The following is a 113,092-nucleotide window of genomic DNA, read 5'->3' on the forward strand; positions in this document are numbered from 1 at the left end:
TGCCGGTTCGCCGGCAGGTTCTCAAGCGGGCCCGAAGGCATCGAGCCGGTGCCCTGCGCAGGCTCGGCAGGTTGTGCCAAGGGGCCGCAGCAGTGCTCGCAGCTTCGTGTATAGGCCGTGTCGGGTGTGAGCAGTTGGCCTGCGCACAGCAGCACGCCCTGACCGTCGGGCAGCAACGTGGCGCTGTGGGAGAAACGCGGTTCGTTCAGCTCGCTGCCCAGCACCCATGCATCCTGGCGAGGGTCGTACAGCTCGGCGCTGGGGCGGTAGGGCAGTCTGGTATGGCCGGCCAGCAGCAGCCGACCATCGGGCAGCAGCGTGGCGGTGTGCCCCTGGTGTCCACGCTGCATGGGCGGGCCACTTCGCCAGGTATTGGATAGCGGATCGTACAAAAACGATTCCAGTGCACTTTCACCAAACGGCATGCAGGTGCCACCCGCCACCATCACCTGGCCATTGTTCAGCAGCGTGGCCGTATGTTGCATGCGGGGGCAGGCAGTGGCGTGGTCGGCTCGAACCGCCCGGTCTGCGGGTCGAAGAGTTCGCAGTGGGCCAGTGCCTGGTCGGGGGCATAGCCGCCGATAATCAGCACCTTGCCGGAGTCGAGCAACGTGGCGCTGTGGTTCATGCGTGCCTGACTGCGCTCACCGAGCTGATGCCACTCGTCGCTGGCGACGTCGTACAGCTCGACGATGTCGAGCACTTTACCGGTATCGCCCTTGAGGTGGTTGCCGCCGATGACAAGCACCTTGTTCGTGCCGCCCCACAATGACGTAGCGGTGTGGCTGAAGCGGGCAACCTGGAGGCTGCGCAGCGTTGTCCAGCACGAGCGGATGGGGTCGAAGCGCTCGACGTGGTCGCTGGCTTCTCCGGTTTGCGAGCCGCCCACCAGCAGAAAGGACCCGTCGTCGAGAATGACCGTGAGTTGCGAGAATGCCGCCTTCTGCTTGGGGGGTTGTTGCTTCCATTCGCGCTGGTCAAGGCTGAAGCGTTCCACGCTGTCGGTGGCATGCCCGCCATTGGTGATGCCGCCGGCAACCAGCACATCGCCATTGGGCAAACGCATGGCGCTGTGCAGGGCCCGGGCGATGTGCATGGCGCCAGCGCAAGCGTGGATATGGCCGTCCTTCGACATGTGCATTCTCCTTGTCGGCGTGAAAAGGAGGGTGCGCTGCAGGTGGCCCATCGTCTACTGACATAAATGACAGTGCGTTTGCGCAGGGCCATGAAAAAAGGGCCAGCCAACTGAATGGCTGACCCTTCTGCGGTGCAGCGTCATTTCAACCGATGGCTTTGGACGCCAACCAGAACAACCCCGCCGACAAGGCGATGGTCGCTGGCAGGGTCAGTACCCAGGCCAGCAGAATGGTGCGCACGGTGCCGCCTTGCAGGCCGCTCTTGTTCGCCACCATGGTCCCGGCCACACCCGACGACAGCACGTGGGTGGTCGACACCGGCAGGCTGAAGATGTTGGCCGCGCCAATCGCGCAGGCTGCGGTGATCTGCGCCGACATGCCCTGGGCATAGGTCATGCCCTGCTTGCCGATCTTCTCGCCAATGGTCAGTACCACACGCTTCCAGCCCACCATGGTCCCAAGGCCCAGGGCCAGGGCCACCGCCAGGATCACCCAGAACGGCGCGTACTCGGTGGTCGCGGTCAGGTCACGACGCAGTTTGTCCAGGTCGGCCTTTTCACGTGCTTCCAGGCCTGGCAACTTGCTGACCTTTTTCGCCGTGTCATCCAGGCACAGCAGGTAACGCCGCACTTCCACGCGCTTCTCGGCAGTCAGCGAATGGTAGTCCGCCACGCCGTTGAGCGACTGCTGCAGCGCGGTGATGGTCGGCTCGGTCTGTTGTGGATTGCAGCTGAACTGCTCCGGCAGGTCACCGGCCTTGGCCTTGCCCAGTGCCAGGAATTCGCCCAGGGTTTCGCTGTTGCGCTGGTAGAACTGGCTCAGGTGCAGGGTCGCGTCACGGGTACGCTCGATCTGGTAGGTGGTGCTGTTCAGGTCCAGCACGAACTGCGCCGGCACGATGCCGATCAGCACCAGCATGATCAGGCCGATACCTTTCTGACCATCGTTGGAACCGTGCACGAAGCTGACGGCCATGGCCGAAATGACCAGTACCAGGCGGTTCCAGAACGGCGGGTGCTTCTTGTCGTCGAGCTTGCGGCGCTGTTCAGGCGTCTTGTGCATCTTCGACAGCGGGCGCCACCACTTCAGGCCGATCAGCACCAGCGCGGCCACGGCAAAGCCGGCCATGGGCGAGAGCACCAGCGACATGCCGATGTCGATTGCCTTCTGCCAGTTGACCCCGTCACCCAGTGGAATGTCGTTGAGCAGCGCGTTGGCCAGGCCCACGCCCAGGATCGAGCCGATCAGGGTGTGCGAGCTGGACGCCGGGATGCCGAAGTACCAGGTACCCAGGTTCCACGCGATGGCCGCGGCCAGCAGCGAGAAGACCATGGCCAGGCCATGCCCGGTGTTCACATTGATCAGCAGCTCCACCGGCAGCAGGTGCACGATGGCATATGCCACCCCGACTCCGCCCAGCAGGACGCCAAGGAAATTGAACACGCCGGAAAAGAACACGGCCAGGTGCGGCGGCATGGCTTTGGTATAGATGACAGTCGCTACCGCATTGGCGGTGTCATGAAAGCCATTGATGAACTCGAAGGCGAGCACGAAGGTCAAGGCGAGCAACAGGCTCACCAGTACCCAGGCATCAAGTCCGCTGAATAAATCGATCATGAAGGAATTCTGACCCGGTCATAAGGGGGCGCGATTATGCCAGAAATCCTGGGTAATCGATGCACTAGGTGCTGACCGGTCGGGGCGCTTTTGCGGGGGGGCAGGGCACTGCAGGAGGGGAGGGTAATCGAGAAAGATCGGCAAAAATCAGAAAAAATAACGCGAACGGTCAAGAAAAAACCGATGTTTTCCACGGCTGAATAATTCAAACGACCGTATTAAATTTGTGAGATTACGTAACGGTTTCATCTTCGACGCCGCAAGGGTCGCCCAAGGCACCGTCTTCGTGCCGGTGCCGTGCCCAGGGGCGGGCGCTTTGTCCGAGGGTCAGGGCTCCTGTGGGCTGAGCTCCTTTTCGATCTTTTGCAGTTCCACGGCAAATGCCTGGTCCAGCAGGCTGGCACGTTTGCGCCAGGGTTTGCGTTCGGGGTCTGGTTGGGCGGCGTATGTGGTGACTTCTCCGCCATAAACGTCCTTGTAACGTTGTTCCTGGCGCTCGAGTTCAGCGCGCAGTTCATCTTTCGTCACAGTCTTTCCTGAAGTTGGAGTTGATGCCGATTTCAACACAAGCACGTTTAACCCGACGACAGCGGCGCAGGCCATTGTGTCGAGCGTCTATATAGGACGAGGGTGATTGCAGTTGAATGGCTGTTTTACACCTTCTGTCGGGGCCTGTCAGCCCGGCAGAAGCAAAAACGGCCTTGCTGGTGGGCAAGGCCGTGCCTGGGACTTCTACGGTGGGTACCTGACCAGTCTCTCCAAGAAGCCACATGTGGCAGGCGAAAGGTATAAGCAATTGTAGGCATCGGTCAATTGCGATTATCGGCCGATGGTTCGATAATCGCCCAAGTGAAGTTTGCCGAGGTGAGTCATGAGTGAAGAAACAGGGGGCAAGGGCCCAGGCCTGAACGACAACGTGCGCAGCTCTTTCGCTTCGTTGGCGCCGCCCATCGTGGCCTCGCCGGCCAAGCGCATCCAGGCGTTCACCGGCGACCCGGATTTCATGACGTCGCTGGCGCGGGGCCTGGCGGTGGTGCAGGCGTTCCAGGAGCGCAAGCGGCACCTGACCATCGCCCAGATCAGCCACCGCACCGAGATCCCGCGCGCGGCGGTTCGCCGTTGCCTGCACACGCTGATCAAGCTCGGCTATGCCACCACCGACGGGCGCACCTATTCATTGCTGCCCAAGGTGCTGACCCTGGGTCATGCCTACCTGTCCTCGACGCCATTGGCGGTATCGGCGCAGCCGTACCTGGACCGCATGAGCGACCAACTGCACGAGGCCTGCAACATGGCCACCCTCGAAGGTGACGACATTCTCTACATCGCCCGCTCGGCGACGGTGCAGCGCCTTATTTCGGTGGACCTGTCGGTGGGCGGGCGCCTGCCGGCCTATTGCACCTCGATGGGGCGCATCCTGCTGGCGGCGCTGGACGACGCCACCCTGCACGAATACCTGGAGCACGCCGACCTGCAGGCCAAGACCAGCCGTACCGTGCACGACCCGGCAGCCTTGCTGGAAATCCTCCAGCAGGTGCGCGAGCAGGGCTGGTGCGTGGTCGACCAGGAGCTGGAGCAGGGCCTGCGTTCGATCGCGGTGCCGGTGTACGACGCCTCCGGCCAGGTGCTGGCGGCGCTGAACATCAGCACCCACGCCGGGCGGGTGAGTCGCAGCGAGCTGGAGCAGAAGTTCCTGCCGATCATGGTGGCGGCCAGCCGCGACCTGAGTACCCAGCTGTTCAGTTGAATGCGTCGAGCGGTTCCTGTTCGATAAACGCACAGTCTTGCGTTTATCGAATTGCGCCGCGTCGCGCGCCTTATTAATGTCCCTCGCATCAAGTGGCCCCTGACGGCCTCCAATAATAATGAGCGAGAGAACACCCCATGACCTGCACCCTGTCCTGCTTCAGCCTGTACCTGCCCGCCTGCCGGCTGCACGGTAGCTGACCCTTTCCAAAAGACCCGTACCCGACCGTCTGTGCCGTTCACGCGCGCACCCGCACACTCGCGCGCATCTTCTGGATAAAAACAATGAATAGTCCCCAAGCTGCTGTTGGAAACTGCCTGGATGTGCAGTCGTTCATCAATGCCCAGCCGTTGTCGCGTTACCAATGGCGGGTGGTCATCCTGTGCTTTCTGATCGTGTTCCTCGACGGCCTGGACACCGCCGCGATGGGCTTCATTGCCCCGGCACTGTCCCAGGACTGGGGCATCGACCGCGCCAGCCTGGGCCCGGTGATGAGCGCTGCGCTGATCGGCATGGTGTTCGGTGCGCTGGGCTCGGGGCCGCTGGCCGACCGTTTCGGGCGCAAGGTGGTGCTGGTGGGCGCGGTGTTGCTGTTCGGCGCGTTCAGCCTGGCCTCGGCCTATGCCACCAACGTCGACCAGTTGCTGGTGCTGCGCTTTCTGACCGGCCTGGGCCTGGGCGCCGGCATGCCGAACGCCACCACGCTGCTGTCCGAATACACCCCCGAGCGGCACAAGTCGTTGCTGGTCACCAGCATGTTCTGCGGCTTCAACCTGGGCATGGCCGGTGGCGGGTTCATTTCCGCCAAGCTGATCCCGATGTTCGGCTGGCACAGCCTGCTGCTGATCGGCGGCATCCTGCCGCTTCTGCTGGTGGTGGTACTGATGGTGTGGCTGCCGGAGTCGGCGCGTTACCTGGTGGTGCGCAACAAGGGCACCGACCGGGTACGCCGCACATTGGCGCCGATCGAACCGGGCATCGTCAACCAGGCTGCCAGCTTCAGCGTGCCGGAACAGAAGACGGTCAAGGCGCGCAACGTGTTCGCGGTGATCTTCTCGGGCACCTACAGCGTCGGCACGCTGCTGTTGTGGCTGACCTATTTCATGGGCCTGGTGATCGTCTACCTGCTGACCAGCTGGCTGCCCACGCTGATGCGTGACAGCGGCGCGAGCATGGAGCAGGCGGCGTTCATCGGTGCGCTGTTCCAGTTCGGCGGCGTGCTCAGTGCGGTGGCGGTAGGCTGGGCGATGGACCGCTACAACCCGCACAAGGTGATCGGCACCTTCTACCTGCTGGCCGGGGTGTTCGCCTACGCGGTGGGCCAGAGCCTGGGCAACATCACGCTGCTGGCGACCCTGGTGCTGATTGCCGGCATGTGCGTGAACGGGGCGCAGTCGGCGATGCCGTCGCTGGCGGCGCGCTTCTACCCCACCCAGGGCCGCGCCACCGGCGTGTCGTGGATGCTGGGCATCGGCCGGTTTGGCGCGATTCTCGGGGCCTGGATGGGCGCCACGTTGCTGGGCCTGGGCTGGAACTTCGAACAGGTGCTGACGGCCCTGGTGATCCCGGCCGCGATCGCGACGGTGGCGGTGGTGATCAAGGGTGTGGTGAGCCACGCTGACGCGACCTGACCGGCTGGCAGTAGCGCCCCTATCGCGGGTCAAGCCCGCTCCCACATGGATCTCCACCGTACCTGTGGGAGCGGGCTTGACCCGCGATGGTTTGTGGATCCTTAGCACAACAACAATACGTTCGATAATCGAACGCTATGGCGATTATCGGATTGTACGGGCCAATGCGCCGCCTTAATCTGAGCTCATGCCGGTGCCGCCCAGAGGCACCTCTGAAACCGCTCTCCAGGAGTCTGCAATGGCTGAAATCCTCTCGCTCCACGACGCCGTGAAGCAGTTCGTCAACGACGGCGACAGCGTCGCCCTTGAAGGCTTCACGCATTTGATCCCGACCGCCGCCGGGCACGAAATCATTCGTCAGGGCAAGAAGGATCTGACCCTGGTGCGCATGACCCCAGACCTGATCTACGACCAGCTGATCGGCGCCGGCTGCGCCCGCAAGCTGATCTTCTCGTGGGGCGGCAACCCGGGTGTCGGGTCGCTGCACCGCCTGCGTGACGCGGTCGAGAAGCAGTGGCCGCACGCCATGGAAATCGAAGAACACAGCCACGCCGACCTCGCCAACGCCTACGTTGCCGGTGCCTCGGGCCTGCCGTTCGCGGTGCTGCGCGCCTACGCCGGCTCCGACCTGCCCAAGGTCAACCCGCTGATCAAGAGCGTGACCTGCCCGTTCACCGGTGAGGTGCTGGCCGCCGTGCCGTCGGTTCGCCCGGATGTCACCGTGATCCACGCGCAGAAGGCCGACCGCAAGGGCAACGTGCTGCTGTGGGGCATCCTGGGTGTGCAGAAGGAGGCCGCCCTGGCCGCCAAGCGCTGCATCGTCACCGTGGAAGAGATCGTCGACGACCTCAACGCGCCAATGAATGCCTGCGTGCTGCCCACCTGGGCACTGTCGGCAGTGTGCCTGGTACCGGGCGGGGCGCACCCGTCCTACGCGCACGGCTACTCCGAGCGTGACAACCGCTTCTACCAGGCCTGGGACCCGATTGCCCGCAGCCGTGAGACCTTCACCGCCTGGATCGACGAATACATTCGCGGCACCGCCGACTTCCCTGCCTTCAAGGCAAAACTGGCCAGCGCTTCGGAGGCTGCACAATGAGCTACTCCACCAATGAAATGATGACCGTTGCCGCTGCCCGCCGCCTGCGCAACGGCGCTGTGTGCTTCGTCGGCATCGGCCTGCCGTCCAAGGCCGCCAACCTGGCACGCCTGACCTCTTCGCCCGACGTGGTATTGATCTACGAATCGGGCCCTATCGGCGCCAAGCCAACGGTACTGCCGCTGTCCATCGGTGACGGCGAGTTGGCCGAAACCGCCGATACCGTGGTGCCCACCGGCGAGATCTTCCGCTACTGGCTGCAGGGCGGGCGCATCGACGTGGGCTTTCTGGGCGCCGCCCAGGTCGACCGTTTCGGCAACATCAACACCACCGTGGTCGGCGACTACCACCAGCCCAAGGTACGCCTGCCGGGTGCCGGTGGCGCACCGGAAATCGCCGGCTCCGCCAAGACCGTGCTGATCATCCTCAAGCAGTCCTCGCGCGCCTTCGTCGACAAGCTCGACTTCATCACCTCGGTCGGCCACGGCGAAGGCGTGGACTCGCGCAAACGCCTGGGCCTGCCCGGTGCCGGCCCGGTGGGCATCATCACCGACCTGTGCATCATGGAACCTGAAGCCGGCAGCAACGAATTCGTGGTCACCTCGATTCACCCGGGTGTGACCCGCGAGCAGATCGTCGCCGCCACCGGCTGGGCGATCCGCTTTGCCGACAGCGTCGAAACCACCGTGGCGCCGAGCGAAGTCGAGCTGACTGCGCTGCGCGACCTCGAAGCGCGCACGGCGGCCGCCCACGGCCAAGCGCCGGGAGAAGCCTGATGCGTGACGTATTCATCTGCGACGCGATTCGCACCCCCATCGGCCGCTTCGGCGGCGCCCTGGCCGGCGTGCGCGCCGACGACCTGGCGGCGGTATCGCTCAAGGCCCTGATCGAGCGCAACCCCACCGTGCAATGGGACCAGCTCGACGAAGTGTTCTTCGGCTGCGCCAACCAGGCCGGTGAAGACAACCGCAACGTAGCGCGCATGGCCCTGCTGCTGGCCGGGCTGCCCGACAGCGTGCCGGGTGTGACCCTCAACCGCCTGTGCGCCTCGGGCATGGACGCCATCGGCACGGCGTTTCGCGCCATTGCCAGCGGCGAGATGGAGCTGGCGATTGCCGGCGGCGTCGAGTCGATGTCCCGTGCACCGTTCGTGATGGGCAAGGCCGAAAGCGCCTACTCGCGCAACATGAAGCTGGAAGACACCACCATCGGCTGGCGCTTCATCAACCCGCTGATGAAGGCCCAGTACGGCGTGGACGCGATGCCGCAGACCGCCGACAACGTGGCCGACGACTATCAGGTATCGCGCGCCGACCAGGATGCCTTCGCCCTGCGCAGCCAGCAGCGCACCGCCAAGGCCCAGGCCGCCGGCTACTTCGCCGAAGAGATCGTGCCGGTGCGCATCGCGCACAAGAAGGGCGAGACCGTGGTCGAGCACGACGAACACCCGCGCGCCGATACCACCCTCGAAGCCCTGGCCAGGCTCAAGCCGGTCAACGGCGCGGACAAGACGGTCACCGCCGGCAACGCCTCGGGCGTCAACGACGGCGCCGCGGCGCTGATACTGGCGTCGGCCGAGGCGGTGCAAAAGCATGGCCTGACCCCGCGCGCGCGCGTGCTCGGCATGGCCAGTGCCGGCGTTGCCCCCCGGGTAATGGGCATCGGCCCGGTGCCGGCGGTGCGCAAGCTGATCGAGCGCCTGGGCGTGGCGGTCACCGATTTCGACGTGATCGAGCTCAACGAAGCTTTCGCCAGCCAAGGCCTGGCCGTGCTGCGCGAACTCGGCATTGCCGACGACGCGCCGCAGGTCAACCCCAACGGCGGCGCCATTGCCCTGGGTCACCCGTTGGGCATGAGCGGCGCACGCCTGGTGCTGACAGCGCTGCACCAGCTGGAGAAATCCGGCGGGCGCAAAGGCCTGGCGACCATGTGCGTGGGTGTCGGGCAGGGCCTGGCCCTGGCCATCGAGCGCGTGTAAATCAATGACCTCGCTGCTGCGACCTCCACGCAAGGTCGGGGCAGCGGGGTGATTGTTCTGTGGAACGTGAGTGTTACCGAGTGTGTCTAGACTTCAGACATCCTCCCAGAGTGAATTGCCATGACTTCAATCCATTACACCGGCGAAGAACGCAGCAAACGCATTTTCGCCATCGTCGGTGCCTCCTCGGGCAACCTCGTGGAATGGTTCGACTTCTACGTCTATGCCTTCTGCGCGATCTACTTTGCCCCGGCTTTCTTCCCCTCCGACGACCCGACGGTGCAGCTGCTCAACACCGCCGGCGTGTTCGCCGCCGGGTTCCTGATGCGGCCCATCGGCGGCTGGCTGTTCGGCCGTGTGGCCGACCGCCACGGGCGCAAGAATTCGATGATGATCTCGGTGCTGATGATGTGCGCCGGCTCGCTGGTGATCGCCTGCCTGCCGACCTACGCCAGCATCGGTGCCTGGGCACCGGCGCTGCTGTTGCTGGCGCGGCTGTTCCAGGGCCTGTCGGTGGGCGGCGAATACGGCACCACCGCCACCTACATGAGCGAGGTGGCCCTGCGCGGCCAACGCGGTTTCTTTGCTTCGTTCCAGTACGTGACCCTGATCGGCGGGCAACTGCTGGCGGTGCTGGTGGTGGTGATCCTGCAGCAACTGCTCACCGAAGATGAGCTGCGCGCCTGGGGCTGGCGCATCCCGTTCGTGGTGGGTGCCATCGCGGCGGTGATCTCGCTGTTCCTGCGTCGCTCGCTGGAAGAGACCAGCAGCGCCGAAACCCGCAACGACAAGGATGCCGGCAGCCTCGGCGGCCTGTTCCGCAACCACAAGGCGGCGTTCATCACCGTGCTTGGCTACACCGCCGGCGGCTCGCTGATCTTCTACACCTTCACCACCTACATGCAGAAGTACCTGGTGAACACTGCGGGCATGAGCGCCAAGACCGCCAGCTTCATCATGACCGGCGCACTGTTCCTGTACATGTGCATGCAGCCGCTGTTCGGCATGCTTTCGGACCGCATCGGCCGGCGCAACTCGATGCTCTGGTTCGGCGCCCTGGGCACCCTGTGCACGGTGCCGATCCTGCTTACCCTGAAAACCGTCACCAGCCCGTTCCTGGCCTTTGTGCTGATCACCCTGGCGCTGGCCATCGTGAGCTTCTACACCTCGATCAGCGGGCTGGTCAAAGCCGAGATGTTCCCGCCGCAGGTACGTGCGCTGGGCGTGGGCCTGGCCTACGCGGTGGCCAACGCGATCTTCGGCGGCTCGGCCGAATATGTGGCACTGGGGCTCAAGTCGCTGAACATGGAAAACGCCTTTTACTGGTACGTTACGGTGATGATGGCGATTGCCTTCCTGTTCAGCCTGCGCCTGCCCAAGCAGGCGGCATACCTGCACCACGATCATTGAGAAGGACCACCGATGAACCAACGTCCGGGCAATCAGCTGTTCGATGCCTACTTCACCGCGCCGGCCATGCGCGCCGTGTTTTCCGACCGTGGCCGGGTGCAGGGCATGCTCGATTTCGAAGCCGCGTTGGCCCGCGCCGAAGCGGCGGTGGGGCTGATCCCGCAGGTGGCGGTGGCACCGATCGAAGCGGCCTGCCAGGCCGAGCGCTATGACTTCGCGGCCCTGGCCGAGGCCATCGCGGTGGCCGGCAACTCGGCCATCCCGCTGGTCAAGGCGCTGGGCAAGGTGATTGCCAGCGGCGTGCCCGAAGCCGAGCGCTTCGTGCACCTGGGCGCTACCAGCCAGGATGCGATGGACACCGGGCTGGTGCTGCAATTGCGCGATGCCCTGGGCCTGATCGAAGCCGACCTGGCGCGCCTGGCCGACAGCCTGGCGCACCAGGCGCTGCAGCATGCCGACACGCCGCTGGCCGGGCGCACCTGGCTGCAACATGCAACGCCCGTGACCCTGGGCATGAAGATCGCCGGCTGGCTCGGTGCACTCACCCGTCACCGTCAGCGCCTGCAGGAGCTCAAGCCGCGCCTGCTGAGCCTGCAGTTCGGCGGCGCCTCCGGCACCCTGGCGGCACTGGGCAACAAGGCATTGCCGGTGGCCGAGGCGCTGGCCGGGCAGCTCAGGCTGAGCCTGCCCGAGCAGCCCTGGCATACCCAGCGTGACCGCCTGGTGGAGTTCGCCGCGGTGCTGGGCATGATCGCCGGCAGCCTGGGCAAGCTGGGGCGCGACGTTAGCCTGCTGATGCAGACCGAGGCGGCGGAGGTGTTCGAGCCTGCTGCGCCGGGCAAGGGCGGCTCGTCGACCATGCCGCACAAGCGCAACCCGGTGGGCGCGGCGGTGCTGATCGGCGCCGCTACCCGTGTACCGGGGCTGGTGTCCACGCTGTTCGCGGCCATGCCCCAGGAGCACGAGCGCAGCCTGGGCCTGTGGCATGCCGAATGGGAAACCCTGCCCGAGATCTGCTGCCTGGTGTCCGGCGCCCTGCGCCAGGCCCAGGTGATTGCCGAGGGCCTGGAAGTGGATGCTGCGCGCATGCGCCGCAACCTCGACCTGACCCAGGGCCTGGTGCTGGCCGAGGCGGTCAGCATCGTGCTGGCCCAGCGACTGGGCCGGGACACCGCACACCACCTGCTGGAAACCTGCTGCAAGCGTGCGGTGGCCGAACAGCGTCAGCTGCGCGACGTGCTGGGCGACGATCCGCAGGTGACTGCCGAGCTGTCGGCGGACGAACTCGACCGCCTGCTCGACCCTGCTCATTACCTGGGCCAGGCCCGCGTGTGGGTGGCGCGGGCGGTGGCTGAACACCAACAATTCAAGCGTTGAAGGAGGCCGTTGTGGCTAGCGTACAACTCGCTGATGGCGTACTGAACTACCGGCTCGACGGGCCCGAGGGCGCACCGGTGCTGGTGCTGTCCAACTCGCTGGGCACCGACCACACCATGTGGGACCCGCAACTGCCGGCATTTGCCGCGCATTTTCGGGTACTGCGCTACGACACCCGCGGGCATGGCCAGTCGCTGGTGACCGAGGGGCCGTACAGCATCGAGCAACTGGGGCGTGACGTGCTGGCACTGCTGGACGCGCTGAAAATCGAGCGGGCGCATTTCTGCGGCCTGTCCATGGGCGGGCTGATCGGGCAGTGGCTGGGCATCCATGCCGGCGAGCGCCTGAACCGCCTGATCGTGTGCAACACCGCAGCCAAGATCGGCAACGACGAGGTGTGGAACCCGCGCATCGACATGGTGCTGCGCGACCGCGAGGCGGCGATGGTGGGGCTGCGCGACGCCTCCATCGAGCGCTGGTTCACCAAGGCCTATGCGCAGGCCAACCCGGACCAGGCCAAGCGCATCACCGACATGCTGGCGGGCACTTCGCCCGATGGCTATGCGGCCAACTGCGGCGCGGTGCGCGATGCGGACTTCCGGGACCAGCTGGGTGAGATCAAGGTGCCGCTGCTGGTGATTTCCGGCAGTGCCGATGCGGTCACGCCGCCGGCTGGCGGGCGCTTCATCCAGGAGCATGTGGTGGGTGCCGAGTATGCCGAGTTCCAGGCGGCGCACCTGTCCAACGTTGAAGTCGGCGCGCCGTTCAGCCGCCGCGTGATCGATTTTCTGCTGGCCCGCTGAGGAGTAGCTTGTGGACGAAAAAGAACGTTACGAGGCCGGCATGCAGGTGCGGCGTGCGGTACTGGGCGATGCCCATGTGGACCGCAGCCTGAGCAACCTCACCGAGTTCAACGGCGAGTTCCAGGAAATGATCACCCGGCACGCGTGGGGCGATATCTGGACGCGGCCGGGGTTGCCACGCCATACCCGCAGCCTGATCACCATCGCGATGCTGATCGGCATGAACCGCAATGAAGAGCTGAAGCTGCACTTGCGGGCAGCGGCGAACAACGGCGTGACCCGCGAAGAGATCAAGGAAGTGCTGATGCAGAGCGCGATCTATTGCGGGATCCCGGCGGCCAATGCCACGTTCCACCTGGCGGAGTCGGTGTGGGATGAACTGGGCGTCGAATCCCGCGCCTGATCTTCAGGGCCTCTTCGCCAGCAAGGCTGGCTCCTACAGTGTGTGCGTGCCGTTGTAGGAGCCGGCCTTGCCGGCGAATGGGCCTTCAGATTGCCGCCTTTTTCGAGCGACTACCCACCGGCCCCGCATTCGCCTCGATCGACCGCTTCAACTCCCCGCGCAACCCCAGCACGAACGCCATCTCCGCCACCACGAACAACGGCCCCACGATCAGGCCGCTGATGTCGTCCACAAACGCCGGCTTGCGCCCCTCGTAATAGTGGCCGACGAACTGGATCACCCAGCCCACTACGAACAGCCCCAGCCCCGCACTCAGCCACACCAGCGTGCTCTGAACCGCCAGTACCTGCCCGGCCCACAGGCACAAGCCCAGCAACACGCTCATCAGCAACCCGAAGCGGGTGTCCAGGCGCAGGTAGAACCACGCCGACCACAGCGCCACCAGCAATGCAGGCGACAGCCAAACCCCGCCCAATGCCATGCCCGGACGCGACAGCAGCACCGTGACCGCCACCACGATCAGCGGGATACCCACGAAGTGCGTGGCGATGTTGCGTGGGTCGCGGTGGTAGGCCGCGTATTGACTCAGGTGCTCGACGAGGCTTTTCATTGTTGTTCCTCCTGTAGGATTGCCCGAGCTTGCCCTGCGCAGGCACCGTCGTCTGTCGGCTAGCCGACAGTGTCACCACGAGGCCCCCGATGAACGCTTCAACCTTGCGCCAGGGTCACTGGTTCAAACAGTTGCCCGCTACCCTGCAGGATAGCCTGCTGCACCTGGCTCGGCCCGTGAGCCTGGAGGCCGGCGCCTGCCTGTTCCAGCGCGGCGACCCGCCTTGCGGACTGTACGCGGTGCTCGATGGCGCCATCCGCATCGGTGCGGTCAGCGCCCAGGGCAAGGAGGCGGTGCTGACCCTGATCGAGGCCCCGCACTGGTTCGGCGAGATCTGCCTGTTCGACGACCAGCCACGTACCCACGACGCCTATGCAGAAGGTGCCACCCACCTGCTGCGGGTGCCCCAGGGCGCGCTGGTGAAATTGCTGGATGCGCAACCGCATTACTGGCGTGAATTCGCCTTGCTGATGAGCCACAAGCTGCGCCTGGCCTTTGTCGCGCTGGAGCAGCAGAGCCTGATGAGTGCCGCGCCGCGGGTGGCCTACCGGCTGCTGCAGATCGCCGCCGGTTACGGCGAAGTAGAGGGGGCCAGGAGGGTGTTGCAATTGTCCCAGGAGCAACTGGCGCTGATGCTCGCGCTGTCGCGCCAGACCACCAACCAGATTCTCAAGGCGCTGGAGCAGGATGGCGTGCTGCGCCTGAGCTACGGCGAGATCGAGATTCTCGACCCCGCGCGCCTGGCACTGATGGCTAATCCGGCTGGAACGGCGACTGGCTGAGGATCACCCCGGTTTCCTCGACGTACTTCTGCCATTCGCCGAGCAGGGCCTGCAGCTTTGCCGGCTGCGCCTGCGCCAGGTCGTGGACCTCGCCGGGGTCGATGCTCAGGTCGTACAGCTGCCAGGTGGCCGGCCCCACCGGGCCCGGAATGTACACCGCCTTCCAGTGCCCCTGGCGAATCGCCCGGCGCCCGAACAGCTCCCAGCCGGTGACGGTGTGCTCGTCGTGTACCTGCTCGGTCTCGCCCGACAGGTAGCCCAGCCACGACTTGCCGCGCAGCGGCGCCACGTCGCGCCCGCGCCAGCGTTTGCCCGGGTGGCGGATGCCGGCCAGGTCCAGCAGGGTCGGGGTGATGTCCATCACGGTGCTGAACTGATGGCTGATCTGCCCCTGGCGCGCCAGTGCCGGGTAGTGCAGCAGGGCCGGCACGCGAATGCCGCCCTCGGTGGTGAAGGCCTTGAACAGCCGCGACGGTGCGGTGGCCGCCTGGGCCCAGTGCGGGCCGTACCACACGTAGGAGTTGGCGCGGCCGATGTTGTCCAGGCTGTTGTCGTAGTGCTGGTCCAGGTAGCTGGCCAGGTGCGGGCCGAACTTGGGGAAGGCTTCGAGCAGCGCGCCCTCGGCACCGTTGTCGGACATGAACAGCACCAGGGTGTTGTCCAGCAGGCCCTGGTTGCGCAGGTAGCCGAGCACCCGGCCGATGTTCCAGTCCATGCGCTCGACCATCGCCGCGTACACCTCCATGGCGCGTGCCGAGCTCTGGCGCTGTTCGTCGCTCAGCGCCTGCCATTGTTCATCCACCGGGTGCGCCTGCACCTCGGCGCCGATCAGGCCCAGGGCGCGCAGTTTTTCCAGGCGCTCCTGGCGCAGTACTTCGGGACCGGCGTCGTAGCGACCCTTGTAGCGCGCCACCACCTCGGCCGGCGCCTGCAACGGCCAGTGCGGCGCGGAGAACGGCAGGTAGGCGAAGAACGGCCGGCTCTGGTCGCGCTCCTTGAGGTACTGCAGCAACTTGTCGCCGAAGGCGTCGGAGGAATAGAAGCCCTCGGGTAGCGCTTCGACGAAGGTGTCGTCCTCGATGTACAGCGCCGGGGTCGATTTGAGCAGGCCGGGGGTGTGTTCGTCGTAGGTGGGTTCGAAGCCATAGTGGTTGGCCGCGCCCGGCAGCAGCGCGAACGAACGTTCGAAGCCACGCGCATGTGGCGCCAGCTCGGCCTTCAGGCCCAGGTGCCACTTGCCGCTCATCAGCGTCTGGTAGCCGGCCTCGCGCAGCAGTTCGGGCAGCGCCACCACGCGGTCGTTGAGGTAGCCCTCGTAACCCGGCTTGCCGATCAGCTCCGGGGTCAGCGCCTCGGCCATGGTGCCGATGCCGGCGATGTGGTGGTCGGTACCGGTCAGCAGCATCGAGCGGGTCGGCGAGCAGGTGGGCGCGGTATGGAAGTCGGTCAGGCGCAGGCCGGCAGTGGCCAGGGCATCCAGGTGCGGCGTGGCAATTTCGCCGCCGAAGGCACCCAGGTCGGAAAAGCCCAGGTCGTCGGCAACGATGATCAGGAAGTTGGGGCGTTGGCTCATGGTCGGCACTCAGCAGGCAAGGTAGGTCAGGGGCAGGTCGCGGATCTGCTCCACGGCGGGCGGCAGGTAGCGCTCATCGTGGGTCAGCTCGTGCAGCAGGGTTTCGCGCAGGCGGTGGAACGCCAGGCTGGCGCGCTGGCGCGGGTGCGGCAGGTCGACCTCGACGATGCGCTTGATCCGCCCCGGGCGCGGTTCGAGCACCACCACGCGGTCGGCCAGGAATATCGCTTCCTCGACATCGTGGGTCACCAGCAGGGTAGTGATGCGCGCCCGTTCGCGAATGGCCAGCAGTTCGTCCTGCATCTGCTGGCGGGTAAGGGCGTCGAGGGCGCCGAAGGGTTCGTCCAGCAGCAGGATGCGCGGGCTGGCTACCAGCCCGCGGGCAATCGCCACGCGCTGGGCCATGCCGCCCGAGAGCTGGTGCGGGTAGGCCTGGGCAAAGTCTTCGAGGCCCACCAGGCTGATGAAGTCGGCCACCCGCCGGGCGCGCCGGGTGCGCTCCAGGCCCTCGTTGACCAGGCCCAGGTCGATGTTCTCGGCCACCGTCAGCCAGGGGAACAGGCGGTGCTCCTGGAACACGATGCCGCGTTCGCTGCCGATGCCGTGCACCGGCTGGCCGTCGATCAGGATCTGCCCCTGGTACTCGGCGTCCAGGCCCACCAGCAGGCGCAGCAGGGTGGACTTGCCGCAGCCGCTGGCGCCGACGATGGCGACGAATTCGCCGTCGGCGATCTGCAGGTTGAAATCGCGGATCGCTTCCAGTTCGCCGTCGGCCACGCTGAAGCGCTTGCCGACCTGGTTGAAGCTGACCCGTGGGTGAGCGAGTGCGTTCATGCCCGTCTCCAGCGCGTGGCGCGCAGTTCGATGTGTTGTCCGACGGCGCCGAGCAGGGCGCCGGTGAGGCCGACCAGCAGCATGCCGGCCATGATCAGGTCCATGCGCAGCAGTTGCTGGGCGCCGATCATCAGGCTGCCGATGCCGCCGCCGGACGGCATGAAGTACTCGGCGCCGATGGTGCCCAGCCAGGCGTAGATCAGGCCGACCCGCAACCCGGCGAAGATGCCCGGCGCGGCGCCCGGCAGCACCAGCCTGCGCAGGCGCTGGGCACCGCTCAGGCGCAGCACGCGGGCGGCTTCGTCGAGCTGCGCAGGCAGGCTGGCAACCGCGCGCTGGGTGGCGATGAACAGCGGGAAGAATGCCGCCAGGCCGACGAATACCCATTTGGCCAGTTCGCCCAGGCCGAACCAGGCGGTCAGCAGCGGCACCCAAGCGAAGATCGCGATCTGGCGCAGCCCGGCCAGGCTCGGGCCCAGCAGGCTCTCGGCGCGGCGCGACAGGCCCAGCAACAGGCCGAAGGCAAAGCCCAGGCTGCCGCCCAGCAGCAGGCCGCCCAGCGCTCGCCCGACGCTGACGGCCAGCGCGCCGCTCAAGGTGCCGTCGAGCACGCCGGCCCAGGTGCTGTGCACCACCTCCATCGGCGCCACCAGAATGTTCGCATCGACCCAACCGTACTGGCTTGCCAGTTGCCACAGCACCAGCAGCGCCAGCGGCAGGCCCAGGGCATGCAGGCGCTGCCAGCCAAGCAGCGGGCGCACCCGCAGTTGTGCGGTGGCCGGGTGCGGCCAGTGCAGCAGGCGCCGGTCGAGCCAGCCCAGGCCGCGGTCCATCAGCAGCCCGAGCACGCCGATCACGGCGATGCACACGAACACGATGTCGAGCATGAACAGTTGTCGTGCCCACACCATCAGGTAGCCCAGGCCTTCGCTGGAGGCCAGCAGCTCGACCGCCAGCAGCGAGGTCCAGCCGGCCGCCAGGGCCAGGCGCACACCGGCCAGAAACGCCGGCAGCGCAGCGGGCAGGATCAGCCGGCGAACCAGCAGGTGCGTGGGCAGGCGCAGTACCGCCGCCGCTTCGCGCAGGCGCGGTTGGGCATCGCGCACGCCCACCAGGGTGTGCAGGGTCACCGGCACGATCACCGCCTTGACCAGCACCACCAGCTTGAGCACTTCGCCGATGCCGAACAGCACCATGAACAGTGGCACCCAGGCCAGCGTGGGGATCTGCGCCAGGGCGTTGAAAGTCGGCAGTACCAGGCGTTCGGCGCGCTGGCTGAAGCCCAGCCAGGCGCCGAGCACCGCACCGGCCCCGACCCCGGCCACCAGCCCCAGCAGCAGGCGTTGCAGGCTGATGGCCAGGTGTGCCCACACCTCGCCGCGACCCAGTTCCACGGCGCTGTCCCATACCAGTGCAGGTGGTGGCAGTATCTGCTCGCTCATCCAGTGGTTGCGGCTGGCCAGCCACCACACCGCCGCCAGCAGCACGGGCAGATACCAGGCTTGCAGGCGCTGCCAGGGCAGGCTGCGCAGACGCGGCAGGCCAGGGGCGGGGGCCAGTGAGGAAAGGGCGGTACGGGTCATGCAGGCCTCGCTATTTGTATATTTCTTATGGGTATATGCGGAAGAAATTACATTCGATTGAGCGATAAGAACTGCATTTAAAGCCGCTGACTCGCCGCGCAGCCAATGCATTCGAAGCATATTTTGGTTGTGTGAAATGCATAGCCCGCAGGGCCGGGCCTGACAGGGCTTATATGTAATCTGGTTATTAAAATGTAATTTAATAGTATTTAAAGATTGGCATCCGCTATGGGTAGCGTGGCCGCACCATTACAAGGAGCTGTGTGCCATGAACCTGTCGATCAATCGTGTTTTCAGCCTGTTCGCCACCCCCGCACTGGCCGCCGTGATCGGCTGGATGCCGACACTGGCGCAGGGCGCCGAGCTCAAGCAGATCCGCATCGCGGTGCCCGACCTGAGTGCCGGCACCCAGCATTCGGGCGGTGGCATCACCGACGTGCTGCAACAGCAACAGCTGCTGGAGAAAGCCTTCGCCGCCGACGGCATCAGCATCCAGTGGAACTACTTCAAGGGTGCGGGGCCGGTCATCAACGAGGCGTTCGCCAATGGCCAGGTGGACTTCGCCTACCTGGGCGACCTGGCGGCGATCATCGGCAAGGCCAATGGCGTCGACACCCGCCTGGTGGCCGCCACCGCGCGCGGGGTCAAACACTACCTTGGGGTGGTGCCGGGCAGCGGCATCAAGACCCTGCAGGACCTCAAGGGCAAGCGCGTGGCGGTGTTCCGTGGCACCGCCACGCAGCTTTCGTTCGATGCCGCGCTGGCCAGCCAGGGCCTGAGCGAGAAGGACCTCAAGGTCATCAACCTGGATTTCAGCGCGGCCATCGCCGCCCTGGCGGCCAGGCAGATCGACGCCACCTGGGGTTCCACCGGCATCAGTGCGCTGGCCGATCGCGGCCTGGCCGAACTGCCGCTCAATACCCGCGATCTGGACGGGGCGGGCAATGTGCAGGCGGTGCTGGTGGCCGCCGGCGCCTTCGTCGATGCGTACCCGGCAGTGGTCGAGAAGTTCGTCGCCGCGCAGCAGCCGGCGGTGCAATGGCTGACCGACGATGCCAACAAGGACGCCTACATCCAGCTGGTGTCGGAGCGTGCCAGCTACCCGCCGGCGATCCTGCAGCGTGACCTCAGCCAGGAGCGCCTGAGCGCGGTGTTCGACTCGACCCTGGACCCCGACTTTCTCGCCCGCCTGCAAGCCTCGGTGGACCTCGCCGCGCAGCAGCGCCTGATTCGCAAACCGTTCAAGGTCGACCAGTGGCTGGCGCCGCAGGCTACCCGACCAGCGCCTGTGGCGCAGGCTGGCGGTCAAGGTTGATCAGGGTCTCGATCATCGCCCGCGCCGCAGGGGACAGGCGGTAGCCGCTGCGGCTGACGATGCCGCAGCGGGCATTGAAGCTGTCGAGGTTGGCCGGCAGGTTGCGCCAGTGCAGGCGCACCAGTTCGCCGGCCTGCACCGCCGCGCCGTAGGCCTCTTCGCTGCCGATGCCGATGGCATTGGTGCCGAGCACGATCTTGAGCAGGGTGGGTTGATGCTCGCTCTGGATCTGCGGCGAAAAGTCGGTCTTGCCGCTGAGGTTGGCCAGCAGCTTGCGCACCCCCGGCGGAATCAGCGAACAGGCCAGCGGGTAGTCGAACATGTCGTTGGTCGACAGGCTGTCCTTGGCCAGCAGCGGGTGCCCGGGGCGGCAGAAGAACAGGCCGCGGCGCGGGGTCAGGGCCAGGGTCTGGAAGTTGGGGTCGGCTTCGAAGTGGCGGATGTCGGCGACGAAGAACTCGATCTCTTCGCGGCTCAGCGCCCGGCTGAGCTTTTCCCAATTTGAAACCTCGAAATGCGTGCGCACCTTGGGGTGGGCGTTGATGAACTGCGCCACCGCCTGCGGCACCAGGTTCACCGCTGGCGCGGGGCCGCAGCCAAAGCGCAGCTCGCCGGCATCGAGCTTGGTCATCTGCTGCACCTCGCTGCTCAACTGCGCCGCGCCCTGCACCAGGCGCAGGGCGTGCTGCAGCACCACCTGGCCTTCGGGCGTGGGGCGCAGATCCTTGTTGGCGCGGTCCACCAGCACACAGCCGAACTCCTGCTCCAGGCCCTGGATACTGCGGCTGAAGGCGGGCTGGGTGATGCCCATGGCGTCGGCGGCGCGCACGAAACTGCGGTGTTCGGTGAGGGCGATGAAGTAGCGCAGTTGGCGAAGATCCATATGCTTTTCCGGCATTCCAAAAATAGGGCGAAGGTATTTGCCGCCCCGGGAGTCTGGGTTTTAAATGCAAGCTCTTATTCCGTCAATGAAGCACTTGCATATCTGTTAGAGCTTATTTGCATATAGATAGCGCCAGAGTTTCATCGGCACTTACTGTGACGCAACCGATGAGGGACGAACCATGAGCAACGCCGCATTTGCCGCAGCACCTGTCAGCCATGCGCTGGAGATTCATCCGGTGGCCGGGCGCATCGGTGCCGAAATTCGTGGGGTGACACTAGGCGCCGACCTGGCCCCGGCGGTGGTGGAGGCGATCCAGGCCGCGCTGGTGCAGCACAAGGTGATCTTCTTCAGGGGCCAGACGCAGCTGGACGACCAGACCCAGGAAGCCTTCGCGCACCTGCTGGGCGAGCCCATCGCGCACCCGACCGTGCCGGTGCGCGACGGCACCCGCTACCTGCTGGAACTCGATGGCGGGCAAGGGCGTCGGGCCAACTCCTGGCACACCGACGTGACCTTCGTCGAGGCGTACCCCAAGGCGTCGATCCTGCGTTCGGTGGTGGCGCCGGCGTCGGGGGGCGATACGGTGTGGGCCAATACCGCCAGCGCGTACGATGACCTGTCACCGGCCTTGCAGGCGCTGGCCGAGCAGTTGTGGGCGGTGCACAGCAACGAGTACGACTATGCCGCGACCAAGCCGAACGTGAGCCTCGAGCAGTTGGAGAACTACCGCAAGGTGTTCACTTCGACAGTGTACGAGACCGAGCATCCGGTGGTGCGGGTGCACCCGGTGAGCGGTGAGAAGCACCTGCTGCTGGGGCATTTCGTGAAGCGCATCAAGGGCTATTCGAAGGCCGATTCGGATCACCTGTTCAACCTGCTGCAGAGCCATGTGACGCGCCTGGAGAACACCGTGCGCTGGCGCTGGCAGGCCGGGGACGTGGCGATCTGGGACAACCGCGCGACCCAGCATTATGCGGTGGATGACTACGGTACCCAGGGGCGCGTGGTGCGCCGGGTGACGCTGCAGGGGGATGTGCCGGTGGGGGTGCAGGGGCAGCGTAGCCGCACGCTGAAGGGGTAATGAGTTTGTAGTGTCTGAACATACCTATTCGCCGGCAAGGCCGGCTCCTACAAGGGTAGCGCGGGCCTGTAGGAGCCGGCTTTGCCGGCGAAGGGGTTCAGAGAAAGCTGATCGGGTAGCTGACGATCAGGCGGTTCTCGTCGAATGCGTTGGTGCTGAAGTCGCGGCGCATGGTCGAGTTGCGCCATTTGAACGACAGGTTCTTCAGGCTGCCGGACTGGATCACGTACGCCAGCTCCGATTCCCGCGCCCATTCCTTGCCGTCGCTGACCACGGCGGTGTGCACGTTGTCGCCCTTGATGTAGCGGTTCATCAGGGTCAGCCCCGGCACGCCAAGCCCGGCGAAGTTGAAGTCGTGACGCAGCTGCCAGGAGCGCTCCTTGGCATTGTCGAAGCTGGCGTTGTAGCTGTCGTTGGCCAGGGTGCCGCCACTGGTGCCGTTGACCCGCATCCACAGGTCGTCACCGCTGACCTTCTGCAGCCCCACGTAGAAGGTGTTGCTGCCATAGCGTGCCGAAAGCAGTGCCGAGGCGGTGCGGTTGTCGAGCTTGCCGGCACGCTCGGCGCCGTCTTCCTTGCCGATGAAGTAGCCCAGGTTGGCGCCCAGGGTCCAGTCGCCCAGCGGCTGGCTGTGCACCAGGTTGATGTATTGCTGGTTGTAGATGTCCTTGAGCTGGGCGTTCCACACCCCGACCAGGGTGCGCTTGTCGTTGAAGGTGTACTCGCCACCGGCAAAGTTGAAGCGGTCGGAGGTGATACCGGCGCGGCCGTTCATGGACATGTCGTCCATGCTCGCGTCGTTGCGCGGGCTGTTGCCGCGAAATTGCCCGGCATACAGGGTCAGGCCGTCGATTTCCTGGGAGGTCAGCTGGCCGCCGCGAAAGGTCTGCGGCAGCGAGCGGCCGTCGTCCGAACGCAGGATCGGCAGTACCGGCATCCATTCGCCGACCTTCAGCTCGGTCTTCGAGACCTTGGCCTTGAGCGCCACGCCCAGGCGTCCGAAGTCATCGGCCGGGCGGCCGTCATCGTGTACCGGCAACAGGTGCGTGCCGGCGGTACCCTTGCCGCCGTCGAGCTTGACCGAGTACAGGCCCAGCACGTCGACGCCGAAGCCGACGGTGCCCTGGGTGAAGCCGGACTTGGCGTCGAGGATGAAACTCTGGGTCCATTCCTCGCCCTTGCCCTGGGGGTTGGCCGGGTCGACGAAGTTGCGGTTGATGTAGAAGTTGCGCAGGTTGAGGCCAACCTTGGCGTCTTCGACAAAGCCCCCTTCGTCGGCCAGGGCGGGCAGGGCGCAGCTTATGGCAAGCAGGCCGGGGAACAGGTGACGTGCGGGCTGGAAAGTGTTCATCGTTAGGGCGTCTCTTGTTTTTATGTTGGGGCGATGGCGGATGGATGGTGCTGTGGCAGGCAGGAGGGAATCAATTCGTTACAGGCGGAATTGGGCGATAACCGAACACTAACTGTCTGGTTACTTTTGGTGGGGGCAGGCTTGCATGCACAAAAAAGCCCACCGCGAAGGGTGGGCTGTTGTGTCGCCACGCTATCGAATCAACCCTTGGGCGACTCGATCGACGCTTGCTGGCGGGCATCACCGGTGCGCTCGTACCAGCCGCCACCCAGGGCCTTGTACAGGTTGACCTCGCTGACCAGCTGCGACAGCCGGTCGCTGATCAGGGCCTGTTGGGCACTGAACAGGTTGCGCTGGGCATCCAGGAACGTCAGGTTGCTGTCGATACCGATACGGTAGCGACGCTCGGCCAGGCGGTAGTAGTCCTGGTTGGCTTCAACCAGATCACGCTGGGCCTGCAACTGCTCGTTGAAGGTCTGACGCGCCGCCAGCCCATCGGAGACTTCCTGGAAGGCAGTCTGGATGGTCTTTTCGTACTTGGCGACGTTGATGTCCTTCTGGATCTTCGAGTAGTCCAGGCTCGCACGCAGGCTGCCGGCGTTGAAGATAGGCAGGTTGATCTGCGGCTGGAACAGCCAGGTGCCCGAGCCTCCCTTGAACAGCCCGCCCATGTCGGGGCTCAGGGTCCCGGCGTTGGCGGTCAGGCTGATGCTCGGGAAGAACGCTGCGCGCGCCGCGCCGATGTTGGCGTTGGCGGCCTTGAGCAGGTGCTCGGCCTCCTGGATGTCGGGACGACGCTGCAGCACGTCCGATGGCAGGCCGGCCGGCACGTCGGCCAGCAGGTCGCTGTCGAGTTTCATGCCGTTGGGCAGGTTCGCCGGCACGCCGGTGCCGACCAGCACGGCCAGGCTGTTCAGGTCCTGCGCCACCAGGCGCTGGTACTGGGCCAGCTTGACCCGTGCGCCCTCGACCGAGGTGCGCGCCTGGCTCAGGTCCAGGGCCGAGGCCACGCCGACTTCGCTGCTGCGACGGGTTAGGGCATAGCTCTGCTCGTAGGTCTTGAGCGTGTCTTCGGTGAGCGTCAGCAGCTCCTTGTCGGCCTGCCAGGTGAAGTAGGCGTTGGCCACGCTGGCCACCAGGCTGATCTGCGTGGAACGACGCGCCTGTTCACTCGACAGGTAGGTTTCCAGGGCCTGCTCGCTGAGGCTGCGCACCCGACCGAACAGGTCGAGTTCGTAGGCACTCACGCCCAGGGTGGCCGAGTACTGGCTGTTGATGCTCGACTCGCCGGTCTGCGAAACGTTGGCCGGCACCCGCTGGCGGCTGCCGCTGCCGGTGGCCGAGACCGCCGGGAACAGGTCGGCCCGCTGGATGCGGTACTGCGCCCGGTAGGCATCGATGTTCAGCGCGGCGACCCGCAGGTCACGGTTGTTGACCAGCGAGGTCTGGATCAGTTGCTGCAGCGCCGGGTCATGGAAGAACTGGCGCCAGCCCTGTTCGGCCGCAGCCACGTCGGCCGACTGGGTCGGCGAGTAGGCCGGCCCTTGCGGCCACTGGGCCGCCACCGGCGACTCGGGGGTCTGGTAATCAGGGATCAGCGAGCAGCCACCGAGAATGAAGGCGGTGACTGCCAGGGACAACAGGGACTTACTCATTGCCCGGCCTCATAGCGTGGGGTTTCAGGTTTGGCGTCCTCTTCTTCGGGCTTCTTGCTACCGAACAGCGACGACACGCTTACGAAGAACAGTGGTACCCAGAAGATCGCCAGTACCGTTGCGGTGATCATGCCGCCGATCACACCGGTACCGATGGCGTGCTGGCTGCCGGAGCCTGCGCCGGTGGCGATGGTCAGCGGCACCACGCCCAGGATGAACGCCAGCGAGGTCATGATGATCGGACGCAGACGCATGCGGCACGCCTCGATCGCCGCATCGACCAGGCTGCGGCCCTGCTCGTGCAGTTCCTTGGCGAACTCGACGATCAGGATCGCGTTCTTCGCCGCCAGGCCGATGGTGGTCAGCAGCCCCACCAGGAAGTACACGTCGTTGGACAGCCCGCGCATGCTGGCCGCCATCAGCGCACCGATGATACCCAGCGGCACCACCAGCACCACCGCGATCGGGATCGACCAGCTCTCGTACAGTGCCGCCAGGCACAGGAACACCATCAGCAGCGACAGCGCGAACAGTGCCGGCATCTGCGAGCCCGACAGCTTCTCTTCGTACGACATGCCGGTCCAGGCGAAGCCGACACCGGCTGGCAGTTGTGCAGCCAGGCGCTCGACCTCGGCCATGGCCTCACCGGTACTGTAGCCAGGGGCTGGCGCACCGAGTACTTCCATTGCCTCGACACCGTTGTAACGCGACAGCTTGGGTGCACCGTAGCTCCACTCGCCGCTGGCGAAGGAAGAGAACGGCACCATCTCGCCGGCGGCGTTGCGCACGTACCACTTCTGCAGGTCTTCAGGGCTCATGCGCGAATCGGCAGTGCCTTGCAGGTAGACCTTCTTGACCCGACCACGGTCGATGAAGTCGTTCACATAGCTGGCACCCAGGGCGATCGACAGGGTGTTGTTGATATCGGCGATGGTCACGCCCAGGGCACTGGCGCGTTCGTCGTCGATGGTCAGCTGGTATTGCGGCTCATCGTTCAGGCCGTTCGGACGTACCTGGGTGAGGATCTTGCTCTGCGCGGCCATGCCCAGGAACTGGTTGCGCGCTTCCATCAGCTTGTCGTGGCCGACGCCGGCGCGGTCCTGCAGGAACACGTCGAAACCGGTGGCGTTACCCAGCTCCAGTACGGCCGGCGGGGCGAAGGCGAACACCATCGCGTCGCGGAAGCTGAAGAAGTGCTGTTGGGCACGGGTTGCCAGGTTGAACACGCTGTTTTCGGCAGAACGTTCACCCCACGGCTTGAGCATGATGAAGGCCATGCCCGAGCTCTGGCCGCGGCCGGCGAAGTTGAAGCCGTTCACGGTGAACACCGAGGCCACTGTGTCGGACTCCTTGTCCAGCAGGTAGGCGCGCATTTCGTCGACCACCGCCTGGGTGCGCTCGGCACTGGAACCGGCCGGGGTCTGCACCTGGGCGAACAGTACGCCCTGGTCTTCCTCGGGCAGGAACGCGGTAGGGATACGCATGAACAGCCACACCATGCCCACCACGATCAGGATGTAGGCCAGGAAGTACGGGGCCTTGTGACGCAGGATGTTGCCCACGCCGCGCTCGTAGCTCTGCACGCTGCGGTCGAAGTTGCGGTTGAACCAGCCGAAGAAGCCACGCTTGGCGGTATGGTGCTCGCCTTTCTTGACCGGCTTGAGCATGGTGGCGCACAGCGCCGGGGTGAAGATCAGCGCGACCAGCACCGACAGGCCCATGGCCGACACGATGGTGATCGAGAACTGCCGGTAGATCACGCCCGTGGAGCCGCCGAAGAACGCCATCGGCAGCAGTACCGCCGACAGTACCAGGGCGATACCGACCAGGGCACCCTGGATCTGGCCCATGGACTTCTTGGTCGCCTCCTTGGGTGACAACCCCTCTTCGGACATCACCCGCTCGACGTTTTCCACCACCACGATGGCGTCGTCCACCAGCAGGCCGATGGCCAGGACCATGGCGAACATGGTCAGGGTGTTGATGCTGAAGCCTGCTGCGGCAAGGATGCCGAAGGTGCCGAGCAATACCACCGGTACGGTCATGGTGGTGATCACGGTGGCGCGGAAGTTCTGCAGGAACAGGTACATCACCAGGAACACCAGCACGATCGCCTCGATCAGGGTGTGGATCACCCCACTGATCGATTCGGTGACCACAGGCGTGGTGTCATACGGGAACACCGCCTTCATGCCAGGCGGGAAGAACGGCTCCAGCTCGGCGATGGTGTTGCGCAGTGCCTTGGCGGTGTCCAGGGCGTTGGCCCCGGTTGCCAGCTTGATCGCAAGGCCGGAGGCCGGCTTGCCATTGAACTGTGCGCTGACGCTGTAGTTCTCGCCCCCCAGGCTGACGTCGGCGACATCGCCCAGGCGGACCTGGGAACCGTCGCGGTTGACCTTGAGCAGGATCTTCTCGAACTGCTCGGCGGTCTGCAGGCGGGTCTTGCCGATGATGGTGGCGTTGAGCTGCGTGCCGGGCAGGGCAGGCAGGCCGCCCAGCTGACCGGAGGACACCTGCACGTTCTGCGCGGCCACGGCGGTCTTGACGTCCACCGGGGTCAGCTGGAACTTGTTCAGCTTGGCCGGATCGAGCCAGATACGCATGGCGTACTGGGCACCGAACACCTGGAAGTCACCCACACCGGCGGTACGCGAGATCGGGTCCTGCATGTTGGAGACGATGTAGTTCGACAGGTCGTCCTTGGTCATGCTGCCGTCTTCGGACACCAGGCCGATCACCAGCAGGAAGTTCTTCACTGCCTTGGTCACGCGGATACCCTGCTGCTGCACTTCTTGCGGCAACAGCGGGGTGGCCAGGTTCAGCTTGTTCTGCACCTGGACCTGCGCGGTATCAGGGTTGGTACCCTGCTCGAAGGTGGCGGTAATGGTCATGCTGCCGTCCGAGTTGCTCTCGGACTGCACATAACGCAGGTTGTCGATACCGTTGAGCTGCTGCTCGATCACCTGGACCACGGTGTCCTGCACGGTCTGCGCCGAGGCGCCCGGGTAGGTCACGGCGATGGCGATGGCCGGCGGCGCGATGCTCGGGTACTGGTTGATCGGCAACTTGACGATCGACAAGGCCCCGACCAGCATGATCACCAGGGCGATTACCCAGGCAAAGATGGGGCGATCGATAAAGAATCTCGACATGGTTTATTCCCCTTTGGCCCCTGCTGACGCTGCATTGGCCTGGGACGGTTGGGCAGGCTTGACGTTGGTGGCTTCGCTGACCTTGACCTCGATACCCGGCTTGACGAACTGCAGGCCTTCGGTGATCAGGCGGTCGCCCGGCTTCAGGCCTTCCTCGATCAGCCAGTCGCTGCCAACGGTACGGCTGGCCTTGAGCTGGCGCAGTTCGACCTTGTTGTCCTTGTCCACGATCAACGCGGTGGGCTGGCCCTTGAGGTCACGGGTCACGCCTTGTTGCGGGGCGAGGATCGCGTTGGCATTCACGCCGGCGGCCAGGCGTGCATGCACGAACATCCCTGGCAGCAGGTTGTGCTCGGGGTTGGGGAACACGGCGCGCAGGGTTACCGAGCCGGTGGTCTGGTCGACCGAGACTTCGGAGAACTCCAGGCGGCCTTCGTGGGTGTAGGTGGTGCCGTCTTCCAGGTTCAGCGAGACCTTGGCGGCGTTGGCCCCGGCCTTCTGCAGTTGCCCGCTTTCGAGCTCGCGGCGCAGCTTGAGCAGCTCGGCCGAAGACTGGGTGACGTCGACGTAGATCGGGTCCAGCTGCTGGATCACCGCCATGGCATCGGCCTGGCCGTTGTTGACCAGCGCACCTTCGGTGAACATCGAGCGTCCGATACGGCCGCTCAGTGGCGCCAGCACCTTGGTGTAGCGCAGGTCGATCTGTGCGCTGCGCAGCGAGGCTTCAGCCTGCAAACGTTTGGCTTGTGCGTCGTCGTATTCCTGACGGCTCACCGCCTGCTCGGCCACCAGTTGCTTGTAGCGGTCCGACAGCGAGCGGGTCGATTGCAGGTTGGCCTGGGCGCTGGCCAGGGTCGCCTCGTACACCGACGGGTCGATCTGGTACAGCTGCTGGCCTTCCTTGACCTCGCTGCCTTCCTTGAACAGACGCTTGAGAATGATGCCGTTGACCTGTGGACGCACTTCGGCCACGCGGTAGGCGATGGTGCGCCCCGGCAGGTCGGAAGTCAGGGTATAGGCCTGGGATTGGAGGGTCACGACGCCGACCTGAGGAGCTTGCGCCGCAGGCGCCGCTTCTTCCTTTTTACAGCCGCTGAGCAGTGTTGCCAGGGCGACGGCGGAAACCAGAGCGGAAACAGCTGGCTTGAATTGCATGAAGATCCTCGGGTCGAAAGAGCTGAAGACGCTCAAGAGTAATGGAAACGGGATGAAGGGAAAATTAATTCCGGGTGGATAAGTAGGATGCTAAGGAATATACTTACATTCATGCTTGTTTGTAAATACCCGTGGCGCACCTTGTCGAGGTGACCACAGGCTTGATTAAGACACCCGGTAGAGGGCCCGACAGTGGCCATACCGGCTCAGAACCCGGACGCCCGCAGCGCGCGTCCGGCTCCTTGATGAGGTTGTACTGCCATGGTCCGTCGCACCAAAGAGGAAGCTCAGGAAACCCGCCAACAGATACTCGAGGCCGCCGAAAAAGCTTTCCATGCCCGTGGGGTGGCGCGTACCACCCTGGCGGATATCGCCAAGCTGGCCGGGGTGACCCGGGGTGCCATCTACTGGCACTTTCAGGACAAGGGCGAACTGGTGCAGGCCCTGCTCGACAGCCTGCGTGAGCCGATCGAGGCGCTGGCCCAGGCCGGCGAGAGCGAAGACGAGCCGGACCCGCTGGGCTGCATGCGCAAGTTGCTGATTCAACTGATGCAGCAGATGCTGCACGAGCCGCGTACCCGGCGCATCAATGAGATCCTGCATCATAAGTGTGAATTCACCGATGACATGTGTGAGATCCGTCAGCAGCGCCAGGCCACGACCCGCGACTGCTACGAGCGTATAGCGCTGACGTTGACCAATGCAGTCAGGCGTGGGCAATTGCCTGCGGACATGGACCCGCAGCGTGCCGCTATTGCAATATTCGCTTACATCGACGGCATCATTGGCAGCTGGCTGCTGCTGCCGGACAGTTTCGATATTGCCGGGGATGCCGAGCGGTGGGTGGATACCGGGCTGGATATGCTGCGCTTGAGCCCGTCGCTGCGCAATTGAGCATTTGTGAGCATTTGTGAAGGTTGGCATAGGACGTTTCCCTGTCGTGCCCCGTGCCCGGTCAACAAAAAACACCGGCGCTGCTTGGAACGGTAGTCGGTGACCGGGTAGTCTGCCCCCAAGGACCATCAACTTTTCATAGAGCCCTGGCATGAGTGCGCACAACCCGACCCTCAAAGGTGCCGAGCAGCCGCTCAAGGCAATCGCCCTGATGTGCATGGCGGTGCTGTTGTTCGCCAGCCACGATGCCCTGTCCAAATACCTTTCCGGCTTCTATGCCATCGTCATGGTGGTGTGGGCACGCTATGTGGTGCACACCCTGCTGATGCTGGTGGTGTTCGTGCCGCGCAGCGGCTTCTCGGCGGTGGTGCGTACACGCCGCCCCGGCCTGCAACTGGCCAGGGCGCTGTGCCTGATCGGCACCAGCCTGTTCTTCACCACCGGCCTGCGTTACATCCCCCTGGCCGAAGCCACCGCCGTGAACTTCCTCGCGCCCCTGCTGGTAACCGCATTGTCGGTACCGCTGCTGGGTGAACGGGTCAGCCGCGCCCAGTGGCTGGCGGTGCTGGCCGGGTTTGTCGGCGTGCTGATCGTGGTGCGCCCGGGCGGGGCGCTGTTCACCCCCGCAATCCTGCTGCCGTTGTGTTCGGCCTTCTGCTTCGGCTGCTACCAGTTGCTCACGCGCAAGCTCAGCGGCATCGACAGCCCGACCACCAGCAACTTTCTCACCGGCATCTTCAACAGCCTGATCATGACCGCGCTGGTGCCATTCTTCTGGAGCATGCCGACCCTGGGGCATGGCCTGTTCATGATCGGCCTGGGCACCTGCGGGATGCTCGGGCACATGCTGCTGACCCAGGCCTTCCGGCATGCCGCGCCGGCCATGCTGGCGCCCTTCAGCTACGGGCAGATCCTGTTCGCCGGCCTGTACGGCTACCTCATTTTCAATCACACCCCGGACGCCTACGGCGTGGTCGGCATTGCGGTCATTTGCCTGAGCGGCCTGGCGGTGGCCTGGGCGCAGCGGCGCAACTGACTACTGCCGGCCGCGCAGCTCGCGGTTGGGCAATGCCAGCGCCGCCGACAATCCCAGCAGGGAGACGGCGGCGCTACCCAGCAACAGGTTGCGAAAGGTCTGCAGCAACTGCGCCTGCACCGCCGCACTGGCCTGGCCGTCCTTGAGGCTGCCGATCAACGCCTCGCCGGCCAGGCTGAAGCCGCTGTCGTGCAGCAGGCTGAGCAGCAGTGCCGACATGCAGGCCACGCCCATCGCCCCGCCCAGCGAGCGGAACAGGTTGGTGGTGCTGGTCGCCACGCCGATGTCCCGCGGCTCCACTGCGCTCTGGGTTGCCACCAGCGAGGTGGGGAACTGCAGGCCCGAGGCGATGCCGGTCAGCAGCATGAACGCGCCACTGAGCAGCACGCCGTCGATCGGGCTCAGGGCCATGCCGATGATCGCCACCGGCATCAACAGTGCACCGCCCAGAATCTGCGGCTTGTAGCGCCCGGTCAGGCTGGTCAGGCGGCCGCCGCAATAGGCGCCGATCGGCAGGCCCATGGCCAGGGGCAGCAGGTGCAGGGCGGCGCTGTCGGCGCCCGCCCCGGTGATGCTCTGAAAGCGCAGCGGCATCAGCATGGTCAGCGAGATGGCCTGAAAACTGGTGAAGAAGATCGTGCACCAGCACAGCACTGCCACCCGGTTGCCGAACAGCTGCAACGGCAGCAGTGGCTCGACGGCGCGGCGTTCGTGCAGCACGAATACGCCCAGCCCGAACAGGGCTGCCAGCAGCAGGCCGGCAACCGGGCCGGACCCGATGGGCTGGCCCTGGCCGATCAGGGTGATGCCCAGCAGCAGGGCCGTCAGGCCCAAGATCAACAGCACCGCGCCGGGGTAGTCCACCTGCGCCTTGCGTTGCGGCGTGGCCAGCCCGCGCAGGGTACGCTCGGTGACCCACCAGGCGGTCAGCCCCAGCGGCAGGTTCAGCCAGAACACCCAGCGCCACGACAGGTACTCGGTCAGCAGCCCGCCCAGCACCGGGCCGGCGACGCTGGCCAGGGCATACATGCTGCTGAAATAACCCTGGTAGCGACCGCGCTCGCGGGGCGGCACGAAGTCGCCGATGATCGCCTGGCTGACCGACACCATGCCGCCCGCGCCGATGCCCTGCAGTACCCGCGCCAGCACCAGTTGCTCCATGTTCTGTGCCAGCGCGCAGAACAGCGAGGCCAGGGTGAAAAGCCCGGTACCGGTCAGGATCATGCGCCGTCGGCCGTACAGATCGCCGAGCTTGCCGTAGATCGGCACCGCCACGGTCATGGCCACCATGTAGCCGGAAATCACCCAGGCCAGCAGGGTCACGTCGTTGAATTGCGCGGAGATCGCCGGCATCGAGACCGCGACGATGGTCTGGTCCAGCGCGCCGAGGAAGATCGCCAGCATCAGCGCGACGAGCACGCTGCGCAGGGCGGGTTGCGGAGTGTTCAATTGCGTCACGAGGCAGCTCTGGGCAAGTGGGACCGGGTGCTACCCAGTGTACTCGATAGCCTGCTAAGCGTCTTCGATGGGCTCGTAGGGCAGGCCCACGTAGTTTTCTGCCAGGGTCCTGCGCCCGGCCTCGGAGCCCACGAAGTAGTCCAGCTCGGTGTGCTGGATACGCTGGCTGAAGGCGTCACTGTCGGGGAAGCGGTGCAGCATCGAGGTCATCCACCATGAGAAACGTTCGGCCTTCCAGATGCGCCGCAGGCAGATCGCCGAGTAGCGTTCCAGCAGGTCGGTGCGGCCTTCGGCGTAGACCTTGCGCAGGATGTTGTACAGCGTGCTGACATCGCTGGCGGCCAGGTTCAGGCCCTTGGCCCCGGTGGGCGGCACGATGTGCGCGGCGTCGCCGACCAGGAACAGGCGCCCGTACTGCATCGGCTCCACCACGAAGCTGCGCAGCGGGGCGATGCTTTTCTCGATCGACGGGCCGGTGACCAGGCGCTCGGCCAACTCGTCGGGCAGGCGCGACTTGAGTTCCTCCCAGAAGCGCTCATCCGACCAGTCCTCGACCTTCTCTTCGGCCGACACCTGCACGTAATAGCGGGTGCGGGTGGGCGAGCGCATGCTGCACAGGGCGAAGCCGCGTTCGTGGCGCGCGTACACCAGCTCGTCGCTGACCGGCGGGGTGTCGGCCAGGATGCCCAGCCAGCCGAACGGGTAGACCCGCTCGAACACCTGCAGCGCCTCGCTTGGAATCGACTGGCGTGCCACCCCGTGATAACCGTCGCAGCCGGCAATGTAGTCGCAGTCCAGGCGATGCTGCTGGCCGTCCTTTTCGTAGGTGACGTAGGGCTGCCCAGTCTTCATGTCGTGCGGGCGCACGTTCTCGGCGTGGTAGACCGTGGTCGCACCGCTGTCGGCGCGCGCGGCCATCAGGTCGCGGGTGACTTCGGTCTGGCCGTAGATCATCACGCCCTGGCCGCCGGTCAGGCCCTTGAGGTCGATGTGCTCGCGGCGCCCGTCGAAGGCCAGCTCGAAGCCTGCATGGGGTAGCCCTTCGGCGTCCATGCGCTGACCGACCCCGGCTTCGCGCAGCAGCTCGACCATGCCCTGTTCGAGCACGCCGGCGCGGATACGCCCCAGTACATAGTCGGGGCCCTGGCGTTCGAGGATGACGTTGGAGATGCCGGCGTTGTGCAGCAACTGGCCGAGCAGCAGGCCGGACGGGCCCGCACCGATGATCGCGACTTGGGTTTTCATGATTGTTGGACTTTTTATGATTGGAGTACCTGCATTTTTCGCTTGCCGGCTGGCCTTCTGAAGGGACAAACCGAGCACAAAGCGGTACTTTTCGCTAATAGGTGCGTTTATCGGACAGTGGTCGGGAAGCGAGGGTGTGATGAGCAGGGTGTCGATTCCGGTATTCAAGCTGTACGGCGAGACGCTGGGCTGGCCGACGCCCGACCTGCTGCACAGCGAGTCGATCCCGGCGCGCAGCCGCCTGCACCAGTGGGAGATCGAGCCGCACCGGCATGCCGACCTGTGGCAGCTGCTGTTTCTGTACAGGGGCCAGGCCGAGATCGAGCTGGAGGGGCAGGTGTGTCGCCTGGAGCAGGCGGCGATCCAGGTGGTGCCGGCGCTGTGCGTGCACGGCTTTCGTTTTTCCGAAGACGTCGACGGTTATGTGGTGACCCTGGCGGCGCCGCTGGTGGAGTTGCTGCAGCGGCAACTGACGGGCGTGCCAGCCGCCCTGCAGCGCGGCGCCAGTTACCTGGCCGGGGCCGACGCCGATTACCTCAACAGCCTGTTCAGCACCCTGCAGGCCGAGTACCAGCAGGACCTGCCCGGGCGCGAGTTGCAGCTGCATTCGCTGATCAACCTGATGGTGGTGTGGATCAGCCGCCAACAGTTGCGCCGCAGTGCCGGTGCCCAGGTGCCGGAACGTGGGCGCGAGTATCTGCAGCGTTTCAACGGGCTGGTGGAGCAGCAGTTTCGCCAGCAGCCGAGCGTGGAGCAGCTGGCGCATCAGGTGGGGGTGTCGGTGGCAACGCTCAATACCTTGTGCCGGGCATTGGCCGGGCAGTCGGCGCTGCAGATCGTGCACCAGCGCATCGTGCTGGAAGCCAAGCGCGACCTGATCTACACCAGCCTCACGATCAACCAGTTGGCTGACAGCCTGGGTTTTGCCGACCCGGCATACTTCTCGCGCTTCTTCCGGCGCATGACCGGCCTTTCGCCCCGCGACTTTCGTCGTCGTGAACCTTCGCTGGCTACCTGACCACGCTCAGGGTGCCGGCATGGGGCAGGCAGTGGGCGGAGCTGCAGCTGGACGCCGCATAGGGTTGCTGGCGCAGCAGCTCGACCCGATACGCCGCTGCCCCGTACACCCCGAGCACGGCAGTGATGGCCAACAGGGCAGCGCACTTTCTGGATTTCAGGGTCATGGCACCAACCTCCTGTATCCCGCACACAGATGCTTCTACAAGCATAGGCCAGCATTGCGCCAGGTGCCTGCCGGTCAGTCCAGGCCGTGGTCCCAGTGGGGCGGGTCGGTGAAGCGTGCCGCCAGAAAGTCGAGCATGCTGCGCAGGGTTGCGGGCATGTGCTTGCGCGAGGTGTACACCGCGTTCAGGCCCAGTTCGCGGGGCCTGGCCTCGGGCAGCAGGCGTACCAGCGTGCCGCTGCGCAGGGCTTGCCACACCAGGTAGGTGGGCAGCATGGCGATACCGGTGCCGGCCAGGGTGGCGCGCTCCAGGGTCAGGGCCTCGTTGGCGCTGATATTGCCTTGCACCGGCACCGACACCTGTTCGCCGTCGACCTCGAAATGCCAGAGGCTGTGGCCGAAGTACGAATGGGTCAGGCAGTTGTGCTGGCTCAGGTCCTGCACCTGGCGCGGTACGGGGTGCTCGCGCAGGTAGGCTGGCGAGGCGCACACCACCGAGCGGCACACACTCAGGCGGCGGGCGATGAGGTTTGGGTCCAGGTCGTTGCTGACGCGGATGGCCAGGTCGATGCGTTCGTCCACCAGGTTGACCGTGCGGTCGAGCATCTGCAGGTCGACCTTCACCAGCGGGTAGCGCTTGACGTAGTCCGCTACCGCTTCCACCAGTTGCGCATGCCCGAACGAGGTACTGACGCTGATGCGCAGTTCACCCCGCGGCGCGTCATCCGGGGCGCCCACTGCAGCGTGCAGGTCGCCCACCAGTTCCAGCATCTGCCGGCAGCGCGGCAGGGTCTCCAGGCCGGCGGCAGTCAGGCTCAGCTTGCGCGTGGTGCGCTGCATCAGGCGCGCGCCCACCCAGTCTTCAAGTTCGGCCAGGTAACGCGAAACCACAGGGCGCGACAGGTCCAGGTGGTCGGCGGCGGCCGACTGGCTGCCCAGGTCGACTACGCTGACGAACACCTTCATTGCGGTGAGACGGTCCATGATCTGCCCGATTTCAGAAACAAACTATGTTGGAGCATCGCATTTTTTGTGATGGTTCGTGCAACTAAGCTGTGCCTCATCGATGACTTGAACAGGTATTGCTTGATGGCTGCTTTCTTTTCCCTGCGTCGCCTGCTGCTGGCGTGTGCCGCTTTCGGTGCGATCACCCAGGCCGTTGCCGGCGACGCACCGCTGAAACTGGACGTGTACAACCCCGGCAGCGAGGCGCTGTTTCCGGTCAGCTCGGTGATCGTCAGTGGCCAGCACGAGGCGATTCTGGTGGATGCACAGTTCGGCAAGGGCCAGGCCGAGCAGGTGCTGAAGAAGCTTCGCGATAGCGGCAAGCAACTCACCACCATCTACATCAGCCATGGCGACCCGGACTATTACTTCGGCCTCGACACCCTGACCCGTGCCTACCCCAAGGCCAAGGTGCTGGCGTCGCAGGCGACGGTCGCGCACATCAAGCAGACCATGGCTGCCAAGCTTGCCTACTGGGGCCCGCAGATGGGGGCCGACAAGCCCGCCCGGCTCGTCGTGCCTGACGTGCTGCCCGGCAACGTGCTCACCCTTGAAGGGCAGCGTCTTGAAGTGATCGGCCTGGACGGCCCGCAGCCCGACCGCAGCTTTGTATGGGTCCCGTCGATCAAGGCGGTGGTCGGCGGGGTAGTGGTGGCCGAGAACCTGCACGTGTGGATGGCCGACACACAGTCGGCGCAGTCGCACAAGGACTGGCTCGCGACCCTGGCGCGCATCGAGCAACTGGCGCCGCAGACGGTGGTACCGGGGCATTACCTGGGGCAGAGCAAGGGGTCGCTCGAGGCGGTGCGCTTCACCGCCGATTACATCCGCGCCTTCGATGCCGAAACCGCCAGGGCGGCCAACTCGGCCGAGCTGATCGCTGCAATGAAAAAACGTTACCCCGGCCTGGGCGAGGAGAGCTCGCTGGAGCTCGGCGCCAAGGTCGCCAAGGGCGAAATGAAGTGGTAAGTGTCGTTCAATCCTGATCGGAGGTTTCCATGAGCAAGATCGCAATCATCGGTGCTACCGGACGTGCCGGCAGCCAGTTGCTGGAAGAGGCCCTGCGCCGTGGCCACAGCGTCACCGCCATTGCCCGCGATCCGTCGCGCCTGCAGGGGCGCGAAGGGGTGAGCACGGTAGCCCTGGACGTGACCCGGGGCGAGGGGCTGGAGCAGGCCGTTGCCGGGCATGACGTGGTGCTCAGCGCCGCGCACTTTGCCACGGTGCCGGCGCAGGCGATCATCGGGCCGGTCAAGAAGGCCGGGGTCAAGCGCCTGCTGGTGGTGGGCGGGGCGGGCAGCCTGCTGCTGCCGTCAGGGGAGCGCGTGATCGACGCGCCGGACTTCCCCGAGGCCTACAAGGCCGAGGCGAGCGCAGGTGGCGATTTTCTGCAGGCCTTGCGCCAGGAGCAGCAACTGGACTGGACCTTCCTGTCGCCGTCGGCGGAGTTCGTCGAAGGCGAGCGCACCGGTAGCTACAGGGTGGGCAAGGATCACCTGCTGGTCGACGCGAAGGGCAGGAGCTGGATCACCTTTGCCGACTATGCGATTGCGTTGCTCGATGAGGTAGAGAAGCCAGCGCATTCGCGTCAGCGCTTTACTGTGGGGTACTAGGGGCTGTATGAAAAGTCTTGAGACGAAGGTCAGGCAAGGCGAAAACAGCCGAGGAAGCGGAGTTTACGGGTTGTAAATGAGCATTCCGAGGCTGTTTTCAACGCAGCATCACCGAGTATCAAGGCTTTTCGTACAGAGCCTAGAAAGCATTCGCCGGCAAGGCCGGCTCCTACAGGTGTAGGAGCCGGCCTTGCCGGCGACTGCATCAACGCGGTGCCCCTGCCTGCCCGCCCAACCACTCCAGCAAGGCCATCAACCCCGGCGCCGCCACCTGCGCGGGCCGCACCAGGTAATAGCCCTTGCCGGTCTTGACCCGAAGGTCGAACGGCATCACCAGCCGTCCGCTGGCCAGGTCATCGCCGATCAACGCCCAATCCCCTATCGCCACCCCGGTGCCCTGGGACGCCATCGACATGGCCATGTCCAGTGTCTCGAAATGCTGGCGCCGGCCTTGCCTGGGCAGTTGCACGCCGGCTGCGCCAAGCCAGGTCGCCCAGTCCTTCTCGTCCCGCGCCGGGTGCAGCAGCATGTGCTGCTGCAGATCATCCAGCGTGCGCAACGGCAACTGCGGCGCGCACACCGGTGTCAGTTGTTCATCGAACAGCTTCAGTACCTGCAGGGCCGGATCAGGCTCGGCGCCATACACCACCGCCGCATCGAACGCTTCCCGGCGAAAATCCACCCCGTGCTGCACCGTGGTGGTCAGCTCCACCGGCACTTCCGGGTGCAGCGCCTGCCATTCCATCAGGCGCGGCAGCAACCAGCGCATCACGCAGGTCGGCGCCTTCAGTTGCAAGGTGGTGCGCTGCGCGCCCACCTGCTGCACGCCTTCCTCGATCAGCCCGAATACCTGCTGCACCCGCGGCAGCCAGTCCTGGCCCTCGCGGGTCAGGCTCAGGCCGCGTGCCTGGCGCACGAACAGCGCGTAGCCCAGGTGTGCTTCCAGGCCGGCGATCTGGCGGCTCACCGCGCCCTGGGTCAGGTGCAGTTGCTGCGCCGCACGGGTGAAGTTGCAGCATTGCGCAGTGATCAGGAAGGTGTGCAGGGCAGGCAAGGGAGGCAGGCGTTTCATTGGGGTAAGCCATGAGCTGTAGACATGGCTAGTATGAGGATTTTTGCATTGTGCCGGTAGCGCCTGGCGGGTCCAATCAGGCCTTGTTCCAGAATGATTCCAGGCAGACCACCATGGCGACTTGCGGCGAAGTATTGGTAAAACTCCTCGAAAACTATGGCGTGGACCATGTTTTCGGCATTCCCGGCGTGCACACGGTCGAGCTGTACCGCGGCCTTGCCGGCTCGACCATCCGTCATATCACCCCGCGCCACGAGCAAGGCGCAGGCTTCATGGCTGACGGCTTTGCCCGTACCCGTGGCAAGCCTGGGGTGTGCTTCATCATCACCGGCCCGGGCATGACCAACATCACCACCGCCATGGGCCAGGCCTATGCCGACTCGATCCCGATGCTGGTGATCTCCAGCGTGCAATCGCGCAATGCCCTGGGCGGCGGTCGCGGCAAGCTGCACGAGCTGCCCAACCAGGGCGCGCTGGTCAGCGGTGTGGCGGCGTTCTCGCACACACTGATGAGCGCCGATGACCTGCCGGCCGTGCTGGCCCGTGCCTTTGCGGTATTCGAGGGCGCGCGCCCGCGCCCGGTGCATATCGAGATCCCGCTGGACGTGCTGGTCGAAGACGCCGATCACCTGCTTGGCTGCGAGCCGGTACACATCGCCCGCGCCGGTGCCGCGCCAGGGCCGGTGGCGAGCATGGCGGCGCTGCTGGCCGCTGCCCGCCGCCCGTTGATCCTGGCCGGTGGCGGTGCCATCGACGCAGGCGCCGCACTCGCCCGGTTGGCCGAGCACCTGCAGGCGCCCGTTGCACTCACCATCAATGCCAAGGGCGTGCTGGCCTCCGGGCACCCGCTGCTGATCGGCTCCACCCAGTCGCTGGTGGCGACCCGTGCACTGGTGCGCGAGGCCGACGTGGTGCTGGCGATCGGCACCGAGCTGGCCGAAACCGACTATGACGTCACCTTCAAGGGCGGCTTCGAGATCCCCGGCACCCTGCTGCGCATCGACATCGACCCGGACCAGTGCGTGCGCAACTACCCGCCCAGGGTGGCAATGGTGGCCGATGCAGAGCAGGCGGCGCAGGCCCTGTTGCTGGCCCTGGCCGAGCAGCCGGCGCCACCGCGTGAAGGTGAGTGGGGCGCGGCGCGGGCAGCGCGCCTGCGCGATACCCTGGCCAGCGAATGGGACGCGGCCACGCGGGCGCAGACGCTGTTCCTCGACAGCGTGCTGCAGACGTTGCCCGATGCCGTGCTGGTCGGTGATTCGACCCAGCCGGTGTACACCGGCAACCTGACCCTGGACCTCGACCAGCCGCGCCGCTGGTTCAACGCCTCGACCGGCTACGGCACCCTCGGCTACGCCTTGCCGGCGGCCATGGGCGCGTGGCTGGGCAGTGCGGAGCAGGCGGATCGACGCTTGCCTGCGGTGTGCCTGATCGGCGACGGCGGCTTGCAGTTCACCCTGCCGGAGCTGGCCAGTGCGGTGGAGGCTCAGGTGCCGCTGATCGTGTTGCTGTGGAACAACCAGGGGTACGAGGAGATCAAGAAGTACATGCTCAACCGCGCCATCGAACCGGTGGGCGTGGATATCCACACCCCCGATTTCATTGGCGTGGCCAAGGCCCTCGGTTGCGCCGCCGAAGCGGCGAGCGGGGTGGCGCAACTGCGCGAGGCGTTGTTGCGTGCCCGCCAACGCAGTGGCCCGAGCCTGATCGAGGTCGACCAGGCAGCGTGGATGCAGGCGGTGCAATCATGCTGAACCTGCCCGGTATCTACATCGAGGGCGCGTGGCATCACGGCGCGCAGCCGCTCACGGTAATCAACCCGAGCACCGGGCAGTCCCTGGCCGAGGTGGCCGGGGGCGATGGCGATGCAGTCGCCTGTGCCGCCACGGCGGCGCAGGCCGCCTTTGCCGGCTGGTCGCGTACCACCGGGGCGCACCGTGGCGAGCTGCTGCACAGGATCGCGCGGGGTGTGGAGGCCCGCCGCGAGCGGTTGATCGAACTGCAATCGCGCAACAACGGCAAGCCCCTGGCCGAGTCGGCGATGGACGTCGACGATGTGGTGGCAACGTTCGAGTACTACGCGGGCCTGGCGCAGGCCCTGGACAGGCAGCAGGACCAGCCGCTGGCCTTGCCCAGCGAGGATTTCAGCGCCCGCCTGCGCCGCGAGCCGTGCGGTGTGGTCGGCCTGATCGTGCCGTGGAACTTCCCGATGGTGACCACCGCCTGGAAGCTGGCCCCGGCGTTGGCGGCAGGGTGCTGCGTGGTGCTCAAGCCGTCGGAGGTCACGCCCCTGGCCGAGCTGGAACTGGCCCGGATCATCGCTGACTGCGGCCTGCCGGATGGGGTGTTCAATCTGGTGTGCGGCACCGGGCTGGCGGTGGGGGCGCCGCTGACGAGCGACCCGCGTATCGCCAAGGTGTCGTTCACCGGCAGCAATGCGGTCGGCGTGCAGGTGATGCAGCGCGCGGCCGAGACGGTCAAGGGGGTGAGCCTGGAGCTGGGCGGCAAGTCGTCATTGCTGGTGCTGGAGTCGGCCGAGCTGGAGCTTGCGCTCGAGCTGGCCTGCGCCGGCGGCTTCTTCAATGCCGGGCAGATGTGCTCGGCCACCAGCCGCGTGCTGGTGGCCGATGCGCTGTACGACGCCTTTGTCGACGGGGTGAAGGCACGGGCTGCGGCGATCCGGGTGGGTGACCCGTTTGCCGGTGACAGCGACATGGGGCCGCTGGTCAACCAGGCCCAGTACCAGCGCGTGCTGGGGCACATCGAGCGTGGCGTGCACAGCGGCGCGCGCTTGCTGTGCGGTGGCAAGCCGCTCGAACACGCCGCTGGGTACTTCATCGAGCCCACGGTGTTTGCCGAGGTACCGCTGGACAGTGCGCTGTGGCGCGAGGAAATCTTCGGCCCGGTGCTGTGCGTGCGTCGGGTGGCCAGCGAAGCCGAAGCGGTGGCGTTGGCCAACGACAGCGAGTTCGGGCTGGTGGCCAGCGTGGTAGGTGCAGACCCGGCGGCCGCCGAACGGGTGGCCGACCAGTTGCAGGCCGGGCTGGTGTGGATCAACGCACCGCAGGTGATCTTCCCGCAGGCAGCGTGGGGTGGCTACAAGCAGAGCAGCCTGGGGCGCGAGCTGGGGCCCTGGGGGCTGGCGGCTTTTCAGGAGATCAAGCATGTGGTGAGGGCGGTGTAGCGTTCTTCGCCGGCAAGGCCGGCTCCTACAGGCGACCGCGTACTGCCTGTAGGAGCCGGCCTTGCCGGCGAAAGCGATCTAGAGCGCGCTACGCAACCTTGCCATGTCCCGCAGCGGTGGCGCGCCATACAGCCGGCTGTACTCGCGGCTGAACTGCGACGGGCTCTCATAGCCCACCCGATACCCCGCCACCGACGCCTCCAACCCATCGTTGAGCATCAGCCGCCGGGCTTCCTGCAAGCGCAGTTGCTTCTGATACTGCAACGGGCTCATCGAGGTCACCGCCTTGAACCGGTGGTGCAGCGTCGAGGCACTCAGGTTCACCTCCCGTGCCAGGTCGTCGATGCGCAGCGGGCGCTGAAAATGATCATTGAGCCACTGGATGGCCTGGCACACGCGGTGGGTCTGGGTGTTGGCCATGGCGATCTCGTACAGCCGCGCACCCTGCTGCCCACGCAGCAGCCGATAGAGAATCTCGCGACGGATCAGCGGCGCCAGCACGGCAATGTCCTTGGGCGTATCCAGCAGGCGGATCAGGCGCAGCAATGCATCGAGCATCTGGGTGTCCAGGCGTTCGATGAATACCCCCCGCGACGACGGCTGCGACGGCACGCCCATCGGCCCGGCCTCGGCGATCAGGCTGTTGATCTCGGCCGGGTCGATGTCCAGGCGAATGCCCAGGCTGGGGTTCTGCGGGCTGGCCTCCAGCAGTGCACCGCTGATCGGCATCGCCACCGACACCACCATGTAGTGCAGCGGGTCGTAAACATAGGTCTCGTCGCCCAGGCAGATCTCCTTGCGGCCCTGGGCCAGGATGCACAGCGCCGGCTGCGCCAGGGTCGGCATCGAGCGGGTGCTCTGCTCGTAGCGGCTCAGGTGCAGGTCGGCGATGGCCGAAGGCACCGTGCCGCTGTGGCAGTGGCGAACGACCAGCCCGGCCAGTTCCTGGCGCAGAAGCTCCAGGGCCGGGTCCAGCAACGGTGGGGTGGGGTCTGGGGCTGACATGTGCGGGTTCCTCTGCCGATGGGCGCAGCATAGGTTCGCGCACGCCGGGGCGCTAGCCGAATGCTGCGCGGTTCTTGCCTGATCCTGCGACGGGTGCAGAATCAGGCAAGCCGTCGACAGGAATCGCCTAACGCCGCGCGTGGCCTGGGCCGTAGCCTTGGCAGCCTGGGTTTTCTTCCCTGGCCGCTTCAAGGAGCACCGCACATGACGTCATCACAACCGGTCAGCCATCTTTCCTTCGTGCGCGCCAGCGTCGGCCGTTCGGCCGAGCTGGGCGTGCGCCTGCAGCAACTGCTCGAACCGTCGCGGCAAACCCCGGGGTGTCTGCATTTCAGCGTGCAGCGTTCCACCTGCGATGCCGACCTGTGGTTGCTCAACGGGGTGTGGGCCGATACTTCGGCGCTGCACGACTACTTTGCCTCGCCCAGCCTGCAGCTGTTTGGTGAACTGGTGCAGGCGCGGGTGGTGGACAGCCTCGACCTGCAGACGTTCACCGAGCAGCCGGCGAGTTAGAATGGCGCCTTTCCGGCAACCGATGTGGATGTGAGAGGCAATGGCACGTAAAGAATTCGACGTATTCGAGGCTGTTTCGGCGGTGGTCCCGGGCGAGGGTGGCTACAGCGCCGCGATCGCGGTCAAGGCCCTGGGCGCTGGCGGCGCACCGCGTTTTCACAAGGTGCTGCCAGGGCAGGTATTCAAGACCGCACTGGAGGCCGATGACGCTGCAGTGGTCGAACTGCAGCGCCTGAACGGCGTCAGTGACGACGCCGAACTGATCTGGTGATCAGGCCTGCGGGCGGGCCATCTTGAACAGGTTGCCCAGCTCGAAGTAATCCGCCGGGCCGCCGCCGCGCAGAATCGGCTCGGCGGCTGCGGTGTCATAGATCCCTTCCTTGAGCAGGTGCTCGGCAATGTGCACCGCTACCACTTCGCCCAGGATCAGCCAGCTTGGCACCAGCGCCTGGTCGGCACGTTGCAGTTGCACGATCTGGGTCACCTTGCATTCGAACGACACCGGGCTTTCCTGCACCCGGGGTACCGCAATCACCCTGGAGGCTGCCGGGGTCAGCTGGCTCAGGGCGAACTCGTCGACCTCTGGCGCCACGGCGGCGCAGCTCTGGTTCATGGCGTCGGCCAGCGGGCGTGTGGCCAGGTTCCAGGCAAACTCGCCGGTCTGTTCGATGTTGTTCAGGCTGTCTTTGCGCCCGACGCTGCAGAACCCGATGATCGGCGGAATGTAGTTGAAGGCGTTGAAAAAACTGTAGGGCGCAAGGTTCAGGCGGCCGTCGCGGTCCTGGGAGGAGATCCAGCCGATCGGGCGCGGGCCGACGATGGCGTTGAACGGGTCGTGGGGCAGGCCGTGGCCTTTTGTGGGTTCGTAGTAGTACATCATCGGGCCTTGTGGGCGGAGGGTGCGCCTAGTGTGCCAACAGTTGCCGGCCCTGAAAATGACTAAGCCCGGCCGAAGCCGGGCTGTGGCGCTGCATCGGCTGTCAGCTGATGCGGTGGGCCTGGGTGCGGTCGAAGCCATCTTCGACGAAGCGATGCGCGTTGGTGTGATCGAAACCGTCTTCTGCCACGGTGGCGGGCTGGGCGTGTTCCACGGCGAAGTTGTGCGCGTTGGTGCGGTCGAAGCCGTCTTCGGCGAAAGCGTTGGCGGCCAGGACAGAGAAGGTGAGGGCCAGCATCAGTTTGGTTTTCATGGGGGTTGCTCCGGTGGTGAGGGGTTGTCTGTTGCTATGGGTTTGATTTTACGCCCGTTAATTTGATTAAAAAGCGCAAAATATTGCCTATATGAATCTATTAAATCGATACATAAGAAAGCGGTTGGCCTCTGCTGGCAAGCCAGTGCCCACAGTGTTTTGCGAGCGCCGAAGCATTCTGTGGGAGCTGGCTTGACAGCGAAGAGGACGACTCGGTTCTGAGTGAACCCAGCATCGCGCACCCGCATTAATGCCGAATTAAGCCCACAAAAAAGGGGCCTCCATCGCTGGAGGCCCCTTGTCTACCGCAGCAAACCGATCAGTCGGTCTCGATCCGCGAGTTGTTGCGGGTGTCCTTCATGAACACGTACACCAGCAGCGAGACGGCAATGCACGCCGTGACGTACCAGTAGTAGCCGGTTTCCATGTTGATGCTCTTGAACCACAGTGCCACGTACTCGGCCGTGCCACCGAAGATCGACACGGTCAGCGCATACGGCAGGCCCACGCCCAGCGCACGGATCTCGGTGGGGAACAGCTCTGCCTTGACCACCGCGTTGATCGAGGTGTAGCCGCTGACGATGATCAGTGCTGCCATGATCAGGAAGAACGCACCCCACCAGGTCTCGATGGTGTGCAGCGTGGTCAGGATCGGCACGGTGAAAAGGGTGCCCAACACACCGAAGGCGATCAGGATCGGGCGACGGCCGATCTTGTCCGACAGGCCGCCGATCACCGGCTGCAGGCACATGAACAGGAACAGGGTGGCCGCCGAGATCATGGTTGAGTCACTGATGCTCATGCCCACCGTGTTCACCAGGTACTTCTGCATGTAGGTGGTGTAGGTGTAGAACGCCAGGGTGCCGCCCATGGTCAGGCCGACCACGGTCGCCAGTTCCTTGGGGTGGCGCAGCAGGGTGCGCATCGAGCTTTCCTTGGCTTTTTCCTTCTTGGTGAACGAGGCCGTCTCTTCCATGCCGCGACGCAGGTACAACGCCACCACCGCGCACAGCGCGCCGATCACGAAGGGTACGCGCCAGCCCCACGAGTACAGCTGCTCGGTGGTCAGGGTCTGCTGCAGGATGATCAGCACCGCCAGCGCGATGAGCTGGCCGGAGATCAGCGTGACGTACTGGAAGCTGGAGAAGAAACCGCGACGCTCCTTGGTTGCCATCTCGCTGAGGTAGGTGGCCGAGGTGCCGTATTCACCCCCCACCGACAGGCCCTGCATCAGGCGTGCGATCACCAGCAGCACCGGCGCGGCGACGCCGATGGTTTCGTAGCTGGGTGTCAGGGCGATCACCAGGGAGCCGGCGCACATCAGCAGTACCGAGGCCATCAGCGCGGCCTTGCGGCCCTTGCGGTCGGCATAGATACCCATCAGCCAGCCACCGATCGGGCGCATCAGGAAGCCCACGGCGAAGATCGCGGCGGTGTTGAGCAGTTGGGTGGTGGTGTTGCCGGCCGGGAAGAAGGCCTTGGCGAAATACAGCGAGAACGCCGCGTAGACGTACCAGTCGTACCATTCGACCATGTTGCCGATGGAGCCGGAGAAAATCGACTTGAGGCGGCTGGAGGTGGTTTTTTCAGCGGGTGCGGCCGCTGCCCCAGCAGGCAGAGAGGTGGAGTTATCCATTGAAGCAACCTTCTAGTTGTTTTTGTGGTGCGCGTGTAAACGCGGCCTGACAGGGCCATAGCAGGACCCGTGCCAGCCAGCGAAGGCCCGGTTTAGAAGGGTTTGGCAGGTCGAATGAGCGGAAATCCGCTCATTGGCGGCGCAGCGATAGGCAAGAATCCGCCTATGGGCCGGGGCGTTCGAGGAAATCTTCGCGCACCAGTGCGTGGCGCTGCATCTTCTCGTTCAGGGTGCGTCGGGGCAGTTGCAGCTCCTCGAGCACCGCCTTGATGTCGCCCTGATGGCGGCTCAGGGCGGCGCGCAGGCACTGGGCCTCGAAGGCTTCCTGCTGGGCGGCCAGCGATTGCCCGGTATGCGCCACTGCCGCCGATTGCGCATCGTCCAGGCCCAGGGCGTGGCGCTCGGCGGCGTTGGCCAGCTCGCGCACGTTGCCCGGCCAGTCGTGGCTGAGCAGCCGGCCCAGTTGTGCGCCACTGGGGTCAGCGGCGCTGCGGCCCAGGCGCTCGGCGGCGGCGCGGGCAAAATGGGCAAACAGCAGGGGGATGTCTTCGCGCCGCTCGCGCAAGGGCGCCAGGCGCAGTTCGGCCACGTTCAGACGGTACGCCAGGTCTTCGCGAAAGCGCCCGGCGCGGGCTTCGAGCAGCAGGTCGGGCTTGGTGGCGGCAATGATGCGCAGGTCCACGCTGATGCTCTGGTTGGCGCCCAGGCGCTCGAGCTTGTGCTCCTGGATCACCCGCAGCAGCTTGGCCTGCTGGGCCAGCGGCATGCTCTCGATCTCGTCGAGGAACAGCGTGCCACCGTTGGCATATTCGAGCTTGCCGATGCGCTTGCCCTGGGCGCCGGTGAAGGCGCCGCTCTCGTGTCCGAACAGCTCGGCCTCGAACAATTGCTCGGGGATCGCCGCGCAGTTGAGCGCCACGAACGGCTTGTCGGCCCGCGGGCCGAAATCATGCAGGCACCGCGCGACGCGCTCCTTGCCGCTGCCGGTTTCGCCGCGTATCAGCACATTGACCGGCAGCCCGGCCAGGTCCAGCACCTGGCGACGCAGTTGCTGCAGGCCAGGCGACATGCCCAGCAGGGTGTTTTCCAGGCGCACCTTGAGGTCGGCCTGTTCATGCAGTCGGCGGTTCTCCAGCACCAGCTGGCGTTTCTCCAGGGCACGGCGCAGGCTGCCGAGCAGGCTGTCGGGGCTGAAGGGCTTTTCCAGAAAATCGTAGGCGCCATTGCGCATGGCTTCGACCGCCATCGGCACGTCGCCATGCCCGGTAAGCAGAATCACCGGCAGGTCGGCATCACGCCCCTGCAGTTGCTCCAGCAGTTGCAGGCCACCCATGCCGGGCATGCGCACATCGCTCAGGATCACCCCGGGAAAATGCTCGGGCAGCTGTGCCAGACACGCCTCGGCACGTTCGAACAGCTGCACCTCGAAGCCGGCCAGGCTCAGCCACTGCTGCACCGCGGTACGGATGCTGGCCTCGTCGTCGACGACAATCACCGCATTCAGCATGCAGGCTCCGGGTCGCAGGGCAGGGTCAGGCTGAAACGCGCACCGCCTGGCTGATTGTCGACCTGCAGGCGTCCGCCGGCTTCATGGATGATGCCGTAGGAAATCGCCAGCCCAAGGCCCAGCCCTTCGCCCACCGGCTTGGTGGTGAAGAATGGGTCGAACACGCAGCCCAGGTGCTCCTGCTTGATGCCGCCGCCGCTGTCGAGCACGCTCAGGTGCCAGTGGTCATGCTGCTTTTCGATACGGATCTCCAGGTGTTTCCAGGTTTTGTCGGCCATGGCGTCCAGGGCGTTGCGCAACAGGTTGATCAGCACCTGTTCCAGGCGGATGGCGTCGCCGCGTACCCAGGCCGGACGCGCCAGGTACAGCGCGGTGCTGACGCCCTCGGCGCGGATGCGCGGGTCGAGCAACTGTAGCGCCTGGTCGACCACGGTGGCCAGGTCCAGACGTTCGCGCAGGCCGCTGGGGCTGTTGCGGGCAAAGGTTTTCAGGTGTCCGGTAAGGGCCGCCATGCGCGTGAGCATCTGTTCCAGCGGCTGCAGGGCCTGGCGTGCTTCGTCCAGGCGCTCGCTGTCGAGCAGCAGGCGCAGGGTGGCCAACTGCATGCGCTGGGTGGTCAGCGGCTGGTTGAGCTCGTGGGCCAGCGCGGCGGACATCTGCCCCAGCGCCGCCAGCTTGGTCGACTGCACCAGGCCCTCCTGAGCCATGCGCAGTTCATGGGTGCGTTCCTCCACCAGGCGCTTGAGCTCGTCGCGGCTGCGCTGGCGCAGGCGGGCCAGGCGCAGGCGCTGGCTGATGAACAGCACCGCGAACACCAGGGTCAGCCAGACGGCGGCGGCCGTCAGCCCGGCGTTGCGCTCGTCATCCCCGGTGCGCGGTGTGCGCAGCAGGTGCAGGGTCCAGCCCTCGGCTTCCAGCGGCAGGCTTTCCCACAGGTAGTCGGTGTCGCCTTCGGGGCGCTGCACGCGCACCAGGTGGCTGTTGTCGTCAAAGCGGGTCAGCACCTGGCGCTGCAGGGGCAAGAGCGACTTCTTGTCGTACTGGCGGGTGGCGTCCAGCTCATTGAAATCGGCCGCCGATAGCGGGTTCAGCTCGCGGTAGCGCCAGCCGTCCTGGTTGGCCAGGAAGATGATCCCGCGGGCGTCGCTGACCAGCAGCACGTCGCTGCCCTGGCGCCATTCGCGCTCAAGCTCGGGAAACTCCAGCTTGACCACCATGGCCCCGAGAAACCGCCCCTGGTCGCCCAGCACCGCGCTGGACAGAAAGTAGCCGGGAATGCCGCTGGTCACCCCCACCGCATAGAAGCGCCCGCTGCCCTGGGTGCGGGTCTGCTTGAAGTACGGTCGAAAGCCGTAGTTCTGCCCCACGTAGGTGGTAGGCAGGCGCCAGTTGCTGGCCGCCACGGCCAGGCCGGTGTGGTCGAGCAGTTCGAGGGTGGACGACCTGGCGGCGCCGTTGATGCGTTCGAGCTTGCGGTTCAACGCGTCCTGGGTCGCTTCGCCCACCGGGCCGCCGAGGGCTGCGATGAGTTCGGAGTCCAGCGCCAGCACAGCGGGCAGGGCGCGGTAGCGTTCGATCAGGGTGTGCAGCGAGTTGGCGTACAGCGCCAGTTGCTGGCTGGCCCGCTGGGTATCGTCGAGCATGGCCTGGCGCTTGGCCTGATTCATCGCCCAGCCGGCGGCCAGCAGGGTGCCGGCGGTGATCAGCAGCAGAATCAGGCCCAGTCGCACGGCGCGGTAAGTGAACGGCATGGCAAGCAGTACCCTGGCAGGGGGGAAGGCTGCCAGGCACTTCCCCGTGAACGTCACAGCGACTTACAGCAGCTCGAAGCGTTGCTGTTGCACGGTTTCGGAGTCCAGGCCGACCTGGACGTTGAACTCGCCAGGTTCGGCAACCCACTGCAACTGGCTGTTGTAGAACTTCAGGTCGTCCGGCTGCACGGTGAAGTGCAGGGTGCGCTCCTCGCCGGCCTTGAGCATGAGCTTCTGGAAGTTCTTCAGTTCCTTGACCGGGCGGCTCATCGAGGCGGCCACATCCTGCAGGTACAGTTGCACCACGGTTTCGCCGTCACGCTGGCCGGTGTTCTTCACGCGCACGCTGACCTCCAGGCTCTGGCCCTGTTTCAGTGTGGTGCTCGACAGGCTCGGCGCCGACACACTGAAGGTGCTGTAGCTCAGGCCGTAGCCGAAGGGGTACAGCGGGCCGTTGGGCTCCTCGAAGTACTGCGAGGTGTAGTTGCCGGGCTTGCCGGGGGTGAACGGGCGGCCGATGCGCAGGTGGTTGTAGTACATCGGGATCTGCCCCACCGAGCGCGGGAAGGTGATGGCCAGCTTGCCCGAGGGGTTGTAGTCGCCCAGCAGCACGTCGGCGATGGCGTTGCCGCCCTCGGTGCCGCTGAACCAGGTTTCCAGGATGGCGTCGGCCTGCTCGCGCTCCCACGCCAGCGACAGCGGGCGACCGTTCATCAGCACCAGCACCAGCGGTTTGCCGGTGGCCTTGAGGGCCTTGATCAGCTCGCGCTGCACCGCCGGGATCTCCAGGGTGGTGCGGCTGGACGATTCGTGGGACATGCCCCGCGATTCGCCGACCACGGCCACCACCACGTCCGACTGCCTGGCGGCCTTGACCGCTTCGTCGATCAGCACGGCAGCCGGGCGCGGGTCATCGACGATTTCCGGGGCGTCGAAGTTGAGGAAGTTGAGGTAGTCGAGCACGGCCTTGTCGCCGGTCACGTTCGAGCCTTTGGCGTAGAGCACCCTGGCCTTGTCGCCCAGGGCACGGCGCAGGCCCTCGCGCACGGTCACCGACTGGTGCGGGCGACCGGCGGCGGCCCAGCTGCCCATCATGTCGATCGGGGCATCGGCCAGCGGGCCGACCAGGGCGATGGTGCCGGACTTTTTCAGCGGCAGGGTCTGCTGGCGGTTCTCCAGCAGCACCAGGCTGCGACGCGCCACGTCCCGTGCGATGTCGCGGTGCAGGCGGCTGTCGGCATAGGTGTCGGCCGGGTCGTCCTTGGCCTGGCCGATGCGCCGGTACGGGTCGGCGAACAGGCCCATGTCGTACTTGGCGCCGAGAATCTCGCGCACCGCGTTGTCCAGCTCGGCCGGGCTGACCGCGCCGGACTTGAGCAGCCCCGGCAGTTCCTGGCCATACAGCGTGTCGTTCATGCTCATGTCGATGCCGGCCTTGATCGCCAGCTGCGCCGCCTGCTTGCCATCGGCGGCCACGCCGTGGCGCACCAGCTCGGTGATCGCCCCATGGTCGCTGACGGTCACGCCCTTGAAGCCCCAGTCGCGGCGCAGCAGGTCGTTCATCAGCCAGGTGTTGGAGGTGGCGGGCACACCGTTGATCGAGTTCAGCGCCACCATCACGCCGCCGGCACCGGCATCGATGGCGGCGCGGTAGGGCGGCAGGTACTCGTTGTACATGCGCGTGGGGCTCATATCGACCGTGTTGTAGTCGCGCCCGCCTTCCACCGCGCCGTACAGGGCAAAGTGCTTGACGCTGGCCATGATGCTGTCGGCGTTGGCCGGGCTGCGGCCCTGGAACGATTCGACCATCACCCTGGAGATACGCGACACCAGGTAGGTGTCTTCGCCAAAGCCTTCGCTGGTACGGCCCCAGCGCGGGTCGCGGGCAATGTCGACCATGGGCGCGAAGGTCATGTCGATGCCGTCGGCGGCCGCTTCCAGGGCCGAGGTACGGCCGACCTGGGCGATGGCCTGCATGTCCCAGCTGGCGGCCAGGCCCAGGCTGATCGGGAAGATGGTGCGGTGGCCGTGGATCACGTCATAGGCGAAGAACATCGGGATCTTCAGGCGCCCGCGCATGGCGGCGTCCTGCATGGGCCGGTTCTCGTCACGGGTGATCGAGTTGAAGGTACCGCCGATGCGCCCGGCGGCGATTTCCTCGCGGATTTTCTCGCGCGGCATTTCCGGGCCGATGCTGATCAGGCGCAACTGGCCGATCTTTTCCTCGACGCTCATCTGCTTGAGCAGGTTGGCGATGAACGCCTGTTTGTCTTGCAATGGCGCGGCGGCAGGCGAGTCAGCGAAGGCCGACTGGCTGGCCAGGCTGACGAGCAGGCCCAGCAAACACAGCTTGTTCATGAATTCTGTTCTCAAGGCTGCGGCAGTCGTCACGGTGCAGACTGGCAAGCCGAAGTTGGGGAAGCGGCTATTGTTGTAGTTTGCTGGGGCATCTTTTAGCCGATTGGGCCATTACGATCCAGCGGCGGCGTCGGATTATGCCTCAAGTCCGGCGCATTTCGAGCACTCACGGAGCGTAGCGACAATGCAGGTATCGAACAGAGCACGGTTGTGGCTGGTGCTGGCACTGGCCAGCCTGCTGGCCGGTTGCGGCATCAACAACATTCCCCAATACGACGAACAGGTCAAGGCGGCCTGGGGCCAGGTGCAGAACCAGTACCAGCGCCGTGCCGACCTGATTCCCAACCTGGTCGAAACGGTCAAAGGCTACGCCAGGCAGGAGCAGGCCACCTTGACCGCGGTCATCGAAGCGCGGGCCAAGGCCACCTCGATCAAGGTCGATGCCAGCACCCTGGACGATCCTGAAAAACTGCGCCAGTTCCAGGCCGCACAGGCCCAGCTGGGCGGTGCGCTGGGGCGCCTGATGGTGGTCTCGGAGCGTTACCCGGACCTGAAGTCGAACCAGAACTTCCTGGCCCTGCAGTCCCAGCTCGAGGGTACGGAAAACCGTATCGCGGTGGCGCGCAAGGACTTCATCGCCGCCGTGCAGCGCTACAACACCGAGATCCGTACCTTCCCCGGGCGCCTGTGGCACAGCGTGATGTACAGCGACATGCCGCTGCGCGAGAACTTCGAGGCCACCAGCGCCGATGCCGACAAAGCGCCTGAAGTGAAATTCTGATGCGTGTGCTCAAGGCGGCGCTGCTGCTGGTGCTGCTGGCGGCGAGCGGCTGGCTGTGGGCCGCGCCCCAGTTCCCGGCGCTCAGTGCACGGGTGGTGGACCAGGCCGAGCTGCTCGACGGCGCCACCCGCAGCCAGCTTGAGCAGATGCTCAAGGCCCACGAGCAGGCCACCGGCGAGCAGGTCGTGGTGGTGACCCTGGCCAGCCTGCAGGGGCAGGCCATCGAGGACTATGGCTACCAGCTGGGGCGCCACTGGGGCATCGGCCAGCAAGGCAAGGACAACGGTGCGCTGTTGATCGTCGCCCCCCAGGAGCGCAAGCTGCGCATCGAAGTCGGCTATGGCCTGGAGGGCCGCCTGACCGATGCCCAGGCCTCGGTCATCATCAACAGCGTGATCACCCCGGCGTTTCGCCGTGGCGACTTCAGCCAGGGCATCGTGCTTGGCACGGCGGCCATCCTTCAGGTGCTGGGCGGCGCACCGCTGGACGAGCCGGCGCGACCTCTGGCAGACGAGGCGCAGCAGCAAGGTGCGCCGGTCTGGGCGGTGGGCCTGTTCATCCTGATGATCATCATCGTGTTCGCCCTGCAGGGCCTTGGAGGGGGTGGCCGCGGTGGGCGCGGGGGCTTTGGCGGTGGTCTTGGCGGCGGTTTCGGGGGCGGTTTCGGGGGCGGCCTGGGCGGTGGCGGCGGTGGCTTCAGTGGCGGCGGCGGCAGTTTCGGCGGGGGCGGGTCCTCCGGCGGCTGGTAACTACACGACAAGAGACACACACGTACATGGCATTGCTCAGTGAATACGAACAGCGTCAGGTGGCCCAGGCCATCGCCCAGGTAGAACAGCGTACCGATGCCGAGCTGGTGACGGTGCTGGCGGCGCGTGCCGACGACTATGCCTATATCCCGTTGCTGTGGGCCAGCCTGCTGGCGCTGGTGGTGCCGGGCGTCCTCTATTACCTGAGCGGCTGGCTGAGCGTGCATGGCCTGCTGCTGGCGCAGTGGCTGACCTTCATCGTGCTGTGCCTGGTGTTCCGCCTGCCGCGCCTGACCAGTTGGCTGGTGCCGCGCAGGGTGCGCCACTGGCGTGCGTCGAACCTGGCGCGGCGCCAGTTTCTGGAGCAGAACCTGCATCACACCGTGGGCCGCACCGGGGTGCTGATCTTCGTCAGCGAGGCCGAGCGGTATGTGGAGATCCTGGTGGACGAGGGCATCTCCAGTCGCCTCGACAACCAGGCCTGGGACGCCATCGTGCGCACCTTCACCGCCCAGGTGCAGCAGGGCCAGACCCTGCAGGGCTTTGTCACCTGCATCGAGGCCTGTGGCGAGCTGCTGGCGGCCCATGTGCCGGTGACCCAGGCGCGCAACGAGCTGCCCAACCGGCTGGTGCTGCTGGGCTGAGGCATGCGCGCTGATCGACAAATGCTGTGCCTGGGGCGGTCATCCACGTAAAATGCGCGCCATTGCGCGCCTGCGGGCGCCCCCCGCAACCCGAGGCACCCACTCCCCATGTCCGCAACCCCCACCGTCCAGGCCGCGCCGGATGCGCGTGCGCAGTTTCTGGCGCTGCTCGCCACCAGCCTGCACCAGCACACCTTCATCAAACTGGTGCTGGCGCGCCATGTCGGCGCCGAGGTCGACCTGCAGCGGGTAACGGCCAAGCCGCTGACGATCAAGGGGCAGGCCAGCCTGTCGTTCGTGTACCGCTACAAGACCCGCGACATCACCCGCAACCTGGCGCTGGACGAGGCGCTGACGTTGATCGGTGAACTGTTGCCGGCTTCGTTTCGCAACGCGCACCTGCTCAGCCTGAACGACGAGGTGCAGCTGGAGTTCACCAAGAAGGGCAAGCCGATGCTGCATCGCAACGCCGTGCAGCAGGCGCGCGAGGTGGTGACCGGCGAGCATGATCGCGAGAAGAAGCGCTACCTGGAGCTGAGCCGGCCGTTTCTGCACGACCTGGGCGTGACCGACAAGCAGCAGGCGCTGATTCCGGCGATGTCGCGCAAATGGAAGCAGATCAACAAGTTCATCGAGGTGTTCTCCCATGCGCTGAGCAGCGCGCCACTGGCGGCAGATCAGCCGGTGCGTGTGGCGGACTTCGGCTCGGGCAAGGGCTACCTGACCTTCGCGATCCACGACTACCTGCGCAACACCCTGCAGCGCGAGGCGCAGGTGACGGGCGTGGAGTTGCGCCCGGACATGGTCGAGCTGTGCAATGCCGCCGCCGCACGCCTGGAGCATCCGGGGCTGAAGTTCGAGTGTGGCGATGTGCGCAGCGTGGTGCCCAGCGCCATCGAGGTGATGATCGCCCTGCATGCCTGTGACATTGCCACCGACTACGCGATTCATACCGGTATTCGCTGTGGCGCGGCGATCATCATGTGCTCGCCGTGCTGCCACAAGCAGATTCGCCCGCAGATGCACTGCCCGGGGTTGCTCAAGCCGATGCTGCAGTACGGCCTGCACCTGGGGCAGCAGGCCGAGATGCTCACCGACAGCCTGCGTGCGTTGTACCTGGAGGCCTGTGGCTACGAGACCAAGGTGTTCGAGTTCATCTCGCTGGAGCACACCAACAAGAACAAGATGATCCTGGCCACCCGGCGGCGCGAGCCGGTGGCGGCGCAGGCGTTGCTGGAGAAGATCCAGGCGCTCAAGGCGTTCTATGGGGTCAAGGAGCATTGTCTGGAGACGCTGCTGCGGGCCGATGGCTTGATTCCTGTCTGAACCTCACCACCGTCATCGCGGGTCAAGCCCGCTCCCACAAGGATCACCCTTACCTGTGGGAGCGGGCTTGACCCGCGATGGCGGCACCTCAGACCTTGACCGGTGCCGGATGCACCCGCGCCTTGCGCCCCAGCACCACCGTCAGAATCACCCCGCCGGCAAACACCCAGGTGATCGGCGCCACCTGCTCGCCAAAGAACAGCGCCGACAGCGCGATGGTGAAGAAGATCTGCAGCAGCTGCACCTGGCTCACCCGTGAGATTCCGCCCAGCGCCAGCCCGGCGTACCAGGCAAAAAAGCCGATGAACTGCGAAAACAGCGACACATAGCCGAACGCCCACCAGGCCCGCGGGCTGATCGCGCCTTCATGCTGCAGCGCCAGGTACACCACCGGCCCCAGCAGCAGCGGGCTGGACAGCACCAGCGCCCAGCAGATCACCTGCCAACCGCCCATCTCCCGCGCCAGGCGGCCGCCTTCGGCATAGCCCAGCCCGCCCACCGCAATCGCCGCCAGCATCAGCAGGTCACCGGCCTGGATGTGTCCGGCGCCCATGATCATCGCGTAGGCCACCACCAGTGCGCTGCCCAGCGCCGCCCATGCCCAGAACGCCGTGGAAGGTCGCTCGTGGGACAGCCACGCCGCATACACCACCACGCACAAGGGTTGCAGGCCGTTGACCAGTGCGCCGTGGGAGGCCGGCACGCTCTGCATGGCCCAGGCCGACAGCACCGGGAAACCGAGAATCACCCCCAGCGCCACCAGGCTCAGGCCCTTGACCTGCTGCCAGGTGGGCCACTTTTCACGACGCCACAGCAACAGCGCCGCTGCCGGGATCGCGGCCACCAGGGCCCGGCCCAGGCCGTTGAGCAGCGGGTGCATCTCCTGCACCACGATGCGGGTCATGGGCAGGGTCAGGCTGAAGATGATGACGCCGAGCAGGCCGAGGGCCAGGCCGGTGTTTTCGCGGGTAGACATGAGCGCGCCTGAGGGCTGGAGGGGCCGCTCATTGAGCCACAGGTGGGGTAGGGAATCTGGTTACAGTTGGCAACAAAGGTGTCCGTACAGTTGGGCGTCGCGCCGGCCTTTTCGCCGGCAAGGCCGGCTCCTACAGGCTTCGCGCCCTCCTGTGGGGGCCGGCCTAGCGCCGACGCCGCCCCACTGCCTTGGGCGGCGGCGCGGGCACATTCGCCAGCGCGCCCAGCGGGTGCGTGGTGGCATCGAAAAAATGCAGTTCGATGCCCGGGCACGCTTCGAACACCCGCGCGTAATGCTGCTTCTGGCTCACGATGGCCGCCTCGTTCACCGGCAGGATCGAAATGGCCAGGTGTGTCGGCTGCGCCTGCCTGATCGCCTCCACCAGGTGCCGGTCGGCACGGTCCAGGTGATGCCCGAACACGCACAGCCCCTCGCGCTGCGTCGCCAGCGCGGCGTAGCACCAGGTCAGGTAATCGGACCCGCGAATCGCCCGCAGCTTGTTGTCACTGCTGTCTTCATTCACGAACAGCGGCACATCGCCCGGGGTGTTGATGGCAAAGCCGTCGAGCAACTGGCTGCCGCTGGCCGCCCGCTGGCGCGTGGTGCCGTGCTGGGTGCGCAGCAGGTGCAGGCCGCCATACAGGTAGTGCATCCGCGTGCCCGGCCCCTGAGCCCGGCTGACGTCGAAATCGCCTTCCTCGTCGAACAGCTCGGCAAAGCCGTGCGGCGCCTGGTTCACGGCCCAGTGACAGAGCAGGTCGTAGTTGCTGGAAAACACGCGCTGGTAGGTGCGCAGCTCGGCGTTGATCGCGGCCAGGTGGGCAGTGGGCAGCAGCTTCCAGGGAATGTGCACGCTGCGCACGGCGTGGATCAGCGCTTCCTTGATCGCGTAGTAGCGGTTGAGCGGTGCCGACGAACTGATCGCCAGCGCGGCATTGACCTGCACGGTGGTGTTCAGGGCACTGAGCACCGGCGCGAACAGCTCGCTGTTCATCGATTTGAACAGTGCCTGGTCGGTGAGGCCGAGGGGCTTGTGGCGCACGCGCTGGGCCAGCTCGAACAACGAAAAGTAGGCGAACGGGCGCCAGATTGCGCGGCTGGCACCGTTCCCCAGCAGCAGGCTGGTGCACGGGTGGGCGGTATTGAGGTGCGGCCAGGCCGCCAGGGTTGCGTCGACGTCGGCGAGGGGCATGTGGATCTCGTAGGGATTTGTTGCACGTTGGCAGGGCGCGACTGTAGCACGCCGGCGCGTTGTCATCAGCGCTCCGGAACCTGCGGTGTCTGCCACCGGGTACTGAGGGCTGGCCGAAGGCAGAGGGAGTGTGTGAGAATGATACGAATTCCCATTAATGTTTTGTCTGCCTTATCACGCGTCGGACGCCCATGACCTCGCTTTCAACCCCCTGGACGGCCGGCGCGCCGTCGTTTGCGGCTGTCGCCGACGAGCTGCTCGCGCACTACACCGACCTGCGTCGCTACCTCGGCAGCCGACTGCGCAACCCCGATGATGCGGCCGATATTGCCCAGTCGAGCTTTGCCCAGGCCTACGCGCATGCCCTCAATGCCCCGGTGATCAATGCCCGTGCGCTGCTGTTCCAGGCGGCGCGCAACCTGTGCATCGACCAGTTTCGCCGGCGCAGTCGCGAGCTGGCGGCGCTGGAGGACTGGCTGACACGGGCCGACGGGCTCACCCCCAGCGTGGAAGAGATCCTGATTGCCCGCGAGCAGTTGCAGCAACTGATTGCGCGTATCGAGCGCATGCCGCGCCTGCGCCGCGAGGTGTTCGTGCGCGTGCGCCTGCATGGCCAGAGCCATCGCCAGGTGTGTGACGAGCTGCAGCTGTCGGCCAAGGCCGTGGAGCTGCACATCGGCCGCGCGGTGTTCGACCTGTCCGAACTGAGCCAGGCCTGCCGTCATGTCTGAGGCGCGGCCGGTTTCGCCACGCAAGATACAGCAAGCGCTGGGCTACCTGGCGGGGCTGCACAGTGACGACCCCTCCCGTGTGCGCGAGGTGAGCGGGCAGTTGCAGCGCTGGCGCAACAAAAGCAGCGAGCATGAGCGTGCCTGGCTGGAGGCCGAGCAGCGTTGGCAGATGATCCATCGGCTGACCCCGCAGTTGCGCGGCTCGCTGGCCCCCGAGCCGGTCAACCTCGGCCGGCGTCGCCTGCTGCGCCAGGGTGCCGGCCTGCTGGCGGTGGTCGGGTGCAGTGCATGGCTGGGTTGGCTGTGGCAGCGCCGGCCACAGTTCGACCAGATGCTGCTGACCGAACATGCAGCGCCCGCACGCAATGTACTGCTGCCCGACGGCAGCCAGATGGTGCTGGCGGCCGAAAGCAACGTGCAGGTGAAGTACAGCAACGGCCAGCGCGAGGTCATGCTGGCCCACGGCAATGTGTTTTTCGACGTGGCCCACGAGCGCCTGCGCAGCTTCCTGGTCAGCACCCGGCTGGGGCAGGTGCAGGTGCTGGGCACCGCCTTCAGCGTCAGCGACCGTGGCGGCGATATCCAGGTGGCGGTGACCCGCGGTCATGTGAAGGTGCGCGGCCTGGATGGCGAGACCCGCGAACTGCTGGCCGGCGACCGGGTGCGCCTGGGCGAACCCGGTGTGCCGGGGCCGGTGGAGCATCACCCGCAGGCGGCCCCGAACGCCGAGCACTGGCGCCAAGGCTGGTGGTCGTTCACCGATGCACCGCTGGCCGAGGTGATCGACGAATTCAATGCCTACAGCAACCGTCAGGTGCGGCTTGGCGAGGGAGCAGCCGGGCTGCGCCTGACCGGCAGCTTCCCCAGCGACCGCCCCGACATATTGCTGAACGCCTTGCCCAGGGTGCTGCCGCTGAGCCTGATGCAGAAGGGTGAGTACACCTGGCTGCAGCTACGTTGAAATTTTTTTGAGGGGTAGTGGCCAGCTAGCGCGTCTTCCTGGCAACTCCCTAGCTCAAAGGACAGATCATGTCGTTTTTCCTCGCCCGGACCACGCGTTCGTCGCCTTCTTCGGTTATCCCCAGCACCCTTCGCCACCTGGTGCTGGCCTGTGCTCTTGGCGCGGCCAGCCTGTCGGCCGTGTCGGCCGAGCTGAGCGCAGGCACCCGCGTGCTGGCGCTCGACCTGCCCAGCCAGCCGCTGGATAGCGCGGTGCAGGCGCTGTCCCGCGAGGCGGGGGTGGCGATTGCCGCCGACAGCCAGTGGCTGGCCGGGCGCGATGCCCCGGCGCTGCAGGGCCGCTTCACCCTGCAACAGGCGCTGCAACGCCTGCTGGACAACAGCGGCCTGGTGGCCAGCGAAGAAAACGGCGTGATCATCCTGCGTCGCCCCGAGAGCGACGGCGCGCTGACCCTGGGTGCCACCACGGTCAATGCGCAGGTGGGCAACAGCAGCAACCCGCCCGAGCTCTACAGCGGTGGCCAGGTGGCACGCGGTGCGAAGGTGGGCATGCTGGGCAATCGCGACATCATGGAAACCCCTTTCAACATCACCGCCTACACCGCCCAGCACATGGAAAACCAGCAGAGCGGCACGGTGGGCGCGGTTCTGCGCAACGACCCGTCGGTGCGCTTCAGCACCGGTGAAGGCCACACTTACGAAAACTTCATGATCCGCGGCTACTCCATCGACTCCACCGAGCTTGCGGTCAACGGTCTGTATGGCCTGGCGCCCGATGGGCATGTGCCCACCGAGTTCCTGGAGCGCGTCGAGGTGCTCAAGGGCCCTGGCGCACTGCTCACCGGCATGGCCCCCAACGGCGGTGTGGGCGGGGTGATCAACCTGGTGCCCAAGCGGGCCGGGGATGCGCCACTGACGCGCCTGACCACCAGCTACGTATCCGACGGCTACTGGGCCGAGCACCTGGACCTGAGCCGGCGCCTGGGCGAGGAGAACCGCCTGGGCATCCGCTTCAACGGCGTGTACGGCAGCGGTGACACCGGGGTCGACGACCAGTCCAAGGACCGCACCCTGGCGTCCCTGGGCATGGACTACCGTGGCGATGGCTGGAAGCTGGAACTCGATGCCTACGAAAGCCACGAAAAGATGCAGAACGGCAGCCCGATGATGGCCGGCTTCAGCAAACTGGGCTACGTGACCAAGGCGCCCAAGCCGGATTCCAACATCCTCGACGGTATTTCGGCCAAGCAGATCAGCAAGGCGGTGATCCTGCGCGGCGAATACGAGCTGTCGGACGACTGGACGGCCTACGCCAGCGTCGGCGGTGCGCGTACCCGCTACAAGGGCTTCCTCAACGGCACGCGCTCGATCATCACCTCCGGCAACGGCGACGCCACCGCCGAAACCTACAACCAGGGCGGCTATACCCATAGCCTGTCCACCGAAGCGGGTGTGCGCGGCAACTTCAGTACCGGTCCGGTGACCCACCAGCTGGTGCTCAGCACCACCTTGCTGCACCAGGACATCGGTCGCGCCGCCACCGTAACCGGGGCAAAGTACACGACCAACATCTATCACCCCGGCAAACCGATCATTGCCGGCAACATCGGCTCCAGCGACAAGACCGGCGACAACACTCTGTCGAGCTTTGCCGTGGCCGATACCCTGGGCTTCGTCGACGACAAGCTGTTGCTGACCCTGGGCGTGCGCTCGCAGCGGGTGCGCCAGAAGATGAGTTCGCCTTCGTATGACGAGCATGCGCTGACCCCGGCACTGGGCGTGGTGCTCAGGCCGTGGGAGGCGGATGTCTCGCTGTACGCCAACTACATCGAGGGCCTGACCCAGGGCGGCATGGTCAGCGACCTGTCGGCTGCCAACTATGGCGAGCAGTTCGCCCCGTACAAGTCCAAGCAGGTGGAAGCCGGGGTCAAGTGGGACCTGGGCGACTTCACCCACACCGTCAGCGTGTTCCAGATCGAGAAGCCGAGCATGATGCTCGACACCGCCAGCAACCGTTACACCGACGATGGTCAGCAGCGCAATCGCGGGGTGGAGTGGAACCTGTTCGGTTCGCTGACGCCGAGCGTACGCCTGCTGGGTGGGGTGACCTATACCCGTGCCGAGCTGACCAAGACCGCTGGCGGCAAGCTCGATGGCAACGCCGCGCGCGGGGTGCCGCAGTGGTCGGCCAACCTGGGCGGCGAGTGGGACACGCCCTGGGTCGAGGGCCTGACCCTGACCGCGCTGGCCATCCACAGCAGCTCGCAGTACCTGGATTCGGCCAACGAACTGAAGATTCCGCAGTGGACCCGTTATGACCTGGGCGGTCGCTACAGCACGCGCATCCTGAGCAAGGACGTGGTGCTGCGCGCCAGCCTGGAGAACGTCGAGAACCGTGCCTACTGGGCCGGTGTGTTCAACGACGGCTACGCCACGGTCAGCGAGCCGCGCACGCTGAAACTTTCGGCCAGCATCGACTTCTGAGGTGTACATGCAACGACTCAAGACATTTTGCGCCGGCCTTGCGCTGGCCAGCCTGACCGGAGGCGCCGCAATGGCGGCCTCGCTGGTGCCCGGGCACAGCGTCAGCGGCGCCATCGGCCAGGGCCGGCAGCCGGTATGGACCGTGCCGCTCAAGGCCGGTGACTTCGTGCAGGGGCGCGTGGAGGGCGACGTCAGCGTGCGCCTGCTCGATGCCGACGGCCAGCCGGTGCGGTTGCTGGTGGACGGGCTGGACATGGTGCGCGACTTCATGTTCATCGCCCCCCACGACGGCCTGTATGGCGTGCGCGCAGAAGCCATCGCCACCCGCCCGCAGGCTGCCTATTCGCTCAAGCTGACCGGTGTCACCAGCGTGGCCGAGCAGCAGGCCCAGCAGACGCGCCTGCAAAGCCCGGTGATGCGCGAGCTGGCGGCGCATGTGGCCAAGGGGGGCGATACCCAGGCCTTCTGGAAGGCCCGCGAGCAGCAGGGTACGCCCCTGGTCGAAGCGCTGGCAGAGCAGCCCGGGCAATCGCTGGTGACCTTCCTGTGGCGAGGTGCCCGGCACAACGTTCGGGTGTTCGGTGCGCCGTCGGGCAACCATGATGAGCTGCAGCGCCTGGGCGACAGCGATGTGTGGTTTCGCAGCTACGTGGTGCCTTCCAGCACCCGGATGAGCTACCAGATGGCACCGGACGTACCGCCCTCCACTGACCGCCGGGTGATTCTGGCCAGCTCCCGGCAAGACCCGCTCAACCCCAACGGCTTTGCCGATGGCAGTGGCGATCGCTGGCTGTCGCGCTCGCGCCTGGAGCTTGCCGACGCGCCGGCGCAGCCCTGGGTGGCGCAGCGCCCCGGGGTAGCCCGGGGCACGCTGGAGCGCCAGGTGCTGACCAGCAAGGTGCTGGGCAACCAGCGTGACGTGTACCTGTACCGCCCGCCGGGCTGGACGCCGGGGGCGGCGGGGCAGGGGCTGCTGGTGCTGTTCGATGCGCATGCCTACACCCGGCAGGTGCCTACCCCGACGCTGCTTGACAACCTGCTCGCCGATGGCGTGATCGGCCCCACTGCTGCGCTGATCATCGCCAACCCGACCGACCTGTCGCGCCAGGTCGAGCTGCCACCCAACCCGCAGTTTGCGCGGTTCATGGCCGAGGAACTGATGCCCTGGGCGAAGGCGCGCGGGCTGTCGGCCCCGGCCGACCGCACGGTGGTGGCAGGTTCCAGCTACGGCGGGCTGGCCTCGGCCTACCTGGGGCTGCAGCATCCGGAGCTGTTCGGCAATGTGCTGAGCCTGTCGGGGTCGTACTGGTGGGCGCCGGAAGGCGTGGAGCCTGGTTGGCTGACCCGCGAGTACGTGCGTGCACCGCGTGCGCCGCTGCGCTTCTACCTGCAGTCGGGGTTGTTCGAGGGGCCGAAGATTCTCGACACCAATCGCCAGTTGCGCGACGTGCTGCAGGCCAAGGGGTATCCGGTGGTGCAGGTGGAATACCCGGCCGGGCATGACTACCTGCAATGGCGTGGGTCATTGCCGTGTGGGTTGATCGCCCTGATCGGTAGCGGGCAGGGGACGCCGCAGGCCTGTGAGCCGCGTTGACCCTGCCGCTTCGCCGGCAAGGCGGGCTCCTGCAACATCGCCAGGAGCTGGCCTTGCCGGCGAAAGGTTTACTGCGCGACAGCCGCCTCGCGCCTGACCTTGTTGCGCCACAGTCGGTAGGCGCGAATGCCTGCCCGCACCGAGCCGTACAGCAGCTCGCTGCCCATCTCCCGCGCCAGCCCCGAGCGCACCAGCATCCGCAGGAAGCTGCCGCGGGCCCGGGCGATGCCCATCACGATGCCCTGGGCCATCAGGGTTTCACGCACTTCGCGCAGCGCCGCGATGCCGCTCACGTCGATCGAGCTGACCGCCTCGGCGTCGAACAGCACGGCGCGGGCTTCCACCTCCTTCTGCACCGCGTCGAGCAGGCGCATCTTGAAGTAGTCGGCGTTGAAGAACAGGATCGCGTCGTCGAAGCGGTACACCACCAGCCCTGGCACCGTGCGCGCGTCCTTGTGGCGGCGGATGTCCACCTGGCCCTCGATGCCGGGCGCCCAGCCCAGCACTGCATCGGTGGGCTGGTAGATGGTGTAGAGCAGGCGCAGGATCGCCAGGGTCACCGCGATGATGATGCCCGGCAGCACGCCCACGCCCAGCACGCCGACCGTGGTCAGGATGCACAGCCAGAACTCGAAGCGGCTGAGGGTGTAGATCTTGCTCAGCGACTTGACGTCGATCAGGCCCCAGCCGGCCATCAGCAGCACGGCGCCCAAGGCTGCCTGCGGGATCCACGCCATGGGCACGGTGAACAGCAGCAGGCACAGCGCGATCACCAGCGCCGCGATGATGCCCACCAGCTGGCTCTTGCCACCCACCATGTCGTTGACTGCGGTACGCGAGTCGGCGCCGCTGATGGCAAACCCCTGCGAGGCGCCGGCGGCCAGGTTCGACACGCCCAGGGCGAGGAATTCATGGTTGGCGTTGATCGCATAGCCATGGCGTGCGGCAAAGCTGCGTGCGGTCAGCATGGCGCTGCAGAAACTGACCGTAGCGATACCCAGGGCGTCACGCAGCAGGCTTTTCATCTCTTCGAGGTTGGTCTGCGGCCAGGCGAGGGTGGGCATGCCCGAGGGCACGTGACCGAGGACTGCCACGCCGAAGCGGTCCAGGCCGAACAGGCCGGCCACCAGGGTGGCGATGGCCACGGTCACCAGCGCTGCCGGCAGCTTGGGGTAGCGCCGGGGCAGCCAGATCAGCAGAGCCAGGCCGGCCAGGCCGATGAACAGCGTCAGCCAATGGATTTCGTTCAGGCGTTCGAGCAGGTTGATCAGGCTGAGCACGAAGCCGTTGCCCTCGATCTTGAACCCCAGCACCTTGCCCAGCTGGCCGGCCAGCAGGCTCAGGCCGATACCGTTGAGGTAGCCGATCAGAATCGGTCGGGAGAAGAAACTGGCAATGAAGCCGGCCCGTGCCAGGCCTGCGGCGATCAGCATCAGCCCCACCAGCACCGTGACGATCACCGACAACTGTGCCACGCGCGCCGGGTCGCCCATGGCCAGCGGCGCCACGGCACCGGCGACCATGGCGCAGGTGGCAGCGTCGGGCCCGACCATCAACTGGCGCGAGCTGCCCACCAGGGCGTACACCATCATGGGCAGGATGCACGCGTACAGCCCGACCTGCGGCGGCAGGCCGACGATTTGCGCGTAAGCGATGGCGATGGGGATCTGGATGGCGGCAACCGACAGGCCTGCCTGGAGGTCAGGGCGAAACCATTCGGCACGGTAACGCAGCAGGTTGGCGAGGCCGGGGAGCCAGCGGGAGAGAAACATGGACCGATCCTTGTGATGTTTCGGAGCAGCGGTGGGTTTTACCAAGGTCTTTGGGGGCGGTGTTGATCTGAATCAGGCGGGCGCAGATTTATCGCAGAATACCGTGCCCTGCGTTGCCCGCCTACCGAGTGCATGGGCAGCAAATTGCTTGCCGGGGCTGGAGTGACCACAAAAAACCCGCCATATGGCGGGTTTAGGGTGAGGCGCAGGACCGGCTGTCAGAGGTCTCTGCACAGCATCGTCTTACCGATGTTTCTGAGCGCCTCTGCATATTGCCTGCGCCAGTTTGCGCGCCAGTACGCGGCGTCAGGGAAGGTGCCGTCCGTGGAGCGAGCGGCCAGCACGTCGCTTGCAACGACCTCCTCGGGTTGTTGCTGGCTCAGCATGGGGAAGGCCATGTACGCCCGGAATCGCTTTGAATAGACCTTGTCGATCGCCGTACCCGTATAGGGTGAATGGCTGACCAGGCGCTCGCAGCCTTTGCTGGACAGAATGTAAGCATGGGTACCTTTGGCCCGTACACGGGCTATTCCCCTGTGCCAGGTGAGCCATACCCTCCCCAGATTCGCTCCAAGATAAAACAGTTCGGGTTCCTTCCCGTTCAGGAAGGTGTTGATCTGGTGCACCTGGCGTGGGTCGAAGGTCAGCAGGGTGGCGTCATCCTCGAGCACCAGTACCCGCCGATATTTACGCTCCAGAGCCATTTTTGCGCAGGTCACGTGGGAGTCGAAGCAGCCCCGCTCGGGATTCTCGCTATCGCGGTCCACGATGAGAAATTCGATGTTCAACCCGCTGCCTTCGAACTCCCGGGTCAAAAGGTCTCGACGGTCAGTCCGCTCCCGCAGGCTGATGCAGAAAACTCCGTCGATCTGCAACTGGCTAAGATCCTTTTGCTTGGACAACTCATCCCCCATGGATTTACCCAACTGAAATTTTCACCCTCTTGCTATCCGTCTTGGATGCGGGGTATCGATTAAGGGCATTATCCAGAACTGCCTGTAAGCAAGCCACTGTCATGTGAGGCTGCGAGCATATTCAGTTGGATGGTTCGAGTGCTGAGGGGGCTTGTAACGGGGAGGGGGAAGTGACTGGAGCGGGTGAAGGGAATCGAACCCTCGTTATCAGCTTGGGAAGCTGGAGTAATGCCATTATACGACACCCGCTTTCAGGCGCACTTTGTACCAGAACTGCGAGACGATTTGAAGCCCTTATTGCAATCGGCGGCTCGCGAGCCGTAGCGCCGGTCTGCCGCAGACCGGCGCTACACTGGCCGCGACCACTCAGATGGCCTGCGCATGCTGGCCGTGCACGAAGTGATACGCGGAGCGCGTTTCACGCGGTTGCGGGCCTAGAAACTCCAGCAGCACCTCGCGGGTGTCGCGGCAGGCCGCCTTGTGTTCCATGTCCAGGAAATGGCCGGCGCTGCGAATCGGCCTGAAGTGGCTGTGGCGCACGTGCCGGGAAAATTGCCGGGCGTCGTGGGCAGTGGTGTATTCGTCCCATTCACCGTTCATGAACAGCACCGGAATGTCGATGGCCTGTGCGGCCCGCAGGGCCCGCCCAAGGTCGTGATCCAGCACCTGATGGATGTGGAAGTGCATCTGCGCATACTCATGCTCGGCCAGGCTGCTGACGTGGCGATGATTGAAACGCTTGAACAGCGAGGGCAGGTGCTTGCCGATGGTGTCGTTGACCAGTTTGCCCATCTGCTGGCGGTCGCAGGTGCGCAGGTAGTGCGAGCCGCGCTCCAGGTAGTCGCGCATCGGTTCGTTGATCACCGGCGAGAACGAGCTGACCACGGCCTTGCGAATGCGCCGCGGCTTGCTGGCCAGTGCCAGCAGGGTGCAGGCACCGCCCCATGAAAACGACATCAGGTGGTCGGCGGCGAAGTGGTCGATCAGCTCCAGCAGGATCCGGCCTTCGGTTTCCTTGGTCAGCAGGTGGTCGTTGCGGTTGTGTGCCCGGGACTTGCCCGAGTAGGGCTGGTCGTACAGCACGACGTTGAACTGCGGATGCAGGTTGCGCACCGTCTGGGCGAAAGAAGCTGTGGTGGCGAGCGAGCCGTTGATCAGGATGATCGTCTTCTCTGCGGCGTCCGCGCGATAGAACTCCGTGTAAACCCGGTACTGACCCTGTATATCCAGCACAGCAATTTCTGGCCTCATGTCATCGACTCCTGGCGCAAAAAGGGTATCCGTGCAAGCAAGCTTGCCCGGTCTTCATGACAGGTAGGCATACGCCTTGAAATGAAACGAGGGGCCCTGTGTCGATCCGTTGCCGGCTGGTCGACGGGTATTGTTGTTAGGTGGGCAATCTGCCGGACGCCAGCGCTTCGGGGCGCCGGTCACCTGCAGAAAGGTGCCTTGGACTGCGTTCGTGACCGATTGGTCACATGCAGACTGACGGTTGGATTCAAGCAGGCGCCCGGCCAACCCGCAAGTGCCGTTGGCGCAATCGATGATTTTTTTGCCGAGCGGTCGTGGCGTCAGATGGCCAGGATTTCATCCTGGCTCAGCGCACGGTATTGCCCCGGGGCCAGCTGCGGGTCCAGGTGCAGCGGGCCCATGCGCTCGCGGTGCAGGCGCGTGACCTTGTTGTCGAAGAAGCCGAACATGCGTTTGACCTGGTGATAGCGCCCCTCGACGATGCTCAGGCGCGCGCTGTGGCTGCCCAGCAGGGTGAGCTCGGCGGGGAGGGTGGTGAGGTTTTCGAAGGCGAAGTAGATGCCCTGGCCAAAGGTTGGCGCATAGGTGTCGGTGATCGGCTGCTCGGTCTCGACGTAGTAGGTTTTCGCCAGCCCTGTCTTGGGCTGGGTCAGGCGACGTGACCACTGGCCATCGTTGGTCAGCAGCAGCAACCCGGTGGTGTTGAAGTCCAAGCGCCCGGCGATGTGCAGGTCGTTCCGGTCGGGTTCGTCGAGCAGGTCGAGCACGGTGCGGTGCTGCGGGTCGACGGTGGCGCTGACGCAACCCATCGGCTTGTGCAGCATCAGGTAGCGCGGTGCACGCCCGGCTTGCAGCACCTGCTGGTCGACCTCGACGCGGCTGAACTCGCGTACCTCATGGTGCGGGTCGGCGATGGCCACGCCATCCACCCGCACCCGTCGTTGCACCAGCAGCAGGCGCACCTGCTGGCGGTTGAAACATGGCAAGTTGCTGAGAAAACGGTCGAGGCGCATGGCGGTTGGGCGTACAGAGGTGGGCGCGCAGTCTAACGGTTCGGCGCAGGCTTGGCTGCCTGCAATCGGGCATCGACCTGGGCGCATCGCGGGCACAGGCAGGCACTGTTGCGCAAATGCGCCGGCAGCGCTTCGAGCACGCGGGGATCGATCTGCACGCTGTAGCACCAGCAGGCCTGGGTGGCGCTGCGCGGGTCGGCGAGGCTGCACTGGTTGCTGGCGCCGCAGGCGGGGCACAGGCGGGTATCGTTCATGGTGGTGGCTACCGGGGGCGACGTTTTACAGTTCCGAGCAGACGCGATTGCGTCCACCCTGTTTGGCGCGGTACAGCGCATCATCGGCGCGGGCGATCAGGGTGTGCAAGGTATCGTCGGACCGATGGGCGCTCAAGCCGATGCTCACGGTCAGGTCGAGCACCTTGTCGGCATAGCCGAAGGCCAGTTGCTCGGTGCGCAGGCGAATCTTTTCGGCAACCGCCCGTGCGGCGTCGGCGTCGGTGTTCTTGAGCAGCACGAGAAACTCCTCGCCGCCCCAACGACAGATGATGTCGGTATGGCGCAGGCAGCTTTCCAGGATGCGCGCGAACTGGCGCAGCACTTCGTCGCCGGCCAGATGGCCGTGGGTATCGTTGAGGACCTTGAAGTGGTCCAGGTCGAGCAGCAGTGCCACCAGCGGCATGGGCTCGCGCTCGGTGTCGCGCAGGGCCTGTGCCGCCAGCAGGTCGAAGGCGCGTCGGTTGGGCAGGCCGGTCAGGCTGTCGAGGGTTGCCAGGGTCTGGATGTTGTCCTGATGGCGACGGATCATCGCATTGAGCAGCGCCAGCACCACCAGGGTGATCATCGCGCAGATCACCAGGTTCATGTACAGCGACTGGCGTGCACTGTCCAGGGCCGTGCCGTCGCGCTTGTCGACGAACAGGTACCAGTCGAGCTCGGGGATCAGGCGCACATTGAGAAAGTGGCTGTGCCCATCATGGTTGTATTCGCGGTTGCCCTCCACCGGCACGGGCATTTTCTGCTGCAGGTCGGCCAGCGCTGGCACCTCGCGCAGCGTGAGCCCGCTGTGTACGCCTTCGGGGCCGCCGGCAGACCCGGTGAGCACGATGCGACCGCTGGCATCGACGAAATACACCGTACGCTGATAGCGCAACTGGTAGTCGCTCAGGCGCCTGATCACCGCTTCGACCGTCAGCCCGACGCCAGCCGCGCCGATGAACCTGCCCTGGTAGTCGAACACCTTGTAGTTGATGAAGACGGTGGGCTTGTCCTGGTTGGCCATGTCCAGGTCGACGTTGATCTCGTAGGGCGTGTCCATCGCCTTGACGCGTGCGTACCAGCGGTCCCGCTCGGTGCGCGGGTCGACATGCTTGAGTACGCCCTTGGCCTGGTAGTAGATGCCGCTGGCCTCGGAGACAAAAAACGCCGTGTAGGCATTCTGATGCGCCATCACTTCATTGAGGTAGCGGGTGATGGGCATCGGGTCCTGTTCGCCGGCCAGGGCCCAGTCACGCAGGAAGGTGTTCTGGGCCATCATCGAGGCGATCACCACCGGGCGCACCAGGTCCCGCTGGATTTCGGAGTAGACGGTATCGGAGGTCAGCGGCAGCTCGGTGTTGATGATGTTGTCGCGGATCTCGCTGCGCGAGGCAAAGTAGCTGAGCAGCGACGTGGCCAGAAAGTCGCAGCCAAGCAACAACAGCAATGCCAGCATCAACGAGCGTTGCGAGAACAGGGCGTAACGAAGCGGCATGGCAGATCCGTGACGGGTACCGATGCGTCTTATTCTAGAGGGGCGCGCAGAAAATAACTGGACGATTTTCAGGGGTATCGGCCTTGTCACAATTTATTTCGAAAAACGCACGGCACGTCGATTCGGTGGTCTTAGCCTATGTCGATGAACGCTTGCCGATCGACGCCGACCAGCGCCGCTGGGATGTGCAGTTCAGCGGTCCGGGAGGCCGCCATGTATCGCCGACTTTTGCTGATTGTTGTGCTGGGTGTGCTGACCACCGCCTGTGCTCCGTATTACGGTGGCCAGGGCTACTACCGCAGTGATGTGTACACCGTGGACCGCTATGAATACCGTGGTTACGACCGTGGTTATCCCTATAACAGGGGGTACTACGTGGTGCCGCAGCCTCGCTATTACGCCCCCGCGCCGCGTTACTACCGCCCGGCGCCCGTGCCTCAGTACCGCCCGGTACCTGGGCATGGCTACTACAATGTGCGCCCCGCCCCAGGGCGTTACTACCAGACCCCGCGCTATGGTCAGGGGCAGCAGTGGCATCAGGGGCGGGACAATGACCATGGGCGCGATCATGGGCGTGACCGGGGTCGCAGCGACAACGGCTGGGGCGATCGCAACTCGCACCGGTGAACATCGCATTCGCTGGCTTCACACAAGGTCAGCCAGCGGATGCCGCCCCTCCCATGCCTTGCTGAAGTGCGCCTGTACCACTGCCTGGGGGACCTGAGCAACTTCCTGCCAATGCCAATGCGGCGTCTGGTCCTTGTCCACCAGGCGCGCGCGTACCCCTTCGCTGAACTCCGGATGCCGGCAGCAGTTCAGGCTCATCGCATATTCCATCTGCAGCACCTGCCCCAGCGACAGGTAGCGCGCCCGCGCGATCTGCTGCCACACCAGGTGCGCGGTCAGCGGGCAGCCTTCGGTGAGGGTGCGTGCCGCCTTGGCCAGGACCTCGTCGTCGTGCATGCGCCACTGTGCGATCGCCCGCCAGGCACAGGCCGGGTCGCTGACGTCGAGCAGCGCGTCGATCTGCGCCCGGCGTGGCAGCCATCGGGCCGGCGGCAACTCGGCCAGCGCCTGCTGCTGCAACGCCTTGAGCAGGCTGTTGAGCTGCATCGCGGTCTGCTCCTGCCAGTTCAGTTGCAACAGCCCTTCAATCAACTCGTCCTGCTGGTTTTCGCCCATGAAGCGGTCCGCCAGGCCCAGGTCCAGTGCATCGCGTGCATTGATCGGCGCGCCAGTCAGCCCAAGGAACAGGCCAAGACGCCCTGGCAGCCGGTTCAGAAACCAGCTGGCGCCCACGTCCGGGTACAGGCCGATACTGATTTCCGGCATCGCCAGTCGGCTGCTCGGGGTCACGATGCGTACCGTGCTGGCCTGCAGCAGGCCCATGCCGCCGCCCAGCACATGCCCGTGCCCCCAGCACAGCAGAGGCTTGGGGTAATGGTGCAGGTCATAGTCGAGCCGGTACTCGGCGGCGAAGAAACGCGCCGCCAGCGGCGGCACTTCACCAGGCTGTGCGCGGCACGCCTCCACAAGACTGCGCACATCGCCCCCCGCGCAGAACGCCCGGTCACCCAGCCCGCGCAGCAGCACGCAGACGATGCCGTCATCCTTGGCCCAGCTTTGCAGGTGGGTGCTCAACTGCTCGATCATCGGCAACGACAGGGCGTTGAGCGACTGGGGCGCATCCAGGCTGGCAACGCCGATGCGGGCGCCATCGACGCCGGTGAGTACTTCGAACGCTACGGCCATGGGCCACCTCACTGCGGTTATCCCGACAAGTATGGCTACTGTCAGCGATCATGCCGGTCGCCGGTCGGATCGATTGACAAGCGCTGGCAGCTTTCCTAGTGTCCGCCCCCATTGCCTACGGGAGTGCCCATGACCAACGATGACCGCATCAAACTCGAACCGAGCTGGAAAGACGCTCTGCGCGGCGAATTCGAACAGCCCTACATGCAGCAACTGCGTGAGTTCCTGCGTCAGGAATATGCGGCCGGCAAGGAGATCTATCCCCCGGGGCCGCTGATCTTCAATGCGCTCAACTCCACACCGCTGGACCAGGTCAAAGTGGTGATTCTGGGGCAGGACCCCTACCACGGCCCGGGCCAGGCACACGGCCTGTGCTTCTCGGTGCAGCCTGGGGTGCCCGCGCCGCCGTCGCTGGTGAACATCTACAAGGAGTTGCAGCGCGACCTGAACATCCCGATCCCGAACCACGGCTACCTGCAGAGCTGGGCCGAACAGGGCGTGCTGCTGCTCAATACCACCATGACCGTGGAGCGCTCGATTGCCGCGTCGCATGCCAAAAAAGGCTGGGAGTCGTTCACCGACCGCATCATCCAGCTGGTCAGTGAGCGCCAGCCCGCCACCGTGTTCCTGTTGTGGGGCAAGCATGCCCAGAGCAAGTCTGCGCTGATCGACGGTACCAAGCATCTGGTGCTCAAGTCGGTGCATCCTTCACCGTTGTCGGCCTACCGTGGCTTCATCGGCTGCGGGCATTTCAGCCGGGCCAACAAGTTTCTGGAACAGCACGGGCTGGCGCCGGTGCAGTGGGCGCTACCGGCGTTGTAAGCGCACCTACCTGGTATTTCTGTCAGTTTCGCGAAGCGTATTCCGCCATTACATTTGCGCCATGGCTGTGAGAGGCGAGAGTCGAGCAGCGCCCTGAAATGGTTTTGACCACCAGGCCCGAGGAATACGCAGATGACCAAACTGAGCATGATGGGGTCAGGCCGCAGCGGCCAATCGATCGGTATTTTGATTCTGCCTACATTGCGGGTTCCTGCTGCACTGCCTCTGCTGGCCGACGAGGCAGGGGTGTATACAATTCCACTGGCCAATCAGACCCGGCCGCTGGCAGTTCTCATCGAGAGTGCCTGGCCAGGTTACGAACAAGACTATTTTGATGGCGCAATACTGCATTTTGATCTGATATGGGGCAGCGCCGTATCGAGTGGGGCTGAAAACGGTGTAGTGGTTGGAAGCTGGGAAGTGCCAATGACGGCCGATCCCGCAGACCTTTTTCCGCTGGATGCGGCTATACCTGAGCCCTACCTGCGCACTCAAGGAATCTTCTACGTTTCCTACCGGGTATGGATCACAGAGGTACTCAACCCGGAGACCTCCCAGCCCGCCGCAGTGTTTCTTGACAAGACCGCCCCCAACAACGGCCAGGCCGGTAATCCCCCCGCATTGAATGAAAACACGCGCACCATCGATCAAGCTTACCTGGTACGCAACAACGACAGGGTTATCGTCAGGGTCGAGCTGTGGCCGGACGTGCGGTTGGAGGATGTGATCGAAGTCTTCCTTGAACCGTCGAAAGGCCCCCTGTTCGACCCCCTGGCGAGGCTGCAGATCCAGCAGTCGCACAAGGATCAGGGCTTTGTCGAGTTGACGATCAGGGGCGACGATGTTCGCAGGAAAGCCAACGGTTCGCGAGTGCTCTACTACTGGCTGATGGATCGCGCTAGCAATCGGGGAGCCATCTCCTTGTCCTTGCCCCTGACCGTGAATGTGGCGCAGCCAATTGTGCTGCCTGCGCCTCAGGTGCCGCTGGCTGAAGATGGTTTGGTCGACCTTGAGGACGCCCGTCGCGGTGTGCAGGTGCATATTCCACGTATCGTAGACGCGCGTACTGGGGACACCCTGCAAGCCTATTGGAATGGACGCACATTGGCACCTTACACCGTACCGTCCACCGCCACCTGGCCCGTTAGGTTGCCTGTGGCGTGGGAAACCCTGGCCGCCGATGGCTTTTCGGGGCGCACTGCTTGCAAGGTGTACTACACGCTGACTCGGGAAATCACCTCAACCTCCTCAACAGTTGCATTCGAGATAGACCTGAGTGTCGCAGGCCCCGACCCTGAAGGCCCCGATCCTATTCACCGATTGCTAAAGCCGGTAGTGGTGAAAGGCAGAACAGGTGACAACATCCTGACCCGCCAGGACATGAACCTGCCAGTCACTGTCGAGGTGACGCTGTATGCAGTGCCTGAGCCAGGCGAAATACTTGAATTGTATTGGGGTAATAACGCCGACGTGGTCGCTACCTACACCGTGAAGGCAGGCGATACCGCAGGCAGCGTCGTCAGGTTTTCCCCCGTGCCCTATGCCGCAGTGCTGGCTGCGGGAGATGGGCCCGCGATTGCGGTGTTCTACTGGACGTTCAATGGCGTCAACCGCCATCGTGCCCGTGATACGCATGTGCGGGTTGCTGTCCAGCCAATCGTTGGCTTCAAACCGGTAAAATTTCCTGATGTCACGCTCTGGGGGTGGATCAACTGCCAGAAAAAACCCTGGAACGGTATACGTATCAGCGTGCCAGGCAACCCTGGATTGTGGGGCGTAGGGGACAACGTCGAAGTGTCCTGGCAACTGTTTCGCACTCTTGAGGGGGCTTCATCAACGCCCCCCACGGGATCACTGACTGATGTTGTTTATTTCGATCCCATCAAGCTGTCTACCCCGGCGCAGGTTAATAACGGCTTTATGTTTACGATGACACGCTTTGCCGATTTGGTCCTGCAACCCCTTAAGCGTGCCAATGAGGCAGATGGCAAGGATGTCGAGGGGGTTGCAGTAGTGAATTACAGAGTGGCCAGAGCGGATGGACAGGGTGGTGAATCCGATCGGGAGATGACTTTCATATCGCTACAACTTCCGAATGGCTCGGTATGTGATGGTAGCAACGTTTAGCCGCGGTTAAATCGGCCAGGTACTTCGCACCTGACGTAGGAACGTGGTAGCGGCATTAGCAAGTATCGAACGTATGAAGCAATCAGCGGCGCACAGGCTGATTGAGGAAACGTCACGTGCCTGTTGTGTGTTTAGCAAATCTACCTGAAATGGAGAGTCAAGATGACTATTTTAGAAAAGGCAAATACCGGTGAAGCCGCCAAGGCAAAAAATCCCGCGATTGCAGAGTACCGGGCCAAACGTGATCAGGATAATAAAACTGCATTGGAAGAGGGTCTTCAAGCAGTTGTTACGCACAGTAATGAACTTAAAGCAGCCAAGGCGCCCACGGGGTTCGGGGTGATGAGCGTCGGCGGGGTGAATGCAGTTGAAGATTTTGTGATGGATAATGTATTGCCTGCTGCAGACGATGGTAAGGTCAATCTTTTTCACCGAGACCAGTTCAAGTCGGGGCTAATGTTGGAGATTCCATTGTGGGTGCCTTCGGGGGGGGATGATGGCAGTTTCGATTATGTAACTCTGCATGTAAATGGTGTTCCGGTTGTCAACGGCGTAGAAGACGGTGTGCAGTACACCTACAAGTTTGAAGTGCCTGTTGCTGCCACCGATCTTCCTGGTCGTTTTGTCATCCCTTTCAACAGTTTGAAAGTGGGCGGGGATGGTATCAAATTGATTGGTTACTCGGTGTATAGTAATGAGACGGGCAACAAAGAAGAATCTGAAATTCAACTGCTGACACTGGATTTGCTGGACCCCGCGTTGAACGATAACCCCGCGCCAATCGAGTACCCTGCCGACGTGACTGATGGCGTCGTTACCCTGAAATACCTTGCTGAGCACAGCGGTACATTGACGCTTCATGTTCCTCCCTATTTTGATTATTACCCGGGCGACAAATATCAGTTGTACATCGCTGGTAACCCGGTACCTGTTCGCAGTGGCGACGTTCCCCCAGAGGCAGAGGACGATGGCTTCGACATCGAACTCGATGAGGACACTATCAAAGCGATTGGCGAAGGTGTTTCGGTGCTCCAGTACAAGCTTGAGGACCGGGCTGGGAATCGCTCGGACTTTTCCATCCCGGTTCACCTGACGGTGCGTCTGACCCCCGAACCCGAGGACCTGCTGAAGCCGCTGGTACCCGCTGCACCGATTAGTCGGGAGGACGCCCGCACTGGCGTGGAAGCTATCGTGCCGGCTTTTAAAAACGCTCAGGCAGGCGATGAAATTCGGGTGTATTACCGTGATGAGGACACTGTAAAAGTCATTATCTGGCCGAATGATCGGGTCACCTTTAACTGGGATGAGATTGCTTTGCCCAATGACCAGGTGAAAGACCCAGCGGTACGGGTATGGTATGACGTCATTCGTGGCAAGAACACCTGGACATCGCCCGACACCGAGGTGGCGGTTGACTTGACCACCATAGGCCCCGACCCTGTCGGGCCTGGACCGATCAACGCCACGCTGGTACCGGTTCGCGCTCAAGGCAACAGTTCGAAACAACCTGGTTTTATTCGCCCAGCGGATGTCGGCTCAGGTGCGGTTCTGCTCTTTACCGTGTACGAGAATGCGAAAGTGGGTGAGTTCGTCCGGTTGTTCTATGGTCGAAAAGACAATGCAGTTACACACACCATCGCCGCAGGCGAAACACCGGGGACTGTCATCTCTATCCCGATTCCCTGGAATTTCGTCGAGAGCCTGGGCAATGGCACCATCGCGATCGGTTACGAAATCCAGGAAACCGAAACCACCGGCAACCCGCAACAGGCGGTCGATGGCAGCGTAGAGGTCAGTATTGCCACCGTGACGGTAACTGCAAAAGTGACATTCCCGGATCGCATTGGCGGTAGCAGCGATGTACCGGGTACAACGCCAGTGACCGCTTTGGGTATATTGAATTGTGAACGTCCTCGTCCTTTGCCAGACGGTATCAGGTTGGCGATCGCAGAGCGTGCGGGAGTGTTATCCAAAGATGATCTTGTATTTATTACACTCAGCGTGTGCAGCGATAAGGCCGGTTCAATAGTTGTCACTGACAGGACGCGGGAAATACCGGTGGTTGTCAGTGATCAAGAGGCTACTTCAAATCGAATCGAGCGTGTGTTGCCACTGCTCAAGTCTTACTTCGAAATCGCTGACCAGCCTGGCAAGTACTATGAATTGGGGTCGTTCCGCGCCAGTTGGCGGATCGTAAAGGCCGGTAATATTCCGGGTAGCTCTCAGGCATCGGCCGTGCGTTATGCCCTGCGTAAGCCAGGTGGCGGTTTGTGTCTGCCTCAGAGCTGACAGTCGCGTGCTGGGGGAAACCCCAGCACGCTGCGTTGGTGAGGAATTAAATGCAAGCTACCTAGGAAATTTCCTACATATCTCACTATTCAATACCCCTAGGCTATGTACCTTTGAAGTTACGAGTCGAGGCAGTCGCCTCAATTCAACTGATTATTTTTCAAGGGGTCCATGCATGCGAACTACAATCGATAAAACAAGCGCAAAAAAGCCGCTATTTGTATTTGTGAATATGTTGATGCTATTGCCATGGGCGCTTGCAAGTGAGCAGGCATTGGCCATTCTAGTTGATAACCAGACGCTGACACTTACCGCTGCAGATGCACCGGATACTTATGATCTCGTCAATGGTGCAGTGCTAACTACCCAGGATGCTTCCACGTTGGCCATTCGTGTTACCGCGTCGACCGTGCAGCTCAATGGCGGCACTATCTCGGGCGGCAGTTCCAACGGCTTGCACCTGTTTGGCAGCAACGCGACCGTGAATGGGGCAGTTGTTTCCTCAACGGGCGCTGTCGGGATGGCCATAGCACGGGTAGGGGCCGCACCGTCCACCGCCACTGTCAGCAACAGCACTATTACCGGCGCTAGGCTGGGGGCCCAGGTGTCCGCCAGGAGCACATTGAACATCAGCGGGACCACGGTCACTGGCAGCAATGCCGACGGCATCGGCCTAGCGATCCTTGGCGGCACTGTCACCGCTACTTCCGGTACGCAATTCAACGGTACAGCGGCCGGAGTTCGCATCGGGCGCGAGTCAGCCATCAATTCGCAAGCGCCGACACTCACCTTGGATAACTCCAGTGCCACTGGCGGTACGGGCCCTGCAGTTCTGGTGCGCACTGATACAGTCGCTGAAATCAATGTTAGAAATGGTTCGACCTTGAACGGTGGTAACGGCGTCATTCTTGAGGTCCAGGGCCCTGCCACGGCCAACCTGAACGTGGCAGCTTCTTCGTTGCGCGGCAATGTGCAAATTGCTGATACCGCCACCGCTAACCTGAAACTTGATCAGGCGTCTCTGGTGGGGGATGTAGTTGTTACACCTGGTGCCAACGCGTCGTTGGCGCTTGACAACCGCTCGCAACTCACCGGCAACTTGAACGGTGTGCAGCAGGTAAACATCAACAGCAACTCCAACTGGACCCTGAACGCCAACAACACCATCGGCGACCTGGCCATGACCGGGGGCCGCATCACCTTCGGCGACGAAAACTCGTTCTATGAACTGAATGTGCAGAGCCTGTCGGGCAATGGCGAGTTCTACATGGCGTCCAACTTCGCCAGCGGCGCCACCGATTTCCTGAACGTCACCGGCAACGCCAGCGGCACCCATGGGCTGATGGTCGGCACCAGCGGTACCGACCCCGCCAGCGTGGAACGCCTGCAGCTGGTTCATACGGGCTCGGGCGATGCGCAGTTCAGCCTGCTCAACGATCGCCAGGAAGTAGACTTGGGTGCCTACTCCTACAAGCTGGTGAAGGACGGCCAGGATTGGTACCTGGACAGGGAAACCCGCACCATCAGCCCGATGACCCGCACGGTCATGGCCCTGTTCAACACCCCGATCACCATCGCCTACGGCGAAATGACCTCGCTGCGCAGCCGCATGGGGGAACTGCGTTACAACCAGGGCAAGAACGCCGGGGTGTGGATGCGTGCCTACGGCAACCAGCACAACATTGCCGACGCCTCGTCGGGCGTAGGGTACCAGCAGAACCAGCGCGGGCTGACCTTCGGGGCCGATGCGCAACTGGGCGAAAGCAACTGGACCCTGGGCCTGCTGGCCGGCCACAGCCGCTCGGACCTGAACCTGAGCTACGGCAGTTCGGGCAGCATCGACAGCTACTATGTGGGCGGCTACGCCACCTGGATGGACCCTGAGAGCGGCTATTACGTCGACAGCGTGCTCAAGTACAACCGCTACCAGAATGACGCCAAGGTCGGCCTGAGCGATGGCACCCGCACCAAGGGCGACTACGACACCCACGGCATGAGCGCCTCGGTCGAAGTCGGCAAGCACATCAAGCTCGACGATGGCTACTTCATCGAACCCTTCGCCCAGGTGGCCGCTGCGGCGGTGGCCGGCAAGGACTTCACCCTTGACAACGGCTTCGACGCCAATGGCGATGTCAGCCGCTCGCTGCTGGGCAAGGTCGGTACCACGCTCGGCAAGACCATCTCGCTGGGCGGCGACAGCATGATCCAGCCCTACGTGAAGGCCGCGTTTGCCCATGAGTTCGCACAGCGCAACCAGGTGCAGGTGAACGACAACGTGTTCAACAACGACCTGTCCGGTTCGCGCGCCGAGCTGGGCGTAGGGGTTGCCTGGACCGTCGCCAAGGACTTCCAGGTGTACGGCGAGGCTGGCTACATGAACGGCAAGAACATCGAGATGCCGTACAGCTTCAGCCTCGGCGCAAGCTATCGCTTCTGATCAGGCGAGCAGTAGAAAAGAAAAGGAAGCCTCGGCTTCCTTTTCTCGTTTCAGGGGTTGGCGGATGTTCGTTCGCCCGCCCAGTGCCGGAACAACGGCTCGGCCAGAAACAGCACGAACAGCAGGCGCATCACCTGCAGCGCGGTCACCAGCGGTACCGACAGTTGCAGGGTTTCGGCGGTCAGGCTCATTTCGGCGATACCGCCGGGCATCATGCCCAGGGTCAGCGAGCGCAGGTCCAGCGCCGTCAACGCGCTCAAGGCCCAGGCCGCGAGGCCCGCCAGCAGCATGGTCAGCGCCGTGGCGACCAGGGTACGGCCCAGAAACGACGGCGCGCGACGAAAGAACGCGCGGTTGAAGTGACAGCCCAGGCCGCTGCCGATCAGCCACTGGCCGAGCTGGCTGGCGCCGTCGGGCAGGCCGGTGTGCAGGTTGGCGCCGATGCTGATGCTCGAGGCCACCAGCAGCGGGCCGAACAGCCACGGGTTGGGCTGGCGCAGGCGCTGCCAGAGCAGTGCGGCCAGCACCCCGAGCGGCGCGATCAACGCCAGCCAGTAACCATCCACCGTACCGGCGTGGCTCAACGGTACGCCGTCGCCGAGCAGGAACTTGAACGCTGCGGGCACGCACAGCACGACCGCCAGTACCCGCAGGCTCTGCCCGGCGGCGACGCGGCTGAGCACTGCGCCGTTGCGTGCACCCAGGTTGACCATCTCGCCCGAGCCGCCCGGCATGCTGGAAAAGAACGCCGTGGCCCGGTCTTCACCGGTGCGCAGCAACAGCCATACGCCGATCAGGCTGGATACGCTGGTGATCAGCGCGCCGAAGAAGATCAAGCCGAAATGGCTGGCCACCTGTTCGACCACCTGGGGGGTGAAGTGCAGGCCGATGCCGACGCCGATGACCCACTGGCCGCACTTGCGCCCGTTGGGTATTTCACCGATCTGCCAGGGCGTCAGGCAGCGCACCAGAATCACCGCCAGCAGCGAGCCGACCATCCATGGCAGCGGCCAGCCGACCAGGCTGGCGAGGTACCCGCCGGCCAGGCCGACCAGTGGAGTGGCCCACCAGGTGCGCAAGGTGGATTCAGACATCGGCCAGGGCACGACGCTGGGCGCTGCGGCGGCGCCAGATACGCAGCAGCGGCAGGGTCAGCATCAACGCGACCATCGCCCACACCCCCAGGCTGATCGGGCTGGCCCACAGAATCTCCAGTTCACCGTTGGAGATCGACAGCGCCCGGCGCAGGTTCTGCTCCATCAGCCCGCCGAGAATGAAGCCCAGCAGCAGCGGCGACAGCGGGAAGTCCAGCTTGCGCAGGATGTAGCCGAAGATGCCGATGCCGATCATCAGGAACAGGTCGAAGGTGGTGGCATGCACCGCATACACGCCGATCGCGGTGATGATCGCGATCACCGGCACCAGCGCCCAGTTGGGCACCGACAGGATGCGGGTGAACAGGCGCACCATGGGGATATTGAGGATCACCAGCATGATGTTGGCGATGAACAGCGAGGCGATCAGGCCCCAGACGATATCCGGCTGCTGTTCGAACAGCAGCGGGCCGGGGGTGATGTTGTACAGGCTCAAGGCACCGATCATCACCGCCGTGGTACCCGAGCCCGGTACGCCCAGGGTCAGCATCGGCACCAGGGCGCCGCAGCAGGAGGCGCCGATGGCGGTTTCCGGAGCGGCCAGGCCGCGCTTGTCACCCTTGCCGAAGGTGCCGCTGGCACCGGCCAGGCGTTTTTCGGTCATGTACGCCACGGCACTGGCCAGGGTCGCACCGGCCCCGGGCAGCACGCCCATGAAGAAGCCGAGCAGGCCGCAGCGGATGTTCACCACGAACACCGAAGCGGCTTCCTTGAGGTTGAACAGCATGCGTCCGGTGGCTTCCACGGCCTTGTGCCCGTGGTGGGTCTTTTCCAGCAGCAACAGGATCTCGCTGATGGAGAACAGGCCCAGCACCAGCACCACGAACTGGATGCCGTCGGTGAGGTGGATGCTGTCGCCGGTGAAGCGGTACACACCGCTGTTGGCGTCGATGCCCACGGCCGAAAGGAACAGCCCGATCAGGGCGGCGATGAAGGTCTTGAGCGGCTTGTCGCCGGCCATGCCGCCCAGTGCCACGATGGCGAACACCATCAGCACGAAATACTCCGCCGGGCCGAAGGCGATCGCCCACTTGGCCAGCAGCGGGGCGAACAGCACCATGCCGCAGGTGGCGATGAACGCACCGATGAACGAGCTCCAGGCCGACAGCGACAGCGCCACCCCGGCCAGGCCCTGGCGAGCCATGGGGTAGCCGTCCAGGGTGGTCATCACGGTGGAGGCTTCACCGGGGATGTTGAGCAGGATCGAGCTGATGCGCCCGCCGTATTCGCAGCCCAGGTACACCGCGGCCAGCAGGATCAGCGCCGATTCCGGCGGCAGGCCCAGGGCGAACGCGATGGGGATCAGCAGCGCCACGCCGTTGATCGGGCCCAGGCCCGGCAGCAGGCCGACCACCGTACCGATCAGGGTGCCGCACAGTGCAGTCACCAGGTTGTAGGGGCTCAGGGCGACGCCGAAGCCCTGGCCGAGGTAGCTGAAAGTATCCATGTCAATTCTCCAGAACGTCGAGCAGGCCCAGGGGCAGGGGCACATCCATGGCGCGGTCGAACAGCAGGTACAGGGCGATGCTCATCAATCCGACGATGACCGCACTGGGCAGCCAGCGTCCGCCGTACAGGCGCGCCATGGGGATGCCGATCAGCGTGCTGCTGAGGATGAAGCCCAGGGATTCGAAGGTGGCGGCGAACACCAGCAGCAGGCCGGTGCACAGGCCGATCTTGATCAGGCTGGCGCGGTCCAGCTCTGGTTCGTCGTCCTTGCGCACGATGGGCGTGGGACGGATCGCCAGGTAGAGCAGAGCGATGGCCATCAGGCCGAGCATCAGCAACGGATAGGCGCGCGGGCCGACCGGTTCGTAGGAGAAGGCGGCCTGGTAGGGCCAGGCCATGACGGCCAGTGCGGCGCAGGCGGCCAGCAGGGTCAGGGCGAAAAGGCGTTGCAGGATCATGGGGGAATCCTCGAAGGGCAAACCTGCACCCGTAGGAGCCGGCCTTGCCGGCGAATGACGCGCCACCGACCTGGCGGGACCGCGGTGATTCGCCGGCAAGGCCGGCTCCTACAGGTGAAGCGATGGGTTACTGGATCAGTCCGAATTCCTGGGCCAGTGCCTTGTAGTCCGCTACCTGCTGCTTCACATACACGTCCAGCGCTTCACCGGTCATGGCGAACGGGAACAGCTCGCGCTGGTCACGCAGCTTGTCGAATTCATCCGAGGCCAGCAGCGTGTCGAACGATGCCTTCCACCAGGCGTAGTCCTCGTCGCTCACCTTCGGCCCCAGGTAGAACCCGCGTACTACTGGCCAGACGATGTCGTAGCCCTGTTCCTTGGCGGTAGGGATGTCCTTCATCTCGGGCTCGTCCAGGCGTTCGGGGGAGAACACCGCCAGCAGGCGCATGTCGCCGCTCTGGATGTGCGGCATCGAGTCGGAGATGTCCGTGCTGCCCACCTGGATGTGCCCGCCCAGCAATGCGGTGGCAATCTCGCCACCGCCTTCCAGTGCCACATAGCGCAGGTCGCGCGGGTTGATGCCGGCGGCCTTGGCAATCAGTGCGGTCTGCATCCAGTCCTGGCTGCCAACGGTGCCGCCCGAGCCGATCACCACCTTGCCAGGGTCTTTTTTCAGTGCCGCCACCAGGTCATCGAGGGTCTTGTAGGGCGAGTCCTTTTTCACCGCGATGGCGCCGTAGCTGGTGCCTACCGCTGCCAGCCAGCGCACTGCGTTCTCGTCGAAGCGGCCGAACTTGCCCTGGGCCAGGTTCAGCAGCGAACCGCTGGACCACGCCACCAGCGTGCCGGCGTCGGCCGGGCGCTGGGCCACCACCGCGTTGTAGGCCACCGCGCCGACTCCGCCGGGCATGTAGGTGACGCGCATCGGCTTGCTCAGGATCTTCTCGTTGAGCAGCGCGCTCTGCACCAGCTTGCAGGTCAGGTCAAAGCCGCCGCCGGGCGAGGCCGGGGCAATGCACTCGGGGCGTTTGGGTTCGGCGGCCAGCACGTTGCCGGCCAGCAGCAGGCAGCCGGTGGCCAGGGCGATCTTGCGCAGTGAAAAAGTCATCGTCAGTCTCCGTGAACATTGTTGTTATGGGCGGATTACCAAAGCGCCACGCTGTAGCTCACCAGCAGCCGCACTTCGTCGGCGTCGCGGGAGAAGTTGGAACGGAAGGTGGCGTTACGCAGGCGCACGGCGACGTTCTTCAGGGCGCCGCTCTGTACCACGTACTTGAATTCGGTATTGCGCTCCCACTCCTTGCCTTCGCCACCGCCGGCGCGGCTGACGTTGTCGCCACTGAGGTAGCGGCTCATGAAGCTCAGGCCGGGTACGCCGAGCTTGGCGAAGTCGTAGTCGTAGCGCACTTGCCAGGAGCGCTCGTCGGCCTGGGCGAAGTCGTTGATCTGCACGAAGTTGACCAGGTAGGGGTCGGCGCCATCGACGTAGGGGAAGGCGCTGTCGCCCGACAGGCGCTGGTAGCCGGTGCTCAGCTTGTGGCCGCCGAGGGCATAGCTGAACAGGCTGCCGAAGGCGGTGTTGTCGATCCTGCCGCCGCGGGCCTGGCCCTGGTCGCCGCTGAACGCCACACGCACATCGGCGCCGAAGGTGCCCGGGCCGAACGGCTGGGTCGCGAGCAGGCCGACGAAGTGCTGGCGGTACACGTCGTCGAGCTGGGCGAAGTGATAGCTGCCGGTGATGCGGTCGGTGAGCTTGTAGTCCACTCCGGCCATGTCGAAATGGTTGCCTTCGGCCGTGCCCAGGAAGCGACCGTTCTTGTTGTTGAGGGCGATGTCTTCCTTGTTGGTGTCGTTGCGGTCCTTGACCTTTTCAAGGCGGCCACCGGTGAAGGTCAGGTGCCTGATTTCCTGGGAGGTCAGCAGCCCGCCCTCGAAGGTCTGCGGCAGGATGCGCCCGTCGTTGGGGCGCAGGGTGGGCGTTTGCGGGATCAGCGTACCGACCTTCAGCTCGGTGGCCGACACCTTGACCTTGCCGGTCAGGCCGAGCTTGGAGTACTCGTCGGCGGCGCGCCCGTCGTCATGGGTCGGCAGCAGGCCGGTGCCGGTGCGGCCCTTGCCGGAGTCGAGCTTGACCCCGAGCATGCCCAGGGCGTCGACGCCGAAGCCGACGGTGCCTTCGGTGTAGCCCGATTCCAGGTTGAGCATGAAGCCCTGGGCCCATTCCTCGCGCTTGGATTGCGTGGTGCTGGGCTCGTTGTGGAAATCGCGGTTGAAGTACATGGTGCGTGTTTCGAAGGTGGCGGTGCTGTCTTCGACGAACGCGGCCTGGCTCAGCGGGGCGACGCCGACAAAGGCGAGGGCACTGGCGATGGCAGAGGGACGAGGGTGCAGGCGACGGGCAGGCGCAGGCGCCTGAGGCTGGGTGGACAGCATCGTGGGGTGACTCCGTTATTGTTCTTATTCGGGTCGAACGCTTCGGTTCGATCTACGGCCTGTACAACGGGCCGTCAGGCGATGCTAGGGGCTCAACCTTTCGCTAACCTTTCAGTGGCCTTTCAATGTTTCGATGGCTTCACAGGCGCCCGCCGCGCTGTAAACTCCGCGCCATTGAACGCGACACGACCAGGAGAAATCGATGCGTGTACTGCTCGTCGAAGACCATCTGCAACTGGCTGAGAGCGTGGCCCAGGCCCTCAAGAGCACCGGCCTGACGGTGGATGTGCTGCACGATGGAGTTGCTGCCGACCTGGCCCTGGCCAGCGAGGAATATGCCGTGGCGGTGCTCGATGTGGGCCTGCCGCGCATGGACGGCTTCGAGGTGCTGGCGCGCCTGCGGGCCCGCGGCAAGACCGTGCCGGTGCTGATGCTGACCGCCCGCAGCGACGTCAAGGACCGCGTGCACGGCCTGAACCTGGGGGCTGACGACTACCTGGCCAAGCCGTTCGAACTGACCGAGCTGGAGGCGCGGGTCAAGGCCCTGCTGCGCCGCAGCGTGCTCGGTGGCGAGCGCCAGCAGACCTGCGGCCCGCTGGTCTACGACCTGGATACCCGGCGCTTCACCCTGGGGGGCGAGCTGTTGGCCCTGACCTCCCGCGAACAGGCCGTGCTCGAGGCGCTGATCGCCCGCCCTGGCAGGGTGATGAGCAAGGAGCAACTGGCGGCGCAGGTGTTCGGCCTGGACGAGGAGGCCAGCCCCGACGCCATCGAGATCTACGTGCACCGCCTGCGCAAGAAGCTCGACGGTCATGCCGTGGCGATCGTCACCTTCCGTGGGCTGGGCTATCTGCTCGAGCACCGTGATGCGTGACGCCGGCAGCCTGCGCGGGCGCCTGCTGTGGAACCTCGCCCTGCTGCTGGTGGTGCTGATGGTGGCCAGCGGGCTGAGTGCCTACTGGAACGGTCGCGAGGCCGCCGACACTGCCTATGACCGTACCCTGCTGGCCTCGGCGCGCACCATCGCCGCAGGGCTCTCGCAACGCGACGGCACCCTCAGCGCCGATGTGCCCTACGTGGCATTGGACACCTTTGCCTACGACAGCGCGGGGCGGATCTACTACCAGGTCAACGACATCCATCAACGCCTGATTTCCGGCTACGAAAACCTGCCCGCACCGCCGCCCGATACCCCGCGTACCGATGACTATCCGGCCCTGGCGCGCTTCTACGATGCGCGCTACCTGGGCCAGGACGTGCGGGTGGTCAGCCTGCTCAAGGCGGTGAGCGAGCCGAACATGAACGGCATGGCGGAGATCCGCGTGGCCGAAACCGAAGAGGCGCGCGTGAGCATGGCCCGCAGCCTGATGGCCGATACCCTGCTGCGCCTGGGCATGCTGGCGATGGGGGCGTTGCTGCTGGTGTGGTTTGCGGTCAGCGCCGCATTGCGCCCGCTGGAGCGCCTGCGCAGCGCCGTGGAAGAACGCCAGCCCGACGACCTGCGCGCCCTGCCGGTGGTTCAGGTTCAGCGCGAACTGGGGCCGCTGGTGCGTGCACTGAATCACTTCACCGAGCGCCTGCGGGGCCAGTTCGAGCGCCAGGCGCAGTTCATCGCCGACGCCGCGCACGAGTTGCGCACCCCCCTGGCGGCGCTCAAGGCGCGGGTGGAACTGGGCCTGCGCGCCAAGGACCCGCAGGAGTGGCGCACCACGCTCGAACTGGCGGCCCAGGGCACCGACAAGCTGACCCACCTGGCCAACCAGCTGCTGTCGCTGGCACGGGTGGAGAACGGTGCGCGCGCCATTGCCGAGGGCGGTGCACAGTTGCTCGACCTCAGCCAGCTGGCCCGCGAGCTGGGCATGGCCATGGCGCCGCTGGCGCATGCACGGGGTGTGGCATTGGCACTGGAAGCACAGGCGCCGGTGTGGATACGCGGCGAGCCGACGCTGCTCAACGAATTGCTGAGCAACCTGGTGGACAACGCCCTGGCGCACACCCCGGCCAATGGCAACGTGATTCTGCGGGTGACGGCCCCGGCGGTGCTGGAGGTGGAGGACGACGGGCCGGGGATTCCCCCGCAGGAGCGCGAGCGGGTGTTCGAACGCTTCTATCGGCGCAGTGCGCAGGGCACCGGCCTGGGGCTGGCCATCGTCGGTGAGATCTGCCGCGCGCACCTGGCGCAGATCAGCCTGCACGATGGCGAGCGCGGCGGGCTCAAGGTTCGGGTCAGCTTCAACCCGGGCGACTGATCAGGCGCGAAACATGTGCTTGGCGCCGATCAGCTCGCTGACCTGCAGGTGGCTGTTGGGTGGCAGCTTCAGGTGACGCATCGCCGGCAGGCGCGCCAGGGCATGTTCGTTGCCATCGCTGAGGGTGCGCGCGATCTGCACGATGTCGACATAGTCGAGCTTGTCGGTGCTGCGCTCCAGGTTCTGCGACAGGCTCGGCAGCCCGGCCAGTTGCTCGGGAAATTCCCACACGCTGAGGATCTTGTCGCCCAGTACCGGGTGGATCAGGTCGATCACATGGTTCAGGCAGACCGGGTCGGAGAGCAGTTCGTTGTGTTCTTCGGCATAGGTCAGGATCGGCAATGCGCCGATCTGGTGGACCAGCCCGGCGAGGGCGCCCTGGTCGGGCTTGAGCTGGGTGAAGCGCAGGCACAGCTCATAGCTGATGCCGGCCACTTCCAGGCTCTTGGCCCATATTTCACGCATTTTCTGTTCGACCACCGGTGAGCGCGCATGGAAGATCTGCTCGATCACCAGGCCGATGGCCAGGTTGCAGCTGTAGTTGATACCCATGCGGGTGATGGCGGTCTGCAGGTCGGTGACTTCGGTGGCCGCACGCAGCAAGGGGCTGTTGACCACCTTGATCAGGCGTGCCGACAACGCGGCGTCACGGCCGATCACCTTGCTCAGGGTGCTGACGCTGATCTCGCTGTCTTCAGCCGCTTCGCGGATGCTCAGGGCCACTTCCGGCAAGGTCGGCAGCACCAGGTCATCGTTGTCGATGGCGCTGAGCAATTGTGCTTCAACGATCTGGGCCAGCGTGTTCATCGTGGATTCTCTAGCGCATTCAGGGGCCCCACCGCCACACGCGGCGGGGCAGGTGGGCTCAGCGCTGGATTTCGCGATCGCGGTCCAGTTCGTAAGGCAGGCTCAGCAGTTCCAGGCGCGGGCCCTCGGGGCTGCCCAGGTGCAGGTTGTCGTCTGCTACCGCATCGGCAGTCAGCACCGCCAGCAGCTCGCTGCCCTGCGCGCTCGTGGCGGCCAGCACCACCTCACCCACCGATGAGGCATGGGTAGGGGAGAACACCTCGGTGCCAGGGGCCGGAGCAGTACCCTCGGCCAGGGCCAGGCGATACAGGCGACGCTTGAGCTTGCCCAGGTACTGCATGCGCGCGACGATTTCCTGCCCGGTATAGCAACCCTTCTTGAAGCTGACGCCACCCACGGCCTGCAGGTTGATCATCTGCGGGATGAACAGCTCGCGGGTCTGGGCCATCACCTGGCCGATACCGGCGCGGATCTGCCCCAGCAGCCAGGCATCCAGCGGGCCTTCGTCGAGGTGCTCGGCCAGTTGCTCGCGTACGGCTGCGGCCTGTTCGGCCGGTACCCACAGTTCGGTGCGGCCCGGCGATACGGCAATCGCGAACAGGGGGGCGTGCCGGCTGATGGCGCCATCTTGCGTCGGCGGCTCGATGCCCAGCGCCTGCAACGCCTTGTCGCCATGCTGCAGGCCGAAGCGCGCCCAGGCACTGCTCTCGTCGGTGAGCTTGGCCTTGGAGAACACGGCGTACTTCTTCAGGTCGGCCAGTTGCGGCTCGAGCAGTTCGTGGGTCATTGCCAGCACGAAGCCGTCGGCGTGGGGCACGATGCGAAAGCTCGACTGCATGCGCCCTTTGACCATGCAGCGCGCGCCGAGGCTGGAGGTGTGCTCGTCGAGGTAATTGATGTTGCAGGTCAGTTGACCTTGCAGAAACTTGCCGGCGTCAGAGCCGCGGACGGCGAGGACGCCCTCGTGGGACAGGGGGCAGAAAAAAGCGGAGTCGGCCATGGGTCTTCGCAGGTAATCAGGACTGGGGGTCATCATAGAGTGCTGTCGGCAAAATAGGTAGCCGACCTAGACCAACGCCTTGTGCCGTTCACAGGCTCGGCCTGTATACTGGCGGCCAATTTGAGGAGGGCTCCATGGTCGTCGAACAATCTGAACTCAACCGGCTCTTCTGGCATAGCCGCCGCGGCATGCTGGAGCTGGACGTGCTGCTGGTGCCGTTTACCCAGGAGGTGTACAGCACCTTGAACGACGTCGACCGCGCGCTCTATGTCCGGCTGCTGACCTGTGAAGACCAGGACATGTTCGGCTGGTTCATGGAACGCAGCGAGTCCGACGACCCTGAGCTGCAGCGCATGGTGCGCATGATCCTGGACCGTGTCCAGCCCAAGTGACCGCTTCGAGTGTCGCTGGCAGGGCTCGCGGGTCCTGCTGGCGGCCTACCTCGCATGCCAGTTGCTGGCGCTGATCGCGCTGTGCCTGCTGGCCATTTCGCTATACATGACCCTGCTTGGCCTGGCGCTTTGCCTGGCACACGCAGCCTGGGTCGTGCCCCGGCATATCCTGCTTACCCACCCGCGTGCCGTCACCGGCCTGCGCCGTGATCCTTCTGGCTGGCACCTGTTCAGCGCGGCCACGGGCTGGCAGCAGGTGCAACTGCGCCGCGACAGCCTCGCCTTGCCCGCCCTGGTAGTGCTGCGTTATCGCCGGCCGGGGCGGCTGTTCGGCCAGAGCCAGTGCATCGCCCCCGATGCGCTGGAACCGGTGCTGCACCGGCGCCTGCGCTTGCGGTTGAAGTTCAGTCGGCGTAGGTGGGCGGCCGTTGAGTAGTGATCACCGATAGCAGTACTCACTCACTGGCGTTCAGCAGGGCTTTCAATCGCTCGGTTCGACGGGCGGCAGCCTGTTTTTGAATGGATGAGTAATCCCTGAGCTTCATGTCCAGGACGAAGCGAACATCCTTGCGTGGTTGATGGCTTGCGTTGTAAGTCCAATCAGCGCTTGCGCTGGTGATGTAGTCGCTCACAAGTAACGAGCTGTACTGCAAAAGCGCTTCTTGCGAAGGGGAAGGGGCGAAATAGATCGAGTGGTACTCACCTTTCGTGATGAACGCTTTTTCAGTTGCCGCGGGTATCGAACTCCCATACCTGCTCTTTAATTCTTCTTGAGCCAGGTTGGCTACCTCCTGAACGTCGGAATGATTGCTGCCGACGTAGTCGAAAATCAATCGACTGACTTCGCCCTGTGTGTTCAGGCATACGGAGGTCTTCAGCGCGACAGTACCGATCATTCGAAACTTTACGTAGGGAGGACTTTCGCACTGCGTCGCGGTTTTCAGGTCGCTGCCCTGGACTGAGACCTGATAGGCAGCAGTGTCGAACTTGAGGTAATCGACGCCGAGAAGCTTGCCGTCTTCATGCTTGAGATCCGAAAACCTTGCCCTGGCATTATGTTTAACTTTTTCAACGGTATCTGAAGTCCAGCCGTCATAGCCGGGGGCATATTGGGTGCATCCGGTCAGCGTCAAGGAAGCCATGATCGCAGTGAGGCTGAAAGCAAGGTGTCTGCTGTTTGACATCACGGGTGAACTTTACTCATGAATGAAGTGGATGAAGCCGGGATTTGCGGGTTGACATGCGTTGGGGGAAGGGCGAACTGTTGGAGTGAGCCCCCGCGCAGTCATCTTGGGACAAGGATCGTGTCTATTGCCTCTGCCAGCATGTCTGGATAGTCCAGCGTGTAGTGCAGACCCCGAGATTCCTTACGTTGCATGGCAGACCTGATCATCAGCTCCGCTACCTGGGCAAGGTTCCTCAGCTCGATCAGGTCGCGGCTGACCTTGTAGTTGCTGTAGAACTCGTCGATTTCGTCCAGCAGCAGACGTACCCGGTGCTGGGCGCGCTGCAGGCGCTTGCTGGTGCGCACGATGCCGACGTAGTCCCACATGAACCGGCGCAGCTCGTCCCAGTTGTGCGCAATGATCACATCTTCGTCCGAATCGGTGACCTGGCTGGCATCCCAGCAGGGCAGGGCCTGGGGCATGGCCACGCTGTCGAGCCTGGCGAGGATGTCGGCTGCCGCCGAGCGGCCGTAGACGAAACATTCGAGCAGCGAGTTGCTGGCCATGCGGTTGGCACCGTGCAGGCCGGTGAAGCTGGTTTCGCCAATGGCATAGAGCCCCGGTACGTCGGTCTGGCCGTGGTCGTCGACCATCACGCCGCCACAGGTGTAGTGCGCCGCCGGTACCACCGGGATCGGCTGGGTGGTGATGTCGATACCGAAGGTGAGGCAGCGTTCGTACACGGTCGGGAAGTGGCTTTTGACGAACTCCGCAGGCTTGTGGCTGATGTCCAGGTACACGCAGTCGACGCCCAGGCGCTTCATCTCATGGTCGATGGCGCGGGCCACGATGTCGCGCGGGGCGAGTTCGGCGCGCGGGTCGAAGCGCGGCATGAAGCGCTCGCCGTTGGGCAGCTTGAGCAGGGCGCCTTCGCCGCGCAGTGCTTCTGTGATCAGGAAGCTCTTGGCCTGCGGGTGGTACAGGCAGGTGGGGTGGAACTGGTTGAACTCCAGGTTCGCCACCCGGCAGCCGGCGCGCCAGGCCATGGCGATCCCGTCGCCGCAGGCGCCGTCCGGGTTGCTGGTATAGAGGTAGACCTTGGCCGCCCCGCCGGTGGCCAGCGCGGTGAAGCGGGCGCCAAAGGTGTCGACCTCGCCGCTGGCACGGTTGAGCACATAGGCCCCCAGGCAGCGCTCGCCGGCCTGGCCCAGGCGCCGTTCGGTGATCAGGTCGACCGCCACGCGCTGTTCCAGAAGCTCGATGTTCGGGCGCTGGCGGGCCTGCTCCAGCAACGTGGTGAAAATCGCCGCGCCAGTGGCGTCGGCCGCGTGGATGATGCGCCGGTGGCTGTGGCCGCCCTCGCGGGTCAGGTGGAACTCGAAGCCGCGTTCATCGACGCCGGCCTGTTCGTCACGGGTAAACGGCACGCCCTGGTCGATCAGCCACTGGATCGCCTCGCGACTGTGCTCGACCGTATAGCGCACCGCGTCTTCATGACACAGCCCGCCGCCGGCATTGAGCGTATCCTCCACGTGGGACTGTACCGTGTCGGTGTCGTCGAGCACGGCGGCAACACCGCCCTGTGCCCAGAAGGTCGAGCCGTTGGCCAGCTCGCCTTTGCTCAGTACGGCGATGCGCAGGTGCGCCGGCAGGTTCAGGGCCAGGCTCAGGCCGGCGGCACCGCTGCCGATCACCAGAACGTCATGTTGGAATTGTTGGCTCATGTCAGGGATATCCGAGCGAGGCGACCACTAGTATAAGGACGGGGGTATCGGCACAATAGTCAGGTGTTTATGGCATTGTGAAACTATCGTGAAACGGGCTGGGTTGCCTTTATAACAGCCTCGAGGGCCTGATTTCCATGACGTGCGGTGCGACCTGATGCTTGCATGTGGGAACTTTCCTGGAACCCTGCCTATCCATAGAAGGTTGCCTGCATGCCAGGACGCGGCGGCGACGGGAGGCCTGGGGCTGATATCGGCTCTGCCTGCGTACACGAGACCAGAATATTGACGCAGCCGGCCGTGACCGTGCTGCGTTTTTCGTGCGGGCCGTTCAAGGGCCGCAGGAAACTTGCTTGGAGGGGAGAACTTTTGCGAAAAGCCCGAGTCTATGGTTGCAAGCCTGAACGATGGCCGCTGCAGCACTCCTCCAGGTCCACCGAGGAGTGTTCATGCTAACCCAGGAAGAGGATCAGCAGCTTGTCGAGCGCGTGCAGCGTGGCGACAGGCGAGCGTTTGATCTGTTGGTGCTGAAGTATCAGCACAAGATTCTCGGGTTGATCGTGCGTTTTGTGCACGACACCCATGAAGCCCAGGATGTGGCACAGGAAGCGTTCATCAAGGCTTACCGTGCGCTTGGCAATTTCCGTGGCGACAGTGCGTTTTATACCTGGCTGTACCGCATTGCGATCAACACGGCGAAAAACTATCTGGTATCCCGGGGTCGACGGCCGCCAGACAGTGATGTCAGTTCCGAGGATGCGGAATTTTACGATGGCGATCATGGCCTCAAGGATCTCGAGTCACCAGAGCGCGCGCTGTTACGAGATGAAATCGAGGGCACCGTCCACCGAACCATCCAGCAGCTGCCAGAAGATTTGCGTACGGCGTTAACTTTACGTGAATTCGATGGTCTGAGTTACGAGGACATTGCGAGCGTCATGCAGTGTCCGGTGGGTACCGTGCGCTCTCGAATTTTCCGCGCTCGGGAGGCCATAGATAAAGCCCTGCAGCCGTTGTTGCAGGAAACCTGAGACAGCGGCGACAGCCAAGAGAGGAACCGCCATGAGTCGTGAAGCTTTGCAGGAATCGCTGTCCGCGGTGATGGATAACGAAGCGGACGAACTGGAGTTGCGTCGGGTATTGAATGCCGTCGACGACAATGAAACCCGTGCCACCTGGTCGCGTTACCAGGTTGCCCGAGCAGCGATGCACAAGGAACTGCTGCTGCCAAAACTGGATATCGCCGCCGCGGTCAGTGCCGCACTGGCTGACGAAGCCACGCCGGTCAAGGTTGCCCGTGGTCCATGGCGCAGCCTGGGTCGTCTGGCTGTTGCAGCGTCGGTAACCGTTGCAGTACTGGCAGGTGTGCGCCTGTACAACCAGGACGACATCAGCGGTGCCCAACTGGCTGCCCAGCAGCCTGTGCAGCAAGGCGTGACCGTACCTCAGGTGCAAGGCCCGGCAGTACTGGCAGGCTACACCGAGAGTGCCGAACAGCCGACCGGCCCAATGGCAAATGGCGTGCTGCAAGGTCAAAGCGGCTGGCAGGACGAACGTCTGCCGGGCTACCTGCGCCAGCATGCTCAGGAAGCCGCCGTGGAAGGGACTGAAAGTGCTCTGCCTTATGCCCGTGCGGCCAGCCTGGAAAATCGCTGAGTAAGGAGGATCATGCGCGCGCCAACTCTACTACCGCTCTTGCTCGGAGGATGTCTGTCGGTGCCGGCCCTGGCCGCCAACTCCTCCACTGATGCCGCAGACTGGCTCAACCGTCTGGCCAAGGCCGAGCAGCAGCAGAGTTATCAGGGTACTTTCGTCTACGAGCGTAACGGCAGCTTTTCCACCCATGACATCTGGCATCGGGTGCAGGAGGGCAAGGTTCGTGAACGCTTGTTGCAACTCGATGGCCCAGCCCTTGAGGTTGTGCGGGTAGATGGACGTACCCAGTGCGTGAGCGGCGCCCTGGCCCGCGGAGTGGGCAATGCGGCGCAGTCTTCGCCCCGTGTACTGGACCCCTTGAAGCTGATGAACTGGTACGACCTGAGTGTGGCAGGGCGCTCCCGGGTGGCCGGTCGCGAGGTCGAGATCATCACCCTCAGGCCGCGCGATCAGCATCGTTATGCCTTCGAGCTGCACCTGGATCGACAGTCGGGTTTGCCCCTCAAGTCGTTGCTGCTCAACGACAAGGAGCAACTGCTGGAGCGCTTCCAGTTCACCCGGTTGGAGACCGACAAGGCGCCGGACGATGCCCAACTGCAGCCAAGCAGCAACTGCAAGCCGGTGGCCCAGGCCACTCAGCAGGTTGCCGAGGCCGCATCGGGATGGCGTTCCGACTGGTTGCCACCCGGCTTCGAGTTGGTCAACAGCGCGGTACGCAAGGATCCGGAGCACAAGAGCATCGTCAGCAGCCTGATGTACGATGATGGCCTGGCACGCTTCTCGGTGTTCCTGGAGCCGGTTGCAGGCAATTCGGGCATCGACGCCCGTACCCAGCTTGGCCCGACGGTCGCGGTTTCGCGCCGGCTGACCACGCCCAAGGGGGATGTGGTGGTCACCGTGGTAGGGGAGATCCCCATCGGTACCGCCGAGCGGGTCGCCTTGTCGATGCGTGCCCAAGACGCCCACGCCAGCCAATGACGAGCCACAGGTAATGCGTTGATGATCGATGGGCCGCCAAGGCGTTGACATGATTCGTAAGCCTTCGAATTTGCAAAATTCTCCAGATTTATCTATAGGTCAGTTCTTTCGGGGGCTGGCCTTTACTGCTGTTGCAGCATCAACAATGCCGATCCACCGAGCCTGGTCGCAGCCTTTCGAGGATGTTGCCGGGCTTTGTGCGTTGGCTGGTCCCTACTGCTTAACCACGCTCGTTGTGACGGGAGCCGTATGTCAATACCTCGCTTGAAATCCTATCTGTCGCTGTTCGCCGCCGTGCTCATGCTCGGGCAGGTGCTCAACGCCCAGGCCGAAGCCCTGCCTGATTTCACCACCCTGGTCGAGCAGGCCTCGCCGGCGGTGGTCAACATCAGTACCAAGCAGAAGCTGCCTGATCGCAAGTATGCTGCGGGTCAGATGCCAGACCTCGAAGGCCTGCCGCCGATGTTCCGCGAGTTCTTCGAGCGCAACATGCCGCAAGCCCCGCGCTCACCCCGTGGCGATCGTCAGCGCGAGGCCCAGTCGCTGGGGTCGGGCTTCATCATTTCGGCCGACGGCTACATCCTCACCAACAACCACGTGGTGGCCGATGCCGATGAAATCATCGTGCGCCTGTCCGACCGCAGCGAGCTGCAGGCCAAGCTGGTCGGCACCGACCCGCGTACCGACGTGGCATTGCTGAAGGTCGATGGCAAGAACCTGCCCACGGTCAAGCTGGGTGACTCCGAGAAACTCAAGGTGGGCGAGTGGGTACTGGCCATCGGTTCGCCGTTCGGCTTCGATCACTCGGTGACCAAGGGTATCGTCAGCGCCAAGGGCCGCACCCTGCCCAACGACACCTACGTGCCGTTCATCCAGACCGACGTTGCGATCAACCCGGGTAACTCCGGTGGCCCGCTGTTCAACATGAATGGCGAAGTGGTCGGCATCAACTCGCAGATCTTCACCCGCTCGGGTGGCTTCATGGGCCTGTCGTTCGCTATCCCGATCGATGTTGCACTGGATGTTTCCAACCAGCTGAAAAAGGACGGCAAGGTCAGCCGTGGCTGGCTGGGCGTGGTGATCCAGGAGGTCAACAAGGACCTGGCCGAATCCTTCGGCCTGGACAAACCGGCCGGCGCGCTGGTGGCCCAGGTGCTGGAAGATGGTCCGGCAGCCAAGGGCGGCCTGCAGGTGGGCGACGTGATCCTGAGCATGAACGGTCAGCCGATCGTCATGTCGGCTGACCTGCCGCACCTGGTCGGTGGCCTGAAAGATGGCGCCAAGGCCAAGCTGGAGATCATCCGCAACGGCAAGCGCCAGAACCTGGACGTGACCATCGGTGCACTGCCCGATGAAGATCAGGACGTGACCACCGGTGCCAATGGCGGCGTCGAGCGCAGCAGCAACCGCCTGGGCGTATCGGTAGCCGACCTGACCGCAGAGCAGAAAAAGACTCTGGAGCTCAAGGGCGGCGTGGTCATCAAGGAAGTGCAGGATGGTCCGGCCGCGATGATCGGCCTGCGTCCCGGTGACGTCATCAGCCACTTGAACAACCAGGCCATCCTTTCGGCGAAGAACTTCACCGAAATCGCCAAGGAACTGCCGAAGAACCGTTCGGTGTCGATGCGCGTGCTGCGTCAGGGCCGTGCCAGTTTCATCACCTTCAAGCTGGCCGAGTAAGGCCTGACCGAGAAGGTCGCGGTAAGAAAAAGCCCGACGCCGATGCGTCGGGCTTTTTCATGGGCGCGCAGTCAATTGCGAAAGCGTGCCAGAAGACCGGAGAAACCCCATGCGTGCTGGCTGTTCAAGCCAAGCAGTGTGGCGGTGGGCGTCATTGCGACGGCGATCATCTTTCTGTCCTTGGGGTAGTCCTGGAAGGCGATACCTTGGTTGCCAAAGGCAGTATCCAGTCGGCCATGGGCTGTATAGCGGGCACGGTAGATGCGCTGACCGCCCAGGCCAAACACCACCAGCTTGCCGTCCTGGTGCAGCGCTGCGGCTTCCCATTCGTCTTCGGTGTGCGTGTTGAAGGTCAGCACCGTCGGGTTGCCGTGGTTATAGGTCGCGTCCCTCACACCTTCGGCATCGAATTGCCAGGTCATGGCGTTGGTGTCTTCGGGGCGCTCGCCGGGCAGGTTCCCCGCGACGATCAGGTGGCCATCGGGGCGTTGAATCAGCGTGTTGAAGCGGATGTTGGCGTTTCGACGCGGAGCAAGCCAGTGGAGCCAGCGCGGCAACCAGCGCAGCCAGCGCGACAGCGGGGATTCATACAGCTTGAAACCGTATCGGTCGCCAAAGGACGGGTCGGGTGTGCCGTCGTTTCTGAAGCGTGCGATGAAGCCCCGGGTCTCAGGCCCGTTGCGCAAGGTCCCGGCAACGAGAAATGTACTTTCCTGCGCAATGACATTGGCGATCTGCACCGTCCCGCAGGGGTGCGTGATCTCGATGAACTGACCGCCCGGGAAACCCGCATTGCCGGCAAGATCCAGCCGATAGACGCAAGCATGGGTAGCGAGCCAGTCCGACTCCAGCGTAACACTGGCGAGCAGGTGTCCGGCCTGCAGCTGGAGTGAGGTGGAATGCAGCTTCAGATGAAGGCTGCTGTCCTGATCCAGGGCAAGGTAACCGTGGGGGGAGGCATAGCTGGTGTCCAGCGCGCCCTGCGCGTCGAAACGTGCCACCACCAGCCTGTAGGGCTTGCCGGCGCTGTTCACCCATCCCAGCATCCATATCTTCGCGTTGGCTTCGACGACGATGGCTTCCGCGCCCGATTCGGCCACCGGGTCGAATGTCCCGAACACTATCCCGTCGTCGCCGAACGTCGGGTCCAGGTCACCTTTTTCATCGAAGCGAAGCAAGGTATAGCGGGACTGCTCGTGGTCCCCGGTCAGGCCACACACGGTGATTGTGTCATCGTGTATTGCCACATCAGTGATGAAACGATCGGTGTCCGCAATTTGCGGTAGGGAGCGCTCGCCGTTGTCACCAAAGCTCGTATCGGGGCTTCCGGGGACTGCTGGTTGAACATGTGCCATGGCCATTTCTCCGTCTGGTGCCCTATATTCGGGTCTGCGCGAGCGGCCATCTACTGACAGAAATATCAGGCACCATGAAACTGGAGGGGCGGGCGTGGCGGCTGGCCCCTGCATAAGGTACAATTCCCGGCTATTTTTCGGCGGGCGTTCGCCCCGCAGCCTTTTTGAGTGTTGACCCGTGAGTGATTTGAGTCATATCCGCAATTTCTCCATCATCGCCCACATTGACCATGGCAAGTCGACCCTGGCCGACCGTTTCATCCAGATGTGCGGTGGCCTCACCGCGCGCGAGATGGAAGCGCAGGTACTTGACTCCATGGACCTCGAGCGCGAGCGCGGGATCACCATCAAAGCCCATAGCGTTACCCTGTATTACAAGGCGAACGACGGCATCACCTACCAGCTGAACTTCATCGACACCCCCGGCCACGTCGACTTCACCTATGAAGTCAGCCGTTCGCTGGCCGCCTGCGAAGGCGCGCTGCTGGTGGTCGATGCCGGCCAGGGCGTGGAGGCCCAGTCGGTCGCCAACTGCTACACCGCCATCGAGCAGGGCCTGGAGGTCATGCCGGTACTGAACAAGATGGACCTGCCCCAGGCCGATCCGGACCGCGTCAAGGACGAGATCGAGAAGATCATCGGCATCGACGCCACCGACGCCGTGGCCTGCAGTGCCAAGAGCGGCATGGGCGTGGACGAGGTGCTCGAGCGCCTGGTGCAGACCATTCCGGCCCCTACCGGCGACATCGATGCACCGCTGCAGGCGCTGATCATCGACTCCTGGTTCGACAACTACCTGGGCGTCGTGTCCCTGGTGCGCGTGCGCCATGGCCGGGTCAAGAAGGGCGACAAGATTCTGGTCAAGTCCACCGGCAAGGTGCACCTGGTCGACAGCGTGGGCGTGTTCAACCCCAAGCACACCGCCACCGCCGACCTCAAGGCCGGCGAAGTGGGCTTCATCATCGCCAGCATCAAGGACATTCACGGTGCACCGGTCGGTGACACCCTGACCCTCAGCTCCACGCCCGACGTGGAAGTGCTGCCAGGCTTCAAACGTATCCAGCCCCAGGTATATGCCGGCCTGTTCCCGGTCAGTTCCGAAGATTTCGAAGATTTTCGTGACGCGCTGCAAAAGCTGACCCTGAACGACTCGTCGCTGCAGTACCTGCCTGAGAGCTCCGACGCACTGGGCTTCGGCTTCCGTTGCGGCTTCCTCGGCATGCTGCACATGGAGATCATCCAGGAGCGCCTGGAGCGCGAGTACGACCTGGACCTGATCACCACCGCGCCGAGCGTGATCTTCGAGGTCAAGCTCAAGACCGGTGAAACCATCTACGTCGACAACCCGTCCAAGCTGCCGGACGTGTCGTCGGTGGAAGACTTCCGCGAGCCGATCGTGGCCGCCACCATCCTCGTGCCGCAGGAGCACCTGGGCAACGTCATCACCCTGTGCATCGAGAAGCGTGGCGTACAGCGCGACATGCAGTTCCTCGGTTCCCAGGTGCAGGTGCGCTACGACCTGCCGATGAACGAAGTGGTACTGGACTTCTTCGACCGCCTCAAATCCACCAGCCGCGGCTATGCTTCGCTGGACTACCATTTCGACCGGTATCAGTCGGCCAACCTGGTCAAGCTCGATGTACTGATCAACGGCGACAAGGTCGATGCCCTGGCATTGATCGTGCACCGTGACAATGCGCACTACAAAGGCCGCGCGTTGACCGAGAAGATGAAGGAACTGATCCCGCGGCAGATGTTCGATGTGGCAATCCAGGCCGCCATTGGCGGGCAGATTGTGGCGCGTACCACTGTCAAGGCGCTCAGAAAGAACGTACTGGCCAAATGCTACGGTGGCGACGTTAGCCGTAAGCGCAAGCTGTTGGAAAAGCAGAAAGCCGGTAAGAAACGCATGAAACAGGTGGGCAACGTGGAAATTCCACAGGAAGCCTTCCTCGCCGTGCTCAGGTTGGATAGCTAGGTCCTATGTCACTAAATTTCCCGCTGTTGCTAGTCATCGCCGTTGCCGTGTGTGGACTGCTGGCCCTGATCGATCTGCTGTTCCTGGCCCCGCGCCGGCGCACGGCGATCAACACCTATCAGGGCAGCGTCAGCCAGCCCGAGATGGCGGTGGTCGAGCAGTTGAACAAGGAGCCGTTGCTGGTCGAGTACGGCAAATCGTTCTTCCCGGTGCTGTTCATCGTGCTGGTGCTGCGCTCGTTTCTGGTCGAGCCGTTCCAGATCCCTTCGGGGTCGATGAAGCCGACCCTGGAAGTGGGCGACTTCATCCTGGTGAACAAGTTCTCCTACGGCATCCGCCTGCCGGTGATCGACAAGAAGGTCATCGAGGTCGGTGATCCGCAGCGCGGCGATGTGATGGTATTCCGCTACCCGAGCGACCCGAACGTCAACTACATCAAGCGTGTGGTCGGCCTGCCGGGCGACCAGGTGCGCTACACCAGCGACAAGCGTCTGTTCGTCAACGGCCAGCCGATTGCCGAGCAACTGGTCGGCAGCGAGCCGGGCACCCTGGGCAGCGCCGAGCTGTACAAGGAGAAGCTGGGCGAGGCCGAGCACCTGATCCGCAAGGAGATGAGCCGCTATCGCATGCCGCCGGACCAGCAGTGGGTGGTGCCTGCCGGGCACTACTTCATGATGGGCGACAACCGCGACAACTCCAACGACAGTCGCTACTGGGATGACCCCAACATTCCCAAGGAACTGCTGGGCATGGTTCCCGACAAGAACATCGTCGGCAAGGCCTTCGCCATCTGGATGAGCTGGCCAGAGCCCAAGCTCAGCCACTTCCCGAGCCTTTCGCGGGTTGGCCTGATCAAGTAACACCCTAACGGCGCTGTCCTTCGACAGCGCCGAATGCTTTTCTGGCATAGGCTGTACAAGGGCGTCCACAAGACGCGCCCCGGCCGGACGTCAGGCATGAACAAAACCGTCTTTCAGGATTTGCATTTGAACAACGCGTTAACCCCGTCGGCTTCGAGCCGGACAGAACTGTGTGAGCCCGGCGCCCTGGCGCCGCTGCTGAAAATCGACCACGAACAGCGCGTGGGTACACTGTGAGCGTTTCCTTGAGCCGCCTCGAGCGCCAGCTCGGCTACACCTTCAAGAACCAGGAGCTGATGCTGCTGGCCCTCACGCATCGCAGCTTTGCCGGCCGCAACAACGAACGGCTGGAGTTCCTTGGTGATGCGATCCTCAACTTCGTCGCCGGCGAGGCCCTGTTCGAGCGCTTCCCCCAGGCCCGCGAAGGCCAGCTGTCGCGCCTGCGCGCCCGCCTGGTCAAGGGTGAAACCCTGGCCGTGCTGGCCCGCGGTTTCGACCTGGGCGAGTACCTGCGTCTGGGCTCGGGCGAGCTGAAAAGCGGCGGGTTCCGGCGCGAGTCGATCCTGGCCGATGCCCTCGAGGCGCTGATCGGTGCGATCTACCTGGACTCGGACATGCACACCGCACGCGATCGCGTGCTGGCATGGCTGGCCGGTGAGTTCGAGAGCCTGACCCTGGTCGACACCAACAAGGACCCGAAAACCCGCCTGCAGGAGTTTCTGCAGTCGCGGGCCTGCGAACTGCCCCGCTACGAAGTGGTGGATATCCAGGGTGAACCCCATTGCCGGACGTTTTTCGTCGAATGCGAAGTGACCCTGTTGACTGAAAAAAGCCGAGGGCAGGGCGTGAGCCGGCGTATCGCCGAGCAGGTCGCGGCCGCCGCAGCACTGATCGCCCTGGGCGTGGAGAATGGCAATGACTGAACAGAACACTACCCGTTGCGGCTACGTCGCCATCGTCGGCCGCCCCAACGTGGGCAAGTCGACGCTGCTCAACCACATCCTCGGGCAGAAGCTCGCGATCACCTCGCGCAAGCCGCAGACCACCCGCCACAACATGCTCGGTATCAAGACCGAAGGTGATGTGCAGGCGGTGTACGTCGATACCCCCGGCATGCACAAGGGCAACGAGAAGGCGCTCAACCGCTACATGAACCGTACCGCCTCGGCGGCGTTGAAAGACGTCGACGTGGTGATCTTCGTGGTCGATCGCACCAAGTGGACCGACGAGGACCAACTGGTGCTCGAGCGCGTGCAATACGTGCAGGGCCCGGTGATCCTGGCCATCAACAAGACCGACCGCATCGAGGACAAGGCCGAGCTGATGCCGCACCTGCAATGGCTGCAGGAGCAACTGCCCAACGCCGAGATCGTGCCGGTCTCGGCGCAGCACGGGCACAACCTCGATGCCCTCGAAGCGCTGATTGCCAAGCACCTGCCGGAAAACGAGCACTTCTTCCCCGAAGACCAGATCACCGACCGCAGCAGCCGCTTCCTGGCTGCCGAACTGGTACGCGAGAAGATCATGCGCCAGCTCGGCGCCGAGCTGCCGTACCAGATCACCGTCGAGATCGAGGAATTCAAGCAGCAGGGCAACGTGCTGCATATCCATGCACTGATCCTGGTCGAGCGTGACGGCCAGAAGAAGATCATCATTGGCGACAAGGGCGAGCGCATCAAGCGCATCGGCACCGAGGCGCGCAAGGACATGGAGCTGCTGTTCGACGCCAAGGTCATGCTGAACCTGTGGGTCAAGGTCAAGGGTGGCTGGTCCGACGACGAGCGCGCCCTGCGTTCGCTGGGCTACGGCGACCTCTGATTGCCCTGGCCCGACACCGGCCGGTGTCGGGCCCACCTCTTCGTGAAGCGCTGAATCATGGACATGCCAGACGGCCAACCGGCCTTCGTGCTGCACAGCCGGGCGTACCGTGAAACCAGTGCGCTGGTCGACTTCCTTACCCCCCAGGGGCGCCTGCGCGCCGTGCTGCGTCGTGCGCGCGGCAAGGCCGGCAGCCTGGCGCGTCCGTTCGTGCCGCTGGAGGTGCAGTTCCATGGGCGCGGCGAGCTCAAGAATGTCGGTCGCATGGACAGCGCAGGCGTGGCGGTCTGGCTCAACGGCGACGCGCTGTTCAGCGGGCTGTACCTCAATGAGCTGCTGATTCGCCTGCTTCAGGCCGAAGACCCGCACCCGGTGATGTTCGAGCAATACGCTGCCACCTTGCAGGCACTGGGCGCGGGGCGCCCGCTGGAGCCGTTGCTGCGTGCCTTCGAATGGCGCCTGCTGGACGAGCTGGGCTATGGCTTTGCGCTTGAGCACGACATCAATGGCGATCCGCTGGTGGCCGATGGCCTGTACCGCCTGCAGGTGGACGCGGGCCTGGAGCGGGTGTACCTGGTGCAGCCAGGCTTGTTCAGTGGCGCGCACCTGCTGGCCATGGCCGAGGCCGAGTGGTCGATGCCGGGCGCGCTGGGCGCGGCCAAGCGCCTGATGCGCCAGGCGCTGGCGGTGCACCTGGGCGGGCGCCCGCTGGTCAGCCGGGAACTGTTTCGCAAGCCTTGATCACGACGTATGCTGTGAGGCTCAATTTTCAGGAGAGTCTCTTCGTGACCACCAGCAACCGCATCCTCCTTGGCGTGAACATCGACCACGTGGCGACCCTGCGCCAGGCCCGTGGCACGCGATATCCGGACCCGGTCAAGGCCGCGCTGGACGCCGAAGAGGCGGGTGCCGACGGCATCACCGTGCACTTGCGCGAAGACCGCCGGCATATCCAGGACCGTGACGTGCTGGTACTGAGCGAGGTGCTGCAGACGCGCATGAACTTCGAGATGGGCGTCACCGAAGAGATGATGCAGTTTGCCGAGCGCATTCGCCCGGCGCACATCTGCCTGGTGCCCGAGACACGCCAGGAACTGACCACCGAAGGTGGCCTGGACGTGGCGGGGCAGGAGGCGCGGATCAAGGCGGCGGTGGAGCGCCTGTCGCGCCTGGGGTCGGAAGTGTCGCTGTTCATCGATGCCGACGAGCGCCAGATCGAGGCCTCGCGCCGCGTCGGCGCGCCGGCGATCGAACTGCACACCGGGCGTTACGCCGATGCGCAGACCCCGGCCGAGGTGGCCGAAGAGCTCCAGCGCGTGGCCGATGGCGTGGCCTTCGGCCTGGCCCAGGGGCTGATCGTGAATGCCGGGCATGGCCTGCACTACCACAACGTCGAGCCGGTGGCGGCGATCAAGGGAATCAACGAACTGAACATCGGCCATGCACTGGTGGCCCATGCGTTGTTCGTGGGCTTCAAGGGTGCGGTCAGCGAGATGAAACAGCTGATTCTGGCAGCCAGCAGCCGCTGAATGGGTCGTGACCTTCGCCGGCAAGGCCGGCTCCTACAGGCACCGCGATTCCTGTAGGAGCCGGCCTTGCCGGCGAAGCCGCCTAGCCAAATATCAGACTGAAGCGCGTAGGCCCCTGCGCCGCGCTGCTCACCTCCACCTGCCCACCATGCACCTGCATGATCGACTGCACGATGGCCAGCCCCAGCCCCGTGCCGCCCTCCACCCGCGAGCGCCCGCAGCCCACCCGGTAGAACCGCTCGAACAGGTGCGGCCAGTGCACCGCCTCGATCCCCGGCCCCTCGTTGCGCACCCAGCATTGCACGCCCCGTACGCTCTGCTCGATGCCGATTTCCACCAGGCGGCCCTCGGGGCTGTGGCGAATTGCATTGCTCAACAGGTTCGACAGCGCCCGCTGCAGCATCAGCCGGTCGCCCTGCACCGTGCCCCAGCCGCTGACCTTCAGGGTGATCGCCTTGCATTCGGCGCTCAGCGCGAACAGCTCCACCACCCGTTGCGCCTCGTCGGCCAGCGCCACTGGCTTCAACGCCAGTTGCTGACGCGGCGCGTCCACCTGGGCCAGGAACAGCATGTCGGTGATGATCCGGTTCAGGCGCGTCAGCTCCTCGATGCTGTCCTCCAGCGCCACCCGGTAATCCTGCGCCGAGCGCACCCGTGACAAGGTCACCTGGGCCCTGCCCATCAGGTTGCTGATCGGCGTGCGCAGTTCGTGCGCCAGGTCATCGGAAAACTGCGACAGACGCTGCACGCCGCCATCCAGCCGGTCGAGCATCACGTTGATGCCGCGCGCCAGGGCACTCAGTTCCTGGGGCAGCTTGTCCTCGGGCAGGCGGTGGCTCAGCTCCTGCGCCGACACCTGGGCGGCAATCCGCCGAAACCTGCGCAGCGGCAGCAGACCACGCTGCACCAGCTTCCAGGCGGCAATGCCGATAAGCAGCAACAGCAGTGGCAACGCCAGCAACGTCGAACGCAGGTAGGCCTGCAGCAGGCCGAGGTCGTCGGCCCGGTTCAGCGTCAGCAGTACCCGCACCGGGGTGCCGTCACGCAGGGTCATCAGGCGCGCGGCGGTCATCAGGCGGGCCTCGGCGCTGTCCTGCCATTCGCTGTAGCCCAGCGCCGTCCCGGCCGCGATACGCCGCAGCGGTTCGGCCTCCACTGCAGGCCCCAGGCTCAACAGGGCCGGGTGGCGTCCGGTCTGGGCGATGATGTTCAGGCTCAGGTCGTCGTGGCCCATCACCAGGTCGAGCAGGGGGTGGGCGCGCGAGCCCAGGTCGCTGGCCTTCAGGTCCACTCCCAGGCTGTGCTCGATCTGCTCCATCTTGCGTGCCAGCACCTTGCGGGCGCGGTTGTCCAGTTCGTGGTCCAGCGCCAGTACCGCCAGGCTCGCCAGCAGCAGCACCAGCGCCGCGCCCATCAGGCTGACGCTCAGGCCCAGGCGCAACGACAGTCGTGCCGGTTTCATTCGCGCGCTTCCAGCACATAGCCCACGCCGCGCAGGGTGTGGATCAGCTTGTCTTCGAAGGGGTCGTCGATCTTGGCCCGCAGGCGCCGGATCGACACCTCCACCACGTTGGTGTCGCAATCGAAGTTCATGTCCCACACCAGCGAGATGATCTGCGTGCGCGACAGCACCTCGCCGCTCTGGCGCATCAGCAGGTGCAGCAGGGCGAACTCCTTGGCCGTCAGGTCGATACGCTGGTTGCGCCGGTAGGCGCGGTGGCGGCTGGGGTCCAGCTCAAGGTCGGCGACCCTGAGCGTGGCCGGCGCCAGGTTCTGCTCGCTGCGCCGCAACAGGCTGCGAATGCGTGCCAGCAGTTCGGGAAACTCGAACGGCTTGAGCAGGTAATCGTCGGCGCCCAGGTCCAGGCCCTTGACCCGATCCGAGAGCCGGCCGTGGGCGGTCAGCATCATGATACGGGTCGAGGACTCCGCCCGCAGGCGTTGCAGCACGCTCCAGCCGTCGAGCTGCGGCAGGTTGACGTCGAGGATGACCAGGTCGTAGGCGTGCTGGCGGGCCAGGTGCAGGCCGTCAATGCCGGTGGCGGCGCAGTCGACGATGTAGCCGTTCTCGCTCAGGCCCTGCTGCAGGTACTCGGCGGTACGGACTTCGTCTTCGATGATCAATAGGCGCATGGGGTACTCGCGGCGTGCAAAACGGCAATTCTCAACCCTTGAGTCACTTCAGGGTCAAGGCGTGTCGCGCATGGTAAGCCAAGCCGGTCCTGAGCGGCGCTGGATAACAGATTTGTAATCCTGGGGTCATGTTGACGATAAAGCCCGCTCCCTAAAGTGCCCGCTTCGAAATGGGCGCGGGGGATTCACGCATGACGTGCAGGCACAGGCTTCATCCACAGCGCGTGGCGCGGCTGGCGGCGCTGGCCGGGGTGCTGCTGGGGCTTTCGACAGCGCTGCAGGCGAGCGTGCTGACGCTTGATGCCGCCTTGCGCACCGCGCAGGACAACAACCCCGAGCTTGCCGCGGCGCGCTGGGGCACCGAGATCGCCCTGGGCGAACGCAACCAGGCCGGCCTGCTGCCCAACCCGGAGTTGAGCTGGGAGCAGGAAGATACCCGCCGCGGCTCGCAGACCACCACCGTCAGCCTCAGCCAGCGCCTGGAACTGGGCGGCAAGCGCGGTGCGCGGGTGGAGGTGGCCCAGCGCGAGCAGGCCCTGGCGGCGCTGGAACTGGAACGCCAGGGCAATGCCTTGCGCGCCGAGGTGCTGGCTGCGTTTCATGCCGCCGTGCAGGCCCAGGAACGGCTGCAACTGGCCGAGCAGTCGCTGCGCCTGACTGAGCGTGGCCTGCAGGTGGTGCAGGGGCGGGTGCGGGCCGGCAGCGCTTCCCCCATCGAAACCACCCGCGCGCAGGTGCAGGTGTCCGAGATGCGCCTGGAACGAGGCCGTGCCCAGCAGGCCGTGGCCGTGGCCTATCAGCAACTGGCCAGCGTGACGGGGGCGCCGCAGGCGGGGTTCGAGCGGGTGGCAGGCATGCCGTCCGACGCCCTGACCCCAGCCGAGGGCGACACGCTGCTTGCCCGCCTCGAGCGCACGGCCGAGCTGCGCCTGGCCCGCCTGCAGATCGAGCAGCGCGAGGCTGACCTGGGGCTGGCTCGCAGCCAGCGCATCCCCGACCTCACCGTCAGCCTGGGCAGCCAGTACAGCGAGGCCGACCGCGAGCGCATCAATGTGGTCGGGGTGTCGATGCCGCTGCCCTTGTTCGATCGCAACCAGGGCAATGTGCTGGCGGCGGCGCGGCGTGCCGATCAGGCCCGCGACCTGCGCAACGGCGCCGAACTGCGGGTGCGCAGCGAAGTGGTGCAGGCGCTGGCGCAGTGGCAGGTGGCTGCGGGCGAGGTACAGGCCTTCGACCGCTCGATACTGCCGGCGGCGCAGCAGGCGGTGGACGCCGCCACGCGGGGTTTCGAGCGCGGCAAGTTCAGCTTTCTCGAGGTGCTCGACGCCCAGCGCACGCTGGTGGCGGCGCGCACCCAATACCTGGCGGCGCAGGCCCAGGGCAGCGATGCGCGAGTCCGCCTGGAACGACTTTTCGGCGACCTGGCCACCGCCAGCCGCTGACCCCCGACGATTTGCCGAGGAATGTGCATGAACAGCAAAACCATCACGCTGGTGGCCGTCACCCTGACCCTGGGCGTTGGCCTGGGGGTTGTGCTGGGTCACCAGATGAATGCGCCGCAGGCCTCCCACGCGGCGCATGCCGAGGCGGGCCATGGCGATGAGGAAAAGGGCCATGGCGACGACGCCCATGGCGAGGAAGGCCATGGCGAAGAACAGCAGGAGGGCCACCTGACCCTGAGCGACGAGCAGATCCAGGTGGCCGGTATCGAGCTGGCCACCGTGGCCCCGCGCACCTTGAGCCGCAGCCTCGGCCTGCCGGGCGAGATCCGCTTCGACGAGGACCGTACCGCGCACCTGGTGCCGCGTGCGGCCGGGGTGGTGGAATCGGTGGCCGTGGTGCTCGGCCAGCAGGTCAAGGCCGGGCAACTGCTGGCGGTGATCGCCAGCCCGCAGATCTCCGAGCAGCGCAGCGAGCTGGCGGCCAGCCAGCGGCGACTGGAACTGGCGCGCGGCACCTTCGCCCGCGAGAAAGACCTGTGGCAGGAGGGCATCTCTGCCGAACAGGACTACCTGCAGGCGCGCCAGGCCCTGCAGGAAGCCGAGATCGCCGCCACCAATGCCCGGCAGAAGATCAGCGCGCTGAGTGGCAGCGTGGTGCTGGCCGGCGGCAGCCGCTATGAGCTGCGTGCACCGTTTGACGGGCAGGTGGTGGAAAAGCACCTGGTGCCGGGCGAAGTGGTCAGCGAGAGCAGTGCGGCCTTCACCTTGTCCGACCTGTCGCGGGTGTGGGCAACCTTTGGCGTGGCCCCGCGTGACCTGGCCAGGCTGCGCGTCGGCATGCCGGTGACGGTGCTGGCCAGTGAACTGGGCGAGCAGGCCAGCGGCACGGTCAGCCATGTGGGCAGCCTGCTCGGCGAGCAGACCCGCACCGCCACCGTGCGGGTCACCCTGGACAACCCTCGCGGCGCCTGGCGCCCCGGCCTGTTCGTGGCGGTGCGGGTGCCTACCGAACGCCTGGACGAGGCGCTGGCGGTACCGGAGGCCGCGCTGCAGACCCTCGAAGAGCAGCCCACCGTGTTCGTGCGCAGTGCAGAGGGCTTCACCGCCCAGGTGGTGACCCCGGGTGTGGTGGCCGACGGCTTCGTGCAGATCAAGGCGGGCCTTCAGGCCGGCCAGCAGGTGGCGGCACAGGGCAGCTTCATCCTCAAGTCGGAGCTGGGCAAAGCCAGCGCCGAGCATTCCCACTGAGCCCCCACGAGTACTCCTCATGTTCGAACGGATCATTCAATTTGCCATCGAGCAGCGCCTGATCGTGATGCTCGCGGTGCTGCTGATGGCCGGGCTGGGGCTGGCCAGCTACCAGAAGCTGCCGATCGATGCGGTGCCCGACATCACCAACGTGCAGGTGCAGATCAACACCTCGGCGGCGGGCTTTTCACCGCTGGAAACCGAACAGCGCATCACTTTCGCCATCGAGACCGCCATGGCCGGCCTGCCGGGCCTGGAGCAGACCCGTTCGCTGTCGCGCTCGGGGCTGTCGCAGGTGACGGTGATCTTCGACGAGGGCACCGACCTGTTCTTCGCCCGGCAACTTGTCAACGAGCGCCTGCAACAGGCGCGCGGGCAGTTGCCCGACGGCGTCGAGGCGGCCATGGGGCCGATCTCCACCGGCCTGGGCGAGATCTTCCTGTGGACCGTGGAAGCCGCGCCGGATGCGCGCAAGGCCGACGGCAGCGAGTACACGCCCACCGACCTGCGCGAGATCCAGGACTGGATCATCAAGCCGCAGTTGCGCAACGTGCGCGGCGTGGCCGAGATCAACAGCATCGGCGGCTACGCCAAGGAGTACCAGATTGCCCCCGACCTCAGGCGCCTGGCCGCCTACAAGCTGACCCTGGGCGACCTGCTGACGGCCCTGGAGCGCAACAACGCCAACGTCGGTGCCGGCTACATCGAGCGCCGTGGCGAGCAACTGCTGATTCGCGCGCCGGGGCAACTGGCAGGTATCGACGACATTGCCAACATCGTGCTGGCCACTGTCGACGGCACCTCGATTCGCGTGCGCGATGTCGCCCAGGTGGGCATCGGCCGCGAACTGCGCAGCGGCGCGGCTACCGAAAATGGCCGTGAGGTGGTGCTGGGCACCGTGTTCATGCTGGTCGGCGAGAACAGCCGCACCGTGTCGCGGGCAGTGGCCGACAAGCTGGCGCAGATCAACCGCACGCTGCCGGCAGGTGTCAGCGCGGTCACGGTGTACGACCGCACCGACCTGGTCGACAAGGCCATCGCCACGGTGAAGAAGAACCTGGTGGAAGGTGCGATCCTGGTGATCGCGGTGCTGTTCCTGTTTCTGGGCAACATCCGCGCCGCGCTGATCACCGCCATGGTGATTCCGCTGTCGATGCTGTTCACCTTCACCGGCATGTTCGGCAACAAGGTCAGTGCCAACCTGATGAGCCTGGGTGCGCTGGACTTCGGCATCATCGTCGATGGCGCGGTGGTGATCGTGGAGAACGCGATCCGCCGCCTGGCCCACGCCCAGCAGCACCATGGCCGCCTGCTGACCCGCTCCGAGCGCCTGCACGAAGTGTTCAATGCCGCCCGCGAGGCGCGCCGCCCGCTGATCTTCGGCCAGTTGATCATCATGGTGGTGTACCTGCCGATCTTTGCCCTGAGCGGGGTGGAGGGCAAGATGTTCCACCCCATGGCCTTCACCGTGGTGATCGCCCTGCTGGGAGCGATGCTGCTCTCGGTGACCTTCGTGCCGGCGGCCATCGCGCTGTTCGTCACCGGCAAGGTCAAGGAAGAGGAAAACCTGCTGATGCGCAGCGCCAAGGCCGGCTATGCGCCGCTATTGCGCTGGGTGATGGGGCACCGTGGGCTGGCGTTTACCCTGGCCGGGGCGTCGGTGCTGCTGTGCGCGGTGCTGGCCGGGCGCATGGGCAGCGAGTTCGTGCCCAGCCTCAGCGAAGGCGATTTCGCCCTGCAGGCGCTGCGGGTGCCGGGCACCAGCCTGAGCCAGTCGGTGCAATTGCAGCAGCGCCTGGAGGAGAGTGTGGTCAGCCAGGTGCCGGAGGTGCAGCGCGTATTTGCGCGCACCGGCACCGCCGAGATCGCCGCCGACCCGATGCCGCCGAACATCTCCGACAGTTACGTGATGCTCAAGCCGCAGGCGCAGTGGCCCGACCCCGGCAAGTCGCGCGAGCAACTGATCGCCGATATCCAGCGCGCGGCGGCGCGGGTGCCGGGTAGCAACTACGAGCTGTCGCAGCCGATTCAACTGCGCTTCAACGAACTGATTTCCGGGGTGCGCAGCGATGTGGCGGTCAAGGTCTTCGGCGACGACATGACGGTGCTCAACCGCACGGCAGCACAGATTGCCGCAACCTTGCAGGCGGTGCCGGGGGCATCGGAGGTCAAGGTCGAGCAGACCTCGGGCCTGCCGGTGCTGACCATCGAGGTCGACCGCGACAAGGCTGCACGCTACGGGCTCAACGTCGGCGATGTGCAGGACACCATCGCCGTGGCCGTGGGCGGCCGCCAGGCCGGCACGCTGTACGAGGGCGACCGGCGTTTCGACATGGTGGTGCGCCTCTCGGACGACGTGCGTACCGATATCGAAGGCTTGTCGCAGCTGCTGATTCCGGTACCGGCCAGTGCGGGCAGCGACGGCGGTATCGGCTTCATCAGCCTGGCCGAGGTGGCCAGCCTGGCGCTGGTGCAGGGGCCCAACCAGGTGAGCCGCGAAGACGGCAAGCGCCTGGTGGTGGTCAGCGCCAACGTGCGTGGCCGCGACATCGGTTCGTTCGTGGCCGAGGCCGGCGAGCGCATCGATACGCAGGTGGAGGTGCCGCCTGGCTACTGGACGCGTTGGGGCGGTCAGTTCGAGCAGCTGCAATCGGCGGCCAAGCGCCTGCAGGTGGTGGTGCCGGTGGCATTGCTGCTGGTGTTCGGGTTGCTGTTCATGATGTTCAACAGCGTCAGGGACGGCCTGCTGGTGTTCACCGGCATCCCGTTCGCGCTGACCGGCGGGGTGGTGGCGCTGTGGCTGCGCGACATTCCATTGTCGATTTCGGCGGGGGTGGGCTTCATCGCCCTGTCGGGGGTGGCGGTGCTCAACGGGCTGGTGATGATCGCCTTCATCCGCAGCTTGCGCGAGCAGGGCCGGCCGCTGCGCGTGGCCATCGACGAAGGTGCGCTGACGCGTCTGCGGCCGGTGCTGATGACCGCGTTGGTGGCGTCGCTGGGGTTCATTCCGATGGCACTGGCCACTGGCACCGGTGCCGAGGTGCAGCGCCCGCTGGCCACCGTGGTGATCGGCGGCATCCTCTCGTCCACCGCGTTGACTCTGCTGGTGCTGCCGGCGCTGTACCACTGGGCGCACCGCAAGGAGGAGGAGCACAATCTTGCAGCACTGTAATGTGCGGCTCACCTTGGCGTTAGCTTGGGCTGCTTATGATCGGTTCGAATCCAATCATGAGGGAAGGTCGATGAACCTGAGCAAGTACGCACTGATCGCCGCGTTGCTGCTGGGCAGCAGCGCGGCAATGGCCGAAGGCGGCGCCGAGCGCACCAAGGCGTTCTGGGCCGAGTTTCGCAAGAGCCAGGAGCGGGTGCATGGGGAGGGCAGGAAGGAGGTAGCGCAGAAGAAGGAGCAGGTGCAGCAGCAGGTGGTGAAGGACTGACGCACGCCGTGTTCGCAAGGGCCTCTGCGCCGGCAAGGCCGGCTCCTGCAGGCGAAGGGGCCCCTTCTGATTACTTGCGCGCCACCAGCACCGCCCGCCTGGGTGCCGGCAGGCCTTCGACGGTTCGGGTCGGGTCGGTAGGGTCGAGGAAGTCGCTCAGCGACTGGTAGCGCATCCAGTCGGTGCTGCGTTGTTCCTCGACGCTGGTCACGCTCACATCCACGCAGCGCACATCGCTGAAGCCGGCGCGACGCAACCAGCGCTCCAGTGCCGGCACCGAGGGCAGGAACCATACATTGCGCATCTGCGCATAGCGGTCTTCAGGCACCAGCACCTGATGCTCGTCACCCTCGACCACCAGGGTTTCCAACACCAGTTCGCCCCCCTTGACCAGGCAGTCCTTGAGCGCCAGCAAATGCTCGATCGGCGAGCGGCGGTGGTAGAACACCCCCATCGAGAACACCGTGTCGAAACCTTCCAGGTTGGCCGGCAGGTCTTCCAGGGCGAACGGCAAGTGCCAGGCGGGAAGGTCCGGCAGGTAACGCTGCACGGCCTGGAACTGGCAGAAGAACAACCAGTTGGGGTCCACGCCGATCACGCTGTCGGCGCCGGCGCCGAGCATGCGCCATTGGTAGTAGCCGTTGCCACAGCCCACATCCAGCACGCGTTTGCCGCGCAGGTCCAGGTGCGGCGCGACCCGTGACCACTTCCAGTCCGAACGCCATTCGGTGTCCACGTGCACGCCGAACAGGTCG

99 protein-coding genes, 1 tRNA gene and 2 pseudogenes (2 of these 102 running past the window's edge) are annotated in these 113,092 nt (G+C 64.7%); 53 read left to right on the forward strand and 49 right to left on the reverse strand.

The features are described from left to right. The 5 genes and pseudogenes from ACPRTJ_RS15670 to ACPRTJ_RS15690 all read right to left on the reverse strand — a co-directional run. Positions 1–350, reverse strand: partial view of a hypothetical protein gene (locus ACPRTJ_RS15670; protein WP_426429168.1) — the 5' portion only. It extends 52 nt beyond the left edge of the window; 350 of the gene's 402 nt are visible here — the first part of the coding sequence; its start codon is at positions 348–350; its stop codon lies beyond the left edge, outside the window. Between the two features lie 54 nt (positions 351–404). Then, a pseudogene (locus tag ACPRTJ_RS15675) lies at positions 405–485 on the reverse strand (hypothetical protein); the annotation flags it as partial. Further along, a complete protein-coding gene (locus ACPRTJ_RS15680; protein WP_426427092.1) occupies positions 461–1,135 on the reverse strand; it encodes a Kelch repeat-containing protein in 675 nt (224 codons plus the stop codon). The gene ACPRTJ_RS15680 and the pseudogene ACPRTJ_RS15675, both read right to left, overlap by 25 nt. Before the next feature lie 145 nt (positions 1,136–1,280). Then, positions 1,281–2,753 (reverse strand): inorganic phosphate transporter, encoded by a 1,473-nt coding sequence (locus ACPRTJ_RS15685; protein ID WP_043862134.1) that lies wholly within the window; start codon positions 2,751–2,753, stop codon positions 1,281–1,283. Positions 2,754–3,080: 327 nt separating this feature from the next. Further along, positions 3,081–3,281, reverse strand: coding sequence for a hypothetical protein (locus ACPRTJ_RS15690; RefSeq protein WP_043860747.1), 201 nt, complete (start codon positions 3,279–3,281; stop codon positions 3,081–3,083). 343 nt (positions 3,282–3,624) lie between these two features. Here ACPRTJ_RS15690 and pcaR point away from each other — a divergent pair, with 343 nt between their 5' ends. The 9 genes from pcaR (at position 3,625) to pcaC (ending at position 13,201) form a co-directional block, all read left to right on the forward strand. Next, a complete protein-coding gene (gene pcaR / locus ACPRTJ_RS15695) occupies positions 3,625–4,500 on the forward strand; it encodes a pca regulon transcriptional regulator PcaR (protein WP_173925037.1) in 876 nt (291 codons plus the stop codon). A gap of 284 nt (positions 4,501–4,784) precedes the next feature. Then, entirely contained in the window at positions 4,785–6,131 is a 1,347-nt protein-coding gene (locus ACPRTJ_RS15700; protein ID WP_043860748.1) for an MFS transporter, read from the forward strand. 238 nt (positions 6,132–6,369) lie between these two features. After that, positions 6,370–7,230 carry a CoA transferase subunit A gene (locus ACPRTJ_RS15705; RefSeq protein ID WP_043860749.1) on the forward strand — a complete coding sequence of 287 codons (861 nt, stop codon included), beginning with the start codon at positions 6,370–6,372 and terminating at the stop codon, positions 7,228–7,230. After that, complete coding sequence (locus ACPRTJ_RS15710; protein ID WP_426427093.1) at positions 7,227–8,006, forward strand: CoA-transferase subunit beta; 780 nt, start codon at positions 7,227–7,229, stop codon at positions 8,004–8,006. Before ACPRTJ_RS15705 ends, ACPRTJ_RS15710 begins: the two co-directional genes overlap by 4 nt. Beyond that, complete coding sequence (pcaF, locus tag ACPRTJ_RS15715) at positions 8,003–9,208, forward strand: 3-oxoadipyl-CoA thiolase (RefSeq protein ID WP_426429128.1); 1,206 nt, start codon at positions 8,003–8,005, stop codon at positions 9,206–9,208. Before ACPRTJ_RS15710 ends, pcaF begins: the two co-directional genes overlap by 4 nt. A gap of 120 nt (positions 9,209–9,328) precedes the next feature. Further along, complete coding sequence (locus tag ACPRTJ_RS15720) at positions 9,329–10,618, forward strand: MFS family transporter (protein ID WP_078479546.1); 1,290 nt, start codon at positions 9,329–9,331, stop codon at positions 10,616–10,618. Between the two features lie 12 nt (positions 10,619–10,630). Further along, a complete protein-coding gene (locus ACPRTJ_RS15725) occupies positions 10,631–11,995 on the forward strand; it encodes a 3-carboxy-cis,cis-muconate cycloisomerase (RefSeq protein ID WP_426427094.1) in 1,365 nt (454 codons plus the stop codon). A gap of 11 nt (positions 11,996–12,006) precedes the next feature. After that, complete coding sequence (gene pcaD / locus ACPRTJ_RS15730) at positions 12,007–12,798, forward strand: 3-oxoadipate enol-lactonase (RefSeq protein WP_054914805.1); 792 nt, start codon at positions 12,007–12,009, stop codon at positions 12,796–12,798. A gap of 10 nt (positions 12,799–12,808) precedes the next feature. Beyond that, positions 12,809–13,201 carry a 4-carboxymuconolactone decarboxylase gene (gene pcaC, locus ACPRTJ_RS15735; RefSeq protein ID WP_043860755.1) on the forward strand — a complete coding sequence of 131 codons (393 nt, stop codon included), beginning with the start codon at positions 12,809–12,811 and terminating at the stop codon, positions 13,199–13,201. Positions 13,202–13,286: 85 nt separating this feature from the next. Here pcaC and ACPRTJ_RS15740 read toward each other — a convergent pair whose 3' ends face one another. Further along, positions 13,287–13,811: a DUF962 domain-containing protein gene (locus tag ACPRTJ_RS15740; RefSeq protein WP_058540907.1), complete on the reverse strand. Its 525-nt coding sequence runs from the start codon at positions 13,809–13,811 to the stop codon at positions 13,287–13,289. A gap of 89 nt (positions 13,812–13,900) precedes the next feature. Here ACPRTJ_RS15740 and ACPRTJ_RS15745 point away from each other — a divergent pair, with 89 nt between their 5' ends. Continuing rightward, positions 13,901–14,593: a Crp/Fnr family transcriptional regulator gene (locus tag ACPRTJ_RS15745; RefSeq protein ID WP_054914803.1), complete on the forward strand. Its 693-nt coding sequence runs from the start codon at positions 13,901–13,903 to the stop codon at positions 14,591–14,593. Here the strand turns inward: ACPRTJ_RS15745 and ACPRTJ_RS15750 are convergent. The 3 genes from ACPRTJ_RS15750 to ACPRTJ_RS15760 are packed head-to-tail and all read right to left on the reverse strand — an operon-like array spanning position 14,565 to position 18,583. Continuing rightward, on the reverse strand, positions 14,565–16,166 hold the full coding sequence (locus tag ACPRTJ_RS15750; RefSeq protein WP_426427095.1) for an arylsulfatase: 1,602 nt from the start codon (positions 16,164–16,166) through the stop codon (positions 14,565–14,567). The two genes, ACPRTJ_RS15745 and ACPRTJ_RS15750, sit on opposite strands and share 29 nt — an antisense overlap. A gap of 9 nt (positions 16,167–16,175) precedes the next feature. Next, on the reverse strand, positions 16,176–17,000 hold the full coding sequence (locus ACPRTJ_RS15755) for an ABC transporter ATP-binding protein (protein ID WP_043860759.1): 825 nt from the start codon (positions 16,998–17,000) through the stop codon (positions 16,176–16,178). Beyond that, positions 16,997–18,583, reverse strand: coding sequence for an ABC transporter permease (locus ACPRTJ_RS15760; RefSeq protein ID WP_426427096.1), 1,587 nt, complete (start codon positions 18,581–18,583; stop codon positions 16,997–16,999). Before ACPRTJ_RS15760 ends, ACPRTJ_RS15755 begins: the two co-directional genes overlap by 4 nt. A 268-nt stretch (positions 18,584–18,851) precedes the next feature. Here ACPRTJ_RS15760 and ACPRTJ_RS15765 point away from each other — a divergent pair, with 268 nt between their 5' ends. Continuing rightward, positions 18,852–19,898 carry an ABC transporter substrate-binding protein gene (locus ACPRTJ_RS15765; RefSeq protein WP_426427097.1) on the forward strand — a complete coding sequence of 349 codons (1,047 nt, stop codon included), beginning with the start codon at positions 18,852–18,854 and terminating at the stop codon, positions 19,896–19,898. On the opposite strand, the gene ACPRTJ_RS15770 is transcribed toward ACPRTJ_RS15765, so the two are convergent. Then, the gene (locus tag ACPRTJ_RS15770) at positions 19,855–20,781 is read right to left on the reverse strand and encodes a LysR family transcriptional regulator (RefSeq protein ID WP_043860762.1); all 927 of its coding nucleotides are present in this window, start codon (positions 20,779–20,781) and stop codon (positions 19,855–19,857) included. The two genes, ACPRTJ_RS15765 and ACPRTJ_RS15770, sit on opposite strands and share 44 nt — an antisense overlap. Before the next feature lie 181 nt (positions 20,782–20,962). Here ACPRTJ_RS15770 and ACPRTJ_RS15775 point away from each other — a divergent pair, with 181 nt between their 5' ends. Next, a complete protein-coding gene (locus tag ACPRTJ_RS15775; protein WP_088515517.1) occupies positions 20,963–21,865 on the forward strand; it encodes a TauD/TfdA dioxygenase family protein in 903 nt (300 codons plus the stop codon). A gap of 97 nt (positions 21,866–21,962) precedes the next feature. On the opposite strand, the gene ACPRTJ_RS15780 is transcribed toward ACPRTJ_RS15775, so the two are convergent. The 4 genes from ACPRTJ_RS15780 to ACPRTJ_RS15795 all read right to left on the reverse strand — a co-directional run bounded on the left by ACPRTJ_RS15780 (position 21,963) and on the right by ACPRTJ_RS15795 (position 29,178). Continuing rightward, entirely contained in the window at positions 21,963–23,216 is a 1,254-nt protein-coding gene (locus tag ACPRTJ_RS15780; protein WP_088515516.1) for an OprD family porin, read from the reverse strand. Positions 23,217–23,416: 200 nt separating this feature from the next. Next, positions 23,417–24,871 (reverse strand): AdeC/AdeK/OprM family multidrug efflux complex outer membrane factor, encoded by a 1,455-nt coding sequence (locus tag ACPRTJ_RS15785; protein WP_043860765.1) that lies wholly within the window; start codon positions 24,869–24,871, stop codon positions 23,417–23,419. Continuing rightward, positions 24,868–28,023 carry a multidrug efflux RND transporter permease subunit TtgB gene (gene ttgB, locus ACPRTJ_RS15790; RefSeq protein WP_043860766.1) on the reverse strand — a complete coding sequence of 1,052 codons (3,156 nt, stop codon included), beginning with the start codon at positions 28,021–28,023 and terminating at the stop codon, positions 24,868–24,870. Before ttgB ends, ACPRTJ_RS15785 begins: the two co-directional genes overlap by 4 nt. Positions 28,024–28,026: 3 nt before the next feature. Beyond that, entirely contained in the window at positions 28,027–29,178 is a 1,152-nt protein-coding gene (locus ACPRTJ_RS15795; RefSeq protein ID WP_043860767.1) for an efflux RND transporter periplasmic adaptor subunit, read from the reverse strand. Between the two features lie 261 nt (positions 29,179–29,439). On the opposite strand from ACPRTJ_RS15795, the gene ACPRTJ_RS15800 reads away from it, so the two are divergent. Further along, a complete protein-coding gene (locus tag ACPRTJ_RS15800) occupies positions 29,440–30,072 on the forward strand; it encodes a TetR family transcriptional regulator (protein ID WP_043860768.1) in 633 nt (210 codons plus the stop codon). A gap of 151 nt (positions 30,073–30,223) precedes the next feature. Next, positions 30,224–31,108, forward strand: coding sequence for a DMT family transporter (locus tag ACPRTJ_RS15805; protein WP_043860769.1), 885 nt, complete (start codon positions 30,224–30,226; stop codon positions 31,106–31,108). Here the strand turns inward: ACPRTJ_RS15805 and ACPRTJ_RS15810 are convergent, their stop codons facing one another. Both ACPRTJ_RS15810 and pobA read right to left on the reverse strand, forming a co-directional pair. Continuing rightward, entirely contained in the window at positions 31,109–32,512 is a 1,404-nt protein-coding gene (locus ACPRTJ_RS15810; RefSeq protein ID WP_054914927.1) for an MDR family MFS transporter, read from the reverse strand. Between the two features lie 108 nt (positions 32,513–32,620). Next, positions 32,621–33,811 (reverse strand): 4-hydroxybenzoate 3-monooxygenase, encoded by a 1,191-nt coding sequence (pobA, locus tag ACPRTJ_RS15815; RefSeq protein ID WP_426427098.1) that lies wholly within the window; start codon positions 33,809–33,811, stop codon positions 32,621–32,623. A gap of 139 nt (positions 33,812–33,950) precedes the next feature. Here pobA and ACPRTJ_RS15820 point away from each other — a divergent pair, with 139 nt between their 5' ends. Then, positions 33,951–34,829, forward strand: coding sequence for a helix-turn-helix domain-containing protein (locus tag ACPRTJ_RS15820; protein WP_426427099.1), 879 nt, complete (start codon positions 33,951–33,953; stop codon positions 34,827–34,829). Here the strand turns inward: ACPRTJ_RS15820 and ACPRTJ_RS15825 are convergent. Both ACPRTJ_RS15825 and ACPRTJ_RS15830 read right to left on the reverse strand, forming a co-directional pair. Then, positions 34,822–34,995: a hypothetical protein gene (locus tag ACPRTJ_RS15825; protein WP_167400210.1), complete on the reverse strand. Its 174-nt coding sequence runs from the start codon at positions 34,993–34,995 to the stop codon at positions 34,822–34,824. The genes ACPRTJ_RS15820 and ACPRTJ_RS15825 overlap by 8 nt on opposite strands. Before the next feature lie 74 nt (positions 34,996–35,069). Continuing rightward, on the reverse strand, positions 35,070–35,978 hold the full coding sequence (locus tag ACPRTJ_RS15830) for a LysR family transcriptional regulator (RefSeq protein WP_104571995.1): 909 nt from the start codon (positions 35,976–35,978) through the stop codon (positions 35,070–35,072). Between the two features lie 105 nt (positions 35,979–36,083). On the opposite strand from ACPRTJ_RS15830, the gene ACPRTJ_RS15835 reads away from it, so the two are divergent. Continuing rightward, entirely contained in the window at positions 36,084–36,968 is an 885-nt protein-coding gene (locus tag ACPRTJ_RS15835; protein WP_104571996.1) for an MBL fold metallo-hydrolase, read from the forward strand. A gap of 29 nt (positions 36,969–36,997) precedes the next feature. Beyond that, positions 36,998–37,612 carry an NAD(P)-dependent oxidoreductase gene (locus ACPRTJ_RS15840; protein WP_043860774.1) on the forward strand — a complete coding sequence of 205 codons (615 nt, stop codon included), beginning with the start codon at positions 36,998–37,000 and terminating at the stop codon, positions 37,610–37,612. Positions 37,613–37,817: 205 nt separating this feature from the next. Here ACPRTJ_RS15840 and ACPRTJ_RS15845 read toward each other — a convergent pair whose 3' ends face one another. Next, on the reverse strand, positions 37,818–38,684 hold the full coding sequence (locus ACPRTJ_RS15845; RefSeq protein ID WP_058540916.1) for a LysR substrate-binding domain-containing protein: 867 nt from the start codon (positions 38,682–38,684) through the stop codon (positions 37,818–37,820). A gap of 113 nt (positions 38,685–38,797) precedes the next feature. Between ACPRTJ_RS15845 and ACPRTJ_RS15850 the strand changes: the two genes are divergently transcribed. Together ACPRTJ_RS15850 and ACPRTJ_RS15855 are read left to right on the forward strand one after the other, a co-directional pair. Beyond that, complete coding sequence (locus ACPRTJ_RS15850; protein WP_426427100.1) at positions 38,798–40,438, forward strand: 5-guanidino-2-oxopentanoate decarboxylase; 1,641 nt, start codon at positions 38,798–38,800, stop codon at positions 40,436–40,438. Further along, positions 40,432–41,868, forward strand: coding sequence for an aldehyde dehydrogenase family protein (locus tag ACPRTJ_RS15855; protein WP_426427101.1), 1,437 nt, complete (start codon positions 40,432–40,434; stop codon positions 41,866–41,868). The genes ACPRTJ_RS15850 and ACPRTJ_RS15855 overlap by 7 nt, the downstream gene beginning before the upstream one ends. A 78-nt stretch (positions 41,869–41,946) precedes the next feature. On the opposite strand, the gene ACPRTJ_RS15860 is transcribed toward ACPRTJ_RS15855, so the two are convergent. After that, positions 41,947–42,873: an AraC family transcriptional regulator N-terminal domain-containing protein gene (locus tag ACPRTJ_RS15860; protein ID WP_426427102.1), complete on the reverse strand. Its 927-nt coding sequence runs from the start codon at positions 42,871–42,873 to the stop codon at positions 41,947–41,949. A gap of 204 nt (positions 42,874–43,077) precedes the next feature. Between ACPRTJ_RS15860 and ACPRTJ_RS15865 the strand changes: the two genes are divergently transcribed. Together ACPRTJ_RS15865 and ACPRTJ_RS15870 are read left to right on the forward strand one after the other, a co-directional pair. Continuing rightward, positions 43,078–43,386 (forward strand): putative quinol monooxygenase, encoded by a 309-nt coding sequence (locus tag ACPRTJ_RS15865; RefSeq protein ID WP_043860779.1) that lies wholly within the window; start codon positions 43,078–43,080, stop codon positions 43,384–43,386. Between the two features lie 40 nt (positions 43,387–43,426). After that, positions 43,427–43,657 (forward strand): hypothetical protein, encoded by a 231-nt coding sequence (locus tag ACPRTJ_RS15870; RefSeq protein ID WP_054914791.1) that lies wholly within the window; start codon positions 43,427–43,429, stop codon positions 43,655–43,657. On the opposite strand, the gene ACPRTJ_RS15875 is transcribed toward ACPRTJ_RS15870, so the two are convergent. From ACPRTJ_RS15875 to bglX, 6 genes and pseudogenes are all read right to left on the reverse strand, one after another. Next, positions 43,658–44,263, reverse strand: a complete 606-nt coding sequence (locus tag ACPRTJ_RS15875; protein WP_426427103.1) for a flavin reductase family protein — start codon at positions 44,261–44,263, stop codon at positions 43,658–43,660. 106 nt (positions 44,264–44,369) lie between these two features. Continuing rightward, positions 44,370–44,576: pseudogene (locus tag ACPRTJ_RS15880) on the reverse strand (hypothetical protein); the annotation flags it as partial. A 319-nt stretch (positions 44,577–44,895) separates the two neighbouring features. Next, positions 44,896–46,212, reverse strand: a complete 1,317-nt coding sequence (locus ACPRTJ_RS15885) for an MFS transporter (protein ID WP_043860783.1) — start codon at positions 46,210–46,212, stop codon at positions 44,896–44,898. A 163-nt stretch (positions 46,213–46,375) separates the two neighbouring features. After that, the gene (locus ACPRTJ_RS15890; RefSeq protein WP_054914790.1) at positions 46,376–47,719 is read right to left on the reverse strand and encodes a sigma-54-dependent transcriptional regulator; all 1,344 of its coding nucleotides are present in this window, start codon (positions 47,717–47,719) and stop codon (positions 46,376–46,378) included. Next, positions 47,713–49,470, reverse strand: a complete 1,758-nt coding sequence (locus ACPRTJ_RS15895; RefSeq protein ID WP_100633560.1) for a sensor histidine kinase — start codon at positions 49,468–49,470, stop codon at positions 47,713–47,715. The genes ACPRTJ_RS15890 and ACPRTJ_RS15895 overlap by 7 nt, the downstream gene beginning before the upstream one ends. Before the next feature lie 63 nt (positions 49,471–49,533). Continuing rightward, positions 49,534–51,828 (reverse strand): beta-glucosidase BglX, encoded by a 2,295-nt coding sequence (gene bglX / locus ACPRTJ_RS15900; protein WP_088515508.1) that lies wholly within the window; start codon positions 51,826–51,828, stop codon positions 49,534–49,536. A 184-nt stretch (positions 51,829–52,012) separates the two neighbouring features. Here bglX and ACPRTJ_RS15905 point away from each other — a divergent pair, with 184 nt between their 5' ends. The 4 genes from ACPRTJ_RS15905 (at position 52,013) to ACPRTJ_RS15920 (ending at position 55,328) form a co-directional block, all read left to right on the forward strand. Then, positions 52,013–52,609, forward strand: coding sequence for a LemA family protein (locus tag ACPRTJ_RS15905; RefSeq protein ID WP_426427104.1), 597 nt, complete (start codon positions 52,013–52,015; stop codon positions 52,607–52,609). Beyond that, a complete protein-coding gene (locus ACPRTJ_RS15910; RefSeq protein WP_426427105.1) occupies positions 52,609–53,358 on the forward strand; it encodes a TPM domain-containing protein in 750 nt (249 codons plus the stop codon). The genes ACPRTJ_RS15905 and ACPRTJ_RS15910 overlap by 1 nt, the downstream gene beginning before the upstream one ends. A gap of 26 nt (positions 53,359–53,384) precedes the next feature. Continuing rightward, complete coding sequence (locus ACPRTJ_RS15915) at positions 53,385–54,002, forward strand: TPM domain-containing protein (protein WP_043859748.1); 618 nt, start codon at positions 53,385–53,387, stop codon at positions 54,000–54,002. A 108-nt stretch (positions 54,003–54,110) separates the two neighbouring features. After that, complete coding sequence (locus ACPRTJ_RS15920) at positions 54,111–55,328, forward strand: class I SAM-dependent methyltransferase (RefSeq protein WP_426427106.1); 1,218 nt, start codon at positions 54,111–54,113, stop codon at positions 55,326–55,328. A gap of 88 nt (positions 55,329–55,416) precedes the next feature. Here the strand turns inward: ACPRTJ_RS15920 and ACPRTJ_RS15925 are convergent, their stop codons facing one another. Together ACPRTJ_RS15925 and ACPRTJ_RS15930 are read right to left on the reverse strand one after the other, a co-directional pair. Further along, on the reverse strand, positions 55,417–56,304 hold the full coding sequence (locus ACPRTJ_RS15925) for a DMT family transporter (protein ID WP_043859746.1): 888 nt from the start codon (positions 56,302–56,304) through the stop codon (positions 55,417–55,419). 163 nt (positions 56,305–56,467) lie between these two features. Continuing rightward, entirely contained in the window at positions 56,468–57,496 is a 1,029-nt protein-coding gene (locus ACPRTJ_RS15930) for a DUF4917 family protein (protein WP_426427107.1), read from the reverse strand. A gap of 191 nt (positions 57,497–57,687) precedes the next feature. On the opposite strand from ACPRTJ_RS15930, the gene ACPRTJ_RS15935 reads away from it, so the two are divergent. The 4 genes from ACPRTJ_RS15935 to ACPRTJ_RS15950 all read left to right on the forward strand — a co-directional run bounded on the left by ACPRTJ_RS15935 (position 57,688) and on the right by ACPRTJ_RS15950 (position 63,265). Then, positions 57,688–58,227, forward strand: coding sequence for an RNA polymerase sigma factor (locus tag ACPRTJ_RS15935; protein WP_043859744.1), 540 nt, complete (start codon positions 57,688–57,690; stop codon positions 58,225–58,227). Then, complete coding sequence (locus tag ACPRTJ_RS15940; protein ID WP_100633568.1) at positions 58,220–59,188, forward strand: FecR family protein; 969 nt, start codon at positions 58,220–58,222, stop codon at positions 59,186–59,188. The genes ACPRTJ_RS15935 and ACPRTJ_RS15940 overlap by 8 nt, the downstream gene beginning before the upstream one ends. Before the next feature lie 68 nt (positions 59,189–59,256). After that, positions 59,257–61,671: a TonB-dependent receptor gene (locus ACPRTJ_RS15945; protein WP_054914783.1), complete on the forward strand. Its 2,415-nt coding sequence runs from the start codon at positions 59,257–59,259 to the stop codon at positions 61,669–61,671. A gap of 7 nt (positions 61,672–61,678) precedes the next feature. Further along, positions 61,679–63,265 (forward strand): alpha/beta hydrolase-fold protein, encoded by a 1,587-nt coding sequence (locus ACPRTJ_RS15950; RefSeq protein ID WP_426427108.1) that lies wholly within the window; start codon positions 61,679–61,681, stop codon positions 63,263–63,265. Positions 63,266–63,333: 68 nt separating this feature from the next. Here the strand turns inward: ACPRTJ_RS15950 and ACPRTJ_RS15955 are convergent, their stop codons facing one another. From ACPRTJ_RS15955 to ACPRTJ_RS15985, 7 genes are all read right to left on the reverse strand, one after another. Continuing rightward, positions 63,334–65,037: a SulP family inorganic anion transporter gene (locus ACPRTJ_RS15955; protein WP_043860081.1), complete on the reverse strand. Its 1,704-nt coding sequence runs from the start codon at positions 65,035–65,037 to the stop codon at positions 63,334–63,336. Positions 65,038–65,255: 218 nt separating this feature from the next. Next, the gene (locus tag ACPRTJ_RS15960) at positions 65,256–65,939 is read right to left on the reverse strand and encodes a hypothetical protein (RefSeq protein WP_146094981.1); all 684 of its coding nucleotides are present in this window, start codon (positions 65,937–65,939) and stop codon (positions 65,256–65,258) included. 187 nt (positions 65,940–66,126) lie between these two features. After that, positions 66,127–66,200 (reverse strand) — tRNA-Gly (locus tag ACPRTJ_RS15965). A gap of 117 nt (positions 66,201–66,317) precedes the next feature. Continuing rightward, positions 66,318–67,202 (reverse strand): alpha/beta fold hydrolase, encoded by an 885-nt coding sequence (locus tag ACPRTJ_RS15970; RefSeq protein WP_313718087.1) that lies wholly within the window; start codon positions 67,200–67,202, stop codon positions 66,318–66,320. A gap of 320 nt (positions 67,203–67,522) precedes the next feature. Continuing rightward, positions 67,523–68,215: a pseudouridine synthase gene (locus ACPRTJ_RS15975; protein WP_123752823.1), complete on the reverse strand. Its 693-nt coding sequence runs from the start codon at positions 68,213–68,215 to the stop codon at positions 67,523–67,525. Between the two features lie 32 nt (positions 68,216–68,247). Continuing rightward, positions 68,248–68,469, reverse strand: coding sequence for a cysteine-rich CWC family protein (locus ACPRTJ_RS15980; protein ID WP_078480620.1), 222 nt, complete (start codon positions 68,467–68,469; stop codon positions 68,248–68,250). Between the two features lie 25 nt (positions 68,470–68,494). Continuing rightward, positions 68,495–69,964: a sensor domain-containing diguanylate cyclase gene (locus ACPRTJ_RS15985; RefSeq protein WP_426427109.1), complete on the reverse strand. Its 1,470-nt coding sequence runs from the start codon at positions 69,962–69,964 to the stop codon at positions 68,495–68,497. A gap of 213 nt (positions 69,965–70,177) precedes the next feature. On the opposite strand from ACPRTJ_RS15985, the gene ACPRTJ_RS15990 reads away from it, so the two are divergent. After that, the gene (locus ACPRTJ_RS15990) at positions 70,178–70,591 is read left to right on the forward strand and encodes a hypothetical protein (RefSeq protein ID WP_043860087.1); all 414 of its coding nucleotides are present in this window, start codon (positions 70,178–70,180) and stop codon (positions 70,589–70,591) included. A gap of 18 nt (positions 70,592–70,609) precedes the next feature. Here ACPRTJ_RS15990 and ACPRTJ_RS15995 read toward each other — a convergent pair whose 3' ends face one another. Further along, a complete protein-coding gene (locus ACPRTJ_RS15995; RefSeq protein WP_043860088.1) occupies positions 70,610–71,716 on the reverse strand; it encodes an enoyl-CoA hydratase/isomerase family protein in 1,107 nt (368 codons plus the stop codon). A 129-nt stretch (positions 71,717–71,845) separates the two neighbouring features. On the opposite strand from ACPRTJ_RS15995, the gene ung reads away from it, so the two are divergent. From ung to ACPRTJ_RS16015, 4 genes are all read left to right on the forward strand, one after another. Beyond that, on the forward strand, positions 71,846–72,538 hold the full coding sequence (gene ung / locus ACPRTJ_RS16000; protein ID WP_104572008.1) for a uracil-DNA glycosylase: 693 nt from the start codon (positions 71,846–71,848) through the stop codon (positions 72,536–72,538). A gap of 132 nt (positions 72,539–72,670) precedes the next feature. Next, positions 72,671–74,665 carry a hypothetical protein gene (locus ACPRTJ_RS16005; RefSeq protein WP_426427110.1) on the forward strand — a complete coding sequence of 665 codons (1,995 nt, stop codon included), beginning with the start codon at positions 72,671–72,673 and terminating at the stop codon, positions 74,663–74,665. Between the two features lie 162 nt (positions 74,666–74,827). Continuing rightward, a complete protein-coding gene (locus ACPRTJ_RS16010; protein WP_058540935.1) occupies positions 74,828–76,954 on the forward strand; it encodes a hypothetical protein in 2,127 nt (708 codons plus the stop codon). A 1,063-nt stretch (positions 76,955–78,017) separates the two neighbouring features. Further along, positions 78,018–79,391 (forward strand): autotransporter outer membrane beta-barrel domain-containing protein, encoded by a 1,374-nt coding sequence (locus ACPRTJ_RS16015; RefSeq protein WP_426427111.1) that lies wholly within the window; start codon positions 78,018–78,020, stop codon positions 79,389–79,391. Positions 79,392–79,441: 50 nt separating this feature from the next. Here ACPRTJ_RS16015 and ACPRTJ_RS16020 read toward each other — a convergent pair whose 3' ends face one another. The 5 genes from ACPRTJ_RS16020 to ACPRTJ_RS16040 form a co-directional block, all read right to left on the reverse strand. Beyond that, positions 79,442–80,485 (reverse strand): AbrB family transcriptional regulator, encoded by a 1,044-nt coding sequence (locus tag ACPRTJ_RS16020; RefSeq protein ID WP_078480612.1) that lies wholly within the window; start codon positions 80,483–80,485, stop codon positions 79,442–79,444. Next, entirely contained in the window at positions 80,478–81,992 is a 1,515-nt protein-coding gene (locus ACPRTJ_RS16025) for a tripartite tricarboxylate transporter permease (RefSeq protein ID WP_043860092.1), read from the reverse strand. Before ACPRTJ_RS16025 ends, ACPRTJ_RS16020 begins: the two co-directional genes overlap by 8 nt. 1 nt (position 81,993) lies before the next feature. After that, positions 81,994–82,452: a tripartite tricarboxylate transporter TctB family protein gene (locus ACPRTJ_RS16030; RefSeq protein ID WP_043860093.1), complete on the reverse strand. Its 459-nt coding sequence runs from the start codon at positions 82,450–82,452 to the stop codon at positions 81,994–81,996. 127 nt (positions 82,453–82,579) lie between these two features. Then, complete coding sequence (locus ACPRTJ_RS16035; protein ID WP_043860094.1) at positions 82,580–83,560, reverse strand: Bug family tripartite tricarboxylate transporter substrate binding protein; 981 nt, start codon at positions 83,558–83,560, stop codon at positions 82,580–82,582. Between the two features lie 35 nt (positions 83,561–83,595). Next, positions 83,596–84,885, reverse strand: coding sequence for an OprD family porin (locus ACPRTJ_RS16040; RefSeq protein ID WP_104572010.1), 1,290 nt, complete (start codon positions 84,883–84,885; stop codon positions 83,596–83,598). Between the two features lie 202 nt (positions 84,886–85,087). On the opposite strand from ACPRTJ_RS16040, the gene ACPRTJ_RS16045 reads away from it, so the two are divergent. Together ACPRTJ_RS16045 and ACPRTJ_RS16050 are read left to right on the forward strand one after the other, a co-directional pair. Then, entirely contained in the window at positions 85,088–85,759 is a 672-nt protein-coding gene (locus tag ACPRTJ_RS16045; protein ID WP_043860096.1) for a response regulator, read from the forward strand. Then, positions 85,752–87,134, forward strand: coding sequence for a sensor histidine kinase (locus ACPRTJ_RS16050; protein ID WP_043860097.1), 1,383 nt, complete (start codon positions 85,752–85,754; stop codon positions 87,132–87,134). The genes ACPRTJ_RS16045 and ACPRTJ_RS16050 overlap by 8 nt, the downstream gene beginning before the upstream one ends. Here the strand turns inward: ACPRTJ_RS16050 and ACPRTJ_RS16055 are convergent, their stop codons facing one another. Together ACPRTJ_RS16055 and ACPRTJ_RS16060 are read right to left on the reverse strand one after the other, a co-directional pair. After that, positions 87,135–87,941, reverse strand: coding sequence for an HDOD domain-containing protein (locus tag ACPRTJ_RS16055; protein ID WP_054914777.1), 807 nt, complete (start codon positions 87,939–87,941; stop codon positions 87,135–87,137). A 58-nt stretch (positions 87,942–87,999) separates the two neighbouring features. Further along, a complete protein-coding gene (locus ACPRTJ_RS16060; protein ID WP_058540940.1) occupies positions 88,000–88,941 on the reverse strand; it encodes a YgfZ/GcvT domain-containing protein in 942 nt (313 codons plus the stop codon). A 134-nt stretch (positions 88,942–89,075) separates the two neighbouring features. Here ACPRTJ_RS16060 and ACPRTJ_RS16065 point away from each other — a divergent pair, with 134 nt between their 5' ends. Both ACPRTJ_RS16065 and ACPRTJ_RS16070 read left to right on the forward strand, forming a co-directional pair. Continuing rightward, positions 89,076–89,333 carry a succinate dehydrogenase assembly factor 2 gene (locus ACPRTJ_RS16065; protein WP_043862035.1) on the forward strand — a complete coding sequence of 86 codons (258 nt, stop codon included), beginning with the start codon at positions 89,076–89,078 and terminating at the stop codon, positions 89,331–89,333. Continuing rightward, positions 89,317–89,769, forward strand: coding sequence for a protein YgfX (locus ACPRTJ_RS16070; RefSeq protein ID WP_426427112.1), 453 nt, complete (start codon positions 89,317–89,319; stop codon positions 89,767–89,769). Before ACPRTJ_RS16065 ends, ACPRTJ_RS16070 begins: the two co-directional genes overlap by 17 nt. A gap of 19 nt (positions 89,770–89,788) precedes the next feature. Here ACPRTJ_RS16070 and ACPRTJ_RS16075 read toward each other — a convergent pair whose 3' ends face one another. Beyond that, the gene (locus ACPRTJ_RS16075) at positions 89,789–90,517 is read right to left on the reverse strand and encodes a hypothetical protein (protein ID WP_426427113.1); all 729 of its coding nucleotides are present in this window, start codon (positions 90,515–90,517) and stop codon (positions 89,789–89,791) included. A 101-nt stretch (positions 90,518–90,618) separates the two neighbouring features. Continuing rightward, on the reverse strand, positions 90,619–92,223 hold the full coding sequence (gene nadB / locus ACPRTJ_RS16080) for an L-aspartate oxidase (protein WP_426427114.1): 1,605 nt from the start codon (positions 92,221–92,223) through the stop codon (positions 90,619–90,621). Between the two features lie 449 nt (positions 92,224–92,672). Here nadB and rpoE point away from each other — a divergent pair, with 449 nt between their 5' ends. The 4 genes from rpoE to ACPRTJ_RS16100 all read left to right on the forward strand — a co-directional run bounded on the left by rpoE (position 92,673) and on the right by ACPRTJ_RS16100 (position 96,537). Beyond that, on the forward strand, positions 92,673–93,254 hold the full coding sequence (rpoE, locus tag ACPRTJ_RS16085) for an RNA polymerase sigma factor RpoE (protein WP_010220971.1): 582 nt from the start codon (positions 92,673–92,675) through the stop codon (positions 93,252–93,254). A 31-nt stretch (positions 93,255–93,285) separates the two neighbouring features. Beyond that, the gene (locus ACPRTJ_RS16090; protein WP_043862032.1) at positions 93,286–93,879 is read left to right on the forward strand and encodes a sigma-E factor negative regulatory protein; all 594 of its coding nucleotides are present in this window, start codon (positions 93,286–93,288) and stop codon (positions 93,877–93,879) included. A 12-nt stretch (positions 93,880–93,891) separates the two neighbouring features. After that, positions 93,892–94,857: a MucB/RseB C-terminal domain-containing protein gene (locus tag ACPRTJ_RS16095; RefSeq protein WP_043862031.1), complete on the forward strand. Its 966-nt coding sequence runs from the start codon at positions 93,892–93,894 to the stop codon at positions 94,855–94,857. A 300-nt stretch (positions 94,858–95,157) separates the two neighbouring features. Then, positions 95,158–96,537 (forward strand): DegQ family serine endoprotease, encoded by a 1,380-nt coding sequence (locus tag ACPRTJ_RS16100; protein ID WP_370409179.1) that lies wholly within the window; start codon positions 95,158–95,160, stop codon positions 96,535–96,537. 71 nt (positions 96,538–96,608) lie between these two features. On the opposite strand, the gene ACPRTJ_RS16105 is transcribed toward ACPRTJ_RS16100, so the two are convergent. After that, entirely contained in the window at positions 96,609–97,892 is a 1,284-nt protein-coding gene (locus tag ACPRTJ_RS16105) for a hypothetical protein (RefSeq protein ID WP_426427115.1), read from the reverse strand. Between the two features lie 178 nt (positions 97,893–98,070). Here ACPRTJ_RS16105 and lepA point away from each other — a divergent pair, with 178 nt between their 5' ends. The 7 genes from lepA to pdxJ all read left to right on the forward strand — a co-directional run bounded on the left by lepA (position 98,071) and on the right by pdxJ (position 104,077). Continuing rightward, positions 98,071–99,870: a translation elongation factor 4 gene (lepA, locus tag ACPRTJ_RS16110; RefSeq protein ID WP_043862028.1), complete on the forward strand. Its 1,800-nt coding sequence runs from the start codon at positions 98,071–98,073 to the stop codon at positions 99,868–99,870. 5 nt (positions 99,871–99,875) lie between these two features. Then, positions 99,876–100,730, forward strand: a complete 855-nt coding sequence (lepB, locus tag ACPRTJ_RS16115; RefSeq protein ID WP_043862027.1) for a signal peptidase I — start codon at positions 99,876–99,878, stop codon at positions 100,728–100,730. Positions 100,731–100,826: 96 nt separating this feature from the next. Further along, the gene (locus tag ACPRTJ_RS16120; RefSeq protein ID WP_156326207.1) at positions 100,827–100,967 is read left to right on the forward strand and encodes a hypothetical protein; all 141 of its coding nucleotides are present in this window, start codon (positions 100,827–100,829) and stop codon (positions 100,965–100,967) included. Next, positions 100,964–101,653, forward strand: coding sequence for a ribonuclease III (rnc, locus tag ACPRTJ_RS16125; protein ID WP_043862025.1), 690 nt, complete (start codon positions 100,964–100,966; stop codon positions 101,651–101,653). Before ACPRTJ_RS16120 ends, rnc begins: the two co-directional genes overlap by 4 nt. Further along, positions 101,646–102,548 (forward strand): GTPase Era, encoded by a 903-nt coding sequence (era, locus tag ACPRTJ_RS16130; RefSeq protein ID WP_043862024.1) that lies wholly within the window; start codon positions 101,646–101,648, stop codon positions 102,546–102,548. The genes rnc and era overlap by 8 nt, the downstream gene beginning before the upstream one ends. Positions 102,549–102,605: 57 nt before the next feature. Further along, a complete protein-coding gene (recO, locus tag ACPRTJ_RS16135) occupies positions 102,606–103,289 on the forward strand; it encodes a DNA repair protein RecO (RefSeq protein ID WP_043862023.1) in 684 nt (227 codons plus the stop codon). 44 nt (positions 103,290–103,333) lie between these two features. Then, a complete protein-coding gene (gene pdxJ / locus ACPRTJ_RS16140) occupies positions 103,334–104,077 on the forward strand; it encodes a pyridoxine 5'-phosphate synthase (RefSeq protein ID WP_100633585.1) in 744 nt (247 codons plus the stop codon). 82 nt (positions 104,078–104,159) lie between these two features. On the opposite strand, the gene ACPRTJ_RS16145 is transcribed toward pdxJ, so the two are convergent. Together ACPRTJ_RS16145 and ACPRTJ_RS16150 are read right to left on the reverse strand one after the other, a co-directional pair. Beyond that, on the reverse strand, positions 104,160–105,539 hold the full coding sequence (locus ACPRTJ_RS16145; RefSeq protein WP_116052184.1) for a heavy metal sensor histidine kinase: 1,380 nt from the start codon (positions 105,537–105,539) through the stop codon (positions 104,160–104,162). Then, a complete protein-coding gene (locus tag ACPRTJ_RS16150) occupies positions 105,536–106,210 on the reverse strand; it encodes a heavy metal response regulator transcription factor (RefSeq protein WP_043862020.1) in 675 nt (224 codons plus the stop codon). Before ACPRTJ_RS16150 ends, ACPRTJ_RS16145 begins: the two co-directional genes overlap by 4 nt. Before the next feature lie 191 nt (positions 106,211–106,401). Between ACPRTJ_RS16150 and ACPRTJ_RS16155 the strand changes: the two genes are divergently transcribed. From ACPRTJ_RS16155 to ACPRTJ_RS16170, 4 genes are all read left to right on the forward strand, one after another. Further along, on the forward strand, positions 106,402–107,652 hold the full coding sequence (locus ACPRTJ_RS16155) for a TolC family protein (protein ID WP_353227528.1): 1,251 nt from the start codon (positions 106,402–106,404) through the stop codon (positions 107,650–107,652). A 27-nt stretch (positions 107,653–107,679) separates the two neighbouring features. Further along, positions 107,680–108,900, forward strand: a complete 1,221-nt coding sequence (locus ACPRTJ_RS16160; RefSeq protein WP_426427116.1) for an efflux RND transporter periplasmic adaptor subunit — start codon at positions 107,680–107,682, stop codon at positions 108,898–108,900. Between the two features lie 19 nt (positions 108,901–108,919). Continuing rightward, a complete protein-coding gene (locus ACPRTJ_RS16165) occupies positions 108,920–112,072 on the forward strand; it encodes a CusA/CzcA family heavy metal efflux RND transporter (RefSeq protein WP_058540950.1) in 3,153 nt (1,050 codons plus the stop codon). Positions 112,073–112,142: 70 nt separating this feature from the next. Then, a complete protein-coding gene (locus tag ACPRTJ_RS16170) occupies positions 112,143–112,337 on the forward strand; it encodes a co-regulatory protein PtrA N-terminal domain-containing protein (RefSeq protein ID WP_058540951.1) in 195 nt (64 codons plus the stop codon). 70 nt (positions 112,338–112,407) lie between these two features. Here ACPRTJ_RS16170 and cmoB read toward each other — a convergent pair whose 3' ends face one another. Continuing rightward, positions 112,408–113,092, reverse strand: partial view of a tRNA 5-methoxyuridine(34)/uridine 5-oxyacetic acid(34) synthase CmoB gene (gene cmoB, locus ACPRTJ_RS16175; RefSeq protein WP_229589968.1) — the 3' portion only. 272 nt of this gene lie beyond the right edge of the window; the window shows 685 of its 957 coding nt (coding positions 273–957); its start codon lies off the right edge, out of view; the stop codon is at positions 112,408–112,410.

It is taken from the genome of Pseudomonas palmensis, assembly GCF_049942755.1.
GTDB classification, from domain to species: domain Bacteria; phylum Pseudomonadota; class Gammaproteobacteria; order Pseudomonadales; family Pseudomonadaceae; genus Aquipseudomonas; species Aquipseudomonas palmensis.

Bases quoted from the DNA above. Each gene is read 5' to 3' on its own strand.
- lepB (WP_043862027.1), top strand. From the start codon at position 99,876: ATGTCACTAAATTTCCCGCTGTTGCTAGTCATCGCCGTTGCCGTGTGT.
- ACPRTJ_RS15855 (WP_426427101.1), top strand. From the start codon at position 40,432: ATGCTGAACCTGCCCGGTATCTACATCGAGGGCGCGTGGCATCACGGC.
- ACPRTJ_RS15980 (WP_078480620.1), bottom strand. From the start codon at position 68,469: ATGAACGATACCCGCCTGTGCCCCGCCTGCGGCGCCAGCAACCAGTGC.
- ACPRTJ_RS16155 (WP_353227528.1), top strand. From the start codon at position 106,402: ATGACGTGCAGGCACAGGCTTCATCCACAGCGCGTGGCGCGGCTGGCG.
- ACPRTJ_RS15740 (WP_058540907.1), bottom strand. From the start codon at position 13,811: ATGAAAAGCCTCGTCGAGCACCTGAGTCAATACGCGGCCTACCACCGC.
- pcaR (WP_173925037.1), top strand. From the start codon at position 3,625: ATGAGTGAAGAAACAGGGGGCAAGGGCCCAGGCCTGAACGACAACGTG.
- ACPRTJ_RS15805 (WP_043860769.1), top strand. From the start codon at position 30,224: ATGAGTGCGCACAACCCGACCCTCAAAGGTGCCGAGCAGCCGCTCAAG.
- ACPRTJ_RS15720 (WP_078479546.1), top strand. From the start codon at position 9,329: ATGACTTCAATCCATTACACCGGCGAAGAACGCAGCAAACGCATTTTC.
- ACPRTJ_RS15930 (WP_426427107.1), bottom strand. From the start codon at position 57,496: ATGCCCCTCGCCGACGTCGACGCAACCCTGGCGGCCTGGCCGCACCTC.
- ACPRTJ_RS15940 (WP_100633568.1), top strand. From the start codon at position 58,220: ATGTCTGAGGCGCGGCCGGTTTCGCCACGCAAGATACAGCAAGCGCTG.
- ACPRTJ_RS15830 (WP_104571995.1), bottom strand. From the start codon at position 35,978: ATGGACCGTCTCACCGCAATGAAGGTGTTCGTCAGCGTAGTCGACCTG.
- ACPRTJ_RS15680 (WP_426427092.1), bottom strand. From the start codon at position 1,135: ATGTCGAAGGACGGCCATATCCACGCTTGCGCTGGCGCCATGCACATC.
- ACPRTJ_RS15835 (WP_104571996.1), top strand. From the start codon at position 36,084: ATGGCTGCTTTCTTTTCCCTGCGTCGCCTGCTGCTGGCGTGTGCCGCT.
- ACPRTJ_RS15810 (WP_054914927.1), bottom strand. From the start codon at position 32,512: ATGCTGGCGATCTTCCTCGGCGCGCTGGACCAGACCATCGTCGCGGTC.
- ACPRTJ_RS16030 (WP_043860093.1), bottom strand. From the start codon at position 82,452: ATGATCCTGCAACGCCTTTTCGCCCTGACCCTGCTGGCCGCCTGCGCC.
- ACPRTJ_RS15685 (WP_043862134.1), bottom strand. From the start codon at position 2,753: ATGATCGATTTATTCAGCGGACTTGATGCCTGGGTACTGGTGAGCCTG.
- ACPRTJ_RS16100 (WP_370409179.1), top strand. From the start codon at position 95,158: ATGCTCGGGCAGGTGCTCAACGCCCAGGCCGAAGCCCTGCCTGATTTC.
- ACPRTJ_RS15770 (WP_043860762.1), bottom strand. From the start codon at position 20,781: ATGGATCTTCGCCAACTGCGCTACTTCATCGCCCTCACCGAACACCGC.
- ACPRTJ_RS16045 (WP_043860096.1), top strand. From the start codon at position 85,088: ATGCGTGTACTGCTCGTCGAAGACCATCTGCAACTGGCTGAGAGCGTG.
- ACPRTJ_RS15825 (WP_167400210.1), bottom strand. From the start codon at position 34,995: ATGACCCTGAAATCCAGAAAGTGCGCTGCCCTGTTGGCCATCACTGCC.
- ACPRTJ_RS16160 (WP_426427116.1), top strand. From the start codon at position 107,680: ATGAACAGCAAAACCATCACGCTGGTGGCCGTCACCCTGACCCTGGGC.
- ACPRTJ_RS15860 (WP_426427102.1), bottom strand. From the start codon at position 42,873: ATGTCAGCCCCAGACCCCACCCCACCGTTGCTGGACCCGGCCCTGGAG.
- ACPRTJ_RS16150 (WP_043862020.1), bottom strand. From the start codon at position 106,210: ATGCGCCTATTGATCATCGAAGACGAAGTCCGTACCGCCGAGTACCTG.
- ACPRTJ_RS15700 (WP_043860748.1), top strand. From the start codon at position 4,785: ATGAATAGTCCCCAAGCTGCTGTTGGAAACTGCCTGGATGTGCAGTCG.
- pobA (WP_426427098.1), bottom strand. From the start codon at position 33,811: ATGAAAACCCAAGTCGCGATCATCGGTGCGGGCCCGTCCGGCCTGCTG.
- ACPRTJ_RS16060 (WP_058540940.1), bottom strand. From the start codon at position 88,941: ATGGCCGACTCCGCTTTTTTCTGCCCCCTGTCCCACGAGGGCGTCCTC.
- ACPRTJ_RS15970 (WP_313718087.1), bottom strand. From the start codon at position 67,202: ATGAGGCCAGAAATTGCTGTGCTGGATATACAGGGTCAGTACCGGGTT.
- ACPRTJ_RS15935 (WP_043859744.1), top strand. From the start codon at position 57,688: ATGACCTCGCTTTCAACCCCCTGGACGGCCGGCGCGCCGTCGTTTGCG.
- ACPRTJ_RS15870 (WP_054914791.1), top strand. From the start codon at position 43,427: ATGGCACGTAAAGAATTCGACGTATTCGAGGCTGTTTCGGCGGTGGTC.
- ACPRTJ_RS15945 (WP_054914783.1), top strand. From the start codon at position 59,257: ATGTCGTTTTTCCTCGCCCGGACCACGCGTTCGTCGCCTTCTTCGGTT.
- ung (WP_104572008.1), top strand. From the start codon at position 71,846: ATGACCAACGATGACCGCATCAAACTCGAACCGAGCTGGAAAGACGCT.
- ACPRTJ_RS15950 (WP_426427108.1), top strand. From the start codon at position 61,679: ATGCAACGACTCAAGACATTTTGCGCCGGCCTTGCGCTGGCCAGCCTG.
- ACPRTJ_RS15890 (WP_054914790.1), bottom strand. From the start codon at position 47,719: ATGCTGAATGCGGTGATTGTCGTCGACGACGAGGCCAGCATCCGTACC.
- ACPRTJ_RS16035 (WP_043860094.1), bottom strand. From the start codon at position 83,560: ATGACTTTTTCACTGCGCAAGATCGCCCTGGCCACCGGCTGCCTGCTG.
- ACPRTJ_RS15985 (WP_426427109.1), bottom strand. From the start codon at position 69,964: ATGCCGCTTCGTTACGCCCTGTTCTCGCAACGCTCGTTGATGCTGGCA.
- ACPRTJ_RS16020 (WP_078480612.1), bottom strand. From the start codon at position 80,485: ATGTCTGAATCCACCTTGCGCACCTGGTGGGCCACTCCACTGGTCGGC.
- ACPRTJ_RS15975 (WP_123752823.1), bottom strand. From the start codon at position 68,215: ATGCGCCTCGACCGTTTTCTCAGCAACTTGCCATGTTTCAACCGCCAG.
- ACPRTJ_RS15875 (WP_426427103.1), bottom strand. From the start codon at position 44,263: ATGTACTACTACGAACCCACAAAAGGCCACGGCCTGCCCCACGACCCG.
- ACPRTJ_RS16010 (WP_058540935.1), top strand. From the start codon at position 74,828: ATGACTATTTTAGAAAAGGCAAATACCGGTGAAGCCGCCAAGGCAAAA.
- ACPRTJ_RS15780 (WP_088515516.1), bottom strand. From the start codon at position 23,216: ATGAACACTTTCCAGCCCGCACGTCACCTGTTCCCCGGCCTGCTTGCC.
- rpoE (WP_010220971.1), top strand. From the start codon at position 92,673: ATGCTAACCCAGGAAGAGGATCAGCAGCTTGTCGAGCGCGTGCAGCGT.
- ACPRTJ_RS15905 (WP_426427104.1), top strand. From the start codon at position 52,013: ATGCAGGTATCGAACAGAGCACGGTTGTGGCTGGTGCTGGCACTGGCC.
- ACPRTJ_RS16005 (WP_426427110.1), top strand. From the start codon at position 72,671: ATGACCAAACTGAGCATGATGGGGTCAGGCCGCAGCGGCCAATCGATC.
- nadB (WP_426427114.1), bottom strand. From the start codon at position 92,223: ATGAGCCAACAATTCCAACATGACGTTCTGGTGATCGGCAGCGGTGCC.
- ACPRTJ_RS15925 (WP_043859746.1), bottom strand. From the start codon at position 56,304: ATGTCTACCCGCGAAAACACCGGCCTGGCCCTCGGCCTGCTCGGCGTC.
- ACPRTJ_RS15755 (WP_043860759.1), bottom strand. From the start codon at position 17,000: ATGAACGCACTCGCTCACCCACGGGTCAGCTTCAACCAGGTCGGCAAG.
- ACPRTJ_RS15865 (WP_043860779.1), top strand. From the start codon at position 43,078: ATGACGTCATCACAACCGGTCAGCCATCTTTCCTTCGTGCGCGCCAGC.
- bglX (WP_088515508.1), bottom strand. From the start codon at position 51,828: ATGAACAAGCTGTGTTTGCTGGGCCTGCTCGTCAGCCTGGCCAGCCAG.
- ACPRTJ_RS15765 (WP_426427097.1), top strand. From the start codon at position 18,852: ATGAACCTGTCGATCAATCGTGTTTTCAGCCTGTTCGCCACCCCCGCA.
- ACPRTJ_RS15915 (WP_043859748.1), top strand. From the start codon at position 53,385: ATGGCATTGCTCAGTGAATACGAACAGCGTCAGGTGGCCCAGGCCATC.
- ACPRTJ_RS15840 (WP_043860774.1), top strand. From the start codon at position 36,998: ATGAGCAAGATCGCAATCATCGGTGCTACCGGACGTGCCGGCAGCCAG.
- ACPRTJ_RS15705 (WP_043860749.1), top strand. From the start codon at position 6,370: ATGGCTGAAATCCTCTCGCTCCACGACGCCGTGAAGCAGTTCGTCAAC.
- ACPRTJ_RS15820 (WP_426427099.1), top strand. From the start codon at position 33,951: ATGAGCAGGGTGTCGATTCCGGTATTCAAGCTGTACGGCGAGACGCTG.
- ACPRTJ_RS15995 (WP_043860088.1), bottom strand. From the start codon at position 71,716: ATGGCCGTAGCGTTCGAAGTACTCACCGGCGTCGATGGCGCCCGCATC.
- era (WP_043862024.1), top strand. From the start codon at position 101,646: ATGACTGAACAGAACACTACCCGTTGCGGCTACGTCGCCATCGTCGGC.
- ACPRTJ_RS15760 (WP_426427096.1), bottom strand. From the start codon at position 18,583: ATGACCCGTACCGCCCTTTCCTCACTGGCCCCCGCCCCTGGCCTGCCG.
- ACPRTJ_RS15845 (WP_058540916.1), bottom strand. From the start codon at position 38,684: ATGAAACGCCTGCCTCCCTTGCCTGCCCTGCACACCTTCCTGATCACT.
- ACPRTJ_RS16065 (WP_043862035.1), top strand. From the start codon at position 89,076: ATGGTCGTCGAACAATCTGAACTCAACCGGCTCTTCTGGCATAGCCGC.
- ACPRTJ_RS16170 (WP_058540951.1), top strand. From the start codon at position 112,143: ATGAACCTGAGCAAGTACGCACTGATCGCCGCGTTGCTGCTGGGCAGC.
- ACPRTJ_RS15785 (WP_043860765.1), bottom strand. From the start codon at position 24,871: ATGAGTAAGTCCCTGTTGTCCCTGGCAGTCACCGCCTTCATTCTCGGT.
- ACPRTJ_RS15745 (WP_054914803.1), top strand. From the start codon at position 13,901: ATGAACGCTTCAACCTTGCGCCAGGGTCACTGGTTCAAACAGTTGCCC.
- ACPRTJ_RS16165 (WP_058540950.1), top strand. From the start codon at position 108,920: ATGTTCGAACGGATCATTCAATTTGCCATCGAGCAGCGCCTGATCGTG.
- ACPRTJ_RS15800 (WP_043860768.1), top strand. From the start codon at position 29,440: ATGGTCCGTCGCACCAAAGAGGAAGCTCAGGAAACCCGCCAACAGATA.
- ACPRTJ_RS16025 (WP_043860092.1), bottom strand. From the start codon at position 81,992: ATGGATACTTTCAGCTACCTCGGCCAGGGCTTCGGCGTCGCCCTGAGC.
- ACPRTJ_RS15885 (WP_043860783.1), bottom strand. From the start codon at position 46,212: ATGGATAACTCCACCTCTCTGCCTGCTGGGGCAGCGGCCGCACCCGCT.
- ACPRTJ_RS15895 (WP_100633560.1), bottom strand. From the start codon at position 49,470: ATGCCGTTCACTTACCGCGCCGTGCGACTGGGCCTGATTCTGCTGCTG.
- ACPRTJ_RS15955 (WP_043860081.1), bottom strand. From the start codon at position 65,037: ATGTTTCTCTCCCGCTGGCTCCCCGGCCTCGCCAACCTGCTGCGTTAC.
- ttgB (WP_043860766.1), bottom strand. From the start codon at position 28,023: ATGTCGAGATTCTTTATCGATCGCCCCATCTTTGCCTGGGTAATCGCC.
- ACPRTJ_RS15775 (WP_088515517.1), top strand. From the start codon at position 20,963: ATGAGCAACGCCGCATTTGCCGCAGCACCTGTCAGCCATGCGCTGGAG.
- ACPRTJ_RS15710 (WP_426427093.1), top strand. From the start codon at position 7,227: ATGAGCTACTCCACCAATGAAATGATGACCGTTGCCGCTGCCCGCCGC.
- ACPRTJ_RS16105 (WP_426427115.1), bottom strand. From the start codon at position 97,892: ATGGCACATGTTCAACCAGCAGTCCCCGGAAGCCCCGATACGAGCTTT.
- ACPRTJ_RS15850 (WP_426427100.1), top strand. From the start codon at position 38,798: ATGGCGACTTGCGGCGAAGTATTGGTAAAACTCCTCGAAAACTATGGC.
- ACPRTJ_RS15750 (WP_426427095.1), bottom strand. From the start codon at position 16,166: ATGAGCCAACGCCCCAACTTCCTGATCATCGTTGCCGACGACCTGGGC.
- ACPRTJ_RS16095 (WP_043862031.1), top strand. From the start codon at position 93,892: ATGCGCGCGCCAACTCTACTACCGCTCTTGCTCGGAGGATGTCTGTCG.
- ACPRTJ_RS16145 (WP_116052184.1), bottom strand. From the start codon at position 105,539: ATGAAACCGGCACGACTGTCGTTGCGCCTGGGCCTGAGCGTCAGCCTG.
- ACPRTJ_RS16040 (WP_104572010.1), bottom strand. From the start codon at position 84,885: ATGCTGTCCACCCAGCCTCAGGCGCCTGCGCCTGCCCGTCGCCTGCAC.
- ACPRTJ_RS15920 (WP_426427106.1), top strand. From the start codon at position 54,111: ATGTCCGCAACCCCCACCGTCCAGGCCGCGCCGGATGCGCGTGCGCAG.
- recO (WP_043862023.1), top strand. From the start codon at position 102,606: ATGGACATGCCAGACGGCCAACCGGCCTTCGTGCTGCACAGCCGGGCG.
- ACPRTJ_RS16075 (WP_426427113.1), bottom strand. From the start codon at position 90,517: ATGTCAAACAGCAGACACCTTGCTTTCAGCCTCACTGCGATCATGGCT.
- ACPRTJ_RS15990 (WP_043860087.1), top strand. From the start codon at position 70,178: ATGTATCGCCGACTTTTGCTGATTGTTGTGCTGGGTGTGCTGACCACC.
- ACPRTJ_RS16050 (WP_043860097.1), top strand. From the start codon at position 85,752: ATGCGTGACGCCGGCAGCCTGCGCGGGCGCCTGCTGTGGAACCTCGCC.
- ACPRTJ_RS15910 (WP_426427105.1), top strand. From the start codon at position 52,609: ATGCGTGTGCTCAAGGCGGCGCTGCTGCTGGTGCTGCTGGCGGCGAGC.
- ACPRTJ_RS16055 (WP_054914777.1), bottom strand. From the start codon at position 87,941: ATGAACACGCTGGCCCAGATCGTTGAAGCACAATTGCTCAGCGCCATC.
- ACPRTJ_RS16090 (WP_043862032.1), top strand. From the start codon at position 93,286: ATGAGTCGTGAAGCTTTGCAGGAATCGCTGTCCGCGGTGATGGATAAC.
- ACPRTJ_RS15795 (WP_043860767.1), bottom strand. From the start codon at position 29,178: ATGCAATTCAAGCCAGCTGTTTCCGCTCTGGTTTCCGCCGTCGCCCTG.
- ACPRTJ_RS15725 (WP_426427094.1), top strand. From the start codon at position 10,631: ATGAACCAACGTCCGGGCAATCAGCTGTTCGATGCCTACTTCACCGCG.
- ACPRTJ_RS16120 (WP_156326207.1), top strand. From the start codon at position 100,827: ATGAACAAAACCGTCTTTCAGGATTTGCATTTGAACAACGCGTTAACC.